Source organism: Vogesella perlucida (assembly GCF_979366545.1).
In genome coordinates this window covers 279368-365535 of record NZ_CEETRO010000004.1, presented here as the reverse complement: position 1 = coordinate 365535, position 86168 = coordinate 279368, and the positions used below count along the sequence as shown (strand labels likewise).

81 protein-coding genes and 3 tRNA genes are annotated in these 86168 nt (G+C 62.0%); 34 read left to right on the top strand and 50 right to left on the bottom strand.

Going from position 1 to position 86168, the window contains the following annotated elements:
- Positions 1-311: 311 nt before the first annotated feature.
- The 6 genes from ACZ9XP_RS08430 to ACZ9XP_RS08405 all read right to left on the bottom strand — a co-directional run bounded on the left by ACZ9XP_RS08430 (position 312) and on the right by ACZ9XP_RS08405 (position 7307).
- Positions 312-1172 carry a pirin family protein gene (locus ACZ9XP_RS08430; RefSeq protein ID WP_147682844.1) on the bottom strand — a complete coding sequence of 287 codons (861 nt, stop codon included), beginning with the start codon at positions 1170-1172 and terminating at the stop codon, positions 312-314.
- A gap of 10 nt (positions 1173-1182) precedes the next feature.
- Complete coding sequence (locus tag ACZ9XP_RS08425) at positions 1183-2028, bottom strand: pirin family protein (RefSeq protein WP_465188258.1); 846 nt, start codon at positions 2026-2028, stop codon at positions 1183-1185.
- A gap of 177 nt (positions 2029-2205) precedes the next feature.
- On the bottom strand, positions 2206-3618 hold the full coding sequence (locus tag ACZ9XP_RS08420; RefSeq protein WP_147682840.1) for an HDOD domain-containing protein: 1413 nt from the start codon (positions 3616-3618) through the stop codon (positions 2206-2208).
- Positions 3619-3657: 39 nt separating this feature from the next.
- Positions 3658-4758, bottom strand: coding sequence for a chorismate synthase (gene aroC / locus ACZ9XP_RS08415; protein WP_147682838.1), 1101 nt, complete (start codon positions 4756-4758; stop codon positions 3658-3660).
- 171 nt (positions 4759-4929) lie between these two features.
- Positions 4930-5955 (bottom strand): L-threonine 3-dehydrogenase, encoded by a 1026-nt coding sequence (tdh, locus tag ACZ9XP_RS08410; RefSeq protein WP_147682836.1) that lies wholly within the window; start codon positions 5953-5955, stop codon positions 4930-4932.
- A 152-nt stretch (positions 5956-6107) separates the two neighbouring features.
- On the bottom strand, positions 6108-7307 hold the full coding sequence (locus ACZ9XP_RS08405; protein ID WP_147682834.1) for a glycine C-acetyltransferase: 1200 nt from the start codon (positions 7305-7307) through the stop codon (positions 6108-6110).
- Positions 7308-7482: 175 nt separating this feature from the next.
- On the opposite strand from ACZ9XP_RS08405, the gene ACZ9XP_RS08400 reads away from it, so the two are divergent.
- Positions 7483-7671 carry a hypothetical protein gene (locus ACZ9XP_RS08400; RefSeq protein ID WP_147682832.1) on the top strand — a complete coding sequence of 63 codons (189 nt, stop codon included), beginning with the start codon at positions 7483-7485 and terminating at the stop codon, positions 7669-7671.
- 48 nt (positions 7672-7719) lie between these two features.
- Here the strand turns inward: ACZ9XP_RS08400 and hemB are convergent, their stop codons facing one another.
- The 6 genes from hemB to grpE form a co-directional block, all read right to left on the bottom strand.
- The gene (gene hemB, locus ACZ9XP_RS08395; protein ID WP_147682830.1) at positions 7720-8721 is read right to left on the bottom strand and encodes a porphobilinogen synthase; all 1002 of its coding nucleotides are present in this window, start codon (positions 8719-8721) and stop codon (positions 7720-7722) included.
- 125 nt (positions 8722-8846) lie between these two features.
- Positions 8847-9071 (bottom strand): hypothetical protein, encoded by a 225-nt coding sequence (locus tag ACZ9XP_RS08390; protein ID WP_147682828.1) that lies wholly within the window; start codon positions 9069-9071, stop codon positions 8847-8849.
- A 66-nt stretch (positions 9072-9137) separates the two neighbouring features.
- Positions 9138-10628 carry an alanine/glycine:cation symporter family protein gene (locus ACZ9XP_RS08385; RefSeq protein WP_465188257.1) on the bottom strand — a complete coding sequence of 497 codons (1491 nt, stop codon included), beginning with the start codon at positions 10626-10628 and terminating at the stop codon, positions 9138-9140.
- A 265-nt stretch (positions 10629-10893) separates the two neighbouring features.
- Complete coding sequence (gene dnaJ / locus ACZ9XP_RS08380; RefSeq protein WP_147682824.1) at positions 10894-12015, bottom strand: molecular chaperone DnaJ; 1122 nt, start codon at positions 12013-12015, stop codon at positions 10894-10896.
- Positions 12016-12248: 233 nt separating this feature from the next.
- Entirely contained in the window at positions 12249-14159 is a 1911-nt protein-coding gene (gene dnaK, locus ACZ9XP_RS08375) for a molecular chaperone DnaK (RefSeq protein WP_147682822.1), read from the bottom strand.
- Positions 14160-14285: 126 nt separating this feature from the next.
- On the bottom strand, positions 14286-14816 hold the full coding sequence (grpE, locus tag ACZ9XP_RS08370; RefSeq protein WP_147682820.1) for a nucleotide exchange factor GrpE: 531 nt from the start codon (positions 14814-14816) through the stop codon (positions 14286-14288).
- Between the two features lie 417 nt (positions 14817-15233).
- Between grpE and aceA the strand changes: the two genes are divergently transcribed.
- On the top strand, positions 15234-16532 hold the full coding sequence (gene aceA / locus ACZ9XP_RS08365) for an isocitrate lyase (RefSeq protein ID WP_465188256.1): 1299 nt from the start codon (positions 15234-15236) through the stop codon (positions 16530-16532).
- Between the two features lie 198 nt (positions 16533-16730).
- On the opposite strand, the gene ACZ9XP_RS08360 is transcribed toward aceA, so the two are convergent.
- Together ACZ9XP_RS08360 and ACZ9XP_RS08355 are read right to left on the bottom strand one after the other, a co-directional pair.
- The gene (locus tag ACZ9XP_RS08360; protein ID WP_147682816.1) at positions 16731-18125 is read right to left on the bottom strand and encodes an amino acid permease; all 1395 of its coding nucleotides are present in this window, start codon (positions 18123-18125) and stop codon (positions 16731-16733) included.
- Between the two features lie 334 nt (positions 18126-18459).
- Entirely contained in the window at positions 18460-18651 is a 192-nt protein-coding gene (locus tag ACZ9XP_RS08355) for a hypothetical protein (protein WP_147682814.1), read from the bottom strand.
- Between ACZ9XP_RS08355 and aceB the strand changes: the two genes are divergently transcribed.
- The 8 genes from aceB (at position 18650) to ACZ9XP_RS08315 (ending at position 26508) form a co-directional block, all read left to right on the top strand.
- Positions 18650-20245, top strand: a complete 1596-nt coding sequence (gene aceB / locus ACZ9XP_RS08350; protein ID WP_147682812.1) for a malate synthase A — start codon at positions 18650-18652, stop codon at positions 20243-20245. The genes ACZ9XP_RS08355 and aceB overlap by 2 nt on opposite strands.
- A gap of 228 nt (positions 20246-20473) precedes the next feature.
- On the top strand, positions 20474-21442 hold the full coding sequence (locus ACZ9XP_RS08345) for an ABC transporter substrate-binding protein (protein WP_147682810.1): 969 nt from the start codon (positions 20474-20476) through the stop codon (positions 21440-21442).
- 88 nt (positions 21443-21530) lie between these two features.
- A complete protein-coding gene (locus ACZ9XP_RS08340; RefSeq protein WP_147682808.1) occupies positions 21531-22430 on the top strand; it encodes an ABC transporter permease in 900 nt (299 codons plus the stop codon).
- Positions 22430-23224: an ABC transporter ATP-binding protein gene (locus tag ACZ9XP_RS08335; RefSeq protein ID WP_147682806.1), complete on the top strand. Its 795-nt coding sequence runs from the start codon at positions 22430-22432 to the stop codon at positions 23222-23224. The genes ACZ9XP_RS08340 and ACZ9XP_RS08335 overlap by 1 nt, the downstream gene beginning before the upstream one ends.
- Before the next feature lie 177 nt (positions 23225-23401).
- Positions 23402-24091, top strand: a complete 690-nt coding sequence (locus tag ACZ9XP_RS08330; protein WP_465188255.1) for an SIMPL domain-containing protein — start codon at positions 23402-23404, stop codon at positions 24089-24091.
- A 94-nt stretch (positions 24092-24185) separates the two neighbouring features.
- A complete protein-coding gene (locus ACZ9XP_RS08325; RefSeq protein ID WP_465188254.1) occupies positions 24186-24797 on the top strand; it encodes a glutathione S-transferase in 612 nt (203 codons plus the stop codon).
- A gap of 299 nt (positions 24798-25096) precedes the next feature.
- Positions 25097-26122, top strand: coding sequence for a tryptophan--tRNA ligase (trpS, locus tag ACZ9XP_RS08320; RefSeq protein WP_465188253.1), 1026 nt, complete (start codon positions 25097-25099; stop codon positions 26120-26122).
- Between the two features lie 68 nt (positions 26123-26190).
- Positions 26191-26508, top strand: a complete 318-nt coding sequence (locus tag ACZ9XP_RS08315; protein WP_465188252.1) for a chorismate mutase — start codon at positions 26191-26193, stop codon at positions 26506-26508.
- A gap of 106 nt (positions 26509-26614) precedes the next feature.
- On the opposite strand, the gene ACZ9XP_RS08310 is transcribed toward ACZ9XP_RS08315, so the two are convergent.
- On the bottom strand, positions 26615-27223 hold the full coding sequence (locus ACZ9XP_RS08310) for a LysE/ArgO family amino acid transporter (protein ID WP_170253527.1): 609 nt from the start codon (positions 27221-27223) through the stop codon (positions 26615-26617).
- A 119-nt stretch (positions 27224-27342) separates the two neighbouring features.
- On the opposite strand from ACZ9XP_RS08310, the gene argP reads away from it, so the two are divergent.
- Complete coding sequence (gene argP, locus ACZ9XP_RS08305; protein WP_147682793.1) at positions 27343-28242, top strand: HTH-type transcriptional regulator ArgP; 900 nt, start codon at positions 27343-27345, stop codon at positions 28240-28242.
- A 75-nt stretch (positions 28243-28317) separates the two neighbouring features.
- Positions 28318-28566 carry a hypothetical protein gene (locus tag ACZ9XP_RS08300; protein WP_147682791.1) on the top strand — a complete coding sequence of 83 codons (249 nt, stop codon included), beginning with the start codon at positions 28318-28320 and terminating at the stop codon, positions 28564-28566.
- Between the two features lie 89 nt (positions 28567-28655).
- Here ACZ9XP_RS08300 and ACZ9XP_RS08295 read toward each other — a convergent pair whose 3' ends face one another.
- From ACZ9XP_RS08295 to ACZ9XP_RS08250, 10 genes are all read right to left on the bottom strand, one after another.
- A complete protein-coding gene (locus ACZ9XP_RS08295) occupies positions 28656-29033 on the bottom strand; it encodes a hypothetical protein (protein ID WP_147682789.1) in 378 nt (125 codons plus the stop codon).
- 48 nt (positions 29034-29081) lie between these two features.
- Entirely contained in the window at positions 29082-29852 is a 771-nt protein-coding gene (locus tag ACZ9XP_RS08290) for an MBL fold metallo-hydrolase (protein WP_147682787.1), read from the bottom strand.
- 9 nt (positions 29853-29861) lie between these two features.
- Positions 29862-30641: a TatD family hydrolase gene (locus tag ACZ9XP_RS08285; protein ID WP_147682785.1), complete on the bottom strand. Its 780-nt coding sequence runs from the start codon at positions 30639-30641 to the stop codon at positions 29862-29864.
- A 59-nt stretch (positions 30642-30700) separates the two neighbouring features.
- Positions 30701-31078: a PilZ domain-containing protein gene (locus ACZ9XP_RS08280; RefSeq protein ID WP_147682782.1), complete on the bottom strand. Its 378-nt coding sequence runs from the start codon at positions 31076-31078 to the stop codon at positions 30701-30703.
- A gap of 24 nt (positions 31079-31102) precedes the next feature.
- Complete coding sequence (gene holB / locus ACZ9XP_RS08275) at positions 31103-32107, bottom strand: DNA polymerase III subunit delta' (protein ID WP_147682780.1); 1005 nt, start codon at positions 32105-32107, stop codon at positions 31103-31105.
- Positions 32107-32730, bottom strand: a complete 624-nt coding sequence (gene tmk, locus ACZ9XP_RS08270; protein ID WP_147682778.1) for a dTMP kinase — start codon at positions 32728-32730, stop codon at positions 32107-32109. Before tmk ends, holB begins: the two co-directional genes overlap by 1 nt.
- Complete coding sequence (mltG, locus tag ACZ9XP_RS08265; protein ID WP_147682776.1) at positions 32730-33728, bottom strand: endolytic transglycosylase MltG; 999 nt, start codon at positions 33726-33728, stop codon at positions 32730-32732. Before mltG ends, tmk begins: the two co-directional genes overlap by 1 nt.
- Before the next feature lie 76 nt (positions 33729-33804).
- Complete coding sequence (locus tag ACZ9XP_RS08260) at positions 33805-34359, bottom strand: DUF2946 family protein (protein WP_147682774.1); 555 nt, start codon at positions 34357-34359, stop codon at positions 33805-33807.
- Between the two features lie 9 nt (positions 34360-34368).
- A complete protein-coding gene (locus tag ACZ9XP_RS08255; protein WP_170253525.1) occupies positions 34369-36846 on the bottom strand; it encodes an FtsX-like permease family protein in 2478 nt (825 codons plus the stop codon).
- Positions 36843-37538, bottom strand: coding sequence for an ATP-binding cassette domain-containing protein (locus ACZ9XP_RS08250; RefSeq protein ID WP_147682772.1), 696 nt, complete (start codon positions 37536-37538; stop codon positions 36843-36845). Before ACZ9XP_RS08250 ends, ACZ9XP_RS08255 begins: the two co-directional genes overlap by 4 nt.
- Between ACZ9XP_RS08250 and ACZ9XP_RS08245 the strand changes: the two genes are divergently transcribed.
- Both ACZ9XP_RS08245 and ACZ9XP_RS08240 read left to right on the top strand, forming a co-directional pair.
- Entirely contained in the window at positions 37537-38142 is a 606-nt protein-coding gene (locus ACZ9XP_RS08245; protein WP_147682770.1) for an arylesterase, read from the top strand. The genes ACZ9XP_RS08250 and ACZ9XP_RS08245 overlap by 2 nt on opposite strands.
- A 141-nt stretch (positions 38143-38283) precedes the next feature.
- Positions 38284-39501 (top strand): MFS transporter, encoded by a 1218-nt coding sequence (locus tag ACZ9XP_RS08240; RefSeq protein ID WP_147682768.1) that lies wholly within the window; start codon positions 38284-38286, stop codon positions 39499-39501.
- Between the two features lie 83 nt (positions 39502-39584).
- On the opposite strand, the gene ACZ9XP_RS08235 is transcribed toward ACZ9XP_RS08240, so the two are convergent.
- From ACZ9XP_RS08235 to ACZ9XP_RS08220, 4 genes are all read right to left on the bottom strand, one after another.
- On the bottom strand, positions 39585-40199 hold the full coding sequence (locus ACZ9XP_RS08235; protein WP_147682766.1) for a peroxiredoxin: 615 nt from the start codon (positions 40197-40199) through the stop codon (positions 39585-39587).
- A gap of 244 nt (positions 40200-40443) precedes the next feature.
- Complete coding sequence (aspS, locus tag ACZ9XP_RS08230) at positions 40444-42237, bottom strand: aspartate--tRNA ligase (protein ID WP_147682764.1); 1794 nt, start codon at positions 42235-42237, stop codon at positions 40444-40446.
- Between the two features lie 80 nt (positions 42238-42317).
- The gene (locus tag ACZ9XP_RS08225) at positions 42318-42971 is read right to left on the bottom strand and encodes a DUF502 domain-containing protein (RefSeq protein WP_465188251.1); all 654 of its coding nucleotides are present in this window, start codon (positions 42969-42971) and stop codon (positions 42318-42320) included.
- Between the two features lie 6 nt (positions 42972-42977).
- On the bottom strand, positions 42978-43217 hold the full coding sequence (locus tag ACZ9XP_RS08220) for an FmdB family zinc ribbon protein (RefSeq protein ID WP_147682760.1): 240 nt from the start codon (positions 43215-43217) through the stop codon (positions 42978-42980).
- Positions 43218-43465: 248 nt separating this feature from the next.
- Here ACZ9XP_RS08220 and fabI point away from each other — a divergent pair, with 248 nt between their 5' ends.
- The 3 genes from fabI to ACZ9XP_RS08205 all read left to right on the top strand — a co-directional run bounded on the left by fabI (position 43466) and on the right by ACZ9XP_RS08205 (position 46448).
- On the top strand, positions 43466-44242 hold the full coding sequence (fabI, locus tag ACZ9XP_RS08215) for an enoyl-ACP reductase FabI (protein ID WP_465188250.1): 777 nt from the start codon (positions 43466-43468) through the stop codon (positions 44240-44242).
- A gap of 83 nt (positions 44243-44325) precedes the next feature.
- Positions 44326-45267: a phosphate acetyltransferase gene (locus ACZ9XP_RS08210; RefSeq protein ID WP_147682757.1), complete on the top strand. Its 942-nt coding sequence runs from the start codon at positions 44326-44328 to the stop codon at positions 45265-45267.
- Positions 45264-46448, top strand: a complete 1185-nt coding sequence (locus ACZ9XP_RS08205) for an acetate/propionate family kinase (RefSeq protein WP_240803362.1) — start codon at positions 45264-45266, stop codon at positions 46446-46448. Before ACZ9XP_RS08210 ends, ACZ9XP_RS08205 begins: the two co-directional genes overlap by 4 nt.
- A 75-nt stretch (positions 46449-46523) precedes the next feature.
- Here the strand turns inward: ACZ9XP_RS08205 and ACZ9XP_RS08200 are convergent, their stop codons facing one another.
- Together ACZ9XP_RS08200 and rpsT are read right to left on the bottom strand one after the other, a co-directional pair.
- Positions 46524-47597, bottom strand: a complete 1074-nt coding sequence (locus tag ACZ9XP_RS08200; RefSeq protein WP_147682755.1) for a phospholipase A — start codon at positions 47595-47597, stop codon at positions 46524-46526.
- A 117-nt stretch (positions 47598-47714) separates the two neighbouring features.
- Positions 47715-47981 (bottom strand): 30S ribosomal protein S20, encoded by a 267-nt coding sequence (gene rpsT, locus ACZ9XP_RS08195; RefSeq protein ID WP_017508131.1) that lies wholly within the window; start codon positions 47979-47981, stop codon positions 47715-47717.
- A gap of 130 nt (positions 47982-48111) precedes the next feature.
- On the opposite strand from rpsT, the gene murJ reads away from it, so the two are divergent.
- The 3 genes from murJ to ettA all read left to right on the top strand — a co-directional run bounded on the left by murJ (position 48112) and on the right by ettA (position 52393).
- Positions 48112-49653: a murein biosynthesis integral membrane protein MurJ gene (gene murJ / locus ACZ9XP_RS08190; protein ID WP_147682753.1), complete on the top strand. Its 1542-nt coding sequence runs from the start codon at positions 48112-48114 to the stop codon at positions 49651-49653.
- Between the two features lie 81 nt (positions 49654-49734).
- A complete protein-coding gene (gene queF / locus ACZ9XP_RS08185; RefSeq protein WP_206211135.1) occupies positions 49735-50574 on the top strand; it encodes an NADPH-dependent 7-cyano-7-deazaguanine reductase QueF in 840 nt (279 codons plus the stop codon).
- A gap of 151 nt (positions 50575-50725) precedes the next feature.
- Entirely contained in the window at positions 50726-52393 is a 1668-nt protein-coding gene (gene ettA / locus ACZ9XP_RS08180) for an energy-dependent translational throttle protein EttA (protein ID WP_147682749.1), read from the top strand.
- 161 nt (positions 52394-52554) lie between these two features.
- Here the strand turns inward: ettA and ACZ9XP_RS08175 are convergent, their stop codons facing one another.
- Positions 52555-53343, bottom strand: coding sequence for a DODA-type extradiol aromatic ring-opening family dioxygenase (locus ACZ9XP_RS08175; protein ID WP_465188249.1), 789 nt, complete (start codon positions 53341-53343; stop codon positions 52555-52557).
- Positions 53344-53444: 101 nt separating this feature from the next.
- On the opposite strand from ACZ9XP_RS08175, the gene ACZ9XP_RS08170 reads away from it, so the two are divergent.
- On the top strand, positions 53445-54344 hold the full coding sequence (locus tag ACZ9XP_RS08170; RefSeq protein WP_465188248.1) for a LysR family transcriptional regulator: 900 nt from the start codon (positions 53445-53447) through the stop codon (positions 54342-54344).
- A gap of 53 nt (positions 54345-54397) precedes the next feature.
- On the opposite strand, the gene ACZ9XP_RS08165 is transcribed toward ACZ9XP_RS08170, so the two are convergent.
- Positions 54398-55279: a LysR family transcriptional regulator gene (locus tag ACZ9XP_RS08165; RefSeq protein WP_465188247.1), complete on the bottom strand. Its 882-nt coding sequence runs from the start codon at positions 55277-55279 to the stop codon at positions 54398-54400.
- Positions 55280-55369: 90 nt separating this feature from the next.
- Here ACZ9XP_RS08165 and ACZ9XP_RS08160 point away from each other — a divergent pair, with 90 nt between their 5' ends.
- The gene (locus tag ACZ9XP_RS08160) at positions 55370-55795 is read left to right on the top strand and encodes a multidrug/biocide efflux PACE transporter (RefSeq protein ID WP_147682740.1); all 426 of its coding nucleotides are present in this window, start codon (positions 55370-55372) and stop codon (positions 55793-55795) included.
- Positions 55796-55922: 127 nt separating this feature from the next.
- Positions 55923-57095, top strand: a complete 1173-nt coding sequence (locus ACZ9XP_RS08155; protein WP_465188246.1) for a GGDEF domain-containing protein — start codon at positions 55923-55925, stop codon at positions 57093-57095.
- Here ACZ9XP_RS08155 and ACZ9XP_RS08150 read toward each other — a convergent pair.
- On the bottom strand, positions 57092-57946 hold the full coding sequence (locus tag ACZ9XP_RS08150) for a 2-hydroxyacid dehydrogenase (RefSeq protein ID WP_465188245.1): 855 nt from the start codon (positions 57944-57946) through the stop codon (positions 57092-57094). The two genes, ACZ9XP_RS08155 and ACZ9XP_RS08150, sit on opposite strands and share 4 nt — an antisense overlap.
- A gap of 257 nt (positions 57947-58203) precedes the next feature.
- Here ACZ9XP_RS08150 and ACZ9XP_RS08145 point away from each other — a divergent pair, with 257 nt between their 5' ends.
- Positions 58204-59382, top strand: coding sequence for a GGDEF domain-containing protein (locus ACZ9XP_RS08145; protein ID WP_465188244.1), 1179 nt, complete (start codon positions 58204-58206; stop codon positions 59380-59382).
- Between the two features lies 1 nt (position 59383).
- Here the strand turns inward: ACZ9XP_RS08145 and ACZ9XP_RS08140 are convergent, their stop codons facing one another.
- On the bottom strand, positions 59384-60859 hold the full coding sequence (locus ACZ9XP_RS08140; protein WP_465188243.1) for a protein adenylyltransferase SelO: 1476 nt from the start codon (positions 60857-60859) through the stop codon (positions 59384-59386).
- A 118-nt stretch (positions 60860-60977) separates the two neighbouring features.
- Positions 60978-63278: a YgiQ family radical SAM protein gene (locus tag ACZ9XP_RS08135; protein WP_147682730.1), complete on the bottom strand. Its 2301-nt coding sequence runs from the start codon at positions 63276-63278 to the stop codon at positions 60978-60980.
- 222 nt (positions 63279-63500) lie between these two features.
- Between ACZ9XP_RS08135 and ACZ9XP_RS08130 the strand changes: the two genes are divergently transcribed.
- The 3 genes from ACZ9XP_RS08130 to ACZ9XP_RS08120 all read left to right on the top strand — a co-directional run bounded on the left by ACZ9XP_RS08130 (position 63501) and on the right by ACZ9XP_RS08120 (position 67257).
- Complete coding sequence (locus ACZ9XP_RS08130) at positions 63501-65141, top strand: methyl-accepting chemotaxis protein (protein ID WP_465188242.1); 1641 nt, start codon at positions 63501-63503, stop codon at positions 65139-65141.
- A 12-nt stretch (positions 65142-65153) separates the two neighbouring features.
- Positions 65154-65897: a transporter substrate-binding domain-containing protein gene (locus ACZ9XP_RS08125; protein WP_147682723.1), complete on the top strand. Its 744-nt coding sequence runs from the start codon at positions 65154-65156 to the stop codon at positions 65895-65897.
- A 112-nt stretch (positions 65898-66009) separates the two neighbouring features.
- Positions 66010-67257 (top strand): DUF1615 domain-containing protein, encoded by a 1248-nt coding sequence (locus tag ACZ9XP_RS08120; RefSeq protein ID WP_147682721.1) that lies wholly within the window; start codon positions 66010-66012, stop codon positions 67255-67257.
- 154 nt (positions 67258-67411) lie between these two features.
- On the opposite strand, the gene ACZ9XP_RS08115 is transcribed toward ACZ9XP_RS08120, so the two are convergent.
- The 4 genes from ACZ9XP_RS08115 to ACZ9XP_RS08100 all read right to left on the bottom strand — a co-directional run bounded on the left by ACZ9XP_RS08115 (position 67412) and on the right by ACZ9XP_RS08100 (position 68960).
- Positions 67412-67487 (bottom strand) — tRNA-Glu (locus ACZ9XP_RS08115).
- A 4-nt stretch (positions 67488-67491) separates the two neighbouring features.
- Positions 67492-67568 (bottom strand) — tRNA-Arg (locus ACZ9XP_RS08110).
- Between the two features lie 6 nt (positions 67569-67574).
- Positions 67575-67668 (bottom strand) — tRNA-Ser (locus ACZ9XP_RS08105).
- Positions 67669-67733: 65 nt separating this feature from the next.
- On the bottom strand, positions 67734-68960 hold the full coding sequence (locus ACZ9XP_RS08100; RefSeq protein ID WP_147682719.1) for an aspartate kinase: 1227 nt from the start codon (positions 68958-68960) through the stop codon (positions 67734-67736).
- 261 nt (positions 68961-69221) lie between these two features.
- Between ACZ9XP_RS08100 and ACZ9XP_RS08095 the strand changes: the two genes are divergently transcribed.
- Positions 69222-69590: a response regulator gene (locus ACZ9XP_RS08095; RefSeq protein WP_147682717.1), complete on the top strand. Its 369-nt coding sequence runs from the start codon at positions 69222-69224 to the stop codon at positions 69588-69590.
- 20 nt (positions 69591-69610) lie between these two features.
- Here the strand turns inward: ACZ9XP_RS08095 and ACZ9XP_RS08090 are convergent, their stop codons facing one another.
- Positions 69611-70600, bottom strand: a complete 990-nt coding sequence (locus ACZ9XP_RS08090; RefSeq protein ID WP_147682715.1) for a serine/threonine protein kinase — start codon at positions 70598-70600, stop codon at positions 69611-69613.
- A 76-nt stretch (positions 70601-70676) separates the two neighbouring features.
- Here ACZ9XP_RS08090 and ACZ9XP_RS08085 point away from each other — a divergent pair, with 76 nt between their 5' ends.
- The 5 genes from ACZ9XP_RS08085 (at position 70677) to ACZ9XP_RS08065 (ending at position 74972) form a co-directional block, all read left to right on the top strand.
- The gene (locus ACZ9XP_RS08085; protein WP_147682713.1) at positions 70677-71222 is read left to right on the top strand and encodes a hypothetical protein; all 546 of its coding nucleotides are present in this window, start codon (positions 70677-70679) and stop codon (positions 71220-71222) included.
- 70 nt (positions 71223-71292) lie between these two features.
- On the top strand, positions 71293-72171 hold the full coding sequence (locus ACZ9XP_RS08080) for a cation diffusion facilitator family transporter (protein WP_147682711.1): 879 nt from the start codon (positions 71293-71295) through the stop codon (positions 72169-72171).
- 100 nt (positions 72172-72271) lie between these two features.
- Positions 72272-73027, top strand: coding sequence for a (Fe-S)-binding protein (locus ACZ9XP_RS08075; RefSeq protein ID WP_147682709.1), 756 nt, complete (start codon positions 72272-72274; stop codon positions 73025-73027).
- Positions 73024-74409: a lactate utilization protein B gene (locus ACZ9XP_RS08070; RefSeq protein WP_465188241.1), complete on the top strand. Its 1386-nt coding sequence runs from the start codon at positions 73024-73026 to the stop codon at positions 74407-74409. The genes ACZ9XP_RS08075 and ACZ9XP_RS08070 overlap by 4 nt, the downstream gene beginning before the upstream one ends.
- Positions 74406-74972, top strand: a complete 567-nt coding sequence (locus ACZ9XP_RS08065; protein ID WP_465188240.1) for a LutC/YkgG family protein — start codon at positions 74406-74408, stop codon at positions 74970-74972. Before ACZ9XP_RS08070 ends, ACZ9XP_RS08065 begins: the two co-directional genes overlap by 4 nt.
- A gap of 117 nt (positions 74973-75089) precedes the next feature.
- Here the strand turns inward: ACZ9XP_RS08065 and ACZ9XP_RS08060 are convergent, their stop codons facing one another.
- The 5 genes from ACZ9XP_RS08060 to flgA form a co-directional block, all read right to left on the bottom strand.
- Positions 75090-76562, bottom strand: coding sequence for a DEAD/DEAH box helicase (locus ACZ9XP_RS08060; protein ID WP_465188239.1), 1473 nt, complete (start codon positions 76560-76562; stop codon positions 75090-75092).
- A 105-nt stretch (positions 76563-76667) separates the two neighbouring features.
- Positions 76668-77585: a CobD/CbiB family protein gene (locus ACZ9XP_RS08055; RefSeq protein ID WP_147682701.1), complete on the bottom strand. Its 918-nt coding sequence runs from the start codon at positions 77583-77585 to the stop codon at positions 76668-76670.
- 75 nt (positions 77586-77660) lie between these two features.
- Entirely contained in the window at positions 77661-78125 is a 465-nt protein-coding gene (locus ACZ9XP_RS08050; protein WP_438698350.1) for a flagella synthesis protein FlgN, read from the bottom strand.
- Between the two features lie 35 nt (positions 78126-78160).
- Entirely contained in the window at positions 78161-78463 is a 303-nt protein-coding gene (gene flgM, locus ACZ9XP_RS08045; RefSeq protein ID WP_147682697.1) for a flagellar biosynthesis anti-sigma factor FlgM, read from the bottom strand.
- Between the two features lie 70 nt (positions 78464-78533).
- Complete coding sequence (gene flgA / locus ACZ9XP_RS08040; RefSeq protein WP_147682695.1) at positions 78534-79265, bottom strand: flagellar basal body P-ring formation chaperone FlgA; 732 nt, start codon at positions 79263-79265, stop codon at positions 78534-78536.
- Between the two features lie 96 nt (positions 79266-79361).
- Between flgA and ACZ9XP_RS08035 the strand changes: the two genes are divergently transcribed.
- Positions 79362-81455 carry an autotransporter outer membrane beta-barrel domain-containing protein gene (locus tag ACZ9XP_RS08035; protein ID WP_465188238.1) on the top strand — a complete coding sequence of 698 codons (2094 nt, stop codon included), beginning with the start codon at positions 79362-79364 and terminating at the stop codon, positions 81453-81455.
- A 110-nt stretch (positions 81456-81565) separates the two neighbouring features.
- Here ACZ9XP_RS08035 and thrC read toward each other — a convergent pair whose 3' ends face one another.
- The 4 genes from thrC to ACZ9XP_RS08015 form a co-directional block, all read right to left on the bottom strand.
- A complete protein-coding gene (gene thrC, locus ACZ9XP_RS08030; protein WP_147682690.1) occupies positions 81566-82972 on the bottom strand; it encodes a threonine synthase in 1407 nt (468 codons plus the stop codon).
- Between the two features lies 1 nt (position 82973).
- The gene (locus tag ACZ9XP_RS08025; RefSeq protein WP_147682688.1) at positions 82974-83297 is read right to left on the bottom strand and encodes a hypothetical protein; all 324 of its coding nucleotides are present in this window, start codon (positions 83295-83297) and stop codon (positions 82974-82976) included.
- A complete protein-coding gene (locus ACZ9XP_RS08020; RefSeq protein ID WP_147682686.1) occupies positions 83290-84600 on the bottom strand; it encodes a homoserine dehydrogenase in 1311 nt (436 codons plus the stop codon). Before ACZ9XP_RS08020 ends, ACZ9XP_RS08025 begins: the two co-directional genes overlap by 8 nt.
- 227 nt (positions 84601-84827) lie before the next feature.
- Complete coding sequence (locus ACZ9XP_RS08015) at positions 84828-86057, bottom strand: pyridoxal phosphate-dependent aminotransferase (RefSeq protein WP_147682684.1); 1230 nt, start codon at positions 86055-86057, stop codon at positions 84828-84830.
- Positions 86058-86168 lie beyond the last annotated feature (111 nt).

Genomic DNA, 86168 nt, shown 5'->3' with positions numbered 1-86168 from the left:
AAGCAATTTTTTGGCACGCAAGTTCAAAGAAACATCGTTTCTCTAAATCTTTGCAGTGCAAGTATTTGGCTTAGCCAGACACTTACACCTATCGGTTATTTGGTCTGTTAAAGAGCGGTGCTGACTGCTTGTTTCGTTTGCGTCGTCAGCTGAGGAGGCGAACTATACCCACCCAGACCACACCCGTCAACACTTGCACCGCAATAAACTGCAAGTATTTGCTTAAGGTGTTGATTTGCAACGGCACCAAAAAGCAAAAAAGTTGGCCGCAGGCGGCCAACTTGGTGAGGTATACGTGACGACGTACCGGCTCAGGGCAGCGGAATAAAGTCGCTTTCGCCATTTACCATGGCAAAACGGCCATTGGCCCAGTCGTCGCGGGCCTGCTGCAGGCGGCTACGGTCGCTGGCCACGAAGTTCCAGTCCAGATAACGCGGGCCGTCCAGTGGTGCGCCGCCGAACAGTACGCCACTGGCGCCTGCTGATGTGCTGATCTGGCTGGCTGTGTCGCCTAGCACCACCAGCTCGCCCGCCTGAATGGCTTCGTCCCCGATCTGCACGCTGCCATCAAACAGGTACAGGCCACGCTCTGCCACATGCGCTGGCAGGGTGAGGCTGGCACGGGCGGCCAGCTGCCAGGATAGGTAGAGCGTGGGAGCAAAGGTACGTACTGGCGACTGGTGGTTGGCCGCGTGGCCTATCAGCAGCTGTAGCTGGGCACCGCCTTCTTGCCAGGCGGGCAGTGTGCTGGCGGCGTAGTGATGAAAGGCGGGCTCGCAGGCCTCGTCGGCTTGCGGTAGTGCCAGCCACATCTGCAGGCCTTCTACCGCCTGGCCAGCCTGGCGCACATCGGCAGGCACCCGCTCAGAGTGCACGATGCCGCGCCCGGCCACCATCAGGTTGATGTCACCCGGGGTGATGCGCTGGGCGGTGCCCAGGCTATCGCGGTGCATCATGCAGCCCTGGCGCAGAAAGGTGACGGTGGCCAAGCCGATATGCGGGTGCTGACGGACATCGCCGGCGGTGCCTTCTGCGGCAAAGTGTGCCGGGCCCATGTGATCGAGAAACACAAAGGGCCCGATGCTGCGGGTACCGATGGCCGGTAGCAGACGGCGGACGATGAAGCCAATGTCTTTGCTGGCAGGCTGTATCCGGCGGACGATGTCGTGCATGGTAGATTCCTCAGGCCAGGCGGCCTTGCTGGTAATCGTCAAACGCCTGCTCCAGCTCGGCGCGGGTGTTCATGACGAAGGGCCCGTACTGGGCAATGCTTTCCTTGAGTGGCTTGCCGGATAGCACCAGTACGCGGGCCCCCTCTGCCGTGGCGAGCGAGACGCCCTCCCCTTGAGCGGACAGGATGGCCATATGGCCAGCGCTCACGGCACGGCCTACCACGTCCAGGCTGCCTTGATACACATAGATGAAGGCATTATGGCCCGGCTCGATGGCAACATCGAGCTGCTGCCCCGCCGGCAGGCCGATATCCAGATAGAGCGGCTGGGTATCGGCCTGCTGAATGCTGCCCGCCTGCTCGCCGTAGTGACCGGCGATAACCTTGACGCTGATGCCATTATTGAGCTGCAACAGCGGAATGTTGGCCGCAGGAATATCCTGATAAGCAGCAGGGATCATCTTGCGGGCGCCGGGCAGGTTGATCCACAGCTGAAAGCCGTGCATCAGGCCTTCTTCCTGCTCGGGCATTTCGGAGTGGATGACCCCGCGCCCGGCTGTCATCCATTGCACACCACCCGGGCCAAGCAAGCCTTCGTTACCGCCGCTGTCGCGGTGGCGCATACGGCCGGCCAACATATAGGTAACGGTTTCGAACCCACGATGCGGGTGCGGCGGGAAGCCGGCGATATAGTCGCCCGGGTTGTCGGAGCGAAACTCGTCCAGCATCAGGAAGGGGTCCAGCCGGCGCTGCAGGTCTTGCGTGAGCACGCGCTTGAGTTTGACACCTGCGCCGTCGGCGGTGTCCATACCGCGCACCAGACGCTCTACCTGACGGGATGGGAAAACGCTGCTCATCACTGACTCCTTGCATGATTGCTGATAGCGACAATATACAAACATGGCCGTGCTGATAAAAGATTAAAAAACTGCCGAGGATTTTCAAATATTCCGAGCAAGACCGCTGCGTAGCGACGAACATGAAAAAACACCGCACAAGGCGGTGTTTGGCGTAGCTGGTAGGGCGGTGCCGGCTTAGTCGGCGTTTTGCCCCAGAATTTCCTGCGCCCACACCATGGCGTCCAGGTGGATGCGGTTAACGTCTTCCGCGTCCAGCTTCAGCATGCGGGCCAGCGTGGTCATGCGCTCGTGGTTGTCTTGCTCGGCCGAGATGGCCAGCGCCAAGTACGGCGCAAACAGGCCATGCTGATTCAGCAGCGCATCGATCACCGTGGGTGGTAGTTCAAGCGGCGACAGCGCATCGGTGAGCTCCACTTGCATCAGCGAATCCAGCAGCGAGAACATGCCGGTGAGGAACAGGTGCTCGCACTCCAGCTTGTGATTTCCACCCTGCTGCCCCAGCGCCTCCATGAAGCGGGCGCGGAACAGCGAGCGCTCCAGCAGCGCCAGCGAGCGGCCATCCTCGCTCTTGCGCGAGGTAAACAGCAGCATGGTCAGCCATTTGAACAGCGACTCGCGCCCCAGCAGCATCAGCGACTCTTCGATGGTCATGACTTTGCGCGACAGGCCGTTCATTGGCGAATTGATAAAGCGCAGCAGCTTGAACAGCAGGACCGAGTCCAGCTTGAACTGCGCATCGATCTCGCGGCTTTCGGCACCTGCACGTAACAGGCGCATGATTTCCAGCACGCGCATCTGACTGGCGTCGGCTTTGGCGTTGGGCACCGGGTGGAAGTTGGTGAGGAAGCTCCCCTGATACAACGCAAAGCGCTTGGCCGCGCCTGGCGTTTTCACACACACATCAAACTCTTCCGCCGAGCCGATATTGCGCGCGTACCAGCGCGCCGCCGGGTACTTGCCTGGCAGCTGGTCCATAAAGGGTGCCAGCACTTCGTCCGCCGGGGCGGCAAAGTCCATGATCAGCATGTCCATGCGCGAAAGCAGGTCGTCCTGCAGCGGCGGCGGCAACACACTATGGCCAAACAACGCCGGCTCAATGGCGAAACGGCGGCCCGCGGCACGGTGTGCGTCGATCTTGCTGATGGTGTTGGCGGTGACCGGCTCGTCCATGGCCGGGTTCAGCACAAAAATCACGCGCTCGGCCGGAAAGCCCTCCAGTGCCGGGTCGCCCAGCGAGATGGTGGAGATATGCACCAGCGCACGGCGAAAAGCCAGCAGGCGGAACACATCCATATTGATGAGCGTGCTGATCATCAGGCGGTCGAACTGCGACCACTGGCTGGCGCTGGATTCACGGCGCTTGACCGCATCACGCACCATGAACTCGTAGGCCACCACGCGCAGCTGCATATCGTGCAGCGGCTGGTGCGTGACAAAGCCCAGCGTGTGGGGCAACACCGGCGCCGGGCTATCTGCCGCCGGACTGGCGGGGGCCGCCCTGGCTGCCCCCGGCACCGCGCCGGGCTCGTTGGCCGCCTGCGGCGTGTCTTCTTTGCGGGACAGCTTGTCAAACAGGTTCTTGAACATGGTCAGGCATCCATCAGGGTGCGATAGGTTAATGTCAATTTAGCCGATGCGGCCGGGGATGCGCGGAGTGTCCACACGCACGTCGCCGCACTGCGCACGATGGCGCAGCGCGTGGTCGATCAGCACCAGGGCCAGCATGGCCTCGGCGATGGGGGTGGCGCGAATGCCCACGCACGGGTCGTGGCGACCATGGGTTTCTACCATGATGGCTTCGCCGGCCTTGTTGATGCTGCGGCGCGGCTGGGCAATGGACGAGGTCGGCTTGATGGCCATGGAAACTTCGATCTGCTGGCCGGTAGAGATACCACCCAGGATGCCGCCAGCGTGGTTGCTGGCAAAGCCTTCGGGCGTGAGCTCGTCGCCGTGCTCGCTGCCGCGCTGGGTAACGCAGCCAAAGCCGGCGCCAATTTCCACGCCTTTCACCGCATTGATATTCATCATGGCGTAGGCGATGTCGGCGTCCAGGCGGTCGTAGACCGGTTCACCCCAGCCTACCGGCACATTATCGGCTACCACGCGCAGGCGGGCACCCACCGAGTCCAGGCTCTTGCGGATGCTGTCCATATAGCTTTCCAGCTGCGGCACCACGCTGTCATCAGCGGCGAAGAAAGGGTTGTTGTCTACGTGATTCCAGCTCTTGAACGGGATGGCCACGTCGCCGATCTGCGTCATGTGGCCGCGAATCACAATACCGAACTGCTCTTTCAGCCATTTTTTGGCGATGGCACCGGCCGCCACGCGCACGGCAGTTTCGCGGGCCGAGGAGCGGCCGCCACCACGGGGGTCGCGGATGCCGTACTTGTGCCAGTAGGTGTAATCGGCGTGGCCGGGTCGGAAGGTGTCGGCGATATTGCCGTAGTCTTTGCTGCGCTGGTCGGTATTGCGGATCAGCAAAGCGATCGGCGTGCCGGTGGTTTTGCCCTCGTACACGCCGGACAGGATCTCGACGGCGTCCGGCTCGCGGCGTTGGGTAACGTGGCGGCTGGTGCCGGGTTTGCGGCGGTCCAGTTCCAGCTGGATATCGGCTTCGGTCAGCGCCAGCCCCGGTGGGCAGCCATCCACAATGCAGCCGATTCCCGGGCCGTGGCTCTCGCCAAAAGAGGTAACAGTAAACAGCAAACCCATGCTATTGCCAGACATCGCTTTATCCCTGAATTCTTGTGTGATCTCACCCGATTCTAGCATGGCTGGCTAGCGTTCGAGCGCCTGCCCTGCCGTTGGCGGGCAGAAGGTTGGCCGCATCATGCTGATAAAACAAAACCCGGCCGCAGCCGGGTTCGATAAGCCATGCACGAGGTTTCGCGCTAACGCTTACTGCCAGTCCAGAATCACCTTGCCGCTCTGGCCGGACAGCATGGCGGCAAAGCCGGCCTCGAAATCGTCCACTTTGAAGTGGTGGGTCACAATCGGGGTGATATCCAGCCCGGACTGGATCAATGCCACCATTTTGTACCAGGTCTCGAACATCTCGCGGCCGTAGATACCCTTGATTTCCAGACCCTTGAAGATGACCTGGTTCCAGTCGATTGACGTGTTGGCCGGCGGGATACCCAGCAGCGCTACCTTGCCACCGTGGTTCATCACGTCCAGCATCTGGCGGAAGGCGTGCGGGTTACCGGACATTTCCAGGCCCACGTCGAAGCCTTCGGTCATGTGCAGTTCCTGCATCACGGCTTTCAGGTCTTCGCGGCCAACGTTCACGGCACGGGTGGCGCCCATCTTGCGCGCCAGTTCCAGGCGGTAGTCGTTCACATCGGTAATCACCACGTGGCGTGCACCCACGTGCTTGGCGATGGCGACCGCCATGATGCCAATGGGGCCGGCACCGGTAATCAACACGTCTTCACCCACCAGATTAAAGCTGAGCGCAGTGTGCACGGCGTTTCCGAACGGGTCGAAGATGGAGGCCAGGTCATCGGAAATGTCGTCCGGGATCGGGAAGGCATTGAACGCCGGAATCACCAGGTATTCGGCAAACGCGCCTTCGCGGTTCACGCCCACGCCGGTGGTATTGCGGCACAGGTGGCGGCGGCCGGCGCGGCAGTTACGGCAGTAGCCACAGGTGATATGGCCTTCGCCGGAGACACGCTGGCCAATGGTGAAGCCCTGCACTTCGGAACCCATGCCGGCCACTACGCCCACGTACTCGTGGCCGACGTGCATCGGTACCGGGATGGTCTTTTGCGCCCAGTCGTCCCAGTTCCAGATATGGATGTCGGTACCGCAAATGGCGGTTTTGGTGATCTTGATCAGCAGGTCGTTATGGCCCACTGCCGGCATTGGTACATCGGTCATGCTCAGGCCGGGGGCGGCCTGCAGTTTGGCGAGTGCTTTCATGCAATTACTCCTGTGTTTTGCCACGGAAGCACACGGAACAACACGGACAACCCAGCCCGCCATCATCGGGGCACGGGCACGCCGATAGGGCAAGCACCCTGCAGGCGGGTTCAGTGTGTTTTTGTGTCTTTTCGTGGCAAAGAATCATTTGGTCAAATCACGCCCAGTTTGCGGCCAACCTTGATGAAGGCGGCAACCGTGTGCTGCACCTGCTCCAGCGTGTGGCCGGCGGACATCTGCGTGCGGATGCGCGCCTTGCCCTTGGGCACCACCGGGTAGGAGAAACCGGTCACAAACACGCCTTCATCCAGCAAGGCAGCGGCCATATCGCCCGCCAGTTTGGCGTCGCCCAGCATCACCGGGATAATGGGGTGCTGGCCCGGCACCAGCGTAAAGCCGGCTTCGCTCATGGCACTGCGGAAGTAATCGGCATTGCGCTTGAGCTGGGCGCGCAGGGTGTCGCCTTCTTCAGTTTGCAGAATCTGCAACACTTTCAGGCTGGCGGCGGTAATGGCCGGAGCCAGGGTGTTGGAAAACAGATAGGGGCGCGAACGCTGGCGCAGCAGGTCCACGATAGGCTGGCGCGCCGACACATAACCGCCGGATGCGCCACCCAGCGCCTTGCCCAGCGTGCCGGTGTAGATATCCACACGGTCGGCCACGCCGCACAGCTCGGGGGTGCCGGCGCCGCGGTCACCGACAAAACCTACCGCGTGCGAATCGTCCACCATCACGATGGCGCCGTAGCGCTCGGCCACGTCGCACAGGGTTTTCAGGTCGGCGATGATGCCGTCCATGGAGAACACGCCGTCGGTCACCACCAGCTTGAAGCGCGCGCCAGCGGCGTCGGCAGCTTGCAGCTGGGTTTCCAGGTCGGCCATGTCGTTATTCTTGTAGCGGAAGCGCTTGGCTTTGCACAGGCGTACGCCGTCGATGATGGAGGCGTGGTTCAGCTCGTCCGAGATCACCGCGTCTTCTTCGGTGAGCAGGGTTTCGAATACACCGCCGTTGGCGTCGAAGCAGCTGGAGTACAAGATGGTGTCGTCGGTGCCCAGAAAGCCGGAAATCGCTGCCTCCAGGTCTTTGTGTACCTGCTGGGTACCGCAGATAAAGCGTACCGAGGCACAGCCGTAGCCGTAGTCGTCCAGGCCTTGTTTGGCCGCTGCAATCAGGCGGGCATCGTCGGCCAGGCCCAGGTAGTTGTTGGCGCAGAAGTTCAGTACGTCACGGCCACCACTCAGGGTAATACCGGCGCGTTGCGGGGTAGCAATCACACGCTCGGGCTTTTCAAAACCGTCGGCACGGATGTGCGCCAGCGTGGCTTGCAGATGGGCGAGGTAGGTATGGTTCATGGGCTATCCCTGTGGTGTGGCAGGTGCCTTACAACGGCACGACTGCAATGTTTCTGTCACCATTCTAGACCCCTGCCAGTGACATTATCAGGGACAGTTTCGCGCTATTTTGCGGGGGTGAGTGTTACCGTGCCGTGCGACAATAGCCGGCTGTTGATCACCCTGCCGTTCTACCGTGAGCCAGCCCGCCCCTACCCCGCAGTGCCGCCACTGCCAGCACTACTACATTACGCACGATGTGCGCTTTCCCTACGGCTGCCGTGCCATGCAGATCAAAAGCAAGCGCACGCCGACGCTGGATGTCCAGGAGGCCACCGGCCGCCCTTGCGTGATGTTTGCCGCAAAAGCAGCGCGCCAGCCATAAAAAATGCGGCCAGGGTTGGCCGCATTGCATGTCAGGGCGTGCGATAGCTTAGCCGCGGCGAATCACCCGTGCCGCATCCAGTGCGTAATAGGTAAGAATGCCGTCGGCACCCGCGCGCTTGAACGCCAGCAGGCTTTCCATCATGCATTTTTCTTCGTTCAGCCAGCCGTTTTGCACGGCGGCTTTCAGCATGGCGTACTCGCCGGATACCTGGTAGGCGTAGGTGGGCACCTTGAAGGTGTCCTTGATGCGGCGAATCACGTCCAGGTAGGGCATGCCGGGCTTGATCATCACCATGTCGGCGCCTTCTTCCAGATCCATCGCCACTTCGTACAGCGCTTCGTCCAGGTTGGCCGGGTCCATCTGGTAAGTGTATTTGTCAGCACTGCCCAGGTTGGCCGCCGAGCCTACCGCGTCGCGGAACGGGCCATAGAAGGCAGACGCGTACTTGGCGCTGTACGCCAGAATCTTGGTGTGGATAAAGCCTTCGTCTTCCAGCGCGCTGCGGATGGCACCGATGCGGCCGTCCATCATGTCGGACGGGCCCAGCACGTCGGCACCGGCGGCGGCGTGACACAGCGCCTGCTGTACCAGGATTTCGGTGGTTTCGTCGTTCAGCACGTAGCCGCTATCGTCCAGCAAACCATCCTGGCCGTGTACGGTATACGGGTCCAGCGCCAGGTCGGTCATGATACCCAGCTGCGGAAAGCGCGCTTTGAGTGCGCGCACCACGGTGGGAACCAGTCCGTCGGGGTTATAGGCTTCTTCGCCGGAGTTGTCTTTGCCGGTTTCGATAACCGGAAAAATGGACAGCATGGGGATGCCCAGCGCCACGGCTTCGGCGGCGGTATCCAGCAGTTTGTCCAGGCTCTGGCGCTTGACGCCGGGCATGGAGGCCACCTCTTCCTCGCGGCCCTCGCCTTCCAGTACGAATACCGGGTAGATCAGGTCGTTGGTGGTCAGCACGTTTTCACGCATCAGGCGGCGGGAAAAGTCATCACGGCGCATGCGACGCAGGCGGGTAGCGGGAAAGTAGCGATTGGCAAACATGAAGGTCTTTCAGCAAGAGGTGTCAGGACGGGCATGAAGATAGCAAAGCTAAGACCAGGCTGACAGCACTAGTTCAATACGATTTGCGGCAGCACAAGTTGGCCGCAATGCGGCCAACCCTGCACCTAGCGCTGTTCGGGCGGCGTGTCTTCTGCGGCCGGGGCGGCTTCGCCGGGGCGGCGATACGGGCTGCCATCCTTGCTGGACGGCGCATAGGTACCGGGCAGCACACCGGGCGGCAGCTTGCCATCGCCGGTCTTGCGCGACATGCGCGCCAGCGTGGCAATCACCGTGCCCACCGGGGCAACAATCATCAATACCCAGAACCAGGTGGAATGCAGCAGATCCATACAGGCCTCAAATAAAAAACGCCGGGTTTCCCCGGCGTGATGGTGTAGCGGATTGCAGCAAGGATATCAAACCTTGTCGTATACCGGTTGGCCGCCTTGCTTGCGCTCGGCTTCCAGATTGTCTTCTGCCTGGTGGCCAGTCCAGTAGTCGGCATTCTTGATACCCAGTTTTTCCGGGTGGAATACCGGGTCCAGGCCCTGTGCTTTCTGTGCTTCGTAGTCGCGCAGTGCAATAAAGGCCGGCTTCTGCAGCAACAGGATGGCAGCAATGTTCATCCACGCCATCATGCCCACACCGATATCGCCCAGGCCCCAGGCCAGGTCGGCGGTTTTCACGGTGCCGTACACCACGGTAGCCATGATGCCCACTTTCAGCACCAGGGTCATCCATGGGCGGTTTACCTTGCGGTTCAGGTAGGCAATATTGGTTTCGGCGATGTAGTAGTAGGCAATGATGGTGGTGAAAGCAAAGAAGAACAGTGCCACCGCCACAAAGATGGAACCAAAGCCCGGCATGATGTTTTCCATGGCGGTCTGGGTGTAGCCCGGGCCAGCGGCCACGCCGGCAATACCGGTATACAGCGCCTTGCCATCCGGGCCCTGCACGTTGTACTGGCCGGTAATCAGCAACATGAAAGCGGTAGCCGAGCACACGAACAGGGTATCAATGTAAACGGAGAAGGCCTGCACCAGACCCTGCTTGGCAGGGTGCGATACGGCAGCAGCCGACGAGGCGTGCGGGCCGGTACCCTGACCGGCTTCGTTGGAGTACACACCACGCTTCACGCCCCACTGGATCGCCATACCCAGGATGGCGCCGAAACCGGCATCCAGACCAAAGGCGCTCTTGATGATCAGGCTCAGCACGTGCGGCAGCTGGTCGATGTGCAGTGCCACGATCACGCAAGCCACAATGATGTAGCCCAGTGCCATGAACGGCACCACGATCTCTGCAAAGGAAGCAATACGCTTCACGCCACCAAAGATGATGAAGCCCAGCATCACGGCCAGCAGTGCGGCAGTTACGTTAGGGTCAATACCCAGCGCGTTTTGCAGACCGGCACCAATGGAGTTGGACTGGGTGCCTGGCAGCAGCACGCCGCAAGCAAAGATGGTAGCAATCGCAAACACGATCGCAAACGGCTTCATGCCCAGGCCTTTTTCAATGTAGAAAGCCGGGCCACCGCGGTACTCGCCATTGATCTTTTCTTTGTAGATCTGGCCCAGGGTGGATTCGACAAACGCCGAGCTGGCGCCCAGGAAGGCTACCATCCACATCCAGAACACGGCACCGGGGCCGCCAAAGGTAATCGCGGTAGCCACACCGGCGATGTTACCGGTACCCACACGGCCAGCCAGGGTCATGGCCAGCGCCTGGAAGGACGAGACACCACTGCTGTCGCTCTTGCCGTCAAACATCAGGCGGATCATCTCGCCAAAGTGGCGTACCTGTGCAAAGCGGCTACGGATAGAAAAGTACAGGCCCACACCCAGGCAAAGGAAAATCAGCCCTTTGCTCCAGATCCAGCCGTTCAGAAAATCAACTAACTCCTGCATGTTTGCTCCTTTGATGTCAGGTATTTGCTTTCCCACAAAGCCGGCAGCCTGGTCAGGGGCTACCGCATCGCGCAGGTCGTGGTCGCCTGCTTTGCGAAGCCGCAACCTTACTGAAACAACACCTGTAGAGCTAGATACCTGGATACATTAACCATTATTTGTCAGACAATCGCCGCTGAACGCACGATGATTGCCCAAAAACAAAAAAACGCACCGCGGGGAAACCCTAACGGTGCGTCTTGACTACAACAATATTTCGATAAGCTTAGCCGAAGAAATCCTTCAGCTTGTCCACAAACGACTTGGCACGCGGGGTGTGGGTAGCCACATCGCCCTGGCTAATAGCTTCGAATTCACGCAGCAACTCGCGCTGGCGCTCGGTCAGGTTCACCGGTGTTTCCACCACCACATGGCACATCAGGTCGCCGACATCGCTGCCGCGCACCGATTTCACACCTTTGCCACGCACGCGATAAACACGGCCGCTTTGCGTTTCTGCGGCAATCTTCACCTTCACCATGCCGTCCAGCGTAGGGATTTCCACCTCGCCACCCAGTGCGGCAATGGTAAAGCTGATCGGCATTTCGCAGTGCAGGTCTTTGCCATCACGCTCGAACACGCTGTGCTTCTTGACATGAATCACCACGAACAGGTCGCCCGACGGGCCACCGTTCTGGCCTGGCTCGCCCTCGCCGGACAGGCGGATGCGGTCGCCCTCGTCCACACCGGCCGGAATCTTCACATTCAGCGTTTTGTGGGTCTTTACCTGGCCAGCGCCGTGGCATTTATGACACGGGTCGGTAATCTGCTTGCCGCTGCCATGGCAGGTGGGGCAGGTTTGCTGGATGGAAAAGAAGCCCTGACTCATGCGTACCTGGCCGTGGCCGCCGCAGGTGGTGCAGGTCTTGGGCTGGGTGCCCGGCTTGGCGCCACTGCCGTGGCAGACATCGCAGTTTTCGTGCGAAGGAATGCGGATCTGCTTTTCGCAGCCGCGCGCCGCTTCTTCCAGCGACACTTCCATGTTGTAGCGCAGGTCGGAGCCACGGTACACATTGCTGCGCCCGCCACGCCCCCCCCCGCCGCCACCAAAGATGTCGCTGAAAATATCACCAAAATCAAAGCCGCCAAAGCCCTGTCCACCGCCGCCCATACCGGCTTGCGGGTCCACGCCGGCGTGGCCGTACTGGTCGTAGGCCGCGCGCTTTTGCGGGTCGGACAAGATCTCGTAGGCTTCCTTGCCTTCCTTGAACTTGTCTTCTGCTTCCTTGCTGTCCGGGTTACGGTCCGGGTGGTACTTCATCGCCAGCTTGCGATAGGCCTTCTTGATGTCGTCGTCCGACGCATCACGATTGACGCCCAGTACCTCGTAGAAATCCTTTTTCGCCATGCTGTATCACCCTAGCGCCAACCGGCAGGTTGGCCGCAATTGCTGGCAAACCCCTGCCCACATGCAGGAGCCTGCTTCTGAAAAGAAGGGCTACGCATCGTGCCGGGCCATGTACTTGTGCGCACCGCCGGGCCATTTGCTGCAGCCTGCGGCCAACCTTTGGCTTGGCCGCCCATCAAGGAAAAGGCACAGCGCCCCCGAAAGGGCCTGTGCCTTGCCGTTATCGTTGAAGCTTACTTCTTCACTTCTTCGAATTCGGCGTCTACGACGTTGCCGTCATCTTTCTTGCCATCAGCCTGTGGCTCGGCAGTGGCGCCTTCGGCACCTTTGTCGGCGTACATGTGCTCGGCCAGTTTGTGCGAGGCAGTCATCAGTGCCTGAACCTTGGCATCGATGGCTTCCTTGTCATCACCGCCAATCACTTCTTCGGCTTCTTTCAGCGCGGCTTCGATGGCGGCTTTTTCGTCCGCAGAGATCTTGTCGCCGTATTCGGTCAGCGATTTTTTCACGCTGTGAATCAGGCCTTCACCCTGGTTGCGGGCTTGTACCAGTTCGGACAGTTTCTTGTCTTCTTCGGCGTTCAGCTCGGCATCGCGCACCATTTGCTGGATTTCGTCTTCGGACAGGCCGGACGAAGCCTGGATGGTGATGTTGGCTTGCTTGCCGGTAGCCTTGTCTTTAGCAGACACGTGCAGGATACCGTTGGCGTCGATGTTGAATTCCACTTCGATCTGCGGTACGCCACGCGGTGCCGGCGGGATGTCACCCAGGTTGAACTGGCCCAGCGACTTGTTGGCCGCGGCTTTTTCACGCTCGCCTTGCAGCACGTGGATGGTTACCGCAGTCTGGTTGTCGGCAGCCGTGGAGAACACTTGCGACGCTTTGGTCGGAATGGTGGTGTTCTTCTGGATCAGCTTGGTGAGGATACCTCCCATGGTTTCGATACCCAGCGACAGCGGGGTCACGTCCAGCAGCAGTACGTCTTTACGGTCGCCCGACAGCACGGAGCCCTGGATGGCGGCGCCCACGGCGACGGCTTCGTCCGGGTTCACGTCACGGCGTGGCTCTTTACCGAAGAAGGCTTTTACCGCTTCCTGCACTTTCGGCATACGGGTCTGACCGCCCACCAGAATCACGTCGGTGATGTCAGCCAGCGATACACCCGCGTCTTTCAGCGCTACCTTGCACGGCTCGATGGAGCGCTGTACCAGGTCGTCTACCAGGCTTTCGAACTTGGCGCGGGTAATCTTCATGGCCAGGTGTTTCGGGCCGGTGGCGTCCATGGTGATGTACGGCAGGTTCACCTCGGTCTGGGTCGCGGAAGACAGCTCGATCTTGGCTTTTTCTGCGGCTTCTTTCAGGCGCTGCAGGGCCATTACGTCGTTCTTCAGATCAACGCCCTGTTCTTTCTTGAACTCGGTCACGATGTAGTCGATCACGCGCTGGTCGAAGTCTTCGCCGCCCAGGAAGGTGTCACCGTTGGTGGCCAGCACTTCAAACTGGTGCTCGCCGTCTACGTCGGCGATCTCGATGATGGAGATATCGAAGGTACCACCACCCAGATCGTATACGGCGATCTTGCGGTCACCTTCCTGCTTGGCCAGGCCAAAGGCCAGCGCAGCAGCGGTCGGTTCGTTGATGATGCGTTTTACGTCCAGGCCGGCAATACGGCCTGCATCTTTGGTGGCCTGACGCTGGCTGTCGTTGAAGTAAGCCGGTACGGTAATCACGGCTTCGGTCACTTCTTCGCCCAGGTAGTCTTCGGCGGCTTTTTTCATCTTGCGCAGGACTTCTGCGGAGATCTGCGGCGGGGCCAGTTCCTGGTCGCGTACCTTTACCCAGGCATCGCCGTTTTTGGCGCGCATGATCTCGAAAGGCATCATGTCGATGTCTTTCTGCACTTCTTTGTCTTCAAAACGATGGCCAATCAGGCGCTTCACCGCGTACAGGGTGTTTTTCGGGTTGGTTACCGCCTGACGCTTGGCGGGTGCACCTACCAGGATCTCGCCGTCTTCCATATAAGCAATGATGGAAGGGGTGGTACGTGCGCCTTCGGCGTTCTCGATTACTTTCGGGTTGCCGCCTTCGATTACGGCCACGCAGGAGTTGGTTGTACCCAGGTCAATACCGATAATTTTGCCCATGACTGGCTATTCCTTTCGTCAAACTTTGTCTCTTAAACCGCCGCGGGGTCGGCCGCAGCGGCCTGTTGTTTTGTCAGATATTGGCTATCGCCACAATTTCAAGAGGGACTCACACCACGCTGGCCTTCAGGCCTTGGGCTTGGCCACCACCACCATGGCCGGGCGCAGTACGCGGTCGGCAATCAGGTAGCCTTTTTGCATCACGCGCACCACGGTATTGGCTTCGGCTTCCGATTCCTCGGTGCTGATGGCCTGGTGTTTGTGCGGGTCGAGCTTTTCGCCCAGCGGGCTGATCTCGGTGATCTGGCCTTTCTCGAAAGCGGCGCTCAGCTGCTTCAGGGTCAGGTCTACACCGAACTTGAGTGTTTCAAACTGGCCGGACTGATCCAAAAGTGCCATTTCCAGGCTGTCTTTTACCGCCAGCAGTTCGGAGGCGAACTTCTGGGCGGCAAATTTCTGGGCGTTCACCACATCATCGGCAGCACGGCGGCGTACGTTTTCGGTTTCGGCCCGTGCACGCAGATACTGCTCTTTCAGTTCTGCAACTTCGGCTTCCAGTGCAGCGACGCGGGTTTCTGCGGTATCTGCCGCGTTGTCATTCGGGGCCTGGCCCTGATCAAGCACTTCTTCTGCTTGGATATTCTGATTTTCCTGCATGACGCTTCCATTTGGCTGAAGTCAAAAAGACCTTTTCCAGATAGGGGCATCGTGGTGGATTTCAAGCCCCCCTCAGCGGGCTTTTGCATGTGCGCTTCTTTGCCATTCTTTTCGCAAGTGCACCAAAACAAGCGTTCGAATCGGTTCGTTTGCGTGCACGATTGTTACCAATTGAAAACAAAGGATTTTTTTTTGCTGCACTGCACACTTTCCGATTTTTTTATGCTTAAATGTTTTCACAACAGCGCTACTGCACGGCCCGCCAGCCCCTTATCCGGGGTGGTTTCCGGCAGCCAGAGCCACCCCCAAATCCGGTGGCTGTAAGACGCAGAAAGGCCGGAACACCGGCCCGCATCAAGAGAAACTGGGAGTGCCGGCTTACCGGCAAAACGAAACTATCAAAGTGAAGGGTTTACCATGACTACTCGCGAACAACGCATCGCCGCCATTCAACACGACTGGGATACCAATCCGCGCTGGAAAGGCATCAAACGCGGTTACACCGCTGCTGATGTAGAGCGTCTGCGCGGCTCGCTGCAAGTCGAGCACACCATTGCCCGTGCCGGCGCCGAGAAGCTGTGGAATCTGGTGAACAACGAGCCGTACATCAACTGTCTGGGCGCGCTCACCGGCGGCCAGGCCATGCAGCAAGTCAAGGCCGGCATCAAGGCCATCTACCTGTCCGGCTGGCAAGTTGCTGCCGACAACAACGAATACGCTGCCATGTACCCGGACCAGTCGCTGTACCCGGTTGACTCGGTGCCGAAAGTGGTAGAGCGCATCAACAACGCTTTCACCCGCGCTGACGAAATCCAGCACTCCAAAGGCCTGGAAAAAGGTGCTGCCGGTTTCGTAGACTACTACGCCCCGATCGTAGCCGATGCCGAAGCCGGTTTCGGTGGTGTACTGAACGCCTACGAACTGATGAAAGCCATGATCCGCGCTGGTGCTGCCGGCGTGCACTTTGAAGATCAGCTGGCTTCCGTGAAAAAATGCGGCCACATGGGCGGCAAGGTACTGGTACCGACCCAGGAAGCCGTACAGAAACTGATTGCCGCCCGTATGGCTGCCGACGTATACGGCGTGCCTACCCTGGTAATCGCCCGTACCGATGCCGAAGCTGCCGACCTGCTGACCAGCGACTACGACGAAAACGACAAGCCGTTCCTGACTGGCGAGCGTACTGCCGAAGGCTTCTACAAGACCAAGAAAGGTCTGGAGCAAGCCATCAGCCGTGCTGTAGCCTACGCCGAATACGCCGACCTGGTATGGTGCGAAACCGGCACCCCGGATCTGGAATTCGCCCGCCGCTTCGCTGAAGCCGTGCACGCCAAACACCCGGGCAAGCTGCTGGCCTACAACTGCTCGCCTTCCTTCAACTGGAAGAAAAACCTGGACGATGCCACCATCGCCAAGTTCCAGCGCGAGCTGGGCGCCATGGGCTACAAGTACCAGTTCATCACCCTGGCTGGCATCCACAACATGTGGTACAACATGTTCGATCTGGCACAAGACTACGTGGCACGCGGCATGTCCGCCTACGTGGAGAAGGTACAGGAGCCGGAATTCGCAGCACGCGACCGTGGCTACACCTTCGTATCGCACCAGCAGGAAGTGGGCACCGGCTACTTCGACGACATCACCACCGTGATTCAGGGTGGCAAGTCCTCGGTTACCGCACTGACCGGTTCTACCGAAGAAGAGCAGTTCCACTAAGCTTTACGACATCAAACGGCGACTCGACCCCGCCGTCTGCGTCAAAAACCCCCGTCATCCGACGGGGGTTTTTCTTTTGTGCCCAGCGGCCAACTATCGCCATCGGCAATAGCAAGCCAACCCAAGCCCAAGACCAACAAAGCCCCCGTCCATGGACGGGGGCTTTGCGTGCGTCAGCTTACTGTCTTGCCGTCAGCATCAGGCTTTGTGCAGCAGCGAGCGCTGGCGCGAATAGCCAAAGTACACCACCAAGCCAATCAGTAGCCACACCGCAAAGCATACCCAGGTCAGCCAGGACAACTGGCTCATCAGGAATACGCAAAACACGATAGCCAGGGCCGGTACGTAGGGCACGCCCGGGCAGTGGAACTTGCGCGGCAGGTTCGGTTCGCGCTTGCGCAGTACGATGATGGCGGCGGCAATCAGCGAGAACGCCGCCAGGGTACCGATATTCACCAGCTCGGCCAGCGTACCCAGCGGTACAAAACCAGCGATCAGTGCAATGATGGTACCAATCAGCCAGGTTGCCTTATAAGGCGTGCCGTATGTCGGGTGGACGTCGCTGAAGATTTTCGGCAGCAGGCCGTCACGCGACATGGCAAACAGGATGCGGGTCTGGCCATAGGTCATCACCAGAATCACAGTCAGCATACCCAGAATCGCGCCCAGATCTACAAAGCCGGCAAACCAGTCCAGCTTGGCCACTTGCAAGGCCAGCGATACCGGGTGGTCGATACCCTTGAACTGCATGTACGGCACGATGCCGGTCATGATGGCGGATACCACCACGTACAGCAGCGAGCAGATACCCAGCGACCACAGCACGCCACGCGGAATGTCCTTGTCCGGGTTCTTCACCTCTTCGGCAGCACACGTTACCGCGTCAAAACCCAGAAAGCTGAAAAACACGATGGCCGCGCCATGGAATACGCCATCCATACCGTAGGGCAACGCCGGGCTCCAGTTGGCCGGTTTCACGTGCCAAACGGCCACGCCGATAAACACCAGCACCACCGCCACCTTGATCAGCACGACCACGTTGTTCACGCGTTTGGATTCTTTAATCCCGAACGCCAGCAGCGCGGTCACCAGCATGGCAATCACAAAGGCTGGCAGGTTGAATACGGTGTCCACCCCCGGGCGCGCGCCCGCCGCAGCGGTCAGCGCATCAGGCAGATGCACACCAAAACCGGCCAGCAGGCTCTGGAAGTAGCCAGACCAACCCACCGATACCGCCGAGGACGCCAGCAGGTACTCCAGCATCAGATCCCAGCCGATGATCCACGCCACCAGCTCGCCCAGCGTGGCGTAAGCGTAGGTATAGGTAGAACCCGACACCGGCAGCATGGCGGCAAACTCGGCGTAGCACAGGGCGGCAAAACCGCAGGCAATGGCGCCGATAATAAAGGACAGTACCAGGCCAGGGCCGGCCACCGTGGCACCGGTGCCGGTCAGCACAAAAATACCGGTGCCGATAATGGCGCCGATCCCCAGCATGGTCAGGTCAAATGCCGACAACTCCTTGCGCAGCGCCCCGGCGCCTTGCGATTCGGCCATCATTTGATGGACGTCTTTCTTGCGTAACAAACTCATTCTCTCATCCCTGTCCGGCCAATGAAAACGCGCCCTCGTGGGGCGCGTAAGCATCCGGATTTGTCAGTGTTGTTGTGGTCCACATGGCGCCCGCCGGTGTCAGGCTGGCGCGCAAGGGCGCGACTATGCCGCAGGGCCATGAGCGTTTTCAAGCCACGAGCCGGCCAGGCCATATTGGATACAGACTCCAATAATCAGATCTATGCCAAACCATCGCCCAGCCGTGCAGCATTCCGCCCTGAACCACAACAAATCCTGCACAACCCTGCCCAAGAGAGCCCAGATCGCCGTTTTGTTTCAATAAGTAGCACTTAATAGCGGCAATCTGCCAGGCCTATTCAGCCAGCGCGGTCACGCTATGCAGAAACAGCGGCAAGCCACCAGCGCTTTTATTGCCATAAAAGTAAAAAATGTTATCGATTTTTACGCCTGTTTCATTACCAGCCTTACCAGTACACTGGCAAAAAACCGGTGCAGGGTACGCATGCCACGCGACCATGACACCGTCAAAAACGGAGAGAGACATGGCGTTGCAACTGCCGCAAGGCGTAGAGATACTGGCCCCGGTCAAACCGGCTCATGAAGCGCTGTTCAATCGTGCTGCGCTGGACTTTATTGCCAGCCTGCACCGGCAGTTCGATGCCCGCCGGCGTAGCCTGTTGCTACAGCGCCAACAGCGCCAGGCTTTGCTTGACGCCGGCCACCTGCCCGACTTTCTGCCCGATACACAAGCCATCCGCGATGGCGACTGGCGCATCGCGCCCCTGCCCGCTGATCTGCAAGACCGTCGGGTAGAAATCACCGGGCCGGTAGAGCGCCGCGCCATGATCAATGCCATGAATGCCGGCGCCAGCTGTTTCATGGCGGATTTCGAAGACGCCACCAGCCCCGGCTGGGACAATATCGTGAGCGGGCACCAGAACGTGAGCGATGCCTGGCGCGGCACCCTGAGCTACCACAGCCCGGAAGGCAAGCACTACCAGCTGCACCCCACCCACGCCACACTGATGGTGCGCCCACGCGGCTGGCACCTGGCCGAAAAGCACCTGCGCGTTGACGGCCAGCCCGTCAGTGCCGCCCTGTTCGACTTTGGCCTGAGCTTTTTTCACCACGCCAGTGCCCTGCACGCAGCCGGAAAAGGCATCTACTACTACCTGCCCAAGCTGGAAAACCACCACGAAGCCGCGCTGTGGAATGATGTATTTGTCGCCGCACAGGCTGCATTGGGCCTGCCGACCGGCACCATTCGCGCCACCGTGATGATCGAACACATTCTGGCAGCGTTCGAGATGCACGAAATCCTGTACGCCCTGCGCGAGCACAGCGCCGGCCTGAATGCCGGGCGCTGGGATTACCTGTTCAGCTGCATCCGGGCATTTTGTCAGGCGCGGCACTTCTGCCTGGCAGACCGCGAACGCATCAGCATGACCGTGCCTTTCATGCGCTCCTACGCCCTGCTCTTGCTGAAAACCTGCCACCAGCGTGGCGCACCGGCCATTGGCGGTATGTCGTCCCTAGCGCCCAACAAGCACGATCCTGCGGCCAATGACCAAGCTATGGCTGCGATCTACCAGGAAAAGCAGCGCGAAGCGCGTGATGGCTACGATGGCAGCTGGGTAGCGCACCCGGCGCTGGTACCGCTAGCGCTGGATGCCTACCGCAGCGTGCTGGGCGATGCGGCCAACCAGCTGGAAAGGCAGCGCGACGACGTGCATATCAGCGCGGCAGACCTGCTGAACTTCCAGCCCGAAGCCCCCATTACCGAGCAAGGCATCCGCAACAATATCAGCGTGGGTATACAGTACCTGGGCGCCTGGATGAGCGGGCGCGGCTGCGTGCTGATTCACCAGCAGCTGGAAGAAGCATCGACTGCCGAAATTGCCCGCGCGCAGCTATGGCAGTGGGTGCACAGCCCCAAAGGCTATCTGGAAGATGGCCGCAAAATCAGCCTGAGCCTGGTGCGCAGCCTGGCCGCAGACGAAATCAACCGGCTGCACGCCGAATACGGTAGCCGCTGGAGCCGGCACTTTGATGATGCGGCGCTGCTGTTTGACCTGCTGGTCAGCAGCGAGGAATTTATCGATTTCTTTACACTACCCGGGGCCGAGTATCTGGATTAAGCCCACGCTGAAATAAAGCGACTACACAATTCGCCAGCATTCACCCCCTGCGGCCAACCTTGTTGGCCGCATTCTTTTTGTGCACGCACCACATTGGCACATTCTTCTTTATGGATACAATATTTGGAATATTATTGCTTTGCACAATCTGAAAGCCCGGCCACTTTGCCATATCATTGCGCAAATATCGCATTGCACAACACCCTGTCACGCCCCGGAGCTAGCAAGATGAGCATGATTGCCCGCCGTACCCTTCTGGCTGCAGCACTGGCTGCCAGCCTGCCGCTGTTTGCCCACGCCGCCGAACAAAAATCGGTCGCTGTTACCGCCATCGTGGATCACCCGGCACTGGATGCCGCGCGCAAGGGCATTGAAGACGAACTGAAAGCTGCCGGTTTCGAGCCGGGCAAACAGCTCAAATACCAATACCAGAGTGCACAGGGCAACCCGGCGACTGCCGCTCAGATTGCCAAAAAATTCGTGGGCGATGCCCCGGATGTCATCGTGGCCATCGCGACCCCTAGCGCCCAAGCTGCCGTGGCCGCCACCCGCAGCATTCCGGTGGTATTTACTGCCGTGACCGACCCGGTAGCCGCCAAGCTGGTTCCGAGCTGGCAGCCTTCCAAAACCAACGTGACCGGTGTATCCGACAAGCTGGCACTGGCCCCGCAACTGGACCTGATCGCCAAGATCAAGCCGGGTGCCAAGCGCGTGGGCATGGTGTACAGCCCGGGCGAGGTGAACTCGGTGGTGGTGGCCAAAGAGCTGAAAGCCGAACTGGCCAAGCGTGGCATGAGCCTGGTAGAAGCCCCCGCCCCGCGTACCGTAGACGTGGCCCCGGCTGCCAAGAACCTGATTGGCAAGGTAGACGTGCTGTACACCAGCACCGACAACAATGTGGTGTCTACCTATGAATCGCTGGTGGCCGTAGCACAACAGGGCAAGCTGCCACTGGTAGCGTCGGATACCGACTCGGTAAAACGCGGTGCGATTGCCGCCCTGGGCCAGAACTACTACGACATCGGCCGCCAGACCGGCAAGCTGGTGGTACGCATCCTGAAAGGCGAAAAAGCCGGTGCCATTGCACCACAAGTGGGCGAGAAACTATCGCTCAGCCTGAACCCGGCTGCCGCACAAAAACAGGGCGTCACCCTGAGCCCGGCACTGCTGAAAGAAGCCACCGACACCGTGAAGTAAGCCCGTCAGGCTGGCCGCACACCCTGCGGCCAACCTGCCCCCTACCGCGCAGCCACGAGCTGCGCGTTGCTATTGAAAGACCCGCATCATGACCCTGATCGCCCTGATGGGTGCCCTGGAAATCGGCCTGATCTTCGCCCTGGTGGCGCTGGGGGTGCTGATTTCCTTCCGCATCCTCGACTTTCCCGACCTGACCGCCGACGGCAGCTTCCCGCTAGGCGGTGCCGTAGCCGCCACGCTGATTGCCGGCGGGCACGACCCGTGGCTGGCCTGCGGCGTGGCCGCACTGGCCGGTGCCGCCTCTGGCTGGCTGACGGCCTGGCTCAACGTACGCCTGGGCATCTTGCAGCTGCTGGCGTCCATCCTGGTAATGATCGCGCTGTACTCCATCAACCTGCGCATCATGGGTGCACCCAATATGCCGCTGATCGGCAGCCCCACCATTTTCAGCCCGTTTATCGGTGACAATTTCGACATTGCCTGGCAAGTACAGCCGGCCATGTTGGCCGCACTGATCGTGGTCGCCAAGCTGGGGCTGGATGTGTTCTTTGCCTCGCAAGCCGGCCTGGCCATGCGCGCCACCGGCGCCAACGCCCGCATGGCGCGTGCCCAGGGTATTGCCACCGAACGCATGGTACTGGCCGGCATGGCGCTGTCCAACGCGCTGATTGCCGTGGCGGGTGCCCTGTATGTGCAAACCCAGGGCGGGGCGGATGTCTCGATGGGCGTGGGTACCATTGTGGTCGGTCTGGCCGCCGTGATTATTGGCGAAACCCTGCTGCCGTCGCGCACGCTGTGGGTCATTACCCTGGCTACCGTGCTGGGTGCCCTGCTGTACCGCCTGCTGATTGCGCTGGCACTGAACGCCGACTTTATCGGCCTGCAAGCGCAAGACCTCAACCTGATTACCGCACTGCTGGTGGGCTTTGCCCTGGTGCTGCCCAAGCTGAAGGCCAAGCTGGCCCGTAAACCCGGAGGAGCCCGCTGATGCTGCGCGCCGATACGCTGTTCAAAACCTTCAACCCCGGCACGCCGATCGAAAACCCGGTGCTGCGCGGCCTGTCACTGCAGATCGACAGTGGCCAGTTTGTCACCGTCATCGGCAGTAACGGTGCCGGTAAATCCACCTTCCTTAACGCGCTGGCCGGCGACGTGATCGTGGATAGCGGCAGCCTGCACATTGATGGCAAAGACGTGACCCGTACCCCGGGCTGGCAGCGCGCCGGGCTGGTGGCCCGCGTGTTCCAGGACCCGATGGCCGGCACCTGCGAAAACCTCAGCATTGAAGAAAACATGGCGCTGGCTTACTACCGTGGCCGCAAGCGCGGCTTTGGCCCGGCGCTGAACCGCAGCCTGCGCGAGCTGTTCCGCGACAAGCTGGCCACGTTGAAGCTGGGGCTGGAAAACCGCCTGCCAGACCGCATGGGCCTGCTGTCCGGCGGCCAGCGCCAGGCGGTCAGCCTGCTGATGGCCAGCCTGCAGCCGTCGCGCATCCTGCTGCTGGACGAGCACACCGCCGCGCTGGACCCGAAAACCGCCGCCTTCGTGTTGGAGCTGACCGACCGCATCGTGCACGAAAACCAGCTTACCGCGCTGATGGTGACGCACTCCATGCGCCAGGCGCTGGACCACGGCCACCGCACCGTGATGCTGCACCAGGGCCGCGTAGTGCTGGACGTAGCGGGGGAAGAGCGCAGCCGCATGCAGGTCACCGACCTGCTGGCGATGTTCGAAAAAACCCGTGGCGAAGCCATCGACGACGACGCCCTGCTGCTGGGCTGATCGCCGCCTGACACCAGACAAACCCGGCACCGATGGCCGGGTTTGTTTTATCTGGTCGCCCGCGCATGAAATCACGCTATCCGCGCTATTTCATGCCCGCCACACAGCAGAATGCGCTAGGGTAGAGAACCGGCAGCCTGCCGTACAGTCTGATTGTTTTTGACAAGGAAACCCGCCATGCGCCTGACGCTCCCCGCCCTGACCCTGTTGTGCACCCTGCCCGCGGCCGCCATGGCTGCCGACGCTGGCGTCACGGTACTGAACCTGTCCGCCAACGCAAGCCAGGAGCTGGCCAACGACGAAATCAACGCCAGCCTGTACGTACAAGACCGCCAGCCGCAGGCCAGCCAGCTGGCCGACCGCATCAACAAGGCGCTGAACCGCGCCCGCCAGGACGCCGAAGCCTACCGCAAAGTCACCTTCAGCAGTGGCAGCTACAACACCTGGCCGGACTACGACAAGAACGGCAAGATCATCGGCTGGCAAGCCCGTGCCGAAGTCAAACTGCGCAGCAGCGAGTTTGCCGACACCGCCGAGCTGATTGCCCGCCTGCAAAAATACATGGCACTGGAAGGCGTACAGTTTGGCGTATCCGACCGCAGCCGCAGCCAGGCCGAAGCGCAGCTGATTCCGCAAGCCATTGCCGCGCTGCAAGCCCAGGCCACCGCCGCGGGCAAGGCGCTGGGCAAACACCAGCAGCAGGTTACCGAGCTGAGTATCGGCAGCGCCCAGCCGCACTACCCGATGATGATGCGCGCCAAAGCCGAGATGGCCGCTGCGCCAGCAGCCGATGTGGCGCCGGTCAACTTTCAGCCCGGCCAGAGCATGATTCAGCTGAACATTAACGGCAAAGTAGAAATTCGATAACACTTTACACAGTATGCATAAATATTGTGCTATGTTGCTGCCTAAGCTATGCGCTATAACGCACTCATTCCACTCACTCTTTTGACGGCTACCCATGAAACTGATCGCCTCGCTAACCAGCCCCTACGCCCGTAAGGTGCGCATCGTCCTGGCAGAGAAAAAGATCGACTGTCCACTACAGCTGGATATTCCGTGGGAAAGCACGTCCACCGTGGCCGACTTCAACCCGCTGGGCAAAGTCCCCGTGCTGCTGATGGACGACGGCAGCAGCCTGTACGATTCGCGCGTGATCGTGGAATACCTGGACACCATCTCGCCGGTATCGCGCCTGCTGCCGCAAGACAAGCGCCAGCTCATCGAAACACGGCGCTTCGAAGCACTGGCCGACGGCATCTGCGATGCCGCCGCCAATATCGTGGTAGAAGGCCGCCGCCCGCCGGCGCAGCAAAGCCAGGAATGGATAGACCGCCAGCACGGCAAAGTCACCCGTGGCCTGGCTGCGCTGTCGGCCATGCTGGGCGAGCGCCACTGGTGCAACGGCGAGAGCTACAGCCTGGCCGATATCGCTACCGGCTGCATGCTGGGCTATCTGGACTTCCGCTTCCCGCAGCTGGCATGGCGCGATAGCTACCCCAACCTGGCGCGGCTAGCCGACAAGCTGGCCGCCCTGCCCAGCTTTGCCGATACCCTGCCGCCAGCGGGCTAAGCAGGTACGCCCCCGCTCAACGCCGCGCCTGTCGCGGCGTTTTGTTTATCGATGCTGCCCCGCAACACGGCAACACCGCCGTGCTTGACGCCGTCCTGCTGCCGTGTTTTTATAAAGCCCATGAATACCAAACACGCATCCGCATTCTTCTTTTTTTCCTGGTGGCGCCTCTAACGGCGGCACCGCGGTTGCGTACGTAAAGCAAACCCGGGAGCAGCTGACAAAGCGCCCGGGTTTTTCACACCAAGCAGCACCCTCCCCAGCGCCTACTCAGCCTCCCCGATATCACGGAGATCGGCATGAGCTTACTGGACACAGTTTCCCCCCAAGACATCATTCTTACCGGTGACCGCACCACCGGCCCGCTGCACCTGGGCCACTACGTAGGCTCGCTGCGCAACCGCGTCATCCTGCAAGACCGCTGCCCGCAGTTCCTGCTGCTGGCCGACGCCCAGGCGCTGACCGACAATATGGGCAACTACCTGAAAGTACGTGAAAACGTACTGGAAGTGGCGCTGGACTACCTGGCCGTGGGCATCGACCCGGCCAAGAGCACCATTTTCATCCAGAGCCTGGTACCGGAGCTGACCGAGCTGGCGTCCTACTACCTCAACCTGGTCACCGTGTCGCGGCTGGAACGCAACCCCACCATCAAGGACGAGATCAAGCTGCGCGGCTACGAGCGCGATATCCCGGCTGGCTTCCTGACCTACCCTGCCGCCCAGGCCGCCGACATCACCGCCTTCAAGGCCACCATCGTGCCGGTAGGCGCCGACCAGATCCCCATGATCGAGCAGACCAACGAAATCGTGCGCCGCTTTAATGGCAGCGTAGCCGGGCCGGTACTGGTAGAAGCCCGCGCCGTGGTGCCCGACGCCGGCGCCCGCCTGCCAGGCGTAGACGGCAAGGCCAAGATGTCCAAATCGCTGGGCAACGCGCTGACCCTGGGCGCCAGCGCCGACGACATCAGCCAGGCGGTCAAAATGATGTACACCGACCCCAACCACCTGCGCGTGGCCGACCCCGGCCAGGTAGACGGCAATGTGGTGTTCACCTACCTGGACGTATTCCACCCCGACGCCAACCGTGTGGCCGAACTGAAAGCCCACTACCAGCGCGGCGGCCTGGGCGACGCGGTGATCAAGCGCGAGCTGGAAGACATCCTGCAAGCGCTGCTGGCACCGATTCGCGCCCGCCGCCAGCAGTACGCACAAGACCCCGGTGCCGTGCTGGCCATGCTGAAGGAAGGCACGCAAAAAGCCCGCGCCGTGGCCGCGCAAACGCTGGCCGAGGTCAAGGCCGCCATGGGCCTGAACTACTACTGAACCGCCCATGCGGCCAACATCAAGGTTGGCCGCAGCCGCCACCACACCACTGTATCAAGGAGCAGAAAATGGAATGGGTTTACCAATGCCGCAACCTGGACGAAGTCCGTACCCAGATCGATAGCCTGGATCGCGCCATCGTCAGCATGATCGCCCACCGCGGCCTGTACGTGCAGCAAGCCGCCGCCTTCAAACACAACGATGCCGAAGTAGAAGACGGCAAGCGCGTGGACCAGGTGATGCGCCGTGTCACCCGCCTGGCCGGCGAGCTGGGCGCCGACGCCGCCCTCACCGCCAAGATCTACCGCACCATGATCGCCCACTTCATCGAAAGCGAACGCGAAGAACGGCTGCGCCTGGTCGCCACCCAGGAGGCGCGCGCATGAACGACGACGGCTCTGGCTTTTCCACGGTGCGGTGGCACACCACCGCACCAAAACAAAAAAGGCGACACCCACACGGTGCCGCCTTTTTTCATACCAGCCGTGCGCATCAGGACAGTGCCAGCGCGCCGGCCAGCGTCCACATCACCGTGCCCACCACGCCATCCAGCACCCGCCACGACAGCGGCCGCGCAAACAACGGCGCCAGCAGCCGCGCACCATAGCCCAGCGCAGTAAACCACAGCACCGACGCCGTACACGCCCCCAGCGCAAACCACAACTTGCCCTCGCCCGCCTCTTGCCCGCCGATACTGCCCAGCAGCACCACGGTATCGAGGTACACGTGCGGGTTCAGCAACGTCAGCGCCAATACTGTCATCAGCGCCACTTTCAGTGATACCGCATTGGCGCCGGCGGCAATCTGCAAACTATCATTGGCCAGCACCGCCCGCCAGGCACGCAGGCCGTACCAGAACAAAAACGCCGCCCCGCCCCAGCGTGCCGCCTCCAGCAGCAGCGGGCTGTGCTGGATCAAGCTGCCCATACCGGCCACGCCGGCCACAATCAACACCGCGTCGCACAGCATGCACACCAGCACCGTGGGGCCGATGTGCTGGCGCAACAGGCCCATTTTCAGTACGTGCGCGTTTTGCGAACCGATGGCCATGATCAGGCTGGCGCCCAGGCCCAGGCCCTTGAAGTAGCTGGCTGTCAGCATGGTGTTCTCCGTGGTGTCAGGTTGGCCGCCAGTATCGCGGTGCCACGCGTACAACAACAGCAAGATTAAATTATCTTGGCTATCATTAATCTAGCTTCACTTACACCGGCACGCACAACATGAAACTCGACCCCAAGCACTGCGAAGCCTTTCTGGCCGCGCTGGACAGCGGCAGCTTCGAACAAGCCGCGCAAGACCTGCACCTCACGCCATCGGCCATCTCGCAGCGCATCCGCGCGCTGGAAGAAGTGCTAGGCAAGCCGCTGCTGGTCCGCAGCCGCCCCTGCCGCGCCACCCGCGAAGGCCAGCTGCTGCGCCAGCACCTGCAACGCGCCGCGCTGCTGGAAGCCGACCTGGCCGCCACCTTTGCCGGCGACGACAGCGCCATGCTCAGCGTGTCGCTGGCGGTCAACGCCGACAGCGTGGCCAGCTGGTTTCTGCCGGCGCTGACACCGTTCCTGATCCGCGAGCGCGTGCTGCTGGACGTGATCGTGGACGACCAGGACCACACCTATACCCTGCTACAAGCCGGTATGGCGCTGGGCTGTATCTCCACCGAGCCGCAAGCCATGCGTGGCTGCAGCGCCAGCCCGCTGGGCGTGATGCGCTATCAGGCGCTGGCCAGTGCCGACTACCACGCCCGCTGGTTTGGCGGCGGCGTCAGCCGCGACGCACTGCGCCGGGCGCCGGTGATGATCTACAACCACAAAGACCGGCTGCAGGCCGACTGGCTGCTACAGCACTTCGGCCTGCCGGACGACAGCTACCCCTGCCACTTCCTGCCCGCCTCCGACCCCTATCTGCAGGCGGTAAAGCTGGGGCTGGGCTGGGGCATGCTGCCCGACGTGCAGCTGGCCGCCAGCGGCCTGGCCGACACCCTGCTGCCACTACAGCCCGACAAACCGGTAGACGTGGCGCTGTACTGGCACCACTGGCAAGTACAATCGCCCCGGCTGGCGCGCCTGAGCGACGTGCTGGTGGAAGCGGCACGGGCGGTGTTGCGGTTGACCTTAGCTTGAATGCGACCAAGCCTGTTCGCACCGGCCTATGCCATGCTGCTACCATGACGCTATCCAGACTTGAAAGCCACCACCATGCCCCCGCTGCACCACCTCGCCCTTGCCGCTGCACTGGCCGCCATCACCCTGCCTGCACACGCCGTGCTGCCACCGGCCTACCTGTCGGTACCCGACTTCAAGCAATGCCTGAGCGAACAAAACGAAGGCAGCTATAGCAGCTGGTGCCAGCCAGCGAAAAAGCCGAAAGCCTGCCCGCGTACCAGCTGGCGGCAGCTACGCGCGCTGCAAAGCGATGACGCCATACCGGCTTGCCGGGCGAAATAAGCGCCCCGCCACAACCGATCCGGCCAGCAAACAATAAAAAGCCGCCCGTTTTCACGGGCGGCTTTTCCATATCAAGAACAACTGCAAGCTTACTGCTGCACGGGCCCTGCCTGCGCCGGGGCGCTGGCCTGTTCGGCCGGTTTGGGCAGCAGGCGCTCCATCAGCTGGCCGGTATTATGTTGCGGCATGGGCAGCAGGTGCAGGCTGGCCCAGCCCAGGCCCAGCAGCAGCGCGGTCATGGCGCCGCCTTTGACGATAAAACCGTAGGCCCAGCCCACCAGCTGGCGGTTTTTCAGCGCAAACAGCAGCGACAGCGGCGGAATGAAAAAGGTCAGGCTGCCCCACACGATGCGGCCATTGTTGAGCGCGGCCATGGTCACGCCCAGGCAGCCCAGGTAGAACACGGCCACGCTGCCGGCAAACAACAGGCCAACAAAGGCGACAAAGAGGGTAATCAGGGTTTCCATGCTTGCTTTCGGTTCGGGTTAAGGTTGGCCGCCGTGGCGGCGGTGGTGCTAGCCGGCTAGCTGCAGGCCGTCCCAGGCCACGCTGACGCCGGGCGGGCACTGCGCTTGCAGCGCATGGTATTCCAGCTGGTGCGTCATGTGGATAAGCCAGGTCTGTTTTGCGGCCAACCTTTGCGCCCAGTCAAGCGCGGCGGCCACGTGCAGGTGTGACGGGTAGGGTTCCGGCCGCAGGCAGTCCAGAAACAGGGTGTCCAGGCCAGCCAGCAGCGGCAGGCTGCTGTCGGGGATAGCAGACAGGTCGGTCAGCCACGCGGTATTGCCGATGCGCCAGCCCAGGCAGGGCCAGCTGGGGCCGTGCTGCAGCGGGATCGGCGTGATGGTAACGCCGGCCAGCTCGAATGGCGCGTTGACGCGCTCGGTGCGCAGCACGGGTTTGTCCCACACCGGCGACGGTGGTGCCAGCGCGTAGTCGAAACGGCTGCTGATGTTGTCCAGCGTGAAGTCGTTGCCGTACAGCGTAATCGGCCCCTTTTTCACGTAGCAGAAGGCGCGCAGGTCGTCGATGCCGTTGAGGTGGTCGGCGTGCGGGTGGGTGTACAGCACGGCATCCACGCGGGTAATGCCCTCGCGCAGCGCCTGCTGGCGCAGGTCCGGCCCGGTGTCGATCAGCACGCCGGTGTCGCCGATGCGCACGTAGGCGCTGCAGCGGGTGCGGGTGTTGCGCGGGTCAGTGGACGTACACGTGGCGCAGCGGCAGCCGATGGCGGGCGCACCGCCGCTGGAGCCGCAGCCCAGCACTGTCCATGTCAGCTGCGTCATGCGGCCCCCTTATGCGCCGGTGCGCTGCGCCTTGGCAAACAGGCGGAAGTAGTTGTCGGTGGTGGCCTCGGCCACCTGCTCGAAGCGCAGGCCGCGCAGCTCGGCGATGTGCTCGGCCACGTGTTTCACATAAGCCGGCTCGTTGGTCTTGCCACGGTACGGCACGGGTGCCAGGTAGGGCGAGTCGGTTTCTACCAGCAGGCGGTCCAACGGCACTTTCTGCGCCACTTCTTTCACGATGGCGGCGTTCTTGAAGGTAACAATGCCGGACAGCGAGATGTAAAAGCCCAAGTCCAGCGCGGCGCGGGCGATGTCCCAGGTTTCGGTAAAGCAGTGCATCACGCCGCCCACGGCGTCGGCACCGTGTTCGCGCATCATGCGCACGGTGTCGTCGGCGGAGCTGCGGGTGTGCACCACCAGCGGCAGGCTCACGCGGCGCGCGGCGCGGATGTGCGTGGCAAAGCGTTCGTGCTGCCAGGCAAGATCGCCCTCGCACCAGTGGTAGTCCAGCCCGGTTTCGCCAATGCCCACTACCTTGGGGTGGGCGGCATGGGCGACCAGTTCGTCTTCGCTGAATTCTTCGGCGTCCGGGTCATCCGGGTGGATGCCGACGGTGGCAAACAGGTTGGCGTGGGCTTCGGCCAGGCCGATGACTTCGGGGTACTTGGGCCGGCTCACGCCGATGACCATGGCGTGGCCCACGCCGTTGGCGGCCATATTGGCCAGCACCTCGGGCATGCGCGCCGCCAGGTCAGGAAAATTGATGTGACAGTGTGAATCAACCAGCATGGTGTTCCAATCATCAGGCTGCCCACCTTGGCCGCACGGCGCGGGCGGGCAGCGCCGTATTACATGGTGTGGGTGGGGCGAGTGGAGTTCAGCGCGCCGCCGAGCAGGGTTTCGATGCGGTCGCGCGCCTGCTTGCCGGCGTCGCCGGTGGCAAACTCGATGCCGACGCCCTGGTTGCGGTTGTTGTTGGCACCGGCCGGGGTAATCCACGCTACCTTGCCCTGCACCGCCACTTTTTGCGGGTCGTCCAGCAGGGTCAGCAGCAGGAATACCTCGTCACCCAGGTTGTAGTCGCGGGCGGTGGGCACAAAAATGCCGCCGTTGCGCAAAAACGGCATATAGGCGGCGTACAGGGCGCTACGCTCCTTGATGGACAGCGATAGCACGCCGGGGCGGCCGGCGTCGTGCTTTTCTGGCTTGTTGGCTGCGTTATCCATATGCAGGGTACCGGTTGGGTTGGGTCAGGCGGCCTTGTTGCTAAAGGCCTTGATGTAATGCATCAGCAGGGCTTCCAGCTGCAGGCGCGTTACCAGCGTGTGCTGGCCGAACGGCACCAGGGCATTGAGCTCGCGCTGGCAGGCCATCAGCTTGTGTATGTCCAGCCGCGGCAGCAGGCGCTGCTGCGCGTCCTGCATGGCGGGATAATAGCGAAGGCTGCCGGCCAGCTTCAAACTGGCCAGGTCGTGCAGCCATTTGCCCAGCCATTGCAGCGGCAGCGCCAGTGGCAGCTTGTGGCGGTCCAGCTTTTCTACTGCCGCCAGCAGGCTGGCCAGCGCGGGCTGGGTAAGCGCTTGCACAAAGTCGCGGCGCAGGGTGGCCAGCTCGGCGTCGTGTTCGAATATCGGCATGCCACCGTGAAACGCCAGCTCGTCCCCGGCGCTGTCCACACCCTGCTGCTGCAGCCAGGCCAGCGCCACGGCAGGCTGCGGCGCGGTCAGCGGAAACTGGCGGCAGCGGCTCTTGATGGTGGGCAGCAGGCGCTGCGGGGCGCCGCTTACCAGCAGGAACACCACGTCGGCCGGCGGCTCTTCCAGCACTTTCAGCAAGGCGTTGGCGGCGGCCGGGTTCAGGCTTTCGGCGGGCTCTACCACCACCACGCGGCGGCCGCCACGGTGCGAGCTGAGGTGGGCAAACTCGATGACGGCGCGCACGCCGTCGATCTTGATCACCGGCAGCTTGCGCTTGGTGGCCTTGCCTTCTTTGCCGTCGTCGTCTTCTTCGTCTTGCGCCGGGGCCAGATGGCGGTAGTCCGGGTGATTGCCAGCAGCAAACCAGTGGCAGGCCTGGCACTGGCCACAGGCGTGGTAGCCGGCGGCAGGTGCTTCGCATAGCAGTGCCTGGGCGACCTGATGGGCAAACTCGCTCTTGCCAATGCCGGCCGGGCCGGTAAACAGCCAGGCGTTAGGCAGGCGGGCGAACTCTGCGGCCAACCTTTGCCAGTCATCGTGCTGCCACGGGTAGTGCATCAGGCCTCCTGCAGGCGCGCCAGCGCAGCCGCAATGTGTTGCTGGATGGTGTCGATATCGCCGCGGGCGTCGATTACCACGAAGCGGCCCGGGTTGGCCTGGGCGCGGGCCAGATACATCTGGCGCACACGCTGGTGGAAGTCTTCACGCTCGCGCTCGAAACGGTCTGGCAGGCGGCTTTGCGACAGGCGGGCCTGCGAGACCTCCAACGGCACATCCAGCAGGATGGTGAGGTCGGGCTGCAGGCCTTGCTGTACCCAGTGTTCCAGAATGGCAATACGCTCGGCCGGCACGCCACGCCCCCCGCCCTGGTAGGCGAAGGTGGCGTCGGTGAAACGGTCGCTCACGACCCAGCGGCCGGCGGCCAGGCTGGGGCGGATCAGCGACGACACCAGCTCCTGGCGGCTGGCGAACATCAGCAGGGTTTCGGTATCCAGCGTGGCTTCGGTGTCGATATCCAGCAGGATCTCGCGCAGTTTTTCGCCCAGCGGGGTGCCGCCGGGTTCGCGGGTAAATACGGTGTCGATACCGGCTTGTTCCAGGTAGCGGCGGATAAAGGCCAGATGGGTGCTCTTGCCGGCACCATCGAGGCCTTCCAGCGTAATGAAGCGCGCCTTGGACATTACTTGCCTTTCTTCAGGATGTAGTCGCGGACGGCGGCATTGTGCTCGTCCAGCGTCTCGGAAAACTGTGAGGTGCCGCTGCGGTCGCCTTTGGCCACAAAATACAAGGCGCGGCTTTGGGCCGGGTTGGCCGCAGCGTCCAGCGCGGCGCGGCCAGGCAGGGCGATAGGCGTGGGCGTGAGGCCGGCACGGGTATAGGTGTTGTAGGGCGTGTCGCGGCGCAGGTCGGCCTTGGTGATATTGCCGTTGTAGCGTGCGCCCATGCCGTAGATGACGGACGGGTCAGTTTGCAGGCGCATGCCGATCTTGAGGCGGTTTACAAACACACTGGCCACCATGGGGCGGTCGGCCTCGTGCGCGGTTTCTTTCTCGATCAGGCTGGCCATGGTCAGCAGCTGGTACGGGGTGGTGTACGGCAGGTCGGCCGCGCGGGCTTCCCACACCGTTTGCAGCTGCTGCTGCATGCTCTGGTAGGCTCGGCGGTAAATGTCCAGGTCGCTACTGCCGGGGGTGTAGAAGTAGGTGCTGGGGAAGAACAGGCCTTCGGCACTGTCGCCCGGTACGCCCAGCTCGGCCAGCAGGCGGCTATCGCTCCAGCCGGCGGTGTCCTGTGCCAGGTCGTCTTCCTTGCGCAGCGCGTTGCGGAACTGGGCAAAACGCCAGCCTTCGATGATGGTGACGCTGGACTGGTCCGGGTGGCCATCGGCAAAGCGGTTCAGGTACTGCCACATGGCGGTGGCACCGCCAAACTGGTACAGGCCGGGCTTGAGCTTGCGATCTACGCCCATCATGCGCGACAGCGCCACCATCACGTAGCGGTTACGCACCGCGCCGTCGTCTTCCAGCGTGCGGGCCAGCTGGCTCATGGTGCGGTTCAGGCCCACGGTCACGGTGTAGGGTTGGCGATCGGGGGTGACGGGCACCACGATCACCCAGGCCAGCCACAGCGCACACAGCGCGGCCAACAGGGAAAACAGCCGGAGGACAGGTCGTATCATCGGTAGGAAAAAAGCTATCAGCTGGCATCTGCCAAAACCGCCAGATCATACCATGCAGGGCCACACCCTGCAGGGCTCAGGCCTGTGGCTCGCGCACCAGGTGGTAGGCAGCTTCCAGCTCGGCAAACGCCGTGCGCCGCAAGGGGACGCTGCCTTCGGGCAGCATCAGCTGCAGCGGCAGGCTGCCCTGCTCCCAGGCTTGCCAGTCGGCGTCGGCCGGCTGGCGGCCGTCGGGGCGGCAGATCAGCTCGCACAGCGCCAGCAGGTCGCGGTCGTCCACAATGGCCAGCTCGCCGCCCAGCTCCACAAACAGCCGCCCTTCTTCGTCCAGCCAGGCCAGGCGGGCGCGGTCGGCGGCCATATCCGGCATCAGCGCCCAGACATCGGCGTGGCGGCAGGCCACATAGGGCGCCGCCTCGTGCGCCACATACACTTTTTGCGGGCCATTCTGCACGTAGTAGCGCCCCTCGCCGTCGCGCGCGTAGTTGCGGCGAAAGAAATCCACCATCGCCGGCTGTTTCAGCAGGCTGTCGCGCAGCCACCACTGCCCGCGGGCGTCCAGGCGCAGCCAGCCGTACACGGCGGGCACATTCGGCCATTTATCCATGGCCGCCAGTACCAGTGCATCCATATCGTTTCCCTAGTTTGCGCGCAGCACTTCGCTGGGCGGGGTGTGCGTAACGCGGCGCATCAGCGGCCACGCCGCCAGCGCGACCACCGCCCCCCCCGCCAGCATGCCCAGTGGCAGCAGCCACAGGTTCAGTGCCAGCGGCAGGTTGAACAGCTGTACTGCCACCAGTGCGCCCAGCGCCATGGCGCCGCCACCGGCCATCAGCCCGGCCACGCCACCCAGCCAGGCCAGCTCGGCCAGCAGCACACTGCGCACCTGGCGGCGCGAGGCACCCAGTGCACGCAGCAGCGCCACGTCGTACAGGCGCTCGTCGCGAGTGGCGGCCATGGCCGCCCACAGCACCAGCACGCCTGCGGCCAACGTTAACGCGAACATGGCCTCGATGGCCAGCGCCAGGCGGTCGATCACCGCGCGTACCTCGCGCACGATGGTGCTGATGTCTACCACGGTAACATTGGGCAGCGCCGCCACCAGCCGGTTATTGAAACCGGCATCCGGCGCACGGTAGCTGGCGATGTAGCTGGCGGCCTGATCGCCCATCCAGCCGGATGGCGCAATCACGAAAAAGTTGGGCTGAAAGCTGTCCCACGCTACCTTGCGCAGGCTGGTGACCGGTGCCTGCCAGCGGGTACCGGCAATATCAAAGGTCAGCGTATCGCCCTGCTTCAGGCGCAGGGTGTTGGCCAGGCCCTCCTCCAGCGAAAACTGCGGTGTGCTGCTGCCCGGCTGCCACCACTGGCCGGCAACGATCTGGTTGCGCGGGTTGGCCGCATCGCGCCACGACAGGTTGAACTCGCGCTCCACCAGCCGCTGCGCGCGCTCGTCCTCATAATCGGCTGGCTTGACCGGCTTGCCGTTGATCTCGGTCAGCCGTGCGCGGGTCATGGGCAATGCTTCGGGCGCGCTGCGGCCAACCTTGGCAAACGCCTGCGCCAGATCGCTACGCTGCGGTGCCTGCAGGTTGATCAGAAAGGTATCCGGTGCATCCGGCGGCAGCGAGCGCTGCCAGGCGCCGATCAGGTCGTCGCGTACCACGGTCAGCGTCAGCAGCGCCAGCAAGCTGACCGACAAGGCGGCGATCTGGATCACCGCCAGCCACGGCCGCCGCGCCAGGTTGGCCGCACCGTGGCGCCAGCCCACTGCGCCAGCCAGCGGCACGCGGCGCAACAGCACCACAATGCCCCAGGCCAGCAAACCCACGGCGGCCAGAAAGCCAGCCAGGCCAGACAGTAACCACAGCGCCAGCGGGCCGTCGCCAATCTGCCAGGCGGTGAGCCCCAGCAAGGCCACCAGTGCCAGTAGCGGCGCCAGTAGCGAGCGGCTGCCTGCCGGCACATCGGCGCGCAGTACCGCCATCGCTGGCACGCGGCGCAGCGCCAGCAGCGGCGGCAAGGCAAAGCCGGCCAGCAGGATCAAGGCCGACAGCGGCCCGGTGAGCCACGCCAGCCAGCCTGGCGGCGGCAGGCCGTCACCCAGCCATTGCCGCGCCAGATAAATCAGCACGGCCTGCACGCCGAAACCGGCCAGCGTGCCCAATACACCCGCCAGCAAGCCCAGCCACAGGAACAGGCTGCCCCATACCGTGGCCACCTCGGGCGCGGTTTGCCCCAGCGCACGCAGCACCGCCACGCTCTGCCAGTGGCGCGACAGGTAGCGCCGCACCGCCAGCGCCACCGCTGCGGCCGACAGCGTCACCGACAGGATGGCCGTCAGGCCGAGAAAACGCCGTGCCCGCTCCAGCGCACTGCGCACTTCCGGGCGCGCCTCTTCGATGTCTTCCAGCCGCGTGCCGGGCTTGAGCTGCGGCGCCAGCCAGTCGCGGTAGGTTTTGACCTGTGCCGCATCGCCAGCCACTAGCAGGCGGTAGCGAATGCGGCTGCCGTCCTGCACCAGGCCGGTGGCGGCCAGGTCGGCGTGGTTCAGCAGCACGCGGGGGATAAAGTTGAACACGTCTACCGCGCCGTCCGGCTCGCGCAACACTTCGGCGGCCAACACAAAGCTGCGGCTGCCCAGGCGCACGCTGTCGCCCAGCTGCAGGCCCATTTTTTGCAGCAGGCGCGCATCGGCCCACACCTCGCCCGGCGCCGGGCTGTAGACGCCCAACTTCACGCCCTGACGGGTGCGGATCTGCACCTCGCCGCGCAGCGGGTAGCCGCTGGCCACGGCTTTCAGGTTGGCCAGCACGGCTTGCTCGCGGGCAAACACCATAGACGGAAAGATGACGGTAGGCACCTGCTGCAGCCCCTGCGCCTGCGCGCGTTGCTGCCAGGCGGGCTCGGCCGGTGCGCGGCTGTTCACCACCAGGTCGGCGGCCAACAGCTGGCTGGCCTGGCGCGTGAGCGCACTGTCGATACGGTCGGCAAAAAAGGCCACACTGCTCATGGCCGCTACGGCCACCAACAGCGCCAGCGCCAGCACGGTGAGCTCGCCGGATTTCAGCTCGCGCCGCAGCAGGCGCCAGCCCATCAGCCACGATAAGCGCTTCATGCTTCACCCCGTGCCAGCACGCCGGCGCTAAGGCGATAGACGGCGGCGCAGCGTGCGGCCAACGTGGTGTCGTGCGTTACCAGCACCAGCGCGGTGCCGGCTTCGGCGTTCAGCTCGAACAGCAGCTCGATGATCTGCTGGCCGGTGGCCGGGTCCAGGTTGCCGGTGGGTTCGTCGGCAAACAGCAGCGCCGGGCGCAGCACAAAGGCACGTGCCAGCGCCACACGCTGCTGCTCGCCGCCGGACAAGTGGCGCGGGTAGTGGTCCAGCCGGTGGCCCAAGCCCACGCGCCGCAACATGGCGGCGGCAGCATGACGCGCATCGGCACGGCCGGCCAGCTCTAGCGGCAGCATCACGTTTTCCAGCGCGGTGAACTGCGGCATCAGCTGAAAGTTCTGGAACACAAAGCCCACCTGCTCGCGGCGCAGCAGGGCGCGGCCGTCCTCGTCCAGGCCGGAGAGCGGCTGGCCGGCCAGCCAGACTTCACCGGAACTTGCGGCATCCAGCCCTGCCAGAATCGCCAGCAAGGTGGATTTGCCACTGCCGCTGGCGCCCACGATGGCCACACTCTCGCCGGCGGCCACCGCCAGGCTGGCATCGTGCAGGATGGCCAGCTGCTGGCCGTGGTAGCTTACTTGCCGGGTCACTGCCTGGGCGCGCAGAATCGCGCTGTTTACCGAAGAGGATGTCATGTTGATGATCAAGCGCTATGTGTTGTTGGCCTGCCTGTTGGCCGCACCGCTGGCTCAGGCCGGCAAGATTGTGGTGTTCGGCGACAGTATTTCCGCCGCCTACGGGCTGAACCCGGCACAGGGCTGGGTGAGCTTGCTACAAAAGAAACTGGGGCCACAGCACCAGGTTGTCAATGCCAGCCTGAGCGGTGAAACCACCGCCGGCGGCCTGTCGCGCCTGCCGGGTGTACTGCAGCAGCACAAACCCGACGTGCTGGTGCTGGAGCTGGGCGGTAACGACGGCCTGCGCGGCCTGCCGCTAGGCGAGATGCAGGCTAACCTGAACCAGATGGTACGCCTGGCACAATCGCAAAAAACCCGCGTACTGCTGATAGGCATGGCACTGCCACCGAACTATGGCCCCGAGTACGGCAACAAGTTCCAGACCGTCTTCCGCGAGGTAGCCAGCGCACGCAAGGCTCCGCTGGTGCCTTTGCTGGTGAAGGGCTTCGAACGCGACCTGGGCAAGTTCCAGCCGGACGGCATTCACCCTGCTGCCAGCGCCCAGGGGCAGATGCTGAGCAATGTTTTACCTGCTTTGCTGCCTTTACTGCCGAAATCCTGACGCTGCCGCTGTTTTCTGGCGGGAACGCAGCGTTTCTGGCCAGACTTTGCCATGTTCATGACGTTGCGGTTACGCTGGGGTGGGCGCTATTGCCTGCCCGGCCTTGCTGCCGGCCCACCTCCCCTCCCACAAGGAAACGTCATGCTGGCCGCACTCGCCCCCACCCTGGGGCGCAAACTGCTTTCCCCTTTTCGCGGCTTGCCCGCGTCTGTCTACATCCAGATCGCCGCCACCCTGATCAACACCATGGGTGGCATTGCCAAGCTGTTTTTGCCGCTGTTTTTCCTGGAACGCTACCAGCTACCCTACACCCAGATCGGCCTGCTGATGAGCTGCTACGGCCTGGGTATGTTTGCCGGCTCCTACCTGGGCGGCGCGCTGACCGACCGCTACGACAGCCGCCAGCTGGCTACCGTGCTGCTGCTGGCCAGCGGCGTGCTCACCCTGAGCCTGGCACTATCGCTGCCGGTATGGGTGTACATACCGCTACTGGTCGTCACCGGCCTGGCCGACGGCAGCTTTCGCCCCTGCAATATGCGCCTGGTGCTGGAGCCGTGCTCACTGGCGCAGCGCCCCACGGCGCAGGGGCTGTACCGTATGTCGTTCAACCTGGGCACCTCGCTGGCCGGCATTACCGGTGGCCTGCTGGCGGTCTATGGCTACCATTGGGTATTCGTAGCGCAGGGGTGCGCCAGCTTGCTGGCCGGGCTATGGGTGTGGGCCGCCTACCGCCGCCTGGGCGGCGCGGCGCCGCTGCATATCGCCAGCCAGCAGGGCGACGAAGGCCAGGCCTCGCCGTGGCGCGATGCCGACTTTCTGCGCTTCATGCTGGGCTTATTGCTGATCGTGGCGGTATTCGACCAGATGTACGGCACCATGGGCTTGTACCTGCGCGAACACTACCAGCTGGGGCCGCAGTGGATCGGCTACCTGTTTACCCTCAATGGCTTGATGGTGGTGGGCATGCAGGTGTGGGTGGCGCGGCGCATCCACACCTGGGGCATTGTGCGCTGTTCGCATGGGGCGGTGCTGTTGCTGGGCGGCAGCTACCTGTTACTGAATATGGGCACCCATATTGTGTGGCCGATTCTGGCCATGGTGGTACTGACCTTGGGCGAGGTGTTGCTGTCGCCCACGTGGTCCACCGTGGCGATGCAGTGCTCGGAAGGACGCCAGCGCGGCCGTTACCTGGGCATCTACAGCGCCGGCTGGGGTGGCCGCACACTGTATGCTCCCGCAGCCGGTACCTGGTTTTACGGCCAGTACGGCGGCGCCATGCTGTGGTGGGCCTGCGCTGCCATCGCACTGCTCACCGTGCTGATCCAGCACCGCCCGCTGCAGCGCCTGCTGGCACGCTGACACGACACGCCACCATGCAAAAAGCCCCGCTTGCGCGGGGCTTTTGACATCCTGCGGCCAACCTGGCGGCTGGCGGGGCAGGATTACAGGTCTTTGGCGTTCTCGGCCAGGTAGGACGCTACGCCTTCGGCGCTAGCGGTCATGCCTTTTTTGCCTTTGTTCCAGCCAGCCGGGCACACTTCGCCGTGCTCTTCGGTGAACTGCAGGGCATCAACCATGCGGATCATTTCGTCCACGTTGCGGCCCAGCGGCAGGTTGTTCACTACCTGGTGCTGTACCACACCGGCTTTGTCGATCAGGAAAGAACCACGGAAGGCCACGCCACCGTCGGCTTCTACATCGTAAGCCTTGCACAGTTCGTGCTGGATATCGGCAACCAGGGTGTAACCCACTTGGCCGATACCACCTTTTTCTACCGGGGTGTTGCGCCATGCAGCGTGGCTGAACTGGCTGTCGATGGACACGCCGATCACTTCTACGTTGCGGGCTTTGAATTCAGCCAGACGGTGATCAAAAGCGATCAGCTCGGACGGGCACACGAAGGTGAAGTCCAGCGGGTAGAAGAACACCACGGCGTATTTACCGGCAGTGGCTTCCTGGAAGGAGTAGTTGTCTACGATCTGACCATCGCCCAGCACGGCGGAGAAGGTTTTTTCACCAGCAAAAAACGGGGCTTGTTTGCCTACGAGTACGGCCATGAAGATCTCCTTGGGAAAACATTTATCGTAATAAGGCCGGTTTGTCCGGCTGCTGCGGCGGTTATAAAGCAGGCCTTTGCCAGGCTCAAATTGAAATTGCCAATTCTAGCCATAGCAGATGGCAATGACCGCTACGCTACTGCAGTTAAATGACGCCAGCGTGACCCTTTATCAAGCCCTTGGCGCATAAAAAACGGGCCCCACATGGGGCCCGTTGTTGCGTGCATGCCGCTTGCGGCCAACCTTAGGCGGTAGGCTCGGCTTTCTGGCGCAGGCGCAGGTTCAGTTCGCGCAGCTGCTTCTCGTCTACCGCATTCGGTGCATTGGTCAGCAGACACTGTGCACGCTGGGTTTTCGGGAAGGCAATCACGTCGCGGATGGACTCGGCGCCAGCCATCAGGGTCACCAGACGGTCCAGACCGAAGGCCAGGCCGCCGTGTGGCGGGGCACCGAACTTCAGGTTGTCCAGCAGGAAGCCGAACTTGTTCTGCTGCTCTTCCGGGCTGATCTTCAGTGCGGCGAACACCTTTTCCTGTACGTCAGCGCGGTGGATACGCACGGAGCCGCCACCGATTTCCCAACCGTTCAGCACCATGTCGTAGGCACGTGCCAGGCAAGCACCCGGGTCGGTGTCCATCAGGTCTTCGTGGCCTGGTTTCGGGCTGGTGAACGGGTGGTGGCAGGCGGTCCAGCGGTCGGCGTCTTCGTCGTGTTCGAACATCGGGAAGTCTACGACCCACAGCGGGCGCCATTCGCGTACGAAGTAGCCGTCTTTTTCGCCACGCTCGTGACCGATCTTGATACGCAGTGCGCCGATGGCTTCGTTCACCACTTTGGCTTTGTCTGCGCCAAAGAAGATGATGTCGCCGTTCTGGGCACCGGTACGCTCGATGATGGCTTGCAGGCCGGCGGCGGACAGAAACTTGACGATAGGCGACTGCAGGCCTTCTTCGTTCAGTTTAGTCACGTCGTTGACCTTGATGTAGGCCAGGCCCTTGGCGCCGTAGATGCCGACAAACTGGGTGTAGTCGTCGATCTCTTTACGCGACAGGGTGGCGCCGTTCGGTACACGCAGGGCCACGACACGACCGTTGGCCATGTCGGCGGCGCCACGGAATACCTTGAATTCTTCCGACTTCATGACGTCGGTCAGTTCGGTAAATTTCAGGCTCACGCGCAGGTCCGGCTTGTCGGAGCCGTAGTAGAACATGGCGTCGCCGTAGGTCATGCGCGGGAACTTGCCCAGCTCCACGTTCATCACGTCGCGGAAGATTTCCTGCGCCATGTTTTCGGTGATGTCCATGATCTGGTCTTCGTTCAGGAACGAAGTCTCGATATCGATCTGGGTGAATTCCGGCTGGCGGTCGGCACGCAGGTCTTCGTCACGGAAGCATTTGGTGATCTGGTAGTAGCGGTCGAAGCCGGCCACCATCAGCAGCTGTTTGAACAGCTGTGGCGATTGCGGCAGGGCAAAGAATTCGCCCGGGTGCACACGGGACGGTACCAGGTAGTCGCGGGCGCCTTCCGGGGTGGAGCGGGTCAGCATCGGGGTTTCGATGTCGATGAAGCCCTGTTTGTCCAGGTGGTTACGCACCCCCATGGCCACGCGGTAGCGCAGGCGCAGGTTTTTCTGCATGGCCGGGCGACGCAGGTCGATCACGCGGTTGGTGAGGCGTACGTTTTCGGACAGGTTTTCGTCGTCGATCTGGAACGGCGGGGTGGCTGCGGTGTTCAGGATCTCGATGTCCTTGGCCAGGATTTCGATCTCGCCGGAGATCATTTTGCTGTTGGCGGTGCCAGCCGGGCGCTCGCGCACGATACCGGTAATGGACAGCACAAATTCGTTACGGGCGCTATCGGCAGTCTTGAACGCCTCCGGGGTATCAGGGTCGATCACCACCTGCACCAGACCTTCACGGTCGCGCAGGTCGATAAAGATCACACCGCCGTGGTCACGGCGACGATGGGCCCAGCCTTTTACGGTAACGGTCTGGCCGAGAAATTTCTTGTCGATAAGTCCGCAATAATCGGTACGCATTGCAATGCCTTTGTGTTGAATTCGTTGATGGATTTCCAGACAGGGAGCGAAGCCGGGTTGGCCGCATGCGGCCAACCCTGTCAATTTCGTTCGTCGCTTTCCTGTTTGCGCACGTCGGCGGGCGCAGGCGGGGCAACCACACCCATGGAAATCACGTATTTCAGGGCTTCGTCCACGCTCATCTCAAGCTCGCGCGTGTCGCGCTTGTGCACGATGATGAAGTAGCCCGAGGTAGGGTTCGGGGTTGTCGGCACGTAAACGCTGACAAAATCCTCTTCGCCCAGCTGTTGTTTGACTTGGCCGGCCGGTGTGCCGGTCTGGAACGCTACCGTCCAGGCGTCCTGGTGCGGAAAACGTACCAGCAGCGCCTTGCGGAACGCCTGGCCAGAGTCGGACAGCAGCGTGTCTGACACTTGTTTTACGCTGTTGTAGATGGTGCTGACCACCGGGGTACGGGTCAGGACCAGGTTCCACAGGTCCAACAGCTTCTGGCCCAGCACGTTGGCCGCCATGAAGCCGGTACCCAGCAGAATGACAAAAGCCAGCACCACGCCCAGCCCCGGGATATCAAAGCCGAACAGGCTTTCCGGGCGCCACATGCGTGGCAGCAGGTTGATGGTCTGGTCCAGCGTACCGATGATCAGGTTCAGCACCCATAGCGTTATCGCTACCGGCAGCCAGATCAGCAAACCGGCAGCCAGGTAGCCGCGCAGGGTCATCTTGATATGTTTCATAGGGCCTCAGGCGCAACCGCCACTGCCGCAACCGCCGCCACCACCACCACAGGCGGGACCGCTGCCATTTTTGAAATCGGTGACATACCAGCCATTGCCTTTGAGCTGGAAACCCGCCGCAGACAGCTGCTTGCTGTACTGGTTGCTGCCACAGGCCGGGCACTGGGCAATCGGGTCATCGCTCATTTTTTGCAGATGTTCCTTCTGTGCACCACAGGCTTCACAACGGTATTCATAAATCGGCATGTTTTACCACTCCAACCGCAACTACGATGACATAATCAGGTAAATATTGCAGTGCATCAAATCGCATCGCAATAAACAGGCTCATGATAATGGGGCCAGATGCACACAACGGCAAGCCTGATCCCGCACAAACGGGTGATTATATCCGACTGATACGCCAATACAAAAATCGGATTCATGGCAGCGCAACATAGGCGCTGCAGCATGGGGCGCGCCACCTTCCATCGTTACCCGAACCGGAGTTTGCAATGACCACATCCCACCTGCCGCTCGCCGGCAAACGCGGCCTGATTGTTGGCGTGGCCAACGAACACAGCATTGCCTACGGCTGCGCCAAAGTCATGCGCGAGCTGGGCGCCGAGCTTGCCATTACCTACCTGAACGACAAGGCGGAGCGCTTTGTGCGCCCGCTGGCCGAGGGGCTGGATGCCAGCCTGATCCTGCCGCTGGACGTAAAACAGGATGGCCAGCTGGACACCGTGTTCGATGCCATCCGCGACAGCTGGGGTGGCCTGGACTTCGTGGTGCATTCCATTGCCTTCTGCCCGATGGACGACCTGCACGGCCGCGTCACCGACTGCAGCAAAGACGGCTTCCTGCAAGCCATGCGCGTATCGTGCTACTCCTTCATCGAAATGGCCCGCCTGGCCGAACCGCTGATGGTGAACGGCGGCGCCCTGCTGACCATGAGCTACTACGGCGCCGACAAGGTGGTAGAAAACTACAACATCATGGGGCCGGTTAAAGCGGCGCTGGAAAGCACCACCCGCTACATGGCACACGAGCTGGGCAGCAAGGGCATTCGCGTGCACACCATCTCGCCCGGCCCGCTGAAAACCCGCGCCGCCAGTGGCATTGCCCACTTCGACAAGCTGATCGACGACGCCATCGAGCGCGCACCGCAAAACCGCCTGGTCAGCATTGAGGACATCGGCCAGACCGCCGCCTTCCTGGCGTCCGACGCCGCCCGCGCCCTGACCGGCGAGGTCACCTACGTGGATGGCGGCTTCAACATCATGGCGTAAGCCTGCTACCCGGCGTGGCAGGCCGCCTGCCGCGCCGGGTATTGGCAATGGCGGCACCTACCCCCAGCCCAAGGAACCCAGCCATGACCCGTGACGACCACGCCTTTAGCGACATTATCGAACAAGCCCAGAGCAACGGCCCCCGCCCCATGGCCGTGGCCCACCCGTGCAGCCCGGAAGCCCTGCTGGGCGCCGTGGAAGCCGCCGAACACGGCATTGCCACCCCTATCCTGATTGCCCCGCGCGCCAAACTGGCCAAACTGGCAGCCGGCATGGACATCGACCTGGGCCGCTTTGAAACCATCGACGCCGAACACAGCCATGCCGCTGCCGAGCGCGCGGTAGAGCTGGTACGCGAAGGTTTTGCCGACAGCCTGATGAAAGGCAGCCTGCACACCGACGAATTCATGAGCGCGGTGCTGGACCGCAGCAAGGGCATCCGTACCGACCGCCGCATCAGCCATGTGTTTGTAATGAAGGTAGAAAGCTACCCGCGCTACCTGTTCATTACCGATGCCGCCGTCAATATCGAGCCCGACCTCACCACCAAGCGCGATATCTGCCAGAACGCCATCGACCTGTGCCACGCCCTGGGCATTGCCCGGCCCAAGGTGGCGATTTTGTCTGCGGTGGAAACCATCAACCCCAAGATCCGCTCTACGCTGGATGCCGCCGCACTGTGCAAAATGGCCGACCGCGGCCAGATAAAAGGCGCCGTGCTGGACGGCCCGCTGGCATTTGATAATGCCATTTCGCACGCAGCAGCAGATACTAAGGGTATCGAGTCGGATGTAGCGGGCGAGCCGGATATCCTGCTGGTACCCGACCTGGAGTCCGGCAATATGCTGGCCAAGCAGCTGACCTACCTGGCCGCCGCCGCCAGCGCCGGTATCGTGATGGGCGCACGCGTACCTATCGTGCTGACCAGCCGCGCCGACGACGCCGCCGGGCGCCTGGCCTCGGCCGCGGTGGCCAACTTGTACGCCGCCCACAAGCGCGCAGCCGGCCAGAAAAACACGCCATGACACAAGGGGAAAGCATGGGCAAAGCACTGATCGCCATTAACGCGGGCTCGGCCACGCTGAAGTTCCGCGCCTACAGCAGCGACGGCAAGACCCTGCTGGCGCGCGGGATGGTAGACCACTTTGGCCGCGACCATGCCTGCCTGGAGCTGGAAAAAAGCGGCAAGCGCTACACACAGCCGCTGGGTAACGGTAACCGCGACGAAAATGTGGCGGCGGTGCTGAACACGCTGGCCGATCACGACCTGATGCCGCTTGCCGTGGCGCACCGCGTAGTACACGGCGGCCTGCATTACCGCAGCCCGGTGGTGATGACGCCCGAGGTGGTGGACGACCTGTCGGCGCTGATCCCGCTGGCGCCGCTACACCAGCCGGTGAGCCTGTCGGTCATGCATGCCTTTGCCAAGCTGGACCCGCACCTGACCCAGATCGCCTGTTTCGACACCGCCTTCCACTGCGGCCAACCTGTGGTGGCCACGCGCTTTGGCATTGCCCGCCACTGGCACGAACAGGGCCTGCGCCGTTACGGCTTTCACGGCCTGTCCTACGCGGCCATTACGCGGCGCCTGCCCGAGCTGGGCCTGGGCGACAGCAAGGTGGTGGTGCTGCACCTGGGCAGCGGGGCCAGCGCCTGTGCCATTCATGCCGGGCAGAGCGTGGCCTCCAGCATGGGTTTTTCGGCGCTGGACGGGCTGATGATGTCTACCCGCCCCGGCACGCTAGACCCGGAAGTGGTGCTGTACTGGATGGAACACGAAGGCATGGACATCGCCGCCGTACGGCAGGAGCTGTACAAGCAATGCGGGTTGTACGGTGTGTCTGGCGGCCTGTCCAGCGATATGCGCGAGCTGCTGCAGGCCAAGACCGATGAAGCACGCGAGGCGGTGGAGCTGTTCTGCTACCGCGCCGCACGCGAGGTCGCCTCGCTGGCCACCGCCATGAAGGGGCTGGACGCCATTGTGTTTACCGCCGGCATTGGCGAGCGCTCGCCGGAAATCCGCAGCCGCATCCTGAAACAGCTGGCGTGGCTGGGGTTCGAGGCCGACCTGGCGGCCAACCTGGCACAGTCCTACCGCATTACCAGCCCGGCCAGCCGCCTGCACGCCTACGTGATGGCCACCGACGAAGAAGGCGAAATGGCGCGCGAAGCCGCTGCGCTTTTGTGCGGGGATGTCGAGCTATAGCCTGCAGCACACCATACGACACAGCCCCTGACGGCCACGTTGGCCGCAGGGGCTGTCATTTTTGTAGCGTAGTGCTCAGTTACTCAGCCAGTCGGTCATCATCAGACCAAAACCGACACCACGCGAATGGTGGTTGTAATCCAGCAGCGATTCACCGTAGCCATCAAATGCCTGCACATAGCCGCGCAGGCGGCCAGCCACCGGGAAGGTCCAGTCCAGCTGCAGCGCGCCTTTGCCACTACGCGGGTTATAGCGGGCGGTAGCGCCCAGGGTATGGCGGTTCCAGCGGTAGATGGCCTGCACATCGCCATGCCCCATATAGCGCAGCAGGTCGGGGTTATCGTCATCCTGCTTGTTTTCCGGCAAGCGGTACCACCAGCGCCCGGTCAGCGACACATTCCCGTTTTCCGCCCCGGCCATGACATACAGGCGGTTCCAGCTACGCGATAGCGGGTCGGTCTGGCCATTGGACTGATGCAGCACCCCTACCCCGGCCATGCGCATGCGCCAGTCGCCTAGCTGGAAATGCCTGGGCAGCGGGGTGGTCAGCATCAGCTCCGGCTCGTAGTCGGTTTCGCGAAACGGCGACGACTGCTTCTTGTTATACATCTGCCAGTGCGACTGCTGGGTATAGCCAAACCACAGGTCCGCCGGCGTACCCAGCACGTTTTCCCACATCTTGCTCTTGAACGATATCTGGTACTTGACCTCGACATTGCTCATTTTCTGGCCAAACAGGGTTACCGGCTCTTGCGTGGGCGAGCCAGGCCGCACATTGGGCGAGGCCTGGTACCAGGCAGGCAGCATGTAAGTCGGCTTGTGTGCACGCAGCACAAAGGTGCCCAGCTTGTTGTCTTCGTCCAGGTCCCACTGGTTGGACAAGGTACTGTGCTGGCTGCTGGTGATGAGCGGCGGCGGAGCGCTGCTAGCGGGGGCGGCCAAGTCGGGCGGTAGCAATGTTGCCGCCAGCGGGGCCACCATCGGGGCGGCAGGTGGCACCACAGGGTTGGCCGCAGCGGCCAGCTGGTCGTAGCAGGCCAGGCGGGCAGTCGGCTCGGCCAGGCCGGCGCACGCTTGCAGGCTGGCGTGGCTGCCGCTGTCGGCCCAGGCCAGCGGCGACAGCAACAGGGGAAGCAGTTTTCGCATCATGTGTGGCACGCTTTTAAAGAAGTGGCAGACAGCCAGACCGTGGCAAAGTGCCAGCCCAGAAACACAAAAGGCCCCGCGAATGCGGGGCCCTTGCGTATTCTTTGCCGTTACAGCAGATTAGGCAGCCATTGCCTTGATCTGTGCGGACAGACGGCTCTTGTGACGAGCTGCCTTGTTCTTGTGGAACACGCCTTTGTCAGCCAGACGGTCGATTACCTTGGTCGAAGCCTGGTATACAACCTGAGCAGCGGCTTTATCGCCAGCTTCTACGGCTTTGATAACTTTCTTAACTGCAGTGCGGAATGCAGTACGCAGGCTGGCGTTGTGCGCGCGCTGCTTGAGAGCCTGGCGTGCACGCTTGCGAGCTTGTGCGCTGTTAGCCATGTGTTTCTCCTGATGAGCGGAATCTGAAACCGGCGATTCTAAGCCTTAACATCTGGTTTTGCAACAACAATCCCCCCCGCGTAAACTGTGGGCCTGAATACTCCAATTTACTGTCTGATTTTACCCAAGAATGAACCTACTTAACGCGCTGGCAAAAGTCAGCAGCATGACCATGGTTTCGCGTGTTCTGGGCTTTGTACGCGACGCCATCATTGCCCGCGTATTTGGTGCGGGGCTCGCTACCGACGCCTTTTTCGTGGCCTTCAAACTGCCCAACCTGCTGCGCCGCATCTTTGCCGAGGGCGCCTTCTCGCAGGCCTTCGTGCCGGTACTGGCCGAGTTCAAAGAGCAGCGCGGCGAGGCGGAAACGCGGGTGTTCCTGTCGCACATCACCGGCACGCTCACGCTGGTGCTGATGGTGGTCACCGCGCTGGGCATGTTGGCCGCGCCGTGGATTATCTGGCTCACCGCCCCCGGTTTTGCCAGCAACCCGGACAAAGTGGCGCTCACCAGCGACCTGCTGCGCATCACCTTTCCGTACATCTTGTTCATTTCGCTGTCATCGCTGGCCAGCAGCGTGCTCAATACCTGGAACCGCTTTTCGGTACCGGCGTTTACCCCCACGCTGCTGAACGTATCGTTCATTCTGTTTTCGCTGCTGCTGACACGCTATTTCGACCCGCCGGTACTCACCCTGGCGTGGGCGGTATTCTTTGGCGGCATCGCGCAGCTGGCCTACCAGCTGCCCCACCTGAAAAAACTAGACATGCTGCCCATGCCGCGCCTGAAGCTGCGCGACGCGGCGGTATGGCGGGTGATCCGCCAGATGGGCCCGGCCATTTTCGGCGTGTCCATTGCGCAGATCTCGCTGGTGATCAACACCATCTTCGCGTCCTTCCTAGTATCCGGCAGCGTGTCGTGGATGTACTACGCCGACCGCCTGATGGAATTCCCCACCGGTGTACTGGGCGTGGCGCTGGGCACCATCCTGCTGCCATCGCTATCCAGGCACGCTGCGCGTGGTGCGGCCAGCGCCGGCGAGTTCAGCCAGCTGCTGGACTGGGGCATGCGCCTGTCGCTGCTGCTGGCCATCCCATCCAGCGTGGGGCTGGCGGTGCTGTCGCAGCCGCTGATCGCCACCCTGTTCATGTACGGCAAATTCAGCGCCCACGACGCCGCCATGACGCAGCAGGCGCTGATTGCCTATTCGGTAGGCCTGCTGGGGCTGATTCTGGTGAAGGTGCTGGCACCGGGCTTTTACGCGCGCCAAAACATCAAGACCCCGGTAAAAATTGCCCTGGTCACCCTGGCCGCTACCCAGCTGATGAACCTGGCCTTCATCGGCACGCTCAAGCACGCCGGGCTGTCGCTCTCCATTGGCCTGGGCGCCTGCCTGAACGCCGGTCTGCTGTACTACCAGCTACGCAAGCACGCCATCTACCAGCCCGCCGCAGGCTGGCCTGCCTTCCTGCTCAAGCTGCTGCTGGCGGTCGCGGTGATGGCAGCCACCCTGCTGGCGCTGCAGCACGTACTGCCTATCGATTGGCACGGCCACAGCTGGCAGCGGGTGATGTGGCTCACCCTGCTCGTGGCCGCTGGAGCTGCCTCCTACTTTGCCGCCCTGCTGGCCATGGGCATACGCCCGCGCCAGTTCATGCGCCGTACCACCTGATACCCCGGCAAGCCCGACAAGCTTGCCTACAATAAAGCTGGCGGCGGCCCCAACGGGTACGCCGCAGCACGAGGACCCATCATGACCCCGACTTACACCCCGGAATTTTCGCCGCTAGGCAAAAAAGTAGACTACCAGGACCAGTACGATAACAGCCTGCTGTTCCCCATTGCCCGTCAGCAAAAGCGCGACGAGATCGGCGTGGCCGCCGACGCCCTGCCCTTTGCCGGCGTGGATCTGTGGACCGGCTTCGAGCTCTCGTGGCTGAACGCGCGCGGTAAACCGCAGGTGGCCATTGCCACCTTCCGCATCCCGGCCGACAGCCCTAATCTGGTGGAATCCAAATCGTTCAAGCTGTACCTGAACAGCTATAACCAGACGCGCATCGCCAGCTGGGAACAGGTACAAGCGCAGCTGGCCATGGACCTGTCCAACGCCGCCGGCGGCAAGGTAGAAGTCAGCCTGCTGGCCCCGGCCGACTTTGGCCGCGAGCAGATGGCCGAGCTAGCGGGCGAGAGCATCGACGAGCTGGATATCGAGATCGACAGCTACGCCCCCTGCCCGCAGGCGCTGCACGCCGATGCGGCCAACGTGGTCAGCGAAACCCTGTGCTCGCAGCTGCTGAAATCCAACTGTCTGGTGACCGGCCAGCCAGACTGGGGCAGCGTGCAGATCAGCTACACCGGCCCGCGCATCGACCGCGAAGCCCTGCTGCGCTACCTGATCGGCTTTCGCCAGCACAACGAATTCCACGAGCAGTGCGTGGAGCGCATCTTTACCGACGTACTGGCAGCCTGCGCACCGCAGCGCCTGACCGTGTACGCACGCTATACGCGGCGCGGTGGCCTGGATATCAACCCGTGGCGCACCAACGATGCCGCCGCCGTGCCGCCAGCCAATACCCGCACCGCGCGCCAGTAACAAGGTTGGCCGCAAGCGGATTTTGTTAGAATCACCCCGTTGGTTTTGGCCACGCCCCAACCCGTCTGACCAGGCAGCTTTTCTGCCCTGTTCGTGCTTTTCGTGGGGTTCGTGGCAAATGTCTCTTCCCCTATAGAACTTTAGGTAAACCATGGCTCAATACGTGATGTCCATGCTCCGCGTGAGCAAGATCGTCCCCCCCAAGCGCCAGATCATCAAGGACATCTCCCTGTCCTTCTTCCCCGGCGCCAAAATCGGCCTGCTGGGTCTGAACGGCGCCGGTAAATCCACCGTGCTGCGCATCATGGCCAATGTGGACAAAGAATACGATGGCGAAGTACAGCACCTGGCCGGCGTGAAAATCGGCTACCTGCCGCAAGAGCCGCAGCTGGACGCCGACAAAACCGTGCGCGAAGAAGTAGAAAGCGGCATGGGCGACGTCATGGGCGCGCAAAAGCGCCTGGAAGAAGTCTACGCAGCATATGCCGAGCCGGACGCCGACTTTGACGCCCTGGCCGAAGAACAAGCCCGCCTAGAAGCCATCATTTCCGCCGGTGCCGGTGACAATATCGAACTGCAGCTGGAGCTGGCCGCCGACGCGCTGCGCCTGCCGCCGTGGGACGCCAAGATCGGCCCGCTGTCCGGTGGTGAAAAACGCCGCGTAGCCCTGTGCAAACTGCTGCTATCGCAGCCGGACATGCTGCTGCTGGACGAACCCACCAACCACCTGGACGCCGAATCGGTCGAGTGGCTGGAGCAGTTCCTGGTGCGCTTCCCGGGCACCGTGGTGGCCGTGACCCACGACCGCTACTTCCTGGACAACGCCGCCGAATGGATCCTGGAGCTGGACCGCGGCGAAGGCATCCCGTGGAAGGGCAACTACTCCAGCTGGCTGGAGCAGAAAGAAGCCCGCCTGCAGCTGGAAAGCAAGCAGGAAGGCGCCCGCATGAAGGCCATGAAACAGGAGCTGGAATGGGTACGCCAGAACCCGAAAGGCCGCCAGGCCAAATCCAAAGCCCGTCTGGCCAAGTTCGAAGAGCTGTCCAGCCACGAATACCAGAAGCGCAACGAAACCCAGGAAATCTTCATCCCGGTCGCCGAGCGCCTGGGTAATGAAGTGATCGAGTTCGAAAACGTGAGCAAAGGCTTTGGCGACCGCCTGCTCATCGACAACCTGAGCTTCAAGGCCCCTGCCGGTGCCATCGTGGGCATCATCGGCCCCAACGGCGCGGGTAAATCAACGCTGTTCAAGATGATTGCCGGCAAAGAGCAGCCAGACACCGGTACCGTGAAAATCGGCCAGACTGTGCAAATGGCCTTTGTCGAGCAGCACCGCGACAGCCTGGAAGCCGACAAAACCGTCTTCGACGACGTGTCCGGTGGCCTGGACCTGATCAACGTTGGCCGCTTCGAGATGTCCAGCCGTGCCTACCTGGGCCGCTTCAACTTCAAGGGCGCCGACCAGCAGAAAAAAGTGGGCATGCTGTCCGGTGGCGAACGCGGCCGCCTGCACCTGGCCAAAACGCTACTGAAAGGCGGCAACGTGCTGCTGCTGGATGAACCGTCCAACGATCTGGACGTGGAAACCCTGCGCGCACTGGAGGACGCCCTGCTGGAGTTTGCCGGCACCGTGTTCGTGATCAGCCACGACCGCTGGTTCCTGGACCGTATCGCCACCCACATCCTAGCGGCGGAAGGCGAATCGCAATGGACGTTCTTTGACGGGAACTACCAAGAGTACGAAGCCGACAAGAAACGCCGCCTGGGCGAAGAAGGTGCCAAGCCCAAGCGTATCCGCTACAAGCCGGTGATTCGCTAAGCCTGATGCGGCCAACCTTGGCCGCAAATGTAAAAAAGCCCGCAGATGCGGGCTTTTTTACTTGATCTGGCGTAGTTGCAAACGAAGATGGTGGCTGCTTGTATGTGGGCAAATTGTTTGCTCCATCGACTAGCACGGTCTGAATGTTTGCTTTTCACACCTCACGGCCGGGCGGGCTGGTCGAATACCCAGGCATCCATGGTGACCGCGGCATACTCGATACCGCGATGCAGGCTACGGCCACGCTGGCTTCCTGCCGCGCCCAAGGCAAAGAACAAGGGCAGCAGGTGCTCGTCAGTGGGGTGGTTTTCCCGGGCAAATGGCGCCTGTGCCTGCCAGTCCAGCAGCGCGTCAAGGTCGCCCTGCGCTAGCCGGGCGGCGACCCAGTCGGCAAAGGCCTGCGCCCAGGGCTGGGCTGGCGCGTCCGGCGCGCCCAGGGCATACAGATTATGCGTTACGCTGCCCGAGCCAATGATCAACACGCCTTCTGCAGCCAGGCCTGCCAGTGCCTGCCCTAACTGATAGTGCACACGCGCGCTCTGGCGCGGCAGCGTTGCCAGAGTAATCACCGGAATATCGCCTTGCGGGTACATCATCAGCAAGGGCACCCAGGCACCATGGTCCAGGCCATTGGCCTGCTGCACGTGGGCTGCCACACCAGCGGCGACCAGCCTGGCTTGCACTTGCGTGGCCAGCAGCTCGTCCGATATCGCAGGGTAGTTCAGCGCATACAGCTCGCGCGGGAAGCCGCCAAAATCGTGCACGGTTTGCCAGCGGGGCGACCAGCCTACTAGCGGCTCCCGCGCCAGATGGTGTGCCGACATGATGAGTATGGCGCGCGGGCGCGGCTGGGCGGCGGCGTACTGTTGCCAGACATGACGTGCCGGCGAGGCATTGATCAGCACATCCGGGCCACCATGCGAGATGAAAAGGGGTGCAAAGGGGGTCATGGCAAGCTCCTTGATTCGGTGATGACTACATTACAATTCATCTCAATGGATTGATAAAGCTACAATCAGGAAGTTGATTCATAACCAAAAAGAAATAATTAATGGACAGACTCACCGCACTGCAGGTTTTTCAGGCGATTGTGGATGCCGGCAGCTTTGTCGGCGCCGCGCAGCGGCTGGGTATGTCCAGCGCCATGGTCAGCAAACAGTTGGCCGCACTGGAAAAACACCTGGGCTGCCGCCTGATCCAGCGCACCACGCGCCGCATGACGCTGACCGAGGCAGGCCAGGACTACAGCCGGCGCATCGGCCCCATCCTGGCGCAGCTGGAAGAAGCCGATGCCCTGGCCCAACAGCAGAGCGTAAGCGTACACGGCAAGCTGCGCATGTCGGCGCCGCTATCCTTTGGCATGCGTTTTCTCGGCAGCTGGATGGCCCAATTGCACACCAGCCACCCGCAGCTGGAAATAGAACTGGTGCTGTCCGACGAACAGGTAGACCTGGTGGAAGCCGGCTTCGACCTGGCCCTGCGCATCAGCACCCAGCCCCTGCCCGGGCAGCTGGTTGCACGGCCACTGGGCGAGATCGCCATGGTGCTGTGCGCCGCCCCTGCTTACCTGGCCCGCCACGGCATGCCGCGCACGCTGGCCGAGCTGGCGGGCCACGCCTGCCTACGCTACAGCCTGCAGCAGACGCAGCAGTTCTGGCAGTTTGGCAGCGGCCAGACCCTGTACCAACAGGCCGTGCACGGGCCACTGCTGGCTAATAACGGCGACGTACTGGTGAACGCGGCCATCGCCGGCATGGGCATTGCCTATCAACCGGATTTCCTGCTGGCCGAGGCGCTGGCCGATGGCCGCTTGCAGCGCATTACGCTGGATGTGGACACGTTGGCCGCACAAATCTACGCGGTCTACCCCGCACGACGCTATCTGCCACAAAAAGTGCAGCTTACCCTGGCGCTACTGCAGACCATGCTGAAACCCGCCGCCGCGGCATAAACACAAACCGTGCAGCACCATCGCCATAGCGTGAGCATGCAACTGGCTTAGCATCACCCGCCAGGCTGAGCCGCAACAGGGGCCTGCAAGAAATGTTGCAGCATCCAGGCGGTGGCAGGCCCTGGTGGCTGCGCCCGCTGCCACACAGCGTGCAAGCTGCGCTGCTGCGGCCAACCTGGCAGCAGCAGCGGTACCAGCTCGGGGGCGTAGCGCGCCACCAGCCAGTCGGGCAGCTCCGCCCAGCCAAAACCCAGCTGCGTCATTTCCAGCAGCAGAAGATAGCTGGGCGCGTACCAGCACGGCCCTGCGCTGCCAGCGGCGGTAGTATCGCCAAAAGGATTCAGCCTTAGCTGGCGATGCAGCTGCAGTTGTGCCTCCTCCTGTGGCGGCTGCGTAGCCAGCATGTGCTGTGGCGCTACGTAAAGCGAGGTGCTGGCAGACTGTGGCAGCCGCTGGCTGGCCAGCAAAGCATCGGGGCTGGCCAGGCCGCATAACAAACCCAGTTGTGCCCGCCCCTCACGTACCAGCGCCAAAACATCTTCTTGCTCGCCCACCAGACACTCCAGCTCGGTATGAGGAAACTGCGTGGCAAACGCCTGCAAGGCGGCCTCCAGGCTACCGGTGTGAAACGTGTCGGATAACACCAGGCTCAACCGGGGCTCGGTGCCGGCTACCAAGGCACGGGCTTGCAGCCACAGCTGGTCTTGCGCCGCCAAGGCCTGACGGGCGAGCGGCAAGAGGCGCAGGCCAGCCGCAGTGAGCTGTGGCTGGCGGCCACTGCGCTCGAACAGGCTCACGCCCAGATCGATTTCCAGGTTGGCGACACATTCGCTAATGGTGGACTGCCGCTTGCCCAGGGCGCGTGCAGCCGCCGAGAAAGAACCTTGCTCGGCCACCATCACCAAGGTAGCCAAGGCATCATTGCTGATAGACATATCGGCCTTTCCGATAGAACCTAACTGTTATCCCCGTAAAAAACCTATCACAATACCCGCAACATTGACACCATAACGGTGAGCCAAACCATGCACAGCCACGAAAAAAACCTGCCCGAACGGGCCTTGCACGCTGTCCTGTATGAAGTGTGCGCCATGCTGATACTGGTGCCGTTGGGCAGCTGGCTACTGGGCCATGGCCCGGCGCAAATGGGCGTGCTGGCGGTGATGCTGTCTAGCATTGCCATGAGCTGGAACATGGTGTTTGGCGCCTTGTTCGAGCGCCTGGAACGCCGCTGTGGCTGGCAACGTACACCGTGGGTGCGCACACTGCACGCGGTGCTGTTCGAAGGTGGTCTGGTATTTATCTGCGTGCCGGTGGTGGCATGGTGGATGGCGGTCAGCTATTGGCAGGCGCTACTGCTGGACATCGGTATTCTTTTGTTCTTTCTACCCTATACATACGTGTTCAATTGGGTCTATGACCAAGTCAGATTGCGCATGAAAACAGGCTGAGCAGACACATTGCGGGCGATGCGCAACACCCCTGCCGGCATGGGTTTATAGAGATATTGCCGCCACCGCAAGCCATCGCAACAATGATCCGGTTCGCAGCCTGCTGCCCACTCCGCCCGGAATATTCATGCCTCAAACATACTGGCTGCTATTGATTGTGCAGTTTTACCTGTATGGCGTGGGTTGGCTGCTCGCCATACTGCTGCTGAAAAGCATGCGCCGGCTGCTGTGGCAGCACAGCCTGTCGGCCATACTGCTGGCTACCGGCATGCTGCTGTCGGCCAGCTTGCCAGCCACCATACTGAGCCAGCCCTGGCCTTACACGCTGGTCTCTGCCTTGTTGATCGCCGGCTTTCTGTATGCGGCCAACGCCAGCTTGCTGTTTTTGCGCCTGCACGGCTACCGCCACCGCGATTTACTATTGGGAACCCTGGTGGCGGCGGCGCCCATTTTGCTACTGGGCCTGACAGGCAAGCACGAGCTAAGGCTGGCACTGTTATCGGTACAGACCGGCTGCATACTGCTGATGGTGACCTGGCAGATGCATCAGCGCTCGCTCAAGGAATTTCCGGGCATTGCTACCTGGCTGCTACATGCCTCGTCGGCCCTGTTTGGATGTTTCTTCTTGCTGCGCGCGGTACTGCGGCTGATGTTTGGCGAAGCCATGGTGCCCGAGCTATACAGCAGCGGCGTGATGAATACGCTGCAAGCCGTTGCCTTCATGGTGATGGCCGCCATCTTCAACCTGACCGCCAGCGTGCGTATCGGGGCGCGTATGGCCAGGCAGCTGCACAAGCTGTCGCTGCAGGACCAGCTTACCACCCTGCAAAACCGCCGTGCACTGCATGCCACATTCACCGAGGCCTATCTGCAGCAGTTTTCCCGCTTTAGTGTGATCGTGCTGGATATCGACCATTTCAAGCACATCAACGACCGCTACGGGCACAGCATGGGCGACGTGGTGCTATCGCGCATAGGCCGCCTGCTCAAGCAACACCATACCGAGCTGAGCCAGGCATTCCGCCTGGGCGGGGAGGAGTTTGCCATCATCTTGCCTGGCGGTAGCCAGGCCGATGCCCTGCAGCTGGCAGAGGCGCTGCGCCAGACGATAGAAAGCAAACCTTTGATACGGCAAGGCCAGATACTCACCATCACCGCCAGCTTTGGCATTGCCAGCAGCAGCACCACTGAACACAAGCTGGTACAGGTGCTGGATGCCGCTGACCGCGCCATGTACCACGCCAAGCAAAGCGGCCGTAACCGCATCTGCCATGAACAGACCTGCAGCTTGGCAAGCTAGTAACCGCGTTCGCGCAGTACCCGCCCTTCCGCCGGCAGGCCGGCTTGCAGGCGCTGCAAGTTGGCCGCAATCTGGCTAACTGCCTGCTGGCGCAGGGTAATCGCTGCAATGTGAGGTGTCAGGGTTACGGAGGGGTGCTGCCATAAGCGGCTGTGGGCGGGTAACGGTTCCATGGCAAACACATCCAGCTGGGCAGCGCGCAAGTGGCCACGATCCAGCAGTGCGAGCAAGGCATCTTCATCCAGCAAATCTCCGCGCCCCGCATTGATCACCATTGCCCCCGCAGGCAGGCTGGCCAGACGCTCTGCACCCAGCAGCCCCTGTGTTTGAGGCGTAGAAGGCAGCAGGCAGGCCAATACATCACTGTTCGCCAGAATCTGGCCCAAACCTTCATCGCCATGATGAGCGGTCACACCGGGTAACTGGCGCGGGGTACGGCTCCAGCCACTGACACGGTAGCCATCGGCCACCAATACCTGCGCCACTGCGCTACCGATCTCCCCCAGCCCCAGCACGCCGACCCGTACTTCGGCAGGCAAACGCGGTGGCAGCATCTTCCACACCCCTGCAGCCTGCTGGCGACGATAGATGTCCATATGCCGCTGATAGGACAGCACCCCTAGCCTCACATACTCGGCCATTTGCTGCGCCATACCGCCGTCCAGCAAGCGGTATATGGGCACACTCGCCGGCAGATCGGGCCGCGCCAATAGCTTGTCTACCCCGGCCCCCAACGCAAATACCGCCTGCAAGGCAGGCAAACCGGCAAACAGGCCTGGTGGCGGGCCCAAGGTAATGACATAGCGTACCTGTTCCGGTTGTTGCAGGGTTTCCAGCGTTGCTAGCGGCATAGCAGGCAGTGCAGCCTGAAACAGGGGCAAATAGGCGGCAACTTCTTTTGCACTTGGGGTATGGAGCAGGATCATGGCAAGGCAGACAAAAAGGAGACACCCACTTATAAACCAGTAACTCAACGCCGCCAAGGCATGGCTTGGCCTTACGCTGTTATCTTTCAATAATTATGAAAAGAGTATGCGCGTAAATTTGAAAAACCATGATATCTCTAGTAAAACCATAGATATAGATAAGCCAACCGCCAAGGAAGTTTATGCAATACCACGCCCATTGGCTGCTTCTGGTCACCCAGCTTTATCTTTACGCCCTTGCCTGGCTACTGTCCGGTACGCAGCTACGCGGCCTGGGAAAACAGCTGGTACAGCACACGATGGCAGCCACTTGCATGGCCTCCGGCCTGCTGCTGGTCGCGATCCTGCCACCAGATGTGATGCTGTTGGCCGTGCCCTATGCCGTCATGTCGGCCCTGCTGGTGGCCGGGTTTCTGTATGGCAGTAATGCTTACCTGACATTCTTTGATCTGGGCGCCCTGCCACATAGCCATATCTGGCTGCTGACCGCGCTAGCGGGCTGGCTGTCATTCTTGCTCGGGCTGCCGGACGCCACAGCCCCTTACCGCATCACCCTGCTCAACCTCATGCTCGGCAGTATCGTGTTGTGGGGTGTTTCACGCATCCACCGCCCCTCGCTCAACGAGTTTCCCGGCATGTCTACGTGGATTTTGCACGTGCCACTGGTCCTGTTTGCCACCTATCTGATCGTGCGCGCCATTGCCCGCCTGCTGATAGGCGAAAGCGGCTTGCCCGAGCTCACGGTCAGCAGTGACATCAACGTGAACCAGGCCATGTTCTATATGGTGATGGCAGCATTCTTCAACATGATGTCTATTGTGCGGATTGGCACCCGGCTCACTCGGCAGCTGCATATGCTGTCACACCGCGACCCGCTCACCGGCCTGCGCAACCGCCGCTCGCTTACCCGGACATATATTGAAAAACCCCGGCGTCACCCGCTGCGCGTCTGTGTGATTTTTGTGGATATCGACCATTTCAAAGCCATTAACGACACCTTTGGCCATCATATCGGCGATGAAGTGCTGCAGCATGTAGGCCGCCAGATGCTGTCGCGCAGTACCGACCGCTTCCGTGCATTCCGCCTGGGCGGCGAGGAGTTTGCCATGGTGCTGCGCGACAGTTCCCTGCCAGAGGGGCTGGAGTTGGCCGAAAACCTGCGCCAGACGCTGGCCAGCCAGACACTGGATTTCGATGGCAGGCCACTCAAGCTCACCGCCAGCTTCGGGGTAGCCAGCGGCACGCTGCCCGATATCGACATGGACAGCCTGCTCGCTGCCGCGGACGAAGCGCTGTATCGCGCCAAGCACAATGGCCGCAACCGCATCGAAGCGGCGACCCTGGCCGTGAGCCTGGTGTAGTTCAGGTACCGCAGAAGGTGCGGTAGCCCAGCGCCAGCTCGGCACTGGCCGGCTGGGTATAGCGCGCCAGCCCCGGACGCTCGGTAAAGGGCTGGGCCAGCACCGCCAGCAGCTGCTGGGCCAGAGCCGTGTCGCCATACTCGCTGGCAGCCGCCAACGCCTCCTCTACCAAATGGTTGCGAGCAATATACAAAGGGTTGGCCGCACGCATGCTGCCAACCACCTGTGCCGCCGGCCGGCCACTTAGCACCAGCCGCGTTTGCCAGCGCGCCAGCCAGGCCTGTAGCACGGCCGGCTGTGCAAACAGCGTGGTCAGACGCGGCGCCTCGCCCTCCAGCGCATCGGCCAGATAACGCCAGGCCAGCGTGAAATCCACCCGCTGACGATGCAGCATCAGCAGCCAGTCCTCTGCCAGGGACTGGTCATCCTCTTGTGCATCCGCCAGGCCCAGCTTGACCCGCGCCTGCGCCAGCCAGGCTTGCTGGTAATGCGCCTGAAAACCCTGGATCACCGCCGTAGCCTGCGCCACGGCGTCGTCCATCGACGCGGCATCCAGCAGGGGCAGTAGCGCTTCGGCCAGCCGCGCCAGGTTCCACTGCGCGATGGCAGGCTGGTTGCCGTAGGCGTAGCGGCCACGCTCGTCGATGGAGCTGAACACCGTAGCCGGGTCGTAAGCATCCATGAAAGCGCAGGGGCCGTAATCGATGGTTTCGCCGGACAGGGTCATATTGTCGGTATTCATCACGCCATGGATGAAACCGGCGTGCATCCACTGCGCCAGCAGGCTGGCCTGGCGCTGGCACACCGCCTCCAGCATAGCCAGGTAAGGGTTGGCCGCATGCTGCAGCTGCGGATAGTGGCGCTGCAGCGTGTACGCGGCCAGCTGGCGCAGCGTGGCCTCGTCGCCACGGTTGGCAAAGTATTCAAAGGTGCCTACGCGAATATGGCTGGCCGCCACCCGCGTCAGTACGGCGCCGGGTAGCGGGCGGTCGCGGTAGACCGTATCGCCAGTGGCCACTACCGCCAGCGCGCGCGTGGTGGGGATGCCCAGCGCGTGCATGGCCTCGCCGATAATCAGCTCGCGCAGCATGGGGCCTACCGCGGCCTTGCCATCGCCGCGGCGTGAGAACGGCGTGCGGCCACTGCCCTTGAACGCAATGTCGCGGCGCTGCCCCGCCGTATCCACCACCTCGCCCAGCAGCAAGGCGCGGCCGTCGCCCAGCTGGGGCGAGTAGCCGCCAAACTGATGGCCGGCGTACACCTGCGCCACCGGCTGCGCAGCGGCAGGCAGCTGCGCGCCGGAAAACAGCGCGGCCAACGTGGCGTCATCCGCGCCGGTGGTGTCCAGCCCCAGCTCGCCGGCCAGGCCGGCCTGCCAGAACAGCAGCCGCGGCGCAGCAGGCATGTCAGGGTTGGCCGCAGCGCAGGCCTGAGGCAGCTGCGTGGCGTAACTGTGTTCGAACGGGATGCGTATCATGCTGGCCACCTGGGCAATATGCGTACAGTACTAGGTACCCTGCTGGCGGCAAAAGTGCCGCCGCGGGCGAGAAAAAGCCGCCCGTGAAGGCGGCCAGGGTCATGCCATCGTGTGCAGCTTAGCGTCCGCGGCCAACCTTGCCGGCGGGCTTGCTGCCGGCACCGCCACGCCCTGCTGCCGGCTTGGCGGCGGCAGGCTTGCTGGCTGCCGGTTTACTTGCGTGCGTCTTGGCGGCAGCAGGCTTGCCATTGCCACGCGGGGCACCGGCGTAGCTACGTGGCTGGCCCTGCTGCGCCTTGGCGCGCGCGGCCAGGCTCTGGCCGGCAAAACGGTGGCGCGCCGCGGCAGCCTTGTCGCCCGGTGGTGTTGGCGGAATCAGGCAGTGCTTGGCGTGGCCGATCAGGTCGCTGCGGCCCATCTGCACCAACGCGTCGTAGATGATCTGCCAGTTATCCGGGTGGTGGTAGCGCAGCAGCGCCTTGTGCAGCTTGCGGCGGTAGCCATCACGCACCACGTCCACTTTTTCCGAGCTACGCGACAGGCGTTTCAGCGGGTTACGCTTGGTGTGCCACATGGTCGTAGCCAGCGCCATCGGCGTGGGGGTAAAGGTTTGTACCTGATCGAGGCGGAAATTGTTTTTCTTCAGCCACAGCGCCAGGTTCACCATGTCTTCGTCGCTGGTGCCCGGGTGGGCGGCGATAAAGTACGGAATCAGGTACTGCTCTTTACCGGCCTGACGGCTGAAGCGCTCGAACAGCTCCTTGAACTTGTCGTAAGCGCCCATGCCCGGCTTCATCATCTTGGACAGCGGGCCGTCTTCGGTGTGTTCCGGGGCAATCTTCAGGTAGCCGCCCACGTGGTGCTGCACCAGCTCCTTGATGTACTCCGGCGACTTCACCGCCAGGTCGTAACGCAGGCCGGACTGGATGTTGATCTTCTTCACACCCGGCAGCGCGCGCGCCTTGCGGTATAGCTGGATCAACGGACCGTGGTCGGTACCCAGGTTTTCGCAAATATCGGGGAACACGCACGACAGCTTGCGACAGGAGCGCTCGATGGCCGGGTCCTTGCAGCTGAGGCGGTACATATTGGCCGTGGGGCCGCCCAGGTCGGAAATGTGGCCGGTAAAACCAGGCGTCTTGTCGCGGATTTCCTCGATTTCCTTGAGGATGGATTCTTCCGAACGGCTCTGGATGATGCGGCCCTCGTGCTCGGTGATCGAGCAGAAGGTACAGCCGCCAAAACAGCCGCGCATGATGTTGACCGAGTACTTGATCATCTCCCACGCCGGGATATGCGCGTCGCCGTACACCGGGTGCGGGTTACGGGCGTAAGGCAGGCCGAACACAAAGTCCATTTCTTCAGTAGTCAGCGGAATCGGCGGCGCGTTCAGCCACACGTCGCGCGTGCCGTGCAGCTGGACCAGCGCACGGGCATTACCGGGGTTGGACTCCAGGTGCAGGGTGCGGCTGGCGTGGGCGTACAGTACCGGGTCGTGCGCTACCGCCTCGTAAGACGGAATACGGATCACGGTTTTGGCACGCTCGGCGCGGCGCTTGGCCAAGCGCTCTTCACGCGATTCGATGCGGATCACTTGCGGCTTGGTCGGATCATTGGCCGCGGTGGCTTCAGCAGCTTGCTCGGGAATCTCCTGATACGGATTCAGGATCACGTCCACCTTGCCTGGAACATCCACCACGCTGGAGTCCATCTCCTGCCATTCGTCGTCCGGCTTCCAGCCGTGCGGCACCATAAAGGCAGTACCACGGATATCACGCATCTCGGACAGCTTCTCGCCACGGGCAGCGCGGTGGGCAATTTCCACCAGCGCACGCTCGGCGTTACCGTACAGCAGGATGTCGGCCTTGGACGTTACCAGTACCGACTGGCGCACTTTGTCGCTCCAGTAGTCGAAGTGGGCGATGCGGCGCAGCGATGCTTCGATAGAACCGATCATCACGCCCACGCCGGGGTAGGCTTCGCGGCAGCGCTGCGCGTACACGGTCACAGCACGGTCCGGGCGCTTGTTCGGCTCGCCATGCGGGGTGTAGGCGTCATCCGAGCGCGGGCGGCGGTCGGCCGTGTAGCGGTTGATCATGGAATCCATGTTGCCGGCGGTCACGCCGTAAAACAGGTTGGGCTTGCCCAGCGCGCGGAAGGCATCGGCGCTGTTCCAGTCCGGCTGTGCAATGATGCCCACGCGGAAACCCTGCGCTTCCAGCAAGCGGCCCACCAGTGCCATCCCGAAGCTGGGGTGGTCGATATAACAGTCACCACTGATGATGATGATGTCGCAGCTATCCCAGCCCAGCTCGTCCATTTCGGCACGGCTCATAGGCAGGAAAGGGGCGGTACCAAAGCGTTGCGCCCAGTACTTGCGGTAGCTGTTAATGGCTTGGGGTGCGGCAGGAAGCGTCATTGTGTGCAGGTGTTTCTTGAAAGACCGCGCATTGTGCCAGAAAGCGTCGGCGCTTTCACCTGAAAAAATGCTTTTCTTTCATCAACATAGCGAGAAAATAACCCTGTCAGCAGGCTGGATTTCGCGTTGCACCACACTAGAATCACAAAATACCCTGAAGTAATTTGCTCACTATTCTTTAGTATTCGATAATGATTGGACACTATTCCAGAGTACATCAGCATGCCTACTCACTCGTGGCTAGCCCGTTTGTCCATCAGGGCGCAATTTCTGCTGGTTCTATCCATTGTCGGCATCGGCCTGATGTTCACCGGCGGCATGTCCTGGCGCCAGCTGGAAGAGCTGCGCATTAACGGCCCGGCATACAGCCGCATTGTGCAAGGCAAAGACCTGATTGCCGATATTCTGCCTCCGCCGCGCTATATCATCGAATCCTATCTGGTGGTGATGCAGGCTCAGCATAGCCAAAGCCTGTCTGCCGTGCGTACCTATCAGGACCGGGTGCTGGAGCTGGAAAAAGAGTTCCAGGCACGCCACGAATACTGGCAGCGCATGCCGCTGAACGATGAAAGCCAGCGCTTGCTGCTGCAAGCCTCTGACAAGCCCGCACGCGAGTTTTTCAAGCTGGCACGCGAGCAGTACTTTCCGCAGCGGCTGGCCGAGCAAGATACACGTAGCGTGCTCACCCAGCTGGCCAACCATTACCAGCAGCACCGCTACGAAATCGACAAACTGGTGAAACGCGAGAACACCCTGCTGGCCGAAGAAGAAAAGCGCGCCGAACAACTGGTGCACCAAGGCCGGCTGTTTCTGGCAGGCACCATTGTGCTGGTGCTGTTGCTGTCCATTGTCCTGGTACACCAGATCAGCCGCCAGCAACGCCGCAGCGTAGACCAGCTGCGTAAAGCCATGGCCGGCCTGGCCAAAGGGCAGCTCAACCTGACACTGCCGCCGCAGCCGGATAACGAGCTGGGCCAGATAGGCCAAAGCACAGAAGACATGCGCCACAGCCTGCAGCAGCTTATCGTGCAGATGCAAAACGCCGCCGGCGAGCTGCAGGGCAACGAGCACGATATCCAGCACGAGGCCGCACAAGTACAACAGCTGGCCAGCCGCCAGCGCGAGCGCATCGGCCAGATGAGCGAACAGGTGCAATCGCTCACCGACACCCTGGCGCGCCTGGCAAACGACAGCGAACACTCGGCGTCCACCTCGGTGGCCGCCATCGAGTCGGCCGGCAATAGTGGCCGCGACCTGCAGCAAAGCAGTGAAGTACTGGCCAACGTGGTAGAAACGGTGCGCGAAACCACCGTGCTGCTGGACGAGCTCACCCAGAAAGCAGGCCAGATCGTGGGGGTAGCCAACACCATTCACGAGATCGCCGAGCAAACCAACCTGCTGGCGCTGAATGCCGCCATCGAGGCGGCGCGCGCCGGGGAAAGCGGCCGCGGCTTTGCCGTGGTCGCCGACGAAGTACGCAAGCTGGCCGAACGCACGGCACAATCCACCGGCAGCATCAACGAGATTCTGGGCACCGTGCAGCGCTCCACCACCGAAGCGGCCACGAGCATTCGCCAAGGCCTGGCCCAATCCGAGCAGGGGCTGGATAAAGTACAGCAAGCCAGCCACAGCGTGAGCGCCCTGCAAGAAAGCATCAATTCGCTAGGCCAGGCCTTGCAACATGTGGTGGAACAAATACAGGGCAGCCAGCAGCTGCGACAGGAGGTCCAGCAGGAGCTGGGCGAGGTACTGCAAGATACGCATACTCAGCAAGAAGCGGTTGACCGGCTGTACGGCCTGATTCGCGTTGCCGACCAGACCACGCAAAAGCTGGAACAAGCCAGCCACCGATTCACACTCTAAACAGGGCTGCACATGGCTGTTTCACCGCATTGGCTGGCGGCAATACTGCTCACGCTGGCCTGCCAAGCCACCTTGGCAAGCCCGCAACAAACCACCGTCACCGTGGCGTTTGGCGAATCGCTGGAGCCCTATGTGATTCCGCAACTGGAAGCCGGCATCGAGCTGGATATCATCCGGGCGGCGCTGAAAAACCGGCAATACGAGATGAAGCCGGTATTCCTGTCGCAAAAGCGCCTGCCGCAAGCCCTGGCAGATCGCAAGATAGACGCGGTCGCCACCATCGTGCCGGAGTCGGGTGCCAAAGGCGCGTATTCGGATGTGTATATCAGCTACGAAGACAAGGCCATTACCCTCACCCAGCGGCGGCTGGCTATTCACCGCATTGCCGACCTGGCCGGCTACAGCGTCTCCGCCTTCCCGCTGGCCGGTCAGTATCTCGGTGCCGAATTTGCCGCGCTGGCGGCCAAGCACCCTGACTACCATGAAACCGGTAACCAGATAGACCAGAACCGCCTGCTCTACCGCGGCAGCGTCGATGTGGTAGTAGCGGACCACCGCATCTTCAACTACATGAATAAACGCATGCAAACCGACTTTGGCGAAACCCCCTTGCCAGTGAGCTACCACGACATTTTCATCAAGCTGCCCTATCGCGTCCTGTTTCGCCAGCCTACCCTGCGTGATGCCTTTAACCAGGGCCTGAAGCAGATACAGCAAAATGGCGAATACCAGCGCATTCTCAAGCGCTACAGCTAAACGCCGCCAGCAAAACACGCAGTACACCTGAGCCCAAACTGACACAGGGGTTTTGTTAGCGGGGCGAAAGCACACTGGGCTAGAATGCCGCATTGCATTCTGGCCCTGCACCATGAAAAAACTCCTCTGCCTGCTAGGCAGCAGCGGCATGTTGGCCGCCTGCGCCACACCGGTGAGCCCGCTGGCCAGCCAGCCGGTACCCGCACCCATCATTCAGCAAAATGCCCCCAGCAGCGCGTTGCCAGCACCCGCCAGCGAACCGGCCGGCACCGTGCCGGTGCTACCCGCCACACCGCCCGCGCCACCCACTCCACCGGTTATCGTCACCCCACCGGCCAAACCTGCTGCGGCCAACCCCAAGGCGCTGCTGGACAAGCTGCTGCCCGACTACGTAAAACCACGCAGTGGCTGGCGCGACGACCTGGTCTCGGCATTCGGCAGCCTGCAGATACCGCACACCGCCGAAAACTACTGTGCGGTGATTGCCGTTATCGAGCAGGAATCCACCTTTCAGGCCGACCCAGTCGTACCGGGTCTGCCCAAAATTGTCTGGGGCAAGATCAATGACAAGGTGGACAACTACTACATCCCGCTTGCTCTGGTAAAAACCGCTTTCCTGAAAAAATCGCCGAACGGCCAAAGCTACAAGGAGCGCATCGATAATCTGCGCACCGAAAAGGAAATGAACGACCTGTTTGAAGACATATCGTCCGAGGCGCAAAAGCTGGGCCTGCCCGTCGGCATGAAAAACCCCATCCGCACCGGTGGACCCATGCAGGTCAGCGTGGAGTTTGCCGAAGCACACGTGCGCGCCTGGCCCTACCCTTACGCGCGCAACGGCAGCATCCGCGATGAAGTATTCAGCCGCAAAGGCGGCGTCTATTTCGGCAGCGCCATCTTGCTGCAATACCCGGCCCCGTATACCGACATGCGTTACCGCTTTGCCGACTTCAATGCCGGGCGCTACGCCAGCCGCAATGCCGCCTTCCAGCAAGCCGTGGCCAAGCTGAGTGGCAGCAAGCTGGCACTGGACGGCGACCTGCTGCGCTACCAGAACGGCCAACCCGGCCGCGATGCCAGCAGCACCCAACAAGCACTGGCCAAGCTGCGCACCCGCCTGGGCCTGAGCGACGCCGACATACTGCGCGACCTGAAACAGGAAAAAAGCGCCGGCTTCGCGCAAACACCGCTTTATAGCCGCATCATGCAGCTGGCCGACCAGCAGCAAGGCCGCAAAGCCCCGCGCGAGCTGATGCCAGACATTCGCCTGCAAAGCCCCAAGATCACGCGCAAGCTCACCACCGCGTGGTTTGCCGACCGTGTCGATGGCCGCTACCAGCGCTGCCTGGCACGGCGCTGATCGCCAACCGCGACAAAAAGCCCTTTCGCGAGCGAAAGGGCTTTTTTCATGCCAGGCAAGACAATAAGCGCTGGGGGACACCGCCACCGCGCACAAGCCTACAGCGGAAAACAAACGCAAAAAAGCCACCCGAAGGTGGCTTTTTTACTGAAACTGGCGTCCCCACGGGGATTCGAACCCCGGTTACCGCCGTGAAAGGGCGATGTCCTAGGCCTCTAGACGATGGGGACCTAGTGGCGCACCCGGAGCGATTCGAACGCCCGACCCTTTGGTTCGTAGCCAAATACTCTATCCAACTGAGCTACGGGTGCGCTGTGTGGCGGAGAAAGAGGGATTCGAACCCTCGATACAGGTTTAAGCCCGTATGCTTCCTTAGCAGGGAAGTGCCTTCGACCTCTCGGCCATTTCTCCGTCAACAGAACGCCATATTAATTAACACTTAGCCTTCTGTCAACCACTACTTGCAATAATTTTGCCTATGCAGGCTGATCCAGGCCAAATACCTTGTGCAGCACGCGTACGGCCAGCTCCAGGTATTTCTCGTCGATCAGTACCGACACCTTGATTTCAGAGGTAGAGATCATCTGGATATTGATGCCCTCTTCCGCCAGCGTGCGGAACATGGTGGAGGCCACGCCGCAGTGCGAACGCATGCCCACGCCCACGATGGACACTTTGGCCACCTTGTCGTCAGAGTCGATCTTGCCGGCACCGATATGGGTCTGCACATCGCGCAGGATAGCCAGCGCCTGCTGGTATTCGCCACGCGGTACGGTGAAAGAGAAATCGGTCGTGCCGTTCTCGCCCACATTCTGGATGATCATGTCCACTTCGATATTGGCATCGGCAATCGGGCCCAGAATCTGGTAAGCGATGCCTGGCTTGTCCGGCACGCCTTTCACATTGATGCGTGCTTCGTTACGGTCAAACGCAATACCTGCCACTACGGCCTTTTCCATGTTCTCATCTTCCTCAAACGTAATCAGTGTGCCTTCGCCCTCGTCTTCAAAACTGGAGAGCACGCGCAGGCGTACTTTGTATTTGCCGGCAAACTCGACAGAGCGGATCTGCAGAATCTTGGAGCCCAGGCTGGCCATTTCGATCATCTCTTCAAACGTGATGGTCTTCAGGCGGCGGGCTTCCGGCACCACACGCGGGTCGGTGGTGTACACACCGTCCACGTCGGTATAGATCTGGCATTCGTCGGCTTTCAGCGCCGCAGCCATGGCCACGGCCGAGGTGTCGGAACCGCCACGGCCCAGCGTGGTGATGTTGCCGTCTTCGTCCAGGCCCTGGAAACCGGCCACAACCACGACGCGGCCGGCGTTCAGGTCCGCGCGCATGGCGGCTTCGTCGATGGACTGGATGCGGGCTTTGGTGTGGGCGCTATCCGTTACCACACGCACTTGCCAGCCGCAGTAGCTCTTGGCATTCACACCGATTTCTTTCAGCGCCATGGCCAGAAGACCGATAGTGACTTGCTCGCCGGTAGAAATCACCACGTCGAGCTCGCGTGGGTCCGGGAACTCTTGCAGCTCTTTAGCCAGGGCGATCAGGCGGTTGGTTTCACCACTCATGGCCGAAACCACCACCACTACATCATGTCCCTGGGCTTTCCATTTGGCGACACGGCGGGCCACGTTCTTGATGCGCTCAGGGGAGCCCATCGAGGTACCGCCGTACTTTTGTACGATAAGTGCCATTTTATTTTCTTGAATAGGGTTGGGATGTCGGACAATGATTCTGTCCCGATACACCCCCTTATGGCAAGGCACTTGTAGCGCATTTGGCCTGCTTTTTTGCTGCCATGCGGCACACGGGGGACGGCTGTTGAATGGATACAAAATACCATTGAAAACCTACGGCAACTGTACGCATCATTTGACAGGCGGATGCGGCCAACTAGCATGGTAAGAGAAGCTGGTCACAGACAACCGCGCCGGGCAGGGCAGACAGGGCGAACAATGAAACACATTATCCTGGTGGTAGACGACTCCCCGGTACTCAGACAGATCTCTTGCGAAGCGCTGAGTGATGCCGGCTACAAGGTACTGCAGGCGGAAAACGGCAAAGCAGGCCTGCTGCAGCTGGACAAACACACGCCGTCGCTGATCATCAGCGACCTGAACATGCCCGAGATGAACGGCCTGGAGTTTATCCGCACACTGCGCCAGCGCCCGGCATTGGTACAGGTGCCGGTGATCATGGTGACCACCGAGCTGAGCGACAGCATGAAGGCGGCCGGGCGCGCTGCCGGGGCTACGGCGTGGCTGACCAAGCCACTGCAACCCCCGCTGTTGCTGAAGGCAGTGAATGCGCTATTGCGGCAGTAAGCCGGGCGACAAAACCGGCATCAGGCCGGCATGGACCACAATGGCGGCTGCTGCATGGCTTCCAGCTGCTGCTCCAGCTCATTGATGCGCTCCAGCCAGTAGTGCTCGCTGCCAAACCACGGGAAGGCGGCAGGGAAAGCCGGGTCAGCCCAGCGGGCCGATAGCCAGGCGCAGTAGTGCAGCAGGCGCAGGCTGCGCAGTGGCTCGATCAGCCGCAGCTCGCGGTAATCCAGATCACAAAACTCCTCATAGCCCGCCAGGATGGCGGCCAACTGCGCCGACTGCTGCTCGCGCTCGCCACTGAGCAGCATCCAGATATCCTGGATAGCCGGTGCCATACGGCTGTCGTCCAGGTCGACAAAATGCGGGCCATCCGGCGTCCACATCACATTCCCCGCGTGGCAATCGCCGTGCGTGCGCAGCATGTTCAGCGCAGGCAAGGTGGCAAAGGCTGCCTCGGCCATGCGGATGACCGCCTGTGCTACTTGGCTAAAGCGCGCCGCCAGGTGGGCAGGCAGGTGGCCACCGCTTTCGATGATGCGCAGCGCGTCGTGGCCAAAGGTTTGCACCGTCAGCACCGGGCGCGTCTGGTAAGCCTGGCTGCGGCCAATGGCGTGGATGCGCCCCAGAAACCGCCCCAGCCATTCCAGCGTGGCTTCGTCTTCCAGCTCCGGCGCACGCCCGCCACGGCGCGGAAACAGGGCAAAGCGGAAGCCCTGCCATTGCAGCAACGTCTGGCCGGCAAACGCCAGCGGTGCCACCACCGGGATTTCGGCGTCTTGCAACTGGCAGGCAAAGGCGTGCTCTTCCAGAATCTGTGCGTCCTGCCAGCGGCCGGGGCGGTAAAACTTGGCAATCAGCGGCGGGCCATCTTCCATGCCTACCTGGTAAACACGGTTTTCGTAGCTGTTCAGCGCCAGCATGCGGCCATCGCAACGCAAGCCGCTGCTTTCCACCGCATCCAGCATCAGGTCGGGAGTCAGCGCGGTATAGGGGTGTAAGGTATCCATGCCCAGCATTATGCGCGCTGCACACTGGCTGCGGCCAACCTTTGCAGTGGCAGCCGCCAAGGCTTACCATCGTGGCATGAGCCTATCCTTTACTTACTTCGAAGCCGAAGACCGCCTGCTGGTGCTGATACAGCCCGGCGGCCACCAGCTCTGGCTGACGCGTTACCTGACCCAGTCCATCCTGCGGGATATTGCCGCGCTGTTTGCCCGCGCCGTACCGGGCGAAGGCGTACCGGGGGCCGGTAGCAGCGAGCAACGCATTGCGCTGGAACACCGCATGGCCATGAACGAGGAAGACCTAGCAGACCAGCCGGGCATGGGCGGCGGCATGAAGTTCGCACAGAACTCCCCTGCGCTGCCCGCCAGCGGCAGCATACCGGTGTGCACGGGGCTGGATGCCCAAGCCGGTAGCGACTACGCCAGCATCAGCTTTACCGTGGGGCCACAGAACATCAATATGCGCCAGAGCCGCGCCGGCTTTCACCGATTCCTGCGTACGCTGGCCCTGTGTGCGGACAAAGCCGGCTGGCAGATACAAGACGTACCTGGCTGGCTGACGCAAAGCCTGCTCACTGACCTGCTGGGTACGTTGCCGCCACTGGACGAGCCCGACACCAACTGAGGCAACGGGCTGGCACCTTAAGCCTGCCTTCAGCCCCTCATTGCACACTAGCGCTTTTTGCGAAGACACCATGACCAGCCCAGCTACCAGCCCGCAGCACCAAGCCGCCCAACGCAGCCTGTGGGTGAGCGTGGCAGTCAATATTGTCCTGACCAACGCACAGCTGCTGGCGGGCTTTTTTGCAGGATCGCAAGCATTGATTGCCGATGCGCTGCACTCGCTGTCCGACCTGCTCGCGGATTTTGTCGCCCTGCTGGCGCGCAAACACAGCAGCAAAGCCCCCGACCATGACCACCAGTACGGCCATTACCGTTACGAAACCGCTGCCTCGCTGATACTGGGTGCCCTGCTGTTAGCCGCAGGCTGCAGCATGCTGTGGGGCGCGGGCAACAAGATCATCAGCCCCACCGCGCTGGGGCCCGTGCACCCGCTAGCGCTATACGTAGCGCTGTTTACCCTGCTGTCCAAAGAAGGCCTGTTCCGCTACATGCTGGCGGTGGCCACACGAGTGAAGTCCAGCATGCTGGTAGCGAATGCCTGGCATGCACGTGCTGATGCCGCCTCCTCGCTGGTGGTGGCCATCGGTATCGGCGGCAACCTGCTGGGCTACACCTGGCTGGACCCGTTGGCCGCAGCGCTGGTGGGCTTCATGGTAGGCCGCACTGGCTGGCAGTTTGCCTGGGATGCGCTGCACGACCTGATGGACCGCGCCGCCGACGACGACACCGTGGCCGCCATCCGCCAGGCGCTGCTGGCCACGCCCGGCGTACAGGGCATACACGACCTGCGCACCCGCCGCCTGGGCGACCATATCCAGGTAGATGTGCACCTGGAAATAGACGGCAGCCTGACCGTACGCCAGGGCCACGACATTGCCGCCCAGGCCCGCGATCGCGTAGTAGCGAACCACCCGGTGCTGGACGTGATGACCCACATCGACCCGGTATAGGCCACAGCGCAAGGGTAAATCCGCATTGGCATTCGGCGCGGGGGCAGCTTTAATCAGGACAAGCCCTAGTGGGCATCGCGCCGGAGAACTGCACACCGCCATGAAAGTCGCCCTTTTCATCCCCTGTTTCGTCAACGAACTGTACCCGCACGTGGCCATGGCCACCGCCGAGCTGCTGGAGGGCTACGGCGTGGACGTGCACTACCCGCTGGCACAGTCCTGTTGCGGCCAACCTTTAAGCAATAACGGCGACAGCCAGGGCGCCTGTGACGCGGCGCGCCGGTTTACCGGCATTTTCAAGGATTACGATTACATCGTCTCGCCATCCGGCAGCTGTACCTCGCACGTCAAACACCACTATGGCTGGTACCTGTCTGGCGATAGCGACTACCAGGCCATGCAGCCGCGGGTGTACGAGATCGTGGAATTCCTGCAGGACATCCTCAAAATCAACGCGCTGCCCAAACCGGTGTACTTTCCGCATACCGTGTCCATCCACCAAAGCTGCCACGGCCTGCGCGAGCTGCACCATGCCGCACCGTCCGAGCTGATGATCCCCTACCACTCGCGGCTGGAGCGCATCCTGCAGCTGGTAGACGGTATCGAGGTCAAGCAGCCGGAACGGCGTGACGAATGCTGCGGTTTTGGCGGCACCTTCAGTGTGGACGAGCCGGAAGTATCGGTGGCCATGGGCGAAGACCGCGTGGCCCAGCACGAAGCTACCGGCGCGCAGTACATCGTGGGCGCCGACCCGTCGTGCCTGATGCACATGGGCGGTATTATCCGCCACCGCTGCCGCCCTATCCGCCCGCTGCATATTGTAGAAATCCTGACCGGCCGCGGGGGTGCAGCATGAAGAACGACAATATTCACCACGCCGAAGCCGCTGCCGCCTTCCTGCAAGACCGCGAACAAGCGCGCTGGCACGACAGCGCCATCTGGTGGGTACGCCAGAAACGCGACATGCAGGCCAAACAGCTGCCGGAATGGGAACAGCTGCGCGCACTGGCCCAGCAGATCAAGGCGCACACGCTGTCGCGGCTGGACGACTACCTGCTGCAGTTCCAGGCCAATGCCGAAAAGAACGGCGTCACCGTACACTGGGCAGCCGACGCCGACGAGCATAACCGCATCGTGCACGGCATCCTGGCGGCGGGGGGCGTCAAGAAACTGGTGAAGTCCAAGTCCATGCTCACCGAAGAGTGCGGGCTGAACCCCTATCTGGAACAGCACGGCATCGAAGTGATTGATACCGACCTGGGCGAGCGCATCGTACAGCTGCGCCAGGAGCCGCCCAGCCACATCGTGATGCCGGCCATCCACCTGAAAAAAGAACAGATCTCCGAGCTGTTCCACCGCGAGCTGGGCACCGAGGCAGGCAATAACGACCCCACCTACCTGACCCACGCCGCCCGCGCCAACCTGCGCGAGCACTTTCTTACCGCCGACGCCGGCCTGACCGGCGTGAACTTCGCCATCGCCGAAACCGGTGGCGTGGTGGTGTGCACCAACGAAGGCAACGCCGACTTGGGCTCCGCCCTGCCACCCATCCATATCGCCAGCATGGGCCTGGAAAAAATCATTCCGCGGCTGGAACACCTGGGCGTGTTTACCCGCCTGCTGGCGCGCTCGGCCATCGGCTCGCCCATCACCACCTACACCTCGCACTTCCACCGTGCGCGCCCAGGTGGCCAGATGCACATCGTCATCGTAGACAATGGTCGCAGCGACATTCTGGGCAACGACGACTTCTACCAGAGCCTGCGCTGCATCCGCTGCGGTGCCTGCATGAACACCTGCCCGGTGTACCGCCGCAGTACCGGCCACAGCTACAGCTACATCATCCCCGGCCCCATCGGCTCGACCCTGGGGCCCAGCCGTGACATCAAAAAGCACGGCAGCATGGCTTTTGCCTGCACCACCTGTGGTTCGTGCAGCAATGTGTGCCCGGTGAAGATCAACCTGCACGAACAGCTGGTGCTGCAGCGCAAACGCGCCTTCGACGCCGGCACGCTCAAGCCGGCCAAGAAAATGGGCCTGCTGGCCATGCGCTTCCTCACCCAGCACCCGTCGCTGATGGATAGTGGCGGCAAGGTCATGCGCAAGGTGGTGCCCATCGTGCCGGAAAGCCTGACTCGCCACAGCGCGTGGTCGCGCCCCGGTCGTGCCCTGCCGGAGATGCCGGAGCAGAGCTTCAAGGAAATGTGGCAAGCCCGCCAGAAGGACAAAAAAGCATGAGCAGCCAAGCAAAAATCCTGGCGCGGCTGCGCCAGAACCGCCCGCAAGGCCCGGCGCTGCCGGATATCGACGCGGTGCCATTCATCACCTTTGACGACAAGTTCGACGCCTTTTGCACCCTGGTGCGCAACCTGGGCGGCGACGCCGTGCAGCTAGCCGACGGCGACAGCGTGCAAAGCGTGGTACAGCAACGTTGGCCGCAACACGGCCGCCTGGTAGACCTGACGGTAACCGGCCACGAGGAAAGCCCCAGCCCGCACGCCTGGCACGACGTAGACGTGGCCATCGTACCCGGCGAGCTAGCCGTGGCAGAAAGCGCCGCCGTATGGGTAAGCCACGCCGACAACCAGTGGCGCTCGATTTACTTCCTGACCCAGAAGCTGGTGCTGGTGGTGCCGCGCGATGCCATCGTGGATACCATGCGCGACGCCTACCGCCGCATCGCCATCCGCGAACAGGGCTTTGGCGGCTTCATCAGCGGCAGCTCGCGCACCGCCGATATCGAACAAAGCCTGGTAATGGGCGCACACGGCGCCATGGCCGCGCTGGTGATCTTTGTCTGATTGCAGTAAGTTGTTGCTTCCTTTAGCGGCCCGCGTGGCCGCTTTTTTTGCGGCCAACGTTGGCCGCAGACGCAAAAAAGCCACCTTTCGGTGGCTTTTCATGATTGCGCCAATGGCTCAGCGCTCTACCTTGTAACGCGGTGGCAGCAACAGCGCCGGCACCTCACGCTGGCGCTGCGGCAGAATACGCCCGCCGATGCCCAGCTTCACCGTCTTGCGGCCTTCGCCCTCGTCATGCGTGTCGCGTGGCTCGCGGCTATCCGCTGCATGGCGGCTCTCGCGGCGCGGCTTGTCGCCAAACAGCGACGGGCTACGCTCTGCGCGTTCACTGCGGCGCGGGGCGTCCGGGCGGTCGGTGCGCTCCGGGCGCTCTGCGCGGTCGGTACGCTCCGGGCGTTCGCTACGCTCGCGGCGCGGTGCGGTATCGGCCTCGTCACGCGGCGGGCGGCCACCAAAGCCCTCTGGCAGCGGCAGCGGCGTCAGGGTTTGCTTGGTGAGCTTTTCGATCGACTCGTGCTGGCGGGTTTCATCCGGGCTCATCAGCGAGATCGCCACGCCAGATGCACCGGCGCGGCCGGTACGGCCAATACGATGCACGTAGTCTTCCGGCGAGTTGGGCATTTCGTAGTTCACCACGAAAGGCAGCTCGGAAATATCCAGACCACGGGCCGCCACGTCGGTAGCGACCAGTACCTTCACCTCACCGCTCTTGAAGCGTTCCAGCGTTTCCAGGCGGGCGCTTTGTGCCTTGTCGCCGTGGATGGCTTCGGCTGCGTGGCCATCGCGCTTGAGGTCTCGCGACAGCTGGTCGGCCGAGATCTTGGTCTTGCAGAACACGATGACCTGGCTCATTTCGCGCTGGCGAATCAGGTAGGACAGCAAAGCGCGCTTGCGGAAACCGTCTACGGCAAAGACCAGCTGTTCGACCTGGGCGTTGGTCGAGTTCTGACGCGCCACTTCAACCGTTTGCGGGTCGCGCATGAAGTCTGCAGCCAACCGTTTGATCTCCGGGGCAAAGGTAGCGGAGAACAGCAGGGTCTGGCGCTCTTTGGGCAGCAGCGACATGATCTTGCGGATGTCCTGGATAAAGCCCATGTCCAGCATGCGGTCGGCTTCATCCAGCACCAGCACGTCTACCTTGTTCAGCTGGATGGTTTTTTGCTGGATGTGGTCCAGCAGGCGGCCCGGGGTGGCGATAACGATTTCGATACCACGGCGCAGCTCGGCAACCTGCGGGTCCATGTTCATGCCACCGTACACGGTGGTCGTGCGCAGGGGCAGGTATTTGGTATACGCCTTGGCATTCACGCCGATCTGGTCGGCCAGCTCGCGTGTGGGCGACAGGATCAGCGCACGCACCGGGTGCATGGCCGGCGAGACGCTGGGGTTGGCAAACTTTTTCAGACGCTCCAGGATAGGCAGCAGGAAAGCGGCAGTCTTGCCGGTACCGGTTTGCGCGGCAGCCAGCAGATCTCGGCCGGACAGCACCAGCGGAATGGCCTTGGCCTGGATGGGGGTAGCTTCCGAGTACCCCATTTCGTCGATGGCACGCAGGATTTCAGGTGCCAGGCCTAGCTCGGCAAACGACATGTCAGGAACTCCATCAGCCTTGCCCGCTTTATTGGGCAAAGCCGTTTATGAACGATTAAAAAGCGAAGCGCCGCCAGTGCCTGGCGGCGCATCATGCGTCCGGCACTAGCCGAACAGGCTGACCACACTGATCAGCAGAATCACGAACAGCCACAGCAGTACCGTGCGCCACACCAGACCCACGGCACTCTTCAGGTACTGCGGGTCGGCTTCATCACCCACACCCAGTTCGGGGCGGAAATTGATGGTGTAGTTCTGGCGCAGCGGGTCGCCCAGCTTGACACCCAGCGCACCGGCGGCCGATGCCAGCAAGATGCCGGTAGCGTAGTTGCCCCAGGTGCGGGCTTGCGAGCGCCAGCAGTAAACGGCGTCTTCGAAGTCACCCATCACGGCGAAGCTCGCTGCCGTCAGGCGTACCGGCAGCCAGTCCAGCCATTCACCGGCACGGCCGGCAAAGCGGCCAAACAGGTCATCGGCAGCACGGCCACCCCATTTCTGGGCCAACAGCTGGGTAAAACGGTACAGCACGGCCCCAGTCGGGCCGGGCAACAACACAAACCAGAACATGGTACCAAACACGTGGCGGTAGCTATCGACCACCCCCTGCTCTATCGCCAGGCGAGACACCTCGCCAATGCTCAGCTCGGCAGTGGGCTGGTTGGTCCAGCTCGCCAGTGCCTGCTTGGCTTCCAGCTCCTGGCCATCATTCAAGGCTAGGGAAATCTCCGAGAAGTAGCTGGAAAAATGGCGAAAACCCATGGTCAGGTACAGCACCAGCACATTCCACACAAAACCCAGCACCGGGCTGATGGCACACAGCAGGTAGAACCCCCCGCCTGCCAGCAGCAGTACGGGCACCATGGCTGCCAGCCAGGCCAACACACCATGGCGGTTGTAGCCTGCATTCAAGGTACGCTCCAGATGGTTGGCGTAACGAATGAACAGCAACAGCACCCGGTTACGGTTGCCCAGGGGGCGGAATTGCTCCAGAACCAGCGCGGCAATAAGTGAAATCAGGGTCATGGGTCTGCGGAAAGGGATTGGTTGTGGCCCGCGGTGGAAGATACCACAAAACCGTCATCAGGCGGGCGGCGGCGCTCAGGCAGACCCCAGGCGGCGGGAGCCACCTACACCTGAAGACAGCGTGCCATGGCGGCCATAGCCATCCACGCCTTGCATGGCACCACGCAGGGTATCGATGACAGCCGTAGCAAAGCGCATGCGTTCGTCGGCCATGCCGGCATTCAGATCGTTCAGCGCTTTCAGGCGTAACAGTGCCAGCTCCAGCGACTGCCAGCAGTGCTGCACTTCATCCGGTGCCTGCTGCAACCATGGCAACCAGTCGTCCTGCTGCGCGATACCGGCAGCCTGCTGCAGCGCCAAGCGCTGTGCACGCAGCTCGGCCAGCTGTTTGAGCTGCTGCATTTTTTGCAGCGCCAGCTCTTCTATCTGAAAAGCATTCATACGCAAAATGGCCTGCTGTTCCTGCTGCAGGGTTACCTGCAGCGTTTCCAGCAAGGCCATTTCAGACTGGCACGAGGCCAGGAATACTGCTACATCCATTTGCATCTATCCGGTTATCAGCCTTGACAGGCAGTTTACCGCGCCAGCAGCTCCTGTGCCGAAGCAATCAGGCTGTCGGCGATGGCGCCCGGATTGATCTTGAACTCGCCGGCGGCAATGGCGGCCTTGATCGAAGCCACTTTGTCTGCATCGAAAGCAGGCGCTGCAGCTGCAGCTTGCTCCATGCCCTGCAAGCGGCTGGCAAACGGGTTGATCGCAACGCTTTCACCGCCATCGGCACGCGAAGATGCCTTGGCACTTGCATCGCTTTCTTTCGGGCTGGTACGGCTTGGTGCAGTGTAGCTGGCTGCAACCTTGCCTGAGTTGTCGATTTTCATGATTTACCTGCACTGCTTTTTATCGGTTATTTCTATTATCGCCCGAAAAATCCGAAACTTGACGCTTTTTTTAGGGCACCAGCACGGAAACACTGCCGTCCTGTTCTACCACACCGGCGACCACCTTGCCGTTTCCCACACGTACATTCACGCGCTCACCCACGCCAGCATTACCCAGTGCGGTGCCATCGCTGCCAATCACAAAACCATCGCCCTTTGCCTGCAGCCGCACCGGCTGATTCATTTTGACAACATAAGGTATCCGCAGCTGGCCGCCCTGCAGCACCGTACCGGCTGGCACGGTAGCCGTCATCATGCGGCCTAGCACTTGCTGCGGGTCGCGCAGCCCTTGTGACACCTGATTGCGATTGATGGCGGCCAGGCGCACATCCTCGGCTTGCAATACCTCGCCGCTGCGCACCAGACGCGTCGTGACCAGCGCCATGGGCAGCTCGCTGGCTTGCACGGTCAGGCGCAAGGTCCAGCCTGATGCAGCGCAGCTCACTTCCACATAGCTGCGCGGGCCAGTGCTGCCGGCGGGCCAACCCACTTGCAGATCTTGCGGGCAATTCGGCATGGACGCTTTCTGCCGCTGCAAAGCCAGACGATACGCATAGCCGTCATCGCCTTTCTGCGCTTGCAAAAAAGCCGCAGCGGCTTTCTCTGGCAACCGCACTTCGGCGGCCAGTACGCTGGCTGCCAGCAACAGCCAGGCGGGCAAAAGAAAAAGTATGTGTCGATTCATGTCCGCATTGTAACGCCAGTACAACAACAGGTAGACAAACACGGCCTTATCGAACATTTGTTTTAATCGACCGCAACAAACGAGCTTATGCTCTAAAAAAATATAAAAAACACACGCTGGCCACAGGCCAGACACAACACGAGGAGCTTCACCATGCGCATGACACTCCGCGCTGCCGTTATGGCCGCGCTGCTATCCCCTGCCACATTTGCTGGCACCAGCTATAGCAATATCTACTTTTTTGGCGACAGCCTGACCGACACGGGTGCCTTTGGTGGCCAGGCCGTCCCGAATGGTTCCGGCGGTTTCATTATGCTGCCATCCGATGCACGCTGGACCACCAATAATGCGGCCAACCACGCCAATATTCTGGCCGGCAAGCTGGGCCTGAGCGTCAGCGCCAGCAATGCCGCCAGCTCGCTGGGCACCAGCGGCAACAACTTTGCCCAGGGCGGCGCCCAGTCCGTCACCTACGCCACCGGCGCTACGCTGCCCAACAGCAGCAGCACCCAGACTGCCGGCCCCGGCGGGCTGGACATCCGCGACCTACCACAACAAGTGCAAGACTATCTATCGGCCAATGGCGGTAAGGCAGACCCGAAGGCAGTGTACTTTGTCTGGAGTGGCGGCAACGACATTCCTACCGCTGCGGGTGCAGGCAGCAGCAATGCGGCCACCGTGGCCACGGCAGCTGCCAATAGCCTGGCCACCCAGGTTGGCATACTGAACAATGCGGGCGCCAAGCTGATTATCGCCCCCAACCTGCCCGCTTTCGGCAATACCCCCGCGGCCATGTATGCGGTTATCGACACCATAGCGGCCCAACAAAGCCTGAATGCCACACAAACCAACGCACTGAAAACCGCCGTGGCCAACGTACTGCGCAGCATTGCCACACCGAGTGCCACAGAGCAGGACACGCTGAAAAATACAGCCCTGGCCACACTGGCCGCGGCACTCAGTAGCGGCGCCACCAGTGGCCCGGTATTTACAGCCACGCTGCAACAAGTCACCGACGGCTACAACACCAGCAAAACCGGCCTGAACAACCTGTCCACGCTTTATAACACCACTGCGGATGGCGCTATCGCGGCCAGCGGGGCCAATGTGGTGCGCGCCAACGTCAACGCCCTGTTTGCCGAAGCGCTGGCCAACCCGGCACTCTATGGCATTGATAACGTCACCGGCCCGGCCTGCGGTACCACCTCGTCGCTGGTCTGCACCAGTGCCAACGTCACTGGCAGCCTGAGCTACCTGTTTGCCGACGACCGCCACCCCACGCCTACCGTACACGCCCTGCTGGGCAACTATTTTGCCAGCCTGCTGCAAGCCCCCTACTTTGCCGAGGCGCTGGCCAATGTCCCGGCAGCGGCCAGCAGCCGGCTGGGCAGCACGCTGGATGCCCGCGCCCGTGCACTGGACCACGAACAACGCGCGGTGGGTACCGTGGGTGCCTTCAGCAGCGTGAGCGGGGGCAAGCAGGACGTTGGCCGCAACGGTGAACAGGCCAAGGGCGAGCTGCTGACCGTGGGCGTGGATTACCAGTCCACCCCGTCGCTGAGCGTAGGGGTGGCCTTCACCCAGGGCAAGCTGGACACCAGCGTAGGCAGCCTGGGCAGCTACGACAGCCACCACAGCCTGATGAGCGCCAGTGCCAACTACCGCAATGGTGGCCTGTGGCTGGATGGCGATGCCACGCTAGGGGTTGCCGATATCGATACACGCCGCATGGCCGACCTGGGCAGCGTCAAACGCCAGGAAACCGGCAGCAGCCGCGCTAATCACAACAGCCTGCGCCTGACAGCCGGCTATCGCATGCAGCAGGGCATGCTGCTCACCGGCCCCTTTGCCGGCATCGCCATGCAGCGCGGCCATGTGGCCGCCTTTAGCGAACAAGGCAACCAGAGCACCAGCATGCGCTTTGGCAAGCAGGTGCTGGACTCCACCATCCTGCAGGCCGGCTGGGCGCTACAAGCTACGCTGGGCCACGTCACCCCTTACCTGATGCTGAGCCTGAAACAAGAGCAGAACGACGAAGCACCTACCCTGCGCAGCGGCGTGTACGGCACCCAGGGCGAGTTCACCGTGAGTGGCAGCCAGCCAGATACCAGCTGGGCAGAATGGCAAACCGGCGCCACCGTGTCGCTAGGCAAAGGCATGCATGGCTTTATCCAGGCCAATGGCAGCAGTGGCCACAAAGGCGGCAACGGCACGCGCTACAACTTGGGGCTGGTTGCCAGCTTCTGATGCGGCCAACCTTGACCCCGCCCGCCATTGTCTGGCGGGCTTTTTCTTTCGGGGTGGCCATAAAAAAACCCCTTCCTGGCGGAAGGGGTCGGGGTTCTGCTTGTGGCGATTTAGCTCAGTGCCTGGCGTACGTAGGCCTTCACCGCGCTGGCGTCGGCATCAAACACCGTGACCCGCTGCGGCAGGTCTTCCAGGCCCTCGAAACCGGCCGGGCGCGGTGCATCGCGATTCAGCGCTTCGCGGATAGTGTCGGCAAACTTGGCCGGCAGCGCGGTTTCCAGGCAGACGATGGTTTCGCCGGGCAGGCGCACTTCGCGCGCGACCTTGATGCCGTCAGCGGTATGAGTGTCCACCACCACGCTGTCCTCGGCGTCTACCGTGCGGATCGTAGCCAAGCGGTCAGCGTGGCTGCTCTTGCCGGAGACAAAACCGAACTGTTCGCGGATCTGCGACAGCTTGTCGCCCAGGTCGAAACCGCGGCCGGCGTCCACCTCGGCCCACAGTGCTGCTACGGCGGCGCCGTCACGGCCCAGCAGGTCGAATACGAAACGCTCGAAGTTGGACGCCTTGGAGATGTCCATCGACGGGCTGGAGGTCACCCACGTATTAGCAGTGCCACGCGGCTGGTAGCGGCCGGTCTTGAAGAACTCGTCCAGCACGTCGTTCTCGTTGGTGGCCACGATCAGGCGTTGTACCGGCAGGCCCATCTGGCGGGCGATGTGGCCAGCGCAGACGTTGCCGAAGTTGCCGGACGGCACGCAGAAGCTGACTTGTTCGTCGTTGCTGCTGGTGGCGTTGAAGTAGCCCTTGAAGTAGTACACCACCTGCGCCACTACACGAGCCCAGTTGATGGAGTTGACGGTGCCGATCTTGTACTGGCGCTTGAAGTCGTGGTCGTTCTGTACCGCCTTCACGATGTCCTGGCAGTCGTCAAACATGCCCTTGATGGCGATGTTGTGGATGTTGGCATCCTGCAGGCTGTACATCTGCGCGCGCTGGAACGGGCTCATCAGGCCGTCCGGGCTCAGCATGAACACATTGATGCCCTGCTTGCCACGCATGGCGTACTCGGCAGCAGAACCGGTGTCGCCGGAGGTGGCGCCCACAATGTTCAGCTGCTCGCCCTTTTTGGCCAGCACGTACTCGAAAAGGTTGCCCAGAAACTGCATGGCCATGTCCTTGAACGCCAGCGTGGGGCCGTTGGACAGTTCCAGAATCACCAGGCCGTCGTGCAGACGCTTCACAGGCGTGATGGCCTCGCTACCGTACACCTCGGCGGTGTAAGTGCGTGCCAGCATGGCCTTGAGGTCGTCTTGCGGGATATCGGTAGCAAACAGGCGGATGATCTCGAACGCCAGCTCGGCGTAGGACAGGTCGCGCCAGGCGTCCAGCTGGGCGCGGCCAACCTGCGGGTAGCTTTCCGGCAGCGCCAGGCCGCCGTCCGGCGCCAGGCCCATCAGGATGGTGTCGGAAAATGACAGCGGCGCCATGCCGCCACGGGTGCTGATGTATTTCATGTTATCGAACCAGTGTATTCAGGCATTGCAGGCCCACATTGAGCAAACGGCCCTGCCAGGCAGGCTCGGCCAGAATGTCTTTGCCTTTGGCCGACACTTCCAGCAGCTCGCTGTTGCTCAGGCCGGACACCAGCTTGTCGCTGGCACAGCTGCAATAACCGTTGATCTTGCTTGGCGAGCTCAGCAAGGGCAGCAGCGGCGTGCTGGCGATCTTGCTTTTGCAGGCGTCGTTCATGCGGTCCTGCGCCAGCTGGCGCGGGGCCAGCGTGGCGCAGCCCGCCAGCAGGCTGCTGGCGGCCAACAGGATAAGCAGACGCTTAGCCATTGAGCTCTTCCATGCGCAGGCGCACGACCTTGCCCGCAACGCTGTCCAGTGCCTCGATGGCGGCAATGGCGGCGTTGGCCGCTTTTTCCAGCACGCGGTGCGTGAGGATCACGATCTCGGCAGAACCATCGGCAGCAGAACCTTTCTGGATCAGCGCTTCAATGGAAATGCCGTTCTCGGCCAGCAGGCGGGTGATGTCGGCCATCACGCCAGCGCGGTCGATGGCCTGGATGCGCAGGTAGTAGCTGCTGACCACGTCGCCCATCGGCAGGATAGGCAGGTCTTTGAGCTGGTCTGGCTGGAAAGCCAGGTGCGGCACGCGGTGTTCCGGGTCGGAGGTCAGCAGGCGGGCCACGTCGACAATATCGGCTACCACGGCCGACGCGGTGGGCAGCGCGCCGGCGCCCGGGCCGTTGAACAGCGCCTGGCCGATGGCGTCGCCGCGTACCAGCACTGCGTTCATCACGCCGTTTACATTGGCAATCAGCTGCTGCTCGGGGATCAGCGTCGGGTGCACGCGCAGCTCCACGCCTTGTTCGGTGCGGCGGGTCAGGCCCAGCAGCTTCACGCGGTAGCCCAGCTCTTCGGCGTACTGGATGTCCTTGCCGGCCAGCTGGCTGATACCTTCCAGATAACACTGATCAAAGTGCATCGGGATACCAAAAGCGATGGCAGCCATGATGGTGAGCTTGTGGCCGGCATCGTGGCCTTCCACGTCAAAGGTCGGGTCGGCTTCGGCGTAGCCAAGTGCCTGGGCTTCTTTCAGCACGTCGGCAAAGTCGGCACCCTTCTCGCGCATTTCGCTGAGGATGAAGTTGGACGTGCCGTTGATGATGCCGGCCAGCCATTCGATACGGTTGGCCGACAGGCCTTCGCGCAGCGCCTTGATGATGGGAATACCGCCGGCCACCGCCGCTTCAAACGCCACCATCACGCCTTTTTCCTGCGCGCGGGCAAAAATTTCGTTGCCGTGTACCGCCAGCAGCTTTTTGTTGGCGGTAACCACGTGCTTGCCGTTGGCAATGGCTTGCAGTACCAGCTCTTTGGCCACGGTATCGCCACCGATCAGCTCGACCACGATGTCCACATCAGGGTGGTTCACCACGGCAAACGCATCGGCCACCACGGTGACGTCGGCGCCAACCAGCTCACGGGCTTGCTCTACATTACGACGGGAAGCAATGGTCAGGCGGATGTCGCGGCCGGCACGGCGGCTGATTTCTTCCGCGTTACGCTTCAATACGGTGGCGACACCGCCACCGACTGTTCCCACCCCCATCAGGCCAATATTGATCGGCTTCATTGTTGAATACTCCTGCTGTTTCGGTTTTCAAGTTTCCCTGGCACGTCGGCCTGCTGCCGGTGGCAGCTGCTGGTTTGTTTCCCAGCTTTTTATTTCTACGCTGCGGCCAACCATGGCTTGGCCGCAGACAGCACAAAGGGGCGCGCACGCCCCTTTGCTTCATTCATGAGCTACCCGCGCCTGTCGCTTGGGCAGGCGGTGCTGCTGTGCGGCGCGGGCAAGTGTGTTCATGCGGTACCGTGGCGTTTGCGGTAGTTTTCCAGAAAGCGGGCGATGCGGCCGATGGCTTCGGTCAGATCGTCGCTATTAGGTAGGAATACCACGCGGAAGTGATCCGGCGCAATCCAGTTGAAGCCACTGCCCTGCACCAGCAACACGCGCTCTTGCTGCAGCAGCTCCAGAATGAACTGCTGGTCGTCTTCGATAGGGTAAACCGCCGGGTCCAGCCGCGGGAACAGGTACAGCGCGCCTTGCGGCTTGACGCAGCTCACGCCCGGAATATCGGTGAGCAGCTTGTAGGCCAGGTCGCGCTGGCGCGCCAGGCGGCCGCCCGGTGCCACCAGGTCGTCGATGCTCTGGTAGCCGCCCAGTGCGGTCTGGATGGCGTACTGCGCCGGCACGTTGGCGCACAGGCGCATCGAGGCCAGCATGTTCAGGCCTTCGATGTAGTCTTTGGCGCGGCGCTTGTCGCCGGACAAAATCATCCAGCCAGCACGGTAGCCGCAGGCACGGTAGTTTTTGGACAGGCCGTTGAAGGTGCACACCATCAGGTCCGGCGCCAGCGAGGCGATGGAGGTGTGGGTGGCACCGTCGTACAGCACCTTGTCGTAGATCTCATCGGCGTACAGCAGCAGGCCGAATTCACGCGCCACCTCTACCAGCTGTTGCAGCACGTGATCGGGGTACAGTGCCCCGGTGGGGTTGTTCGGGTTGATGATGACCAGCGCCTTGGTACGCGGCGTGATCTTGGCGCGGATGTCGGCAATGGACGGCATCCAGCCGTCGTTCTCGTCGCACAGGTAGTGCACCGGCTGGCCGCCGGCCAGGCTGACGGCGGCGGTCCACAGCGGGTAATCCGGTGCGGGCACCAGCACTTCGTCGCCGTTATCCAGCAGCGCCTGCATGGCCATCACGATCAGCTCGGACACGCCGTTGCCAATGTAGATGTCTTCCATGCCCACCTGGGGCAGATGCTTCTGCTGCGCGTAATGCATGATGGCCTTGCGCGCGGCAAACAAGCCCTTGGAATCACAGTAACCGGACGCGTTCTGCAGGTTGACGATAACGTCCTCGATGATCTCGTCCGGGGCGAAGAAACCGAAAGGCGCCGGGTTGCCGATATTCAGCTTGATGATACGGTGGCCTTCTTCCTCCATCCGCTTGGCGTGTTCGAGCACCGGGCCGCGAATGTCGTAGCAGACGTTGGCAAGTTTCTGGGATTTCTGGATAGGCTGCATGAGGGGTGTTACCGTCTTCTGCGGTGGCACGGGCCACCTGTCGTTTGTCCTGTGGTCTGCCGCAAGCGGCGGGCGTATCCGGCCCTGGCATTCTGGCCAGGCGGGGTATAA

Excerpts from the sequence above, each read along its gene's own strand:
- ACZ9XP_RS08210 (WP_147682757.1), top strand. The coding sequence starts at position 44,326 with ATGACCCGTGACGACCACGCCTTTAGCGACATTATCGAACAAGCCCAG.
- ACZ9XP_RS08300 (WP_147682791.1), top strand. The coding sequence starts at position 28,318 with ATGCCCCCGCTGCACCACCTCGCCCTTGCCGCTGCACTGGCCGCCATC.
- ACZ9XP_RS08220 (WP_147682760.1), bottom strand. The coding sequence starts at position 43,217 with ATGCCGATTTATGAATACCGTTGTGAAGCCTGTGGTGCACAGAAGGAA.
- ACZ9XP_RS08430 (WP_147682844.1), bottom strand. The coding sequence starts at position 1,172 with ATGCACGACATCGTCCGCCGGATACAGCCTGCCAGCAAAGACATTGGC.
- ACZ9XP_RS08175 (WP_465188249.1), bottom strand. The coding sequence starts at position 53,343 with ATGACCCCCTTTGCACCCCTTTTCATCTCGCATGGTGGCCCGGATGTG.
- dnaK (WP_147682822.1), bottom strand. The coding sequence starts at position 14,159 with ATGGGCAAAATTATCGGTATTGACCTGGGTACAACCAACTCCTGCGTG.
- murJ (WP_147682753.1), top strand. The coding sequence starts at position 48,112 with ATGAACCTACTTAACGCGCTGGCAAAAGTCAGCAGCATGACCATGGTT.
- ACZ9XP_RS08120 (WP_147682721.1), top strand. The coding sequence starts at position 66,010 with ATGAAAAAACTCCTCTGCCTGCTAGGCAGCAGCGGCATGTTGGCCGCC.
- ACZ9XP_RS08310 (WP_170253527.1), bottom strand. The coding sequence starts at position 27,223 with ATGCTGACAGCCAGCTACTTCAAGGGCCTGGGCCTGGGCGCCAGCCTG.
- grpE (WP_147682820.1), bottom strand. The coding sequence starts at position 14,816 with ATGCAGGAAAATCAGAATATCCAAGCAGAAGAAGTGCTTGATCAGGGC.
- ACZ9XP_RS08080 (WP_147682711.1), top strand. The coding sequence starts at position 71,293 with ATGACCAGCCCAGCTACCAGCCCGCAGCACCAAGCCGCCCAACGCAGC.
- fabI (WP_465188250.1), top strand. The coding sequence starts at position 43,466 with ATGACCACATCCCACCTGCCGCTCGCCGGCAAACGCGGCCTGATTGTT.
- ACZ9XP_RS08035 (WP_465188238.1), top strand. The coding sequence starts at position 79,362 with ATGCGCATGACACTCCGCGCTGCCGTTATGGCCGCGCTGCTATCCCCT.
- ACZ9XP_RS08155 (WP_465188246.1), top strand. The coding sequence starts at position 55,923 with ATGCCTCAAACATACTGGCTGCTATTGATTGTGCAGTTTTACCTGTAT.
- ACZ9XP_RS08285 (WP_147682785.1), bottom strand. The coding sequence starts at position 30,641 with ATGCTGGTTGATTCACACTGTCACATCAATTTTCCTGACCTGGCGGCG.
- ACZ9XP_RS08390 (WP_147682828.1), bottom strand. The coding sequence starts at position 9,071 with ATGGATCTGCTGCATTCCACCTGGTTCTGGGTATTGATGATTGTTGCC.
- ACZ9XP_RS08255 (WP_170253525.1), bottom strand. The coding sequence starts at position 36,846 with ATGAAGCGCTTATCGTGGCTGATGGGCTGGCGCCTGCTGCGGCGCGAG.
- ACZ9XP_RS08060 (WP_465188239.1), bottom strand. The coding sequence starts at position 76,562 with ATGTCGTTTGCCGAGCTAGGCCTGGCACCTGAAATCCTGCGTGCCATC.
- ACZ9XP_RS08130 (WP_465188242.1), top strand. The coding sequence starts at position 63,501 with ATGCCTACTCACTCGTGGCTAGCCCGTTTGTCCATCAGGGCGCAATTT.
- aceA (WP_465188256.1), top strand. The coding sequence starts at position 15,234 with ATGACTACTCGCGAACAACGCATCGCCGCCATTCAACACGACTGGGAT.
- ACZ9XP_RS08090 (WP_147682715.1), bottom strand. The coding sequence starts at position 70,600 with ATGGATACCTTACACCCCTATACCGCGCTGACTCCCGACCTGATGCTG.
- queF (WP_206211135.1), top strand. The coding sequence starts at position 49,735 with ATGACCCCGACTTACACCCCGGAATTTTCGCCGCTAGGCAAAAAAGTA.
- ACZ9XP_RS08280 (WP_147682782.1), bottom strand. The coding sequence starts at position 31,078 with ATGGATAACGCAGCCAACAAGCCAGAAAAGCACGACGCCGGCCGCCCC.
- tdh (WP_147682836.1), bottom strand. The coding sequence starts at position 5,955 with ATGAAAGCACTCGCCAAACTGCAGGCCGCCCCCGGCCTGAGCATGACC.
- ACZ9XP_RS08335 (WP_147682806.1), top strand. The coding sequence starts at position 22,430 with ATGCTGCGCGCCGATACGCTGTTCAAAACCTTCAACCCCGGCACGCCG.
- ACZ9XP_RS08385 (WP_465188257.1), bottom strand. The coding sequence starts at position 10,628 with ATGCAGGAGTTAGTTGATTTTCTGAACGGCTGGATCTGGAGCAAAGGG.
- ACZ9XP_RS08170 (WP_465188248.1), top strand. The coding sequence starts at position 53,445 with ATGGACAGACTCACCGCACTGCAGGTTTTTCAGGCGATTGTGGATGCC.
- ACZ9XP_RS08065 (WP_465188240.1), top strand. The coding sequence starts at position 74,406 with ATGAGCAGCCAAGCAAAAATCCTGGCGCGGCTGCGCCAGAACCGCCCG.
- ACZ9XP_RS08330 (WP_465188255.1), top strand. The coding sequence starts at position 23,402 with ATGCGCCTGACGCTCCCCGCCCTGACCCTGTTGTGCACCCTGCCCGCG.
- ACZ9XP_RS08340 (WP_147682808.1), top strand. The coding sequence starts at position 21,531 with ATGACCCTGATCGCCCTGATGGGTGCCCTGGAAATCGGCCTGATCTTC.
- aroC (WP_147682838.1), bottom strand. The coding sequence starts at position 4,758 with ATGTCTGGCAATAGCATGGGTTTGCTGTTTACTGTTACCTCTTTTGGC.
- ACZ9XP_RS08425 (WP_465188258.1), bottom strand. The coding sequence starts at position 2,028 with ATGAGCAGCGTTTTCCCATCCCGTCAGGTAGAGCGTCTGGTGCGCGGT.
- flgM (WP_147682697.1), bottom strand. The coding sequence starts at position 78,463 with ATGAAAATCGACAACTCAGGCAAGGTTGCAGCCAGCTACACTGCACCA.
- ACZ9XP_RS08290 (WP_147682787.1), bottom strand. The coding sequence starts at position 29,852 with ATGACGCAGCTGACATGGACAGTGCTGGGCTGCGGCTCCAGCGGCGGT.
- ettA (WP_147682749.1), top strand. The coding sequence starts at position 50,726 with ATGGCTCAATACGTGATGTCCATGCTCCGCGTGAGCAAGATCGTCCCC.
- ACZ9XP_RS08075 (WP_147682709.1), top strand. The coding sequence starts at position 72,272 with ATGAAAGTCGCCCTTTTCATCCCCTGTTTCGTCAACGAACTGTACCCG.
- ACZ9XP_RS08325 (WP_465188254.1), top strand. The coding sequence starts at position 24,186 with ATGAAACTGATCGCCTCGCTAACCAGCCCCTACGCCCGTAAGGTGCGC.
- ACZ9XP_RS08200 (WP_147682755.1), bottom strand. The coding sequence starts at position 47,597 with ATGATGCGAAAACTGCTTCCCCTGTTGCTGTCGCCGCTGGCCTGGGCC.
- ACZ9XP_RS08160 (WP_147682740.1), top strand. The coding sequence starts at position 55,370 with ATGCACAGCCACGAAAAAAACCTGCCCGAACGGGCCTTGCACGCTGTC.
- aspS (WP_147682764.1), bottom strand. The coding sequence starts at position 42,237 with ATGCGTACCGATTATTGCGGACTTATCGACAAGAAATTTCTCGGCCAG.
- hemB (WP_147682830.1), bottom strand. The coding sequence starts at position 8,721 with ATGTTTGCCAATCGCTACTTTCCCGCTACCCGCCTGCGTCGCATGCGC.
- ACZ9XP_RS08295 (WP_147682789.1), bottom strand. The coding sequence starts at position 29,033 with ATGGAAACCCTGATTACCCTCTTTGTCGCCTTTGTTGGCCTGTTGTTT.
- ACZ9XP_RS08420 (WP_147682840.1), bottom strand. The coding sequence starts at position 3,618 with ATGTTCAAGAACCTGTTTGACAAGCTGTCCCGCAAAGAAGACACGCCG.
- ACZ9XP_RS08095 (WP_147682717.1), top strand. The coding sequence starts at position 69,222 with ATGAAACACATTATCCTGGTGGTAGACGACTCCCCGGTACTCAGACAG.
- ACZ9XP_RS08135 (WP_147682730.1), bottom strand. The coding sequence starts at position 63,278 with ATGACGCTTCCTGCCGCACCCCAAGCCATTAACAGCTACCGCAAGTAC.
- ACZ9XP_RS08250 (WP_147682772.1), bottom strand. The coding sequence starts at position 37,538 with ATGACATCCTCTTCGGTAAACAGCGCGATTCTGCGCGCCCAGGCAGTG.
- ACZ9XP_RS08225 (WP_465188251.1), bottom strand. The coding sequence starts at position 42,971 with ATGAAACATATCAAGATGACCCTGCGCGGCTACCTGGCTGCCGGTTTG.
- ACZ9XP_RS08165 (WP_465188247.1), bottom strand. The coding sequence starts at position 55,279 with ATGTCTATCAGCAATGATGCCTTGGCTACCTTGGTGATGGTGGCCGAG.
- ACZ9XP_RS08260 (WP_147682774.1), bottom strand. The coding sequence starts at position 34,359 with ATGGATGCACTGGTACTGGCGGCCATGGATAAATGGCCGAATGTGCCC.
- ACZ9XP_RS08015 (WP_147682684.1), bottom strand. The coding sequence starts at position 86,057 with ATGCAGCCTATCCAGAAATCCCAGAAACTTGCCAACGTCTGCTACGAC.
- ACZ9XP_RS08055 (WP_147682701.1), bottom strand. The coding sequence starts at position 77,585 with ATGACCCTGATTTCACTTATTGCCGCGCTGGTTCTGGAGCAATTCCGC.
- ACZ9XP_RS08240 (WP_147682768.1), top strand. The coding sequence starts at position 38,284 with ATGCTGGCCGCACTCGCCCCCACCCTGGGGCGCAAACTGCTTTCCCCT.
- ACZ9XP_RS08355 (WP_147682814.1), bottom strand. The coding sequence starts at position 18,651 with ATGTCTCTCTCCGTTTTTGACGGTGTCATGGTCGCGTGGCATGCGTAC.
- ACZ9XP_RS08205 (WP_240803362.1), top strand. The coding sequence starts at position 45,264 with ATGACACAAGGGGAAAGCATGGGCAAAGCACTGATCGCCATTAACGCG.
- thrC (WP_147682690.1), bottom strand. The coding sequence starts at position 82,972 with ATGAAATACATCAGCACCCGTGGCGGCATGGCGCCGCTGTCATTTTCC.
- ACZ9XP_RS08085 (WP_147682713.1), top strand. The coding sequence starts at position 70,677 with ATGAGCCTATCCTTTACTTACTTCGAAGCCGAAGACCGCCTGCTGGTG.
- ACZ9XP_RS08360 (WP_147682816.1), bottom strand. The coding sequence starts at position 18,125 with ATGAGTTTGTTACGCAAGAAAGACGTCCATCAAATGATGGCCGAATCG.
- argP (WP_147682793.1), top strand. The coding sequence starts at position 27,343 with ATGAAACTCGACCCCAAGCACTGCGAAGCCTTTCTGGCCGCGCTGGAC.
- mltG (WP_147682776.1), bottom strand. The coding sequence starts at position 33,728 with ATGATACGACCTGTCCTCCGGCTGTTTTCCCTGTTGGCCGCGCTGTGT.
- ACZ9XP_RS08025 (WP_147682688.1), bottom strand. The coding sequence starts at position 83,297 with ATGGCTAAGCGTCTGCTTATCCTGTTGGCCGCCAGCAGCCTGCTGGCG.
- ACZ9XP_RS08070 (WP_465188241.1), top strand. The coding sequence starts at position 73,024 with ATGAAGAACGACAATATTCACCACGCCGAAGCCGCTGCCGCCTTCCTG.
- ACZ9XP_RS08020 (WP_147682686.1), bottom strand. The coding sequence starts at position 84,600 with ATGAAGCCGATCAATATTGGCCTGATGGGGGTGGGAACAGTCGGTGGC.
- rpsT (WP_017508131.1), bottom strand. The coding sequence starts at position 47,981 with ATGGCTAACAGCGCACAAGCTCGCAAGCGTGCACGCCAGGCTCTCAAG.
- ACZ9XP_RS08100 (WP_147682719.1), bottom strand. The coding sequence starts at position 68,960 with ATGGCACTTATCGTACAAAAGTACGGCGGTACCTCGATGGGCTCCCCT.
- ACZ9XP_RS08405 (WP_147682834.1), bottom strand. The coding sequence starts at position 7,307 with ATGAACCATACCTACCTCGCCCATCTGCAAGCCACGCTGGCGCACATC.
- ACZ9XP_RS08125 (WP_147682723.1), top strand. The coding sequence starts at position 65,154 with ATGGCTGTTTCACCGCATTGGCTGGCGGCAATACTGCTCACGCTGGCC.
- ACZ9XP_RS08050 (WP_438698350.1), bottom strand. The coding sequence starts at position 78,125 with ATGGATGTAGCAGTATTCCTGGCCTCGTGCCAGTCTGAAATGGCCTTG.
- flgA (WP_147682695.1), bottom strand. The coding sequence starts at position 79,265 with ATGTTCGATAAGGCCGTGTTTGTCTACCTGTTGTTGTACTGGCGTTAC.
- ACZ9XP_RS08345 (WP_147682810.1), top strand. The coding sequence starts at position 20,474 with ATGAGCATGATTGCCCGCCGTACCCTTCTGGCTGCAGCACTGGCTGCC.
- ACZ9XP_RS08245 (WP_147682770.1), top strand. The coding sequence starts at position 37,537 with ATGTTGATGATCAAGCGCTATGTGTTGTTGGCCTGCCTGTTGGCCGCA.
- aceB (WP_147682812.1), top strand. The coding sequence starts at position 18,650 with ATGGCGTTGCAACTGCCGCAAGGCGTAGAGATACTGGCCCCGGTCAAA.
- tmk (WP_147682778.1), bottom strand. The coding sequence starts at position 32,730 with ATGTCCAAGGCGCGCTTCATTACGCTGGAAGGCCTCGATGGTGCCGGC.
- ACZ9XP_RS08235 (WP_147682766.1), bottom strand. The coding sequence starts at position 40,199 with ATGGCCGTACTCGTAGGCAAACAAGCCCCGTTTTTTGCTGGTGAAAAA.
- holB (WP_147682780.1), bottom strand. The coding sequence starts at position 32,107 with ATGCACTACCCGTGGCAGCACGATGACTGGCAAAGGTTGGCCGCAGAG.
- ACZ9XP_RS08145 (WP_465188244.1), top strand. The coding sequence starts at position 58,204 with ATGCAATACCACGCCCATTGGCTGCTTCTGGTCACCCAGCTTTATCTT.
- ACZ9XP_RS08315 (WP_465188252.1), top strand. The coding sequence starts at position 26,191 with ATGGAATGGGTTTACCAATGCCGCAACCTGGACGAAGTCCGTACCCAG.
- ACZ9XP_RS08150 (WP_465188245.1), bottom strand. The coding sequence starts at position 57,946 with ATGCCGCTAGCAACGCTGGAAACCCTGCAACAACCGGAACAGGTACGC.
- dnaJ (WP_147682824.1), bottom strand. The coding sequence starts at position 12,015 with ATGGCGAAAAAGGATTTCTACGAGGTACTGGGCGTCAATCGTGATGCG.
- trpS (WP_465188253.1), top strand. The coding sequence starts at position 25,097 with ATGAGCTTACTGGACACAGTTTCCCCCCAAGACATCATTCTTACCGGT.
- ACZ9XP_RS08140 (WP_465188243.1), bottom strand. The coding sequence starts at position 60,859 with ATGATACGCATCCCGTTCGAACACAGTTACGCCACGCAGCTGCCTCAG.